The 115,343-nt window shown below is 48.8% G+C and carries 108 protein-coding genes, 2 tRNA genes and 12 pseudogenes (1 of these 122 only partly in view); 62 read left to right on the top strand and 60 right to left on the bottom strand.

Annotation, left to right across the window (positions count from 1 at the left end):
• The first annotated feature begins 178 nt into the window (after nt 1–178).
• The 5 genes from HQRW_RS05080 to HQRW_RS05060 all read left to right on the top strand — a co-directional run bounded on the left by HQRW_RS05080 (nt 179) and on the right by HQRW_RS05060 (nt 4,637).
• Entirely contained in the window at nt 179–2,107 is a 1,929-nt protein-coding gene (locus tag HQRW_RS05080; protein ID WP_014555727.1) for a CocE/NonD family hydrolase, read from the top strand.
• Nucleotides 2,108–2,557: 450 nt separating this feature from the next.
• Entirely contained in the window at nt 2,558–2,986 is a 429-nt protein-coding gene (locus HQRW_RS05075) for a PAS domain-containing protein (protein WP_011571203.1), read from the top strand.
• A 222-nt stretch (nt 2,987–3,208) separates the two neighbouring features.
• Nucleotides 3,209–3,514, top strand: a complete 306-nt coding sequence (gene cutA / locus HQRW_RS05070; RefSeq protein ID WP_014555726.1) for a divalent-cation tolerance protein CutA — start codon at nt 3,209–3,211, stop codon at nt 3,512–3,514.
• A 59-nt stretch (nt 3,515–3,573) separates the two neighbouring features.
• Nucleotides 3,574–3,984 (top strand): peptide-methionine (R)-S-oxide reductase MsrB, encoded by a 411-nt coding sequence (gene msrB, locus HQRW_RS05065; protein WP_011571201.1) that lies wholly within the window; start codon nt 3,574–3,576, stop codon nt 3,982–3,984.
• 29 nt (nt 3,985–4,013) lie between these two features.
• On the top strand, nt 4,014–4,637 hold the full coding sequence (locus HQRW_RS05060) for a peptide-methionine (S)-S-oxide reductase MsrA (RefSeq protein WP_014555725.1): 624 nt from the start codon (nt 4,014–4,016) through the stop codon (nt 4,635–4,637).
• Nucleotides 4,638–4,729: 92 nt separating this feature from the next.
• Here HQRW_RS05060 and HQRW_RS14865 read toward each other — a convergent pair.
• The 4 genes and pseudogenes from HQRW_RS14865 to HQRW_RS05045 all read right to left on the bottom strand — a co-directional run.
• Nucleotides 4,730–5,049 (bottom strand): annotated as a pseudogene (locus HQRW_RS14865) (zinc ribbon domain-containing protein); the annotation flags it as partial.
• A 377-nt stretch (nt 5,050–5,426) separates the two neighbouring features.
• Nucleotides 5,427–6,380, bottom strand: a pseudogene (locus HQRW_RS05055) (RNA-guided endonuclease InsQ/TnpB family protein); the annotation flags it as partial.
• Nucleotides 6,381–6,728: 348 nt separating this feature from the next.
• A complete protein-coding gene (locus HQRW_RS05050) occupies nt 6,729–8,450 on the bottom strand; it encodes a hypothetical protein (RefSeq protein ID WP_014555723.1) in 1,722 nt (573 codons plus the stop codon).
• A 607-nt stretch (nt 8,451–9,057) separates the two neighbouring features.
• Nucleotides 9,058–9,486 carry a hypothetical protein gene (locus HQRW_RS05045; protein ID WP_231852430.1) on the bottom strand — a complete coding sequence of 143 codons (429 nt, stop codon included), beginning with the start codon at nt 9,484–9,486 and terminating at the stop codon, nt 9,058–9,060.
• Between the two features lie 793 nt (nt 9,487–10,279).
• On the opposite strand from HQRW_RS05045, the pseudogene HQRW_RS05040 reads away from it, so the two are divergent.
• Both HQRW_RS05040 and HQRW_RS05035 read left to right on the top strand, forming a co-directional pair.
• Nucleotides 10,280–10,950: pseudogene (locus HQRW_RS05040) on the top strand (zinc ribbon domain-containing protein); the annotation flags it as partial.
• A 719-nt stretch (nt 10,951–11,669) separates the two neighbouring features.
• Entirely contained in the window at nt 11,670–12,140 is a 471-nt protein-coding gene (locus HQRW_RS05035; protein ID WP_014555721.1) for a hypothetical protein, read from the top strand.
• Nucleotides 12,141–12,210: 70 nt separating this feature from the next.
• Here the strand turns inward: HQRW_RS05035 and HQRW_RS05030 are convergent, their stop codons facing one another.
• The 10 genes from HQRW_RS05030 to HQRW_RS04985 form a co-directional block, all read right to left on the bottom strand.
• On the bottom strand, nt 12,211–13,176 hold the full coding sequence (locus HQRW_RS05030; RefSeq protein WP_014555720.1) for a hypothetical protein: 966 nt from the start codon (nt 13,174–13,176) through the stop codon (nt 12,211–12,213).
• 55 nt (nt 13,177–13,231) lie between these two features.
• On the bottom strand, nt 13,232–15,292 hold the full coding sequence (locus HQRW_RS05025; RefSeq protein WP_231852428.1) for a pentapeptide repeat-containing protein: 2,061 nt from the start codon (nt 15,290–15,292) through the stop codon (nt 13,232–13,234).
• A gap of 148 nt (nt 15,293–15,440) precedes the next feature.
• Nucleotides 15,441–15,962 (bottom strand): DUF2617 family protein, encoded by a 522-nt coding sequence (locus HQRW_RS05020; RefSeq protein ID WP_014555718.1) that lies wholly within the window; start codon nt 15,960–15,962, stop codon nt 15,441–15,443.
• Between the two features lie 2 nt (nt 15,963–15,964).
• Complete coding sequence (locus tag HQRW_RS05015) at nt 15,965–17,794, bottom strand: spermidine synthase (protein ID WP_014555717.1); 1,830 nt, start codon at nt 17,792–17,794, stop codon at nt 15,965–15,967.
• 124 nt (nt 17,795–17,918) lie between these two features.
• Nucleotides 17,919–18,689: a hypothetical protein gene (locus HQRW_RS05010; RefSeq protein ID WP_014555716.1), complete on the bottom strand. Its 771-nt coding sequence runs from the start codon at nt 18,687–18,689 to the stop codon at nt 17,919–17,921.
• Between the two features lie 156 nt (nt 18,690–18,845).
• Complete coding sequence (locus HQRW_RS05005; RefSeq protein WP_049891670.1) at nt 18,846–19,073, bottom strand: hypothetical protein; 228 nt, start codon at nt 19,071–19,073, stop codon at nt 18,846–18,848.
• A 97-nt stretch (nt 19,074–19,170) separates the two neighbouring features.
• Nucleotides 19,171–19,584 (bottom strand): universal stress protein, encoded by a 414-nt coding sequence (locus HQRW_RS05000; RefSeq protein WP_011571189.1) that lies wholly within the window; start codon nt 19,582–19,584, stop codon nt 19,171–19,173.
• Between the two features lie 376 nt (nt 19,585–19,960).
• Nucleotides 19,961–20,824, bottom strand: coding sequence for a DUF2250 domain-containing protein (locus HQRW_RS04995; protein ID WP_014555714.1), 864 nt, complete (start codon nt 20,822–20,824; stop codon nt 19,961–19,963).
• A 384-nt stretch (nt 20,825–21,208) separates the two neighbouring features.
• The gene (locus HQRW_RS04990; RefSeq protein WP_014555713.1) at nt 21,209–21,898 is read right to left on the bottom strand and encodes a sensor domain-containing protein; all 690 of its coding nucleotides are present in this window, start codon (nt 21,896–21,898) and stop codon (nt 21,209–21,211) included.
• Between the two features lie 667 nt (nt 21,899–22,565).
• Nucleotides 22,566–23,585 carry an SMP-30/gluconolactonase/LRE family protein gene (locus HQRW_RS04985; RefSeq protein WP_014555712.1) on the bottom strand — a complete coding sequence of 340 codons (1,020 nt, stop codon included), beginning with the start codon at nt 23,583–23,585 and terminating at the stop codon, nt 22,566–22,568.
• A 786-nt stretch (nt 23,586–24,371) separates the two neighbouring features.
• Between HQRW_RS04985 and HQRW_RS04980 the strand changes: the two genes are divergently transcribed.
• A complete protein-coding gene (locus HQRW_RS04980) occupies nt 24,372–26,720 on the top strand; it encodes a glycoside hydrolase family 31 protein (protein ID WP_014555711.1) in 2,349 nt (782 codons plus the stop codon).
• A 742-nt stretch (nt 26,721–27,462) separates the two neighbouring features.
• Here the strand turns inward: HQRW_RS04980 and HQRW_RS04975 are convergent.
• Both HQRW_RS04975 and HQRW_RS04970 read right to left on the bottom strand, forming a co-directional pair.
• Entirely contained in the window at nt 27,463–28,086 is a 624-nt protein-coding gene (locus HQRW_RS04975; RefSeq protein ID WP_014555710.1) for an LURP-one-related/scramblase family protein, read from the bottom strand.
• 138 nt (nt 28,087–28,224) lie between these two features.
• Nucleotides 28,225–28,566 carry a DUF5783 family protein gene (locus HQRW_RS04970; RefSeq protein WP_014555709.1) on the bottom strand — a complete coding sequence of 114 codons (342 nt, stop codon included), beginning with the start codon at nt 28,564–28,566 and terminating at the stop codon, nt 28,225–28,227.
• Nucleotides 28,567–29,535: 969 nt separating this feature from the next.
• Here HQRW_RS04970 and HQRW_RS04965 point away from each other — a divergent pair.
• Entirely contained in the window at nt 29,536–30,246 is a 711-nt protein-coding gene (locus tag HQRW_RS04965; RefSeq protein ID WP_014555708.1) for a hypothetical protein, read from the top strand.
• Between the two features lie 383 nt (nt 30,247–30,629).
• Here the strand turns inward: HQRW_RS04965 and HQRW_RS04960 are convergent, their stop codons facing one another.
• The gene (locus tag HQRW_RS04960; RefSeq protein WP_014555707.1) at nt 30,630–31,346 is read right to left on the bottom strand and encodes an FkbM family methyltransferase; all 717 of its coding nucleotides are present in this window, start codon (nt 31,344–31,346) and stop codon (nt 30,630–30,632) included.
• A gap of 828 nt (nt 31,347–32,174) precedes the next feature.
• On the opposite strand from HQRW_RS04960, the gene HQRW_RS04955 reads away from it, so the two are divergent.
• The 8 genes and pseudogenes from HQRW_RS04955 (at nt 32,175) to HQRW_RS04920 (ending at nt 35,927) form a co-directional block, all read left to right on the top strand.
• Entirely contained in the window at nt 32,175–32,486 is a 312-nt protein-coding gene (locus tag HQRW_RS04955; protein ID WP_020966578.1) for a hypothetical protein, read from the top strand.
• On the top strand, nt 32,487–33,092 hold the full coding sequence (locus HQRW_RS04950; RefSeq protein WP_049891666.1) for a hypothetical protein: 606 nt from the start codon (nt 32,487–32,489) through the stop codon (nt 33,090–33,092).
• Nucleotides 33,093–33,101: 9 nt separating this feature from the next.
• A pseudogene (locus tag HQRW_RS15430) lies at nt 33,102–33,317 on the top strand (site-specific integrase); the annotation flags it as partial.
• A gap of 85 nt (nt 33,318–33,402) precedes the next feature.
• The gene (locus tag HQRW_RS04940; protein WP_014555704.1) at nt 33,403–34,002 is read left to right on the top strand and encodes a DUF7437 domain-containing protein; all 600 of its coding nucleotides are present in this window, start codon (nt 33,403–33,405) and stop codon (nt 34,000–34,002) included.
• Nucleotides 33,999–34,295: pseudogene (locus tag HQRW_RS04935) on the top strand (hypothetical protein); the annotation flags it as partial. The gene HQRW_RS04940 and the pseudogene HQRW_RS04935, both read left to right, overlap by 4 nt.
• 130 nt (nt 34,296–34,425) lie before the next feature.
• On the top strand, nt 34,426–34,689 hold the full coding sequence (locus HQRW_RS04930) for a hypothetical protein (RefSeq protein WP_049891663.1): 264 nt from the start codon (nt 34,426–34,428) through the stop codon (nt 34,687–34,689).
• A 276-nt stretch (nt 34,690–34,965) separates the two neighbouring features.
• Complete coding sequence (locus tag HQRW_RS04925) at nt 34,966–35,478, top strand: winged helix-turn-helix domain-containing protein (RefSeq protein ID WP_014555703.1); 513 nt, start codon at nt 34,966–34,968, stop codon at nt 35,476–35,478.
• Complete coding sequence (locus HQRW_RS04920; RefSeq protein ID WP_014555702.1) at nt 35,475–35,927, top strand: hypothetical protein; 453 nt, start codon at nt 35,475–35,477, stop codon at nt 35,925–35,927. The genes HQRW_RS04925 and HQRW_RS04920 overlap by 4 nt, the downstream gene beginning before the upstream one ends.
• A gap of 7 nt (nt 35,928–35,934) precedes the next feature.
• Here HQRW_RS04920 and HQRW_RS04915 read toward each other — a convergent pair whose 3' ends face one another.
• Nucleotides 35,935–36,342: a DUF7342 family protein gene (locus HQRW_RS04915; protein WP_149031517.1), complete on the bottom strand. Its 408-nt coding sequence runs from the start codon at nt 36,340–36,342 to the stop codon at nt 35,935–35,937.
• Here HQRW_RS04915 and HQRW_RS04910 point away from each other — a divergent pair.
• The 9 genes and pseudogenes from HQRW_RS04910 to HQRW_RS16370 all read left to right on the top strand — a co-directional run.
• Nucleotides 36,275–36,745 (top strand): annotated as a pseudogene (locus HQRW_RS04910) (type IV toxin-antitoxin system AbiEi family antitoxin domain-containing protein); the annotation flags it as partial. The gene HQRW_RS04915 and the pseudogene HQRW_RS04910 sit on opposite strands and share 68 nt — an antisense overlap.
• A 5-nt stretch (nt 36,746–36,750) precedes the next feature.
• A pseudogene (locus HQRW_RS04905) lies at nt 36,751–37,155 on the top strand (nucleotidyl transferase AbiEii/AbiGii toxin family protein); the annotation flags it as partial.
• Nucleotides 37,143–37,262, top strand: a pseudogene (locus HQRW_RS17135) (DUF7342 family protein); the annotation flags it as partial. The pseudogenes HQRW_RS04905 and HQRW_RS17135, both read left to right, overlap by 13 nt.
• A 434-nt stretch (nt 37,263–37,696) precedes the next feature.
• A complete protein-coding gene (locus tag HQRW_RS04900; protein WP_014555700.1) occupies nt 37,697–38,233 on the top strand; it encodes a DUF7437 domain-containing protein in 537 nt (178 codons plus the stop codon).
• Nucleotides 38,230–38,757 (top strand): hypothetical protein, encoded by a 528-nt coding sequence (locus HQRW_RS04895; RefSeq protein WP_014555699.1) that lies wholly within the window; start codon nt 38,230–38,232, stop codon nt 38,755–38,757. Before HQRW_RS04900 ends, HQRW_RS04895 begins: the two co-directional genes overlap by 4 nt.
• Before the next feature lie 114 nt (nt 38,758–38,871).
• Nucleotides 38,872–39,105, top strand: a complete 234-nt coding sequence (locus tag HQRW_RS04890; protein WP_014555698.1) for a hypothetical protein — start codon at nt 38,872–38,874, stop codon at nt 39,103–39,105.
• A gap of 40 nt (nt 39,106–39,145) precedes the next feature.
• Nucleotides 39,146–39,271, top strand: coding sequence for a hypothetical protein (locus HQRW_RS16685; RefSeq protein ID WP_269448562.1), 126 nt, complete (start codon nt 39,146–39,148; stop codon nt 39,269–39,271).
• Between the two features lie 98 nt (nt 39,272–39,369).
• On the top strand, nt 39,370–39,633 hold the full coding sequence (locus HQRW_RS04885; protein WP_049891661.1) for a hypothetical protein: 264 nt from the start codon (nt 39,370–39,372) through the stop codon (nt 39,631–39,633).
• A gap of 11 nt (nt 39,634–39,644) precedes the next feature.
• Nucleotides 39,645–40,844 (top strand): annotated as a pseudogene (locus HQRW_RS16370) (site-specific integrase).
• Nucleotides 40,845–40,871: 27 nt separating this feature from the next.
• Here HQRW_RS16370 and HQRW_RS04870 read toward each other — a convergent pair.
• A complete protein-coding gene (locus HQRW_RS04870) occupies nt 40,872–41,216 on the bottom strand; it encodes a hypothetical protein (RefSeq protein ID WP_014555697.1) in 345 nt (114 codons plus the stop codon).
• A gap of 2,076 nt (nt 41,217–43,292) precedes the next feature.
• Between HQRW_RS04870 and HQRW_RS04865 the strand changes: the two genes are divergently transcribed.
• Nucleotides 43,293–44,102 carry a nucleoside phosphorylase gene (locus HQRW_RS04865; RefSeq protein ID WP_014555696.1) on the top strand — a complete coding sequence of 270 codons (810 nt, stop codon included), beginning with the start codon at nt 43,293–43,295 and terminating at the stop codon, nt 44,100–44,102.
• A gap of 144 nt (nt 44,103–44,246) precedes the next feature.
• Here HQRW_RS04865 and HQRW_RS04860 read toward each other — a convergent pair whose 3' ends face one another.
• The 3 genes from HQRW_RS04860 to HQRW_RS04850 all read right to left on the bottom strand — a co-directional run bounded on the left by HQRW_RS04860 (nt 44,247) and on the right by HQRW_RS04850 (nt 45,961).
• Nucleotides 44,247–44,702, bottom strand: a complete 456-nt coding sequence (locus HQRW_RS04860; protein WP_149031516.1) for a hypothetical protein — start codon at nt 44,700–44,702, stop codon at nt 44,247–44,249.
• 634 nt (nt 44,703–45,336) lie between these two features.
• Nucleotides 45,337–45,774 carry a type II toxin-antitoxin system VapC family toxin gene (locus tag HQRW_RS04855; protein ID WP_149031515.1) on the bottom strand — a complete coding sequence of 146 codons (438 nt, stop codon included), beginning with the start codon at nt 45,772–45,774 and terminating at the stop codon, nt 45,337–45,339.
• Nucleotides 45,713–45,961, bottom strand: coding sequence for an AbrB/MazE/SpoVT family DNA-binding domain-containing protein (locus tag HQRW_RS04850; protein ID WP_014555693.1), 249 nt, complete (start codon nt 45,959–45,961; stop codon nt 45,713–45,715). The genes HQRW_RS04855 and HQRW_RS04850 overlap by 62 nt, the downstream gene beginning before the upstream one ends.
• A 281-nt stretch (nt 45,962–46,242) precedes the next feature.
• On the opposite strand from HQRW_RS04850, the gene HQRW_RS04845 reads away from it, so the two are divergent.
• Both HQRW_RS04845 and HQRW_RS16895 read left to right on the top strand, forming a co-directional pair.
• A complete protein-coding gene (locus tag HQRW_RS04845; protein WP_014555692.1) occupies nt 46,243–47,238 on the top strand; it encodes a hypothetical protein in 996 nt (331 codons plus the stop codon).
• Nucleotides 47,239–47,286: 48 nt separating this feature from the next.
• Nucleotides 47,287–47,577: pseudogene (locus tag HQRW_RS16895) on the top strand (hypothetical protein); the annotation flags it as partial.
• Between the two features lie 120 nt (nt 47,578–47,697).
• Here HQRW_RS16895 and HQRW_RS04835 read toward each other — a convergent pair.
• Nucleotides 47,698–47,943 carry a hypothetical protein gene (locus tag HQRW_RS04835; protein ID WP_014555691.1) on the bottom strand — a complete coding sequence of 82 codons (246 nt, stop codon included), beginning with the start codon at nt 47,941–47,943 and terminating at the stop codon, nt 47,698–47,700.
• Nucleotides 47,944–48,006: 63 nt separating this feature from the next.
• Here HQRW_RS04835 and HQRW_RS04830 point away from each other — a divergent pair, with 63 nt between their 5' ends.
• Nucleotides 48,007–48,237, top strand: coding sequence for a hypothetical protein (locus HQRW_RS04830; protein ID WP_014555690.1), 231 nt, complete (start codon nt 48,007–48,009; stop codon nt 48,235–48,237).
• Nucleotides 48,238–48,571: 334 nt separating this feature from the next.
• Nucleotides 48,572–48,784, top strand: coding sequence for a hypothetical protein (locus HQRW_RS15425; protein WP_149031514.1), 213 nt, complete (start codon nt 48,572–48,574; stop codon nt 48,782–48,784).
• Between the two features lie 147 nt (nt 48,785–48,931).
• Here the strand turns inward: HQRW_RS15425 and HQRW_RS14845 are convergent, their stop codons facing one another.
• The 4 genes and pseudogenes from HQRW_RS14845 to HQRW_RS04815 form a co-directional block, all read right to left on the bottom strand.
• A complete protein-coding gene (locus HQRW_RS14845) occupies nt 48,932–49,177 on the bottom strand; it encodes a potassium channel family protein (protein ID WP_231852474.1) in 246 nt (81 codons plus the stop codon).
• Between the two features lie 226 nt (nt 49,178–49,403).
• Nucleotides 49,404–50,177: pseudogene (locus HQRW_RS04825) on the bottom strand (ISH3 family transposase); the annotation flags it as partial.
• Nucleotides 50,178–50,465: 288 nt separating this feature from the next.
• Nucleotides 50,466–50,879, bottom strand: a pseudogene (locus HQRW_RS04820) (ISH3 family transposase); the annotation flags it as partial.
• A 26-nt stretch (nt 50,880–50,905) separates the two neighbouring features.
• On the bottom strand, nt 50,906–51,505 hold the full coding sequence (locus HQRW_RS04815; protein ID WP_077260058.1) for an ion transporter: 600 nt from the start codon (nt 51,503–51,505) through the stop codon (nt 50,906–50,908).
• Between the two features lie 100 nt (nt 51,506–51,605).
• Between HQRW_RS04815 and HQRW_RS04810 the strand changes: the two genes are divergently transcribed.
• Complete coding sequence (locus HQRW_RS04810; protein ID WP_149031513.1) at nt 51,606–51,812, top strand: hypothetical protein; 207 nt, start codon at nt 51,606–51,608, stop codon at nt 51,810–51,812.
• Nucleotides 51,813–52,223: 411 nt separating this feature from the next.
• On the opposite strand, the gene HQRW_RS04805 is transcribed toward HQRW_RS04810, so the two are convergent.
• The 4 genes from HQRW_RS04805 to HQRW_RS16680 form a co-directional block, all read right to left on the bottom strand.
• Complete coding sequence (locus HQRW_RS04805; protein ID WP_149031512.1) at nt 52,224–52,499, bottom strand: hypothetical protein; 276 nt, start codon at nt 52,497–52,499, stop codon at nt 52,224–52,226.
• Entirely contained in the window at nt 52,468–53,112 is a 645-nt protein-coding gene (locus HQRW_RS14840; protein ID WP_049891648.1) for a hypothetical protein, read from the bottom strand. The genes HQRW_RS04805 and HQRW_RS14840 overlap by 32 nt, the downstream gene beginning before the upstream one ends.
• 384 nt (nt 53,113–53,496) lie before the next feature.
• Entirely contained in the window at nt 53,497–53,694 is a 198-nt protein-coding gene (locus HQRW_RS16185) for a hypothetical protein (protein ID WP_049891646.1), read from the bottom strand.
• A gap of 167 nt (nt 53,695–53,861) precedes the next feature.
• A complete protein-coding gene (locus tag HQRW_RS16680; protein ID WP_014555686.1) occupies nt 53,862–53,996 on the bottom strand; it encodes a hypothetical protein in 135 nt (44 codons plus the stop codon).
• Between the two features lie 96 nt (nt 53,997–54,092).
• Here HQRW_RS16680 and HQRW_RS04790 point away from each other — a divergent pair, with 96 nt between their 5' ends.
• Nucleotides 54,093–54,617 carry a hypothetical protein gene (locus HQRW_RS04790; protein ID WP_014555685.1) on the top strand — a complete coding sequence of 175 codons (525 nt, stop codon included), beginning with the start codon at nt 54,093–54,095 and terminating at the stop codon, nt 54,615–54,617.
• A 382-nt stretch (nt 54,618–54,999) separates the two neighbouring features.
• On the opposite strand, the gene HQRW_RS04785 is transcribed toward HQRW_RS04790, so the two are convergent.
• A tRNA-Arg gene (locus tag HQRW_RS04785) sits at nt 55,000–55,074 on the bottom strand.
• Between the two features lie 267 nt (nt 55,075–55,341).
• Nucleotides 55,342–55,647 carry a hypothetical protein gene (locus HQRW_RS04780; protein WP_014555684.1) on the bottom strand — a complete coding sequence of 102 codons (306 nt, stop codon included), beginning with the start codon at nt 55,645–55,647 and terminating at the stop codon, nt 55,342–55,344.
• 450 nt (nt 55,648–56,097) lie between these two features.
• On the opposite strand from HQRW_RS04780, the gene HQRW_RS04770 reads away from it, so the two are divergent.
• Nucleotides 56,098–56,173 (top strand) — tRNA-Lys (locus HQRW_RS04770).
• A gap of 280 nt (nt 56,174–56,453) precedes the next feature.
• Here the strand turns inward: HQRW_RS04770 and HQRW_RS04765 are convergent.
• A complete protein-coding gene (locus HQRW_RS04765) occupies nt 56,454–56,924 on the bottom strand; it encodes an FKBP-type peptidyl-prolyl cis-trans isomerase (protein ID WP_014555683.1) in 471 nt (156 codons plus the stop codon).
• A gap of 1,001 nt (nt 56,925–57,925) precedes the next feature.
• Between HQRW_RS04765 and HQRW_RS04760 the strand changes: the two genes are divergently transcribed.
• Both HQRW_RS04760 and HQRW_RS04755 read left to right on the top strand, forming a co-directional pair.
• Complete coding sequence (locus tag HQRW_RS04760) at nt 57,926–58,786, top strand: geranylgeranylglycerol-phosphate geranylgeranyltransferase (RefSeq protein ID WP_014555682.1); 861 nt, start codon at nt 57,926–57,928, stop codon at nt 58,784–58,786.
• Nucleotides 58,787–58,909: 123 nt separating this feature from the next.
• The gene (locus tag HQRW_RS04755) at nt 58,910–59,368 is read left to right on the top strand and encodes a CoA-binding protein (protein WP_014555681.1); all 459 of its coding nucleotides are present in this window, start codon (nt 58,910–58,912) and stop codon (nt 59,366–59,368) included.
• A 211-nt stretch (nt 59,369–59,579) separates the two neighbouring features.
• On the opposite strand, the gene HQRW_RS04750 is transcribed toward HQRW_RS04755, so the two are convergent.
• Nucleotides 59,580–59,891, bottom strand: a complete 312-nt coding sequence (locus tag HQRW_RS04750; protein ID WP_014555680.1) for a DUF5798 family protein — start codon at nt 59,889–59,891, stop codon at nt 59,580–59,582.
• A gap of 270 nt (nt 59,892–60,161) precedes the next feature.
• Between HQRW_RS04750 and HQRW_RS04745 the strand changes: the two genes are divergently transcribed.
• The 5 genes from HQRW_RS04745 to HQRW_RS04725 all read left to right on the top strand — a co-directional run bounded on the left by HQRW_RS04745 (nt 60,162) and on the right by HQRW_RS04725 (nt 65,555).
• Entirely contained in the window at nt 60,162–61,079 is a 918-nt protein-coding gene (locus tag HQRW_RS04745) for a class 1 fructose-bisphosphatase (protein ID WP_049892268.1), read from the top strand.
• A 113-nt stretch (nt 61,080–61,192) separates the two neighbouring features.
• Nucleotides 61,193–62,452 carry a Glu/Leu/Phe/Val family dehydrogenase gene (locus HQRW_RS04740; RefSeq protein WP_014555678.1) on the top strand — a complete coding sequence of 420 codons (1,260 nt, stop codon included), beginning with the start codon at nt 61,193–61,195 and terminating at the stop codon, nt 62,450–62,452.
• A 199-nt stretch (nt 62,453–62,651) separates the two neighbouring features.
• On the top strand, nt 62,652–63,566 hold the full coding sequence (gene pyrB / locus HQRW_RS04735; RefSeq protein WP_014555677.1) for an aspartate carbamoyltransferase: 915 nt from the start codon (nt 62,652–62,654) through the stop codon (nt 63,564–63,566).
• A gap of 68 nt (nt 63,567–63,634) precedes the next feature.
• Complete coding sequence (gene pyrI / locus HQRW_RS04730; RefSeq protein WP_048066975.1) at nt 63,635–64,099, top strand: aspartate carbamoyltransferase regulatory subunit; 465 nt, start codon at nt 63,635–63,637, stop codon at nt 64,097–64,099.
• A 613-nt stretch (nt 64,100–64,712) separates the two neighbouring features.
• The gene (locus HQRW_RS04725; protein WP_014555675.1) at nt 64,713–65,555 is read left to right on the top strand and encodes a hypothetical protein; all 843 of its coding nucleotides are present in this window, start codon (nt 64,713–64,715) and stop codon (nt 65,553–65,555) included.
• Nucleotides 65,556–65,893: 338 nt separating this feature from the next.
• Here HQRW_RS04725 and HQRW_RS04720 read toward each other — a convergent pair whose 3' ends face one another.
• The 5 genes from HQRW_RS04720 to HQRW_RS04700 all read right to left on the bottom strand — a co-directional run bounded on the left by HQRW_RS04720 (nt 65,894) and on the right by HQRW_RS04700 (nt 72,676).
• Nucleotides 65,894–66,985: a mandelate racemase/muconate lactonizing enzyme family protein gene (locus tag HQRW_RS04720; protein ID WP_014555673.1), complete on the bottom strand. Its 1,092-nt coding sequence runs from the start codon at nt 66,983–66,985 to the stop codon at nt 65,894–65,896.
• Nucleotides 66,985–67,944, bottom strand: a complete 960-nt coding sequence (locus HQRW_RS04715; RefSeq protein ID WP_014555672.1) for a 1,4-dihydroxy-2-naphthoate polyprenyltransferase — start codon at nt 67,942–67,944, stop codon at nt 66,985–66,987. The genes HQRW_RS04720 and HQRW_RS04715 overlap by 1 nt, the downstream gene beginning before the upstream one ends.
• Before the next feature lie 141 nt (nt 67,945–68,085).
• Nucleotides 68,086–69,003, bottom strand: coding sequence for a 1,4-dihydroxy-2-naphthoyl-CoA synthase (locus HQRW_RS04710; protein WP_014555671.1), 918 nt, complete (start codon nt 69,001–69,003; stop codon nt 68,086–68,088).
• Nucleotides 69,004–69,131: 128 nt separating this feature from the next.
• On the bottom strand, nt 69,132–70,991 hold the full coding sequence (menD, locus tag HQRW_RS04705) for a 2-succinyl-5-enolpyruvyl-6-hydroxy-3-cyclohexene-1-carboxylic-acid synthase (RefSeq protein WP_014555670.1): 1,860 nt from the start codon (nt 70,989–70,991) through the stop codon (nt 69,132–69,134).
• Complete coding sequence (locus HQRW_RS04700; protein ID WP_014555669.1) at nt 70,991–72,676, bottom strand: isochorismate synthase; 1,686 nt, start codon at nt 72,674–72,676, stop codon at nt 70,991–70,993. The genes menD and HQRW_RS04700 overlap by 1 nt, the downstream gene beginning before the upstream one ends.
• 334 nt (nt 72,677–73,010) lie before the next feature.
• Between HQRW_RS04700 and HQRW_RS04695 the strand changes: the two genes are divergently transcribed.
• The 3 genes from HQRW_RS04695 to HQRW_RS04685 are packed head-to-tail and all read left to right on the top strand — an operon-like array spanning nt 73,011 to nt 75,380.
• Nucleotides 73,011–73,220, top strand: a complete 210-nt coding sequence (locus tag HQRW_RS04695) for a DUF7120 family protein (RefSeq protein WP_011571146.1) — start codon at nt 73,011–73,013, stop codon at nt 73,218–73,220.
• Nucleotides 73,221–73,277: 57 nt separating this feature from the next.
• Nucleotides 73,278–73,556, top strand: coding sequence for a UPF0058 family protein (locus tag HQRW_RS04690; protein WP_014555668.1), 279 nt, complete (start codon nt 73,278–73,280; stop codon nt 73,554–73,556).
• Between the two features lie 33 nt (nt 73,557–73,589).
• A complete protein-coding gene (locus HQRW_RS04685) occupies nt 73,590–75,380 on the top strand; it encodes a rhomboid family intramembrane serine protease (protein WP_014555667.1) in 1,791 nt (596 codons plus the stop codon).
• Nucleotides 75,381–75,954: 574 nt separating this feature from the next.
• On the opposite strand, the gene HQRW_RS04680 is transcribed toward HQRW_RS04685, so the two are convergent.
• Nucleotides 75,955–76,629, bottom strand: coding sequence for an METTL5 family protein (locus tag HQRW_RS04680; RefSeq protein ID WP_014555666.1), 675 nt, complete (start codon nt 76,627–76,629; stop codon nt 75,955–75,957).
• Between the two features lie 503 nt (nt 76,630–77,132).
• On the opposite strand from HQRW_RS04680, the gene HQRW_RS04675 reads away from it, so the two are divergent.
• Nucleotides 77,133–78,086 carry a transcription initiation factor IIB gene (locus HQRW_RS04675; protein ID WP_011571142.1) on the top strand — a complete coding sequence of 318 codons (954 nt, stop codon included), beginning with the start codon at nt 77,133–77,135 and terminating at the stop codon, nt 78,084–78,086.
• A gap of 135 nt (nt 78,087–78,221) precedes the next feature.
• On the opposite strand, the gene HQRW_RS04670 is transcribed toward HQRW_RS04675, so the two are convergent.
• Nucleotides 78,222–78,416 (bottom strand): cold-shock protein, encoded by a 195-nt coding sequence (locus tag HQRW_RS04670; protein WP_011571141.1) that lies wholly within the window; start codon nt 78,414–78,416, stop codon nt 78,222–78,224.
• 116 nt (nt 78,417–78,532) lie between these two features.
• Between HQRW_RS04670 and HQRW_RS04665 the strand changes: the two genes are divergently transcribed.
• Nucleotides 78,533–78,838, top strand: a complete 306-nt coding sequence (locus HQRW_RS04665) for a hypothetical protein (protein WP_011571140.1) — start codon at nt 78,533–78,535, stop codon at nt 78,836–78,838.
• 164 nt (nt 78,839–79,002) lie between these two features.
• Here HQRW_RS04665 and HQRW_RS04660 read toward each other — a convergent pair whose 3' ends face one another.
• Nucleotides 79,003–80,031 (bottom strand): Brp/Blh family beta-carotene 15,15'-dioxygenase, encoded by a 1,029-nt coding sequence (locus HQRW_RS04660; protein ID WP_231852422.1) that lies wholly within the window; start codon nt 80,029–80,031, stop codon nt 79,003–79,005.
• A 281-nt stretch (nt 80,032–80,312) separates the two neighbouring features.
• On the opposite strand from HQRW_RS04660, the gene HQRW_RS04655 reads away from it, so the two are divergent.
• Entirely contained in the window at nt 80,313–80,978 is a 666-nt protein-coding gene (locus HQRW_RS04655) for a helix-turn-helix domain-containing protein (protein ID WP_014555664.1), read from the top strand.
• A 70-nt stretch (nt 80,979–81,048) separates the two neighbouring features.
• Here the strand turns inward: HQRW_RS04655 and HQRW_RS04650 are convergent, their stop codons facing one another.
• Nucleotides 81,049–82,188, bottom strand: a complete 1,140-nt coding sequence (locus tag HQRW_RS04650) for an aminotransferase class V-fold PLP-dependent enzyme (protein WP_014555663.1) — start codon at nt 82,186–82,188, stop codon at nt 81,049–81,051.
• A 489-nt stretch (nt 82,189–82,677) separates the two neighbouring features.
• On the opposite strand from HQRW_RS04650, the gene HQRW_RS04645 reads away from it, so the two are divergent.
• Complete coding sequence (locus HQRW_RS04645; protein WP_014555662.1) at nt 82,678–83,343, top strand: DNA-binding protein; 666 nt, start codon at nt 82,678–82,680, stop codon at nt 83,341–83,343.
• A gap of 580 nt (nt 83,344–83,923) precedes the next feature.
• On the opposite strand, the gene HQRW_RS04640 is transcribed toward HQRW_RS04645, so the two are convergent.
• Nucleotides 83,924–84,166, bottom strand: a complete 243-nt coding sequence (locus tag HQRW_RS04640; protein ID WP_014555661.1) for a hypothetical protein — start codon at nt 84,164–84,166, stop codon at nt 83,924–83,926.
• Nucleotides 84,167–84,535: 369 nt separating this feature from the next.
• Between HQRW_RS04640 and HQRW_RS04635 the strand changes: the two genes are divergently transcribed.
• Nucleotides 84,536–85,912 carry an aminomethyltransferase family protein gene (locus tag HQRW_RS04635; RefSeq protein WP_014555660.1) on the top strand — a complete coding sequence of 459 codons (1,377 nt, stop codon included), beginning with the start codon at nt 84,536–84,538 and terminating at the stop codon, nt 85,910–85,912.
• Nucleotides 85,913–86,077: 165 nt separating this feature from the next.
• Here HQRW_RS04635 and HQRW_RS04630 read toward each other — a convergent pair whose 3' ends face one another.
• From HQRW_RS04630 to HQRW_RS04620, 3 genes are all read right to left on the bottom strand, one after another.
• Nucleotides 86,078–87,199 (bottom strand): S1C family serine protease, encoded by a 1,122-nt coding sequence (locus HQRW_RS04630; protein ID WP_014555659.1) that lies wholly within the window; start codon nt 87,197–87,199, stop codon nt 86,078–86,080.
• 124 nt (nt 87,200–87,323) lie between these two features.
• Nucleotides 87,324–88,448: a hypothetical protein gene (locus HQRW_RS04625; protein WP_014555658.1), complete on the bottom strand. Its 1,125-nt coding sequence runs from the start codon at nt 88,446–88,448 to the stop codon at nt 87,324–87,326.
• Nucleotides 88,449–88,550: 102 nt separating this feature from the next.
• On the bottom strand, nt 88,551–88,901 hold the full coding sequence (locus HQRW_RS04620) for a hypothetical protein (RefSeq protein ID WP_014555657.1): 351 nt from the start codon (nt 88,899–88,901) through the stop codon (nt 88,551–88,553).
• Between the two features lie 408 nt (nt 88,902–89,309).
• Between HQRW_RS04620 and HQRW_RS04615 the strand changes: the two genes are divergently transcribed.
• Nucleotides 89,310–90,866 carry a ribonuclease H-like domain-containing protein gene (locus HQRW_RS04615; RefSeq protein ID WP_231852421.1) on the top strand — a complete coding sequence of 519 codons (1,557 nt, stop codon included), beginning with the start codon at nt 89,310–89,312 and terminating at the stop codon, nt 90,864–90,866.
• A 120-nt stretch (nt 90,867–90,986) separates the two neighbouring features.
• Nucleotides 90,987–93,533, top strand: a complete 2,547-nt coding sequence (locus tag HQRW_RS04610; RefSeq protein WP_014555655.1) for a DEAD/DEAH box helicase — start codon at nt 90,987–90,989, stop codon at nt 93,531–93,533.
• Nucleotides 93,534–93,582: 49 nt separating this feature from the next.
• On the opposite strand, the gene HQRW_RS04605 is transcribed toward HQRW_RS04610, so the two are convergent.
• Together HQRW_RS04605 and HQRW_RS04600 are read right to left on the bottom strand one after the other, a co-directional pair.
• Nucleotides 93,583–95,241 (bottom strand): MATE family efflux transporter, encoded by a 1,659-nt coding sequence (locus HQRW_RS04605; protein WP_011571126.1) that lies wholly within the window; start codon nt 95,239–95,241, stop codon nt 93,583–93,585.
• 5 nt (nt 95,242–95,246) lie between these two features.
• Nucleotides 95,247–95,717 (bottom strand): hypothetical protein, encoded by a 471-nt coding sequence (locus tag HQRW_RS04600; protein WP_014555654.1) that lies wholly within the window; start codon nt 95,715–95,717, stop codon nt 95,247–95,249.
• A 418-nt stretch (nt 95,718–96,135) separates the two neighbouring features.
• On the opposite strand from HQRW_RS04600, the gene HQRW_RS04595 reads away from it, so the two are divergent.
• Nucleotides 96,136–96,519, top strand: a complete 384-nt coding sequence (locus tag HQRW_RS04595) for a MoaD/ThiS family protein (RefSeq protein WP_014555653.1) — start codon at nt 96,136–96,138, stop codon at nt 96,517–96,519.
• Between the two features lie 98 nt (nt 96,520–96,617).
• Here the strand turns inward: HQRW_RS04595 and HQRW_RS04590 are convergent, their stop codons facing one another.
• Nucleotides 96,618–97,916, bottom strand: a complete 1,299-nt coding sequence (locus HQRW_RS04590) for an acetamidase/formamidase family protein (RefSeq protein ID WP_014555652.1) — start codon at nt 97,914–97,916, stop codon at nt 96,618–96,620.
• Between the two features lie 285 nt (nt 97,917–98,201).
• Between HQRW_RS04590 and proC the strand changes: the two genes are divergently transcribed.
• From proC to HQRW_RS04575, 3 genes are all read left to right on the top strand, one after another.
• The gene (proC, locus tag HQRW_RS04585; RefSeq protein ID WP_014555651.1) at nt 98,202–98,978 is read left to right on the top strand and encodes a pyrroline-5-carboxylate reductase; all 777 of its coding nucleotides are present in this window, start codon (nt 98,202–98,204) and stop codon (nt 98,976–98,978) included.
• Nucleotides 98,971–99,930: a glutamate 5-kinase gene (gene proB, locus HQRW_RS04580; RefSeq protein ID WP_014555650.1), complete on the top strand. Its 960-nt coding sequence runs from the start codon at nt 98,971–98,973 to the stop codon at nt 99,928–99,930. The genes proC and proB overlap by 8 nt, the downstream gene beginning before the upstream one ends.
• A 218-nt stretch (nt 99,931–100,148) precedes the next feature.
• Nucleotides 100,149–101,519 carry a glutamate-5-semialdehyde dehydrogenase gene (locus HQRW_RS04575; protein WP_014555649.1) on the top strand — a complete coding sequence of 457 codons (1,371 nt, stop codon included), beginning with the start codon at nt 100,149–100,151 and terminating at the stop codon, nt 101,517–101,519.
• A 155-nt stretch (nt 101,520–101,674) separates the two neighbouring features.
• On the opposite strand, the gene msrA is transcribed toward HQRW_RS04575, so the two are convergent.
• The gene (msrA, locus tag HQRW_RS04570) at nt 101,675–102,199 is read right to left on the bottom strand and encodes a peptide-methionine (S)-S-oxide reductase MsrA (RefSeq protein ID WP_014555648.1); all 525 of its coding nucleotides are present in this window, start codon (nt 102,197–102,199) and stop codon (nt 101,675–101,677) included.
• A 595-nt stretch (nt 102,200–102,794) separates the two neighbouring features.
• Entirely contained in the window at nt 102,795–103,277 is a 483-nt protein-coding gene (locus HQRW_RS04565) for a dihydrofolate reductase (RefSeq protein WP_011571118.1), read from the bottom strand.
• A 799-nt stretch (nt 103,278–104,076) separates the two neighbouring features.
• Between HQRW_RS04565 and HQRW_RS04560 the strand changes: the two genes are divergently transcribed.
• Nucleotides 104,077–105,318: an IS4 family transposase gene (locus HQRW_RS04560; protein ID WP_014555647.1), complete on the top strand. Its 1,242-nt coding sequence runs from the start codon at nt 104,077–104,079 to the stop codon at nt 105,316–105,318.
• A gap of 476 nt (nt 105,319–105,794) precedes the next feature.
• Here the strand turns inward: HQRW_RS04560 and HQRW_RS04555 are convergent, their stop codons facing one another.
• The 7 genes from HQRW_RS04555 to HQRW_RS04525 all read right to left on the bottom strand — a co-directional run bounded on the left by HQRW_RS04555 (nt 105,795) and on the right by HQRW_RS04525 (nt 111,040).
• Nucleotides 105,795–106,985 carry an MFS transporter gene (locus HQRW_RS04555; RefSeq protein WP_014555646.1) on the bottom strand — a complete coding sequence of 397 codons (1,191 nt, stop codon included), beginning with the start codon at nt 106,983–106,985 and terminating at the stop codon, nt 105,795–105,797.
• Nucleotides 106,986–107,072: 87 nt separating this feature from the next.
• On the bottom strand, nt 107,073–107,870 hold the full coding sequence (locus tag HQRW_RS04550) for an SDR family oxidoreductase (RefSeq protein ID WP_014555645.1): 798 nt from the start codon (nt 107,868–107,870) through the stop codon (nt 107,073–107,075).
• A gap of 253 nt (nt 107,871–108,123) precedes the next feature.
• The gene (locus HQRW_RS04545) at nt 108,124–108,363 is read right to left on the bottom strand and encodes a DUF7120 family protein (protein WP_011571115.1); all 240 of its coding nucleotides are present in this window, start codon (nt 108,361–108,363) and stop codon (nt 108,124–108,126) included.
• 281 nt (nt 108,364–108,644) lie between these two features.
• Nucleotides 108,645–109,373, bottom strand: coding sequence for an energy-coupling factor ABC transporter ATP-binding protein (locus tag HQRW_RS04540; protein WP_014555644.1), 729 nt, complete (start codon nt 109,371–109,373; stop codon nt 108,645–108,647).
• Nucleotides 109,370–110,101, bottom strand: coding sequence for a cobalt ECF transporter T component CbiQ (cbiQ, locus tag HQRW_RS04535; protein WP_014555643.1), 732 nt, complete (start codon nt 110,099–110,101; stop codon nt 109,370–109,372). The genes HQRW_RS04540 and cbiQ overlap by 4 nt, the downstream gene beginning before the upstream one ends.
• Nucleotides 110,085–110,381 carry an energy-coupling factor ABC transporter substrate-binding protein gene (locus HQRW_RS04530; protein ID WP_014555642.1) on the bottom strand — a complete coding sequence of 99 codons (297 nt, stop codon included), beginning with the start codon at nt 110,379–110,381 and terminating at the stop codon, nt 110,085–110,087. Before HQRW_RS04530 ends, cbiQ begins: the two co-directional genes overlap by 17 nt.
• Nucleotides 110,378–111,040, bottom strand: coding sequence for an energy-coupling factor ABC transporter permease (locus HQRW_RS04525; protein WP_014555641.1), 663 nt, complete (start codon nt 111,038–111,040; stop codon nt 110,378–110,380). The genes HQRW_RS04530 and HQRW_RS04525 overlap by 4 nt, the downstream gene beginning before the upstream one ends.
• Nucleotides 111,041–111,193: 153 nt before the next feature.
• On the opposite strand from HQRW_RS04525, the gene cbiT reads away from it, so the two are divergent.
• The 6 genes in view from cbiT to HQRW_RS04495 are tightly spaced (each overlapping or abutting the next) and all read left to right on the top strand, a layout consistent with a single transcriptional unit that may run on beyond the window.
• Nucleotides 111,194–111,751, top strand: coding sequence for a precorrin-6Y C5,15-methyltransferase (decarboxylating) subunit CbiT (gene cbiT / locus HQRW_RS04520; RefSeq protein WP_014555640.1), 558 nt, complete (start codon nt 111,194–111,196; stop codon nt 111,749–111,751).
• On the top strand, nt 111,751–112,455 hold the full coding sequence (locus HQRW_RS04515) for a cobalt-factor II C(20)-methyltransferase (protein WP_014555639.1): 705 nt from the start codon (nt 111,751–111,753) through the stop codon (nt 112,453–112,455). The genes cbiT and HQRW_RS04515 overlap by 1 nt, the downstream gene beginning before the upstream one ends.
• Nucleotides 112,452–113,339, top strand: a complete 888-nt coding sequence (locus tag HQRW_RS04510) for a cobalt-precorrin-4/precorrin-4 C(11)-methyltransferase (RefSeq protein WP_014555638.1) — start codon at nt 112,452–112,454, stop codon at nt 113,337–113,339. Before HQRW_RS04515 ends, HQRW_RS04510 begins: the two co-directional genes overlap by 4 nt.
• Nucleotides 113,332–114,306, top strand: a complete 975-nt coding sequence (gene cbiG, locus HQRW_RS04505) for a cobalt-precorrin 5A hydrolase (protein ID WP_014555637.1) — start codon at nt 113,332–113,334, stop codon at nt 114,304–114,306. Before HQRW_RS04510 ends, cbiG begins: the two co-directional genes overlap by 8 nt.
• Entirely contained in the window at nt 114,303–114,647 is a 345-nt protein-coding gene (locus HQRW_RS04500) for a ferredoxin (protein WP_014555636.1), read from the top strand. Before cbiG ends, HQRW_RS04500 begins: the two co-directional genes overlap by 4 nt.
• Nucleotides 114,644–115,343: the 5' portion of a cobyrinic acid a,c-diamide synthase gene (locus tag HQRW_RS04495; protein WP_014555635.1), read on the top strand. The gene runs 665 nt beyond the window's last position; only the first 700 of its 1,365 coding nucleotides appear in the window; it begins with the start codon at nt 114,644–114,646; its stop codon lies beyond the right edge, outside the window. The genes HQRW_RS04500 and HQRW_RS04495 overlap by 4 nt, the downstream gene beginning before the upstream one ends.

The following is a 115,343-nucleotide window of genomic DNA, read 5'->3' as shown; positions in this document are numbered from 1 at the left end:
TGTGTATTCAGATTGATAGCATCTAGTGACCCGCCTCGAGGTCAAGCCCCGAGACACTCGCCTTGCTTATCTGTAGATTCGTCGATACATCACACATGAGACAGAAAATACTCATTGCTTGTTTGATGCTATATTCAATTGCGTAACTTATTTGCCGGTTATACTACTTCCTCAGCACATGGCTTCACAGTCGACATATGATGTACATGCAGAATTGAATGTCCGTATTGAGACGAGGGATGGGATAGAACTGGCAACAGATATCTATCGACCTGCAGATCCCCAAACTGGCGAACCAGTAGATGAGTCAAGACCAGTATTACTTGATCGAACACCATATGACCGTACCGGTGGTCGTCTTCGCCATGGTGAGTGGTACGCTTCCCGTGGGTATGTGGTCGCTATTCAAGATGTCCGAGGTCGATTTGATAGCGACGGTGAATTCTACATTCATGCTAACGAGGCTAAGGATGGGGCTGATACTGTTGATTGGCTCTCCAAACGTGAGTACTGCGACGGTCAGGTAGCGACACTTGGAACATCATATGGAGCGTGGGTTCAGAGTGCACTTGCCACACAAGATCCAAATAATCTTGCAGGCATGTTCGTGAACATGGGTGCAGCAAATGGACGAAAGAAAACATTTCGTCATAACGGGGCATTTGAGTTGCGATGGCTTTGTTGGGCACTCACACTAGGGGGTGGATTCGCTCATGAATCGCTTGCCGACCCTGACATACAACAGCAGTTCGCAGATGTAGACGTCAGGGAGATCCTCGCTGACAGTCCAATTAAACGTGGTGAGTCTCCGCTTGCGACACTTCCAGGCTATGAGCAGTGGACTTTCGATATCATGGAGACTGGAAATACGAGTACCGATCTCTGGAAGAATCCTGGTCTCAATTTCGAGCGTCACTATGATAACTCAGCAGATGTCCCGACAGTATATGCTGGTGGATGGTATGACTCATACACTGGCGCAACCTGTGATAATTTCGTTGAATTAGGGAATCGAAAGGATGCCGATCATTATCTCCTTATGGGACCATGGACGCATTTAGCACGACTGCCGGGGGGACACGATCATAGTGATGCTCTGTTGTTTCCACCGTTATCATGGGAGCATCCGACGGCTGGAGATCTTGCGTTTGGTGACGCGGCTGCTCGTAAATACCGTGAAACGCGACTACGTTTCTTCGATCAGTATCTTCAGGGCGGAGATGGATGGAAAACACAACCGCGTGTCGAATACTTTCTTATGGGAACCGGCGATGGTCACCGCACCGATGATGGCTTACTTTTCCACGGCGGTGAGTGGCGGGATGCTGATACTTGGCCTCCTGAGGGGACTGAGATGACTCGATATTATATCCATAATGATGGGACGCTGTCAAGTATGAAGCCAAAAGCCGATGTGTCTACAACAACTTTCAATTTTGATCCCACAGACCCTGTGCCGACGATTGGCGGGAATACGTCTTCATATCTCACGTATGAGCCTCGAGATGAGTCTGTCCGAGCACACCCTCTTGGTGACCGGAATATTATTGATTTCGCAGGTCGCGGAGGATATGATCAACGGACAGATCAGGATACCTTCGGTGCCACTCCACCGTATGGTCCACTCGCCGACCGTGACGATGTGCTTACGTTCCGAACACCGCCGCTTGAGCAGCCAGTGGATATCGCTGGACCAATTCGTGTCCGCATCTATGGAGAGACTGACGGTCAAGACACCGACTTCACCGCGAAACTTATTGACGAATATCCAGCAAGTAAAACACACCCTGATGGATATGCGCTCAATATATCAGATTCAATCTGCCGAGGTCGATATCGTGGATATCGTCAGGAGCCGGATCTACTTGAACCCGGTGTTGTCTATGAATTTTATATGGAGCCATATGATACTGCCAATCGATTCAAACAGGACCATCGAATCCGACTTGATATCTCTTCGTCAAATTGGCCGCGTTTTGATGTGAATCAGAATACTGGCGGCAAATTGTACGGTGACACGAATCCACGGGTTGCTGAGAACACTATCCATCACAACAATGAGTACGCCACCCATATCGAACTTCCTGTGTGGTCTGCAAATACATGAGTCGTCTTTTCATCAGGTTGCGATGCTATGACCTTGTATCGTTCAATCGGACACGCTAGCAAATCGTTGCTCTGGAAAAATTAAATGATGCTACTTTAATTTGGTATAGATTTATTATAAATATCAAGCATAGAATTGAGATATTTATACTGAATAGGCAGGCACTCTATTAATGTATTCGCTCAAGTAAATGTATAATTTCCAATTTTAGTATCAATTATTTTGTTTATGTATATATAAGCATCTAATTACTCTGTTGGATCGACTGTATAGAAATAAAATGAATTATTCAGCCATGTTATAATAATCTCAATATATAATAAGTGTAAATGATAATGCGGAACTATCGAGTGACACACTCGTCTTAGGATTGTAACAATCGCAAAGAAGCATCGGCATATGTCTATCCAGTATATTATAAGAACGTAGTACGTTGATATTATCGCGATAATGGATTACGAAAAAATAGTCTCAGAAATAAGTGATGATGGAACGTTCGGGTGGATTCTTGATCATTATCCAGAGTGTATTATGATCACAGCTGGTCCTGCACACGAAAAACCAGAAGAAGAAATTCTATTTGTAAACAAATATTTCGAAGAAATGACTGGATATTCAAAAGAAGAGGCTCTCGGAGAGACTCCAAAGATGTTGCAGGGTGAGGAAACCAGTGAATATGTGATTGATAAACTGACACAAAGTCTCGCTGAAGATGGGCACTTTATTGGGGAAACAACGAATTATCGAAAAGATGGTGAAGCATACAAAGTTCGGTGGTCGGTTGAAGCACTCAAACCAACCGAAGATGCAGGCGTGACACATTGGGTCTCCATCCAGCGTGATATGAGTAACGATCCGTTGAGTAACGGGTTTCTCTAACGCGATACCGAGCAGCAGTGAAAAAATATCATCAAGAGAAGTGACGGTATTAGCGTAACTGCTAAGTGACGTATTTAATCCACGCGAGATAGGTGTCTGATCAAATTGAATGTTACATTTTGCTGACTCATTGTGATTTTTGAAATAGAATCTCGGTATGGTGAGACAGGTTTATGTCCACCAAATTTTAATTAAACCGAAATCGAAATCTTGAATTAAATAATGTCGACCGTGTATATTACAGCTCCGAGAGACGCTGCAAGTGAGCTAGCCGAATTTCTTGTTGAGGAGCGATTAGCTGCATGTGTTAACATCATGAATTGCAACTCCACGTATCGATGGGAGGGTGAAATGCATGAAGATAATAAAGAGGCCATTTTATTCGCCAAAACAACCGCAGAACGGTATCCAGAATTGGAAAAACAGCTCGCTGAAAAGCACACAAATGATGTGCCCTGTATTGAGCGGTTTGATGAGGCTGATATTATTGACTCATTCGCTAACTGGGTACAGAGCGAGGTCAACTGATATCATCGCTGAGTTGCATCAACGTCAATGTCAAGCATCTCAAGCTATGTACAAATAGTATGTCTGAAAATCGTACCGCCGAAAGCGTGCCAGAAAGCGATGAAGAGTGGCGTGAAGTTCTCGATGAAGAGGAGTATCACATTCTACGCGAGGAAGGAACCGAGCGTGCGGGCACATCAGATTTACTGAAAGTTACTGAAGACGGTGTGTTCCGATGTGCTGGCTGTCATTCGGAGTTATTTCAGTCAGACGAAAAGTTCGAGTCTGGAACTGGATGGCCAAGTTTCTGGGCTCCAACTGACACAGCTGCCGTCGAAACGCAGGTTGACCGCAGTCATGGAAGAGTGCGAACCGAAGTCATCTGTAGCACCTGTGAGGGTCATCTAGGTCATGTATTCGATGATGGACCGGACCCGACGGGAAAGCGGTACTGTATCAACGGTAAAGCACTCGATTTCAGCGAGAAATAACCTACTTACACCCGATTCATTCAAAACCTGTGACACTCACACCAACGCTCATTGAGGAGTATGACCGTGCTGCGCTGAATCACGACAAGACTGAGACTGCGACCTTCGGACTCGGATGTTTCTGGGGACCGGAGGCACAATTCGGCGCACTTGCGGGTGTTGTCCGGACACGCGTCGGCTACGCTGGTGGTAGAAAGTCCGATCCGACGTATCACAATCTTGGAGATCATACCGAGGTATTCCAGATTGAATACAATCCTGCGGTCCTTTCATATCGGGAACTATTGAGCCGGGTATTCGAGAATCATCGACCAAATTATCAAGCGAGCAAAACACAATATCAAAATATTATTTTGCTGGCAACACCAGATCAACGAGAAACACTAAAAACCTTCCTTTCAGAACGTGGGTTCGCTGCCGACGCCATTGGAACCCGTATTGAGCGTCTGTTAGGGTTCTATCCTGCTGAAGACTATCATCAAAAGCACAACCTCCGGACTGATCCAACACTATCGGATGTCTTCGACGATAGTGGATATGATGATGAAACAGTTCGAGAGTCACCTGCCGCTGCGAAACTCAATGGCTATGCAAGTGGGCATGATATCCCCAAAGGTGATCATCTCCAGACAGCTCTCAGTCGAACAGTTTGATATAAATGAGAAGTAAACTACCCTACCCTACTCCTTCGGCGCAGACGCGCCTCAGTCCTTGAGGGTAGGGCTTTAATGTGAACTCCCGGCAATCAGTCTCCAGCAATAGGCTGGTAACTCTCGCCGTTCAACGCCCACTATTTATACGCACATCTACTGGTGCGTCTCCGCTCCCCGACATGGGCGAGGAACGCAGTCTGTGATGCTCTGTTCGAGCGTACCGTCTTCCAACATTCTTTGCGGCATTGTAGTCGGCGTTCACTTCATACCCGCATTTCAGACAACGGAACTGTTCTCCATTGCGGTTATCCTCATGTGTGAACCCGCAGTCTGTCCGTGAACAGCGTTGCGACGTGTGGTTCGGTTCGACCTGTTCGACCAATACACCCCGTTCTGGTGCCTTGTATTCTACAGATTAACAGGCAGAGTGCCTCGGGGCTTGACCCCGAGGGTGAATGCCGTCACTATATGCCACAAATCTAAATATTTCTAGCGTTTGATGCGGTGACAACGACCAGAAACAACCCATCAAAGTATGGAAATGAAGATCTTATTTCCTTCGCTGGTCGTTTGACAGTTTGGAAATGTGACCCCTCTCAAAATCCGCTACTACGGTGGTGCGACGGGGGTTTCAACGGGCGGAGTGAAGCCGCCGACCTCCACGGACTCCTCGCGGAGTTCGGGTGTTAATTCCAGCCGACCCCTCACGGGGAAGGTCGGAGGGAATTAAATTCGCCTGCGGGTGCGGTGCTTGCCCAAGACGGTGAAGCCTCGGGGCTTGACCCCGAGGTACTTCACATACTCGACCAAGCGACGAAACGCCCAAATGTGATGCCACTTCGCCTGTGGTAGTCGATCACGAATATCGGTCAGATCCTCGAAGACGATCACGTCACACTCATGTTCAACGGCTTCTGTGACAATCTCGGTAGCGACGGTGTGGAGGGACTGTTTTCGCCATGCTTCTTCTCGCTTCCCGAGCCGAAGCAAGGCGTTGTGAGCGGCCTGCGTCCCCTGTTGCTGCATTTCACCACGCCGTTTCTCAAATTCACGACACCAGTGATCGTACCCATCACCATTCCAGAATCGTCCGGTGGAGGCGACAGCGAGACTGTTCACACCGAAGTCGATACCGAGGACTGTTTAATGCCCGGTATCCGCCGAAATCTCTGTGTGTTTGTCACCTTGGTTCTCGCTATCATACTTCCGCGTGGTGATATGGAAGTAGAACTCGTCGGTTGCTTTGTCGTATTGCAATGTGCTTGCACGGAACTCAAAATCCTCAGACAGCACGTACTCTTTGTAGGGTGTTGGACTGTGACTGTCTGAAGGCAATTCAAAATCGCACTCTACACGCCCGTTGACCGTTGAGAGTGAGACTTTGTCTCGGTAGAACGTCGCGCTCCGCTTGTCATAGACCATACTCCACGACGTGAACTCCGGTTGGCTCACACGCTTGGCTTGTTTCCAGCGTTCGACACAGCCTGTGACAGCTTGCACAGCACGTCGGATGCCTTCTTGCACAAGGTTTGCAGTGAGGTCGGTTTCAGCCCGAAGCTCGTCGTAGAGCGCATTTCGTGCGGTACTGTTAGCCGTGACACACGCTTTGTAGTTAGTGTCACCCCAACAGAACGCTGCGGCACGGCTCGCACAGTGGAGAAACTGTTGAGCTGATTCGTGGAAGTCCTCACACCGCTAGTCAGGAACGTCAAGTTTGACGGGTGCGGTACGTCGGACTTCCATATTTCAGGTGAAGAAACAACGGTTATTATAGTTTGTGAGTAAGGTGGTCATCGTATAGTGGTTGTGTCCTGCTATGTCGGCTTCCTCCCCGGCTCCGGTCTACTCGCGTCGTGCTTTCCGACCAGTCGGAAGCCCTCGCTCCTTGAGGCCGGAGGCTCCGCCTCGAAACTGCTGAATACGATTGCTGGGAGAGACACGAAATCAAGAAGTAACTAAACCGAAATGTGTATTTCTCTCGGTCTGTCGATCACGTGCCGTCCAGCGGAAGCGCATAGTCGCAACACATGATGACATATATTCGTCTGGCGAGAATTTTCCCCAGTAAGAATCAGAATCTGAAGTCATCAGTTATGATGAAGCCGATGACGTTGTCACCGTTGCGTTGGTTTGAGCACTCTCGATGGTCGCGGTTTGGTTCTTCGGAACTTGAATTCGGTCGACAACAGTTCCATTCTCGTTGCGGACGACAATCACATATCCAATGGTATCGTCGCCTGAGGTAGCCGTTGCAGTCTCGGTCTGCTCAGATTCCCCAGTTGTGATATTCTCTTGAGCACTGACCGACGCCCCATTGAGGAATGAGACGACGTCTTCAGTCCGCCCAAGTTCAATTGCTTCTTCAGTGTCAGCATTAACAAATACGTTTCGCGTCACATCGGTGTTATCTGTCGGTGATACCTTTGTGTGCCACCATAGTTGAGAGTCAACAACAACTGGAATTGGCTCAACGACTTTGAACTGCCCGTCTCCATTGGCACCAGCCCAGTTTGTCCGACTATCTTCCGACCGAACAATCCCAGCTGCCCGCTCAGGACCAAGTAGTGTCTCTCGACCGGTTGAAAATACCTTCCGCTCATTTGTGTCGGCATCGAAAAGCCACACTTCATCAAGACCACGAGTTGACTCGCCGAATGGTTCCATCGCCATCACGTATGTCATTCCATCTGACTCTGTATCGATAACAAACGGTTGTTCATTACTCGCAGTAGCTGGGAGTGATGCGGGTTCGATAACGCCACGGAATGATCCGACAATAGGGAGCTGATTAATAATCCCATTCCGGAATCGGAGTGACTCAGCCTCTTCGCGAGCGAGTGTAAGAGGATAGAGACGTTGTCCATCGAGTATATCACTCTCCTGTGCTTCTTCAGGTGACAGATGATCAATTGTGCCGTCTGGGTGGACAAGCCCAACACCATCCCAGACTGGAACTGTGTGTGGGATTGGGGTCAATTTCCACTCATGACCGGTCTTCGGATATGCCATGTATGCTGTCCCATCATGAACAAACTCAACAGGGTCATCTTGATATGTACTCCAGTAACCACCGGTTGTCTTGAGTTGCCAACCTGCGGACCGGTATAAAAACATATTCTGCCCATGCTCGAAGTCCTGTTCGTCAAATGCAGAGATACTGCGGTTTTCAATTGATGTCATATCACTGAGCAATACACCTCGTTGATTTCCTGTCAATTGAATGCGAAATGGGTCAGGCTCGATTGCGTAACTCCAGACAAGTGATCCATCCGGGGAGCGAGCAATATCACTCGTTCCAAGTCGATGTTGTCGGTACGATACTGACCCACGTGTCTGAACATCAGCGACTGGACGTGGGACAATTCGGGGATTTTCCTCAGCAACAGCTGGGAGTTCATCAATCTCTTCAACATTGAGCGTTGTCCGTTCAGCAAGGCTATTACTCTCAAATATTCCAGTTACTCCTCCAACACCAATTGAGAGGAAGAAGACAAACACAATCACGCTGCCAGCCACATTGACATCATTAACCCTAATTACACTGCGAAGTCCAGGAAATAAGAACATCAAGGTGACAATGACAACGCCAACCGTCGCAGTCCCAAAGAGAATGAGCCCAGTCGGGCTGAAAAGCATGCCATAAATCCAAAAATGAATCAATGGTCGAGCCAAGTAAACGATCACAGCTGCAATGATCACGACACCGACTCGCAGGAGTAATGATACAGGTGACGGGTCTGGACCAGCAGCGGAGCCAAGTACTGAGTCCAAATTAGTAAAGTCAGGAAAAGCAGAGTCGTTATCTGATGACATATATTCGAATCCTATAGTATGTTCTCAGTCAATCTGGACGATGGATGCATGAGTGTAGTACCTCGTGTGATCGATTGAGGGATCGTCGGGATCAGGCGATGCACGTAATCAGTCATATTCATAAATTTGTGGTGAGCGGGGATTTATGTATCGCTTTGCAGATATTAAGATATTGAGAGTGATTACGTGAGCTTGGTGACTGTGAACAATGAGACTGAGCGGATCGCAGCATCGTGTCAGATTGCTCCTCTGCCAGGGATTGACGATTCCCAGATTTGAGAACGGTGCATGCTCTTATTTGACCTCTAATACACGGTGACTAGTGCACATCAAATATGATCTAGAATCATTTCAGATATCAGTCTATATCTGCAAGCACGCATCACAGCAATATGTGAAGTACCTCGAGGGGCATAGTGATTCATAGAAGAGCTGGGTGCTTAATTAGACATGCATCGGTCAGGGTAGTTCTCTCGCATCGAGTGAGTGAATCAGTTCACCCGGAAGTTTGTTGAATCATTAAACCCCCGAGACACTCGCCTTGTTTGTCTGGAGAGTGCAGAGAATGGTCGACTGTCGATGATATTGCTGGAAGCCTCGTGTGAGTTTATTTGCCACTTTCAACCCGGAATAGCAACGTTGTGATGGCGTTTTGCTCGGTTTTTTCACGAAGTTCGACTGGGACTGCAGGGAGTTCAACCGTCGTTGAATTGCCATTATACGAGAGTTCTACGCATGGAGTATGCTCATCAAATTCGACATCCACCGGGTGTCTGTCGATCACTATTTTTACTATGCCTGGGTGAGGTTCAGCGATATGTATGCTGGGTTCCGTATCAGAGATATACTCAGCAATGTCCTCACCATTTCGTTCTGCTTGCTTTATTAATCGATTAAGTCGTTTGATTCGACGTTTTCGAGCAAACTTCTCTCTTCCCTCCGTATTTTCTGACTGACGACGGTTTCTTGTGGATGATCGACGACGGTTCTCCCGAGATCGAATATGCCGTGCAGTCACACCTGATGATTGATTCATATTAATATCAGTCTCGTCGAAATCGATTTTATTTAGTAACTGAATTAGCTCGCGTATCGTGTCAAATTTCATATTATCTATACATTATTTTTAATGATATTCAAATAAACCTTTGCATAACGGGGGTATACTACCGTTATTGACAGTGTAATAGAAGTCATGATTCAGCGTTTTCGGGGGGGAAGCCCCCGACCTTAAGAAGCGAACGGAGTGAGCGAGTAGGTCGGGGAGGAAACTGACAAGCGACGACACAACCGCCACACCTCGACCGACCGATTCTCAAGTGCATAAATACCGTCGAGTGCTCCGTGAACTACCCCGCCCTTAGCGAGGCCGTCAGGCCGAGCAGGGCGGGGCTTCCTGCTTCTACGACGTTGTCAGACTGCGTCTGACAGCCCACCAGACGGAGTCTGGTGAACGCACTTTGCAGATACAGATGTATCCACAGGGAGTGCAGTCTCCACAGGCGTTGACGAATCGCGGGGCGATTCGTTCGCACACCAGAACTCGGAGATTTCTGGGGACATTTCTTCGGAGTGTCCTACTCATAGTTGCTCGACGGGGTGATTCCGTGGGACAACGCACGCTTCTTGTCGCGTTTGAACGCTATCCCTGTCCGTCAGCCTCGCAAGGAGCGAGTCGTTCCGAATGGAACGACGAGCGAATCGAAGCCGACAGGTCGGAACGCCCATCTTACTCTTCCGCTCGGCGTCCGACAATATAACTGAAACCTTGGCATAGAGTAGCTGCTGATACTGCTGCATAGGACCGATGGTTCAAAATGTTTCATGAAGTACTATCGATTTCTGAGGACGTCAACAGTCTTGCCGTTTCCTCGACCAGGCGCTTCTGGCAAGGCGACGACGACTACGACCACTAGACATGGGAGTTCGAGAAGCGACGTGGAGAGATGCAACAGCGCGGCACGCAGGCCGCGCACAATGGTCTGCTCCGCCCCGACAAACGCGAAGAAGCGTGGCGAAAACAATACGGTTCATTCACACAGTCGCTACCGATATGATTTCGGAGGCCGTCGAACATGACTGCGAGGTAATCGCGTTCGAGGAGTTAACCGACATCCGTGAGCGACTCCCGCAGGCGGAATGGCACCACGTTTGGGCGTTCCAACGCCTGTTCGAGTACGTCGAGTACAAAGCGCCCGAGCAGGGTGTCTCTGTGGAGCAAGTCGAGCCGAACCACACGTCCCAACGCTGTTCTCGAACGGACTACGGGTTCACACACGAGGACAACCGCTACGGAGAACACTTCTGTTGTCTGAAGTGCGGATACAAAGTGAACGCAGATTACAACGCCGCGAAGAACACTGGCGTGCGGTACGCTCGGAGGCGACAACACAAACTCCGTTTCTCGCCCAAGTCGGGGGACGGAGACGCACCAGTAGACGTGCGTTTGAATGGTGGGACACTGAACGGTGAGAGTCATCAGCCTATTGCTGGGGACTGATTGCTGGGACCGGGACTCCACATCAAAGCCCTACCCTCACTGAGCGAACCCGTATAGGGTGAGCGAAGTAGGGTAGGGTAGTTTGCTGGACAACCCCGACAACAAGCATCGGGGCTTTCTTTATAACTCATTTGAGTTAATTGCTCACACTCCCTGCAGCGTTGACGCCGATCCGCTCCAGAGAAAGACACCGGCTCAGACGGTTCCAAGCGATGATATCGGGTAGTTCATGTCACTGCATGCCTATTATCGTATCTTCCGAAATTAAGCAAGAGTCTTTACAGTAGGCACATCTACCGACCAGTTCCCCAATCCACGCTCTGCAACGTTTACCGACGCATTCCAATCCGCATGTTCTTAATGATAATAAAACCAACACTTGAATCCCTTCTGTTGTTGATTCGCTCGCTTAGCGTGTCAATACACAGTCAATGCACAGCCCCGATTCGTGTATTCCGCTTCAACCGAAGCAATCGTCATATCCTCAAAGATTGAACAGTACATCAACCGCAGTAATCATGTGCAACCTTTCGATAGGCTTCACCCCAAAGGTATAATCCGGGGTTCTTGCCCTGCTCCGGCTATAGAATTCCACGGTTGATCTCACGTTAATATCCATATTGTCGATCCCGACTCATTCATGACTGAATCTTGTGATATTGTAGCAGTAGTGAAATTGAGTGTAGCCATTCATTTGTCTGGAGTACGAATGCATTCACATGAGTAAAGAGCGACAAAAAGAACAAACGAAAACAACAGACAGTAATGATACTGGGGGGAGTTCACGTTCACAGTCAGGGTATCGGGTGTCTCCACAACCAGTTTCAGACCGCAGTAGTTGGTCTGGCTTACTCAAGCGAACATTCAATATGATCAGTTCAAAAACAAATCAAGGGAATAGTTCTTCCAGTGCTGTTGCCCTTGCCGGCCTCATGTTTATTGGAGCACTCATCGCTGGAGTAATCCCGATTCCACTGACGTGGATTGGAGGTGTCGCTGCTGGGTCGGGTATTGGAGCAAAGACTGAGAGTGGATCACCGGTGTTAGCAACAGGAATTGGTGCATTAATCGGATTTATCTTTGGGCTTACGTTCGCTCCTGCTCTCTTCGGATTGGGTATCGTTTTGACGCTGATATTGACCACTGTCAGTGCAGTGATTGGTGGAGTGAGTTTTCTTCTGCTTGAATAATTTCCATCTCTACATATGGCGCTGGGATCAAAGCGGTAATCACTCTTTTGCAGAGATCCCGATCAACCGATCAACCTAAGACTCGTTTACGTTCCTCCTCAGACAACTGTATGTCTGGGGTAGCGTTAACCGAGCAGTTTTCACATTCATATGAATTTCCTCCAGCATCGAATCGGTAGACAGGGGTGTTGGTAAGAAAAAGTGCATCCTCTTGACGGCGAGTGATGATAGCGCTTGCATTCGCACCGCAGTTTGGGCAGTAGTCTCTGTCTGTGGCTGGCTCCTGAAAAGTAACGGTGTCTCGTCCCAGTAAGTGACCAGCATATGCTTCCTTTCTGGTCGTCTCGATGATATCACTGGCAGGAACTGGTTCCTGTTCGATGGTATTCTCGACGCCAGCCTGTATGTCTGTTTCAAGATCGATATATGGACTTGTCCTCACGGTGTTTTGCGATCCAAGTAAATAGACCGTGACCATTGCTGTTCGCCCAGTGATATCAATGGTATTGTTCCAACCAGATACAATCAGTTCGATATCTGCCGTTACATCAGTTATTTCTGCGGTGCATCGCCCACCAGTGACACTGACACCGTGTTTGGGATCGGACACAGACACTGATCGCTTCCAGCCAACGCCATGCGCATCATAAACGCCGTGTCCATATGGCGAGTCTGTGAGTTGATTATAGAAGAGTTGCTCTTCTCCAACAATTTCAATATCACCAGTTATTGCATTTGGTTCGATGTGCACATCTTGTGCGCCATCAATGATGATGGTCCCCTCGATTGCATTGTGTGGAACATATATATCCTCGATTGACCCACTAACAGTGGTCTCTATGTCATCTGACGGCACGGTTTTTTCGGTTGGTCTCTGAGATGAAAATACGTATTCAGGATTGATGAGTTTAACATTTCCAGTGACCGAGTTTCGTCGAAAATAGACATTTTCAGCATCGATAACTGAAATCGGCGTTTCCTCACCTCCATTGAGTGTGATATCTCCAGTGAAGTCATGTTCGTGGGCATTGCTCATACTAAGTTAAATTACCGACTGAGTGTGTATTATGTTTTTGCTGAGTTACTCAGTGCTAAATTTCACTCCGTTTAATTAGGGAGTAAATGAAGAGTCCAGCCAAAATTACATTAAGATAAACAAGAATTGCAGCAAGGAATCGAGCCCCAAGACCGAGTGGACCAATGCCACCATATCCGATTGTGAGAAATGTGATATATGAAAAGTATACATTGAGTAGAAGCGTGCGAGTACCGGTCGCGTTCAATGCTTGGGAAAGTGAAGCCTGCCCGGCACTAGTCTCGAATAGCGGTCCAGCAAAAGTGAACAAAATCGCGGCTATCAGTGGAACCAGTATGAACACGGTAGTAATTCGGTACAACCGGAGTCCATACCCGCAGGAAAACTCAAGAAATAGATTCTCTGCTGTCCGAAGTCCGTTTCTGATACGTGTTCGAATTGGTTCTGCAGAATCGGCTGCAATCTGAGTGAACTTTCTCCGTGCATATTGTTGTCGCTTTACCCGAAATTCACCAGCAGCCTTGATGTTGCTTTGTGCTGAGGCACTTGATTTCGCTTTTAAGTACGTCTTCTCAATTCGTGCTGGTGTGAGTTCGAGTGCTGGTGTGAATTCAGTCTCTGGGTGAGCAAAAGTATGAAGAACCCAATTGTTTCGATCAAGATACTCAAGATGCTGTGAGAAATCAAATGTGTCGAATGTCGTGTCACAGAAACGAAAGTAATCAAGCAGCTCTCGTCTATCAACTTGGTCAGCCGCCGTCAGTAGAACATCGCCGACTGTTGCTTGCGTAAAGTCAAAATGTCCCCATCCACGATTTGGTTGCATAATTGTTCCCTCCTCAATTGTTGCATCAGTAAAATCAAGATATGGATCATCAACGAACACCGGATTCTCAATGATGAATGTCTCAGTAATCTCAGCGTCAGTGAAATCAACATCCGATTGGAATTCAGTTCGATTAAATTCAATCGAAACGATGTCCGTATCGCTAAAATCAGCCTTTTGAGTGAATGTAACATTATTAAAAACTGCATCAGATTCAATATAATTCGTCCCCCCGTTGAATTCAGCACCTCGAAAGACAGCGTCCGCGTCGAAGGTAGTATTTGTGAATGCAACATCGCCGTCGAAAATCACTTCATCGAAATCAGCTGTGTCAGCAAATGTGGTATTAACAAAATCTGCATCATCGCTAAACGTACTCCGTTCGAAGTTTACGCACGCATTGAATTTTGCATCTTCTGCGTTTGTGAATCCAAATGTTCCGCGTTCAAAGGTGGTCTCCGCATTAAATCTGGTATTCGCTAATGAGAAGTCATCTGCAAGCACGTCTGCGCCCCCAATAACCGACACCCCTCTGAAGAAGGCTTTTCCATGAAATACGACGTCACCAAAGGAGATGTCCTCCTCACAGTGTAACTCATCGAAATCAGCAGCAGCGTGAAATGTTGATCCATTCAATCGGATTGTACCGTTTGCCGTGGCTTGTTTAAATGTGGTCATGTCATAAAATGTAACATCCTGAAACGCCGTATAATAAAATGACGTATGTTTGAATGATGCGATATCATGAAAGATTGCATGATTGAAGATAGTATTGTCATCAATCGTGCTTGCCTGTTCAGCAAACCATGCACCATCAAATGAAACACGACCGTTGAATTCTGCATGCTCGAAGAACATATCAACAGCAACTGTTATTTCTTCACATACGAGGGACTGCTCAAAGGTCGTATCGGTGAAGTCAACGGTATCACCATTGAAAACCGTCTCAGAGAGGGTGACCACATCAGTGAAGACCGTCTTAGAGGCAAGTAATCCGTCTTCAAATTCACAGTTCGGCGCATGTAAGCCACCAACAGTGCTATTCCGAAGGTCAACGCGTTCCTCAAACCGTGCGTGAGCAGCCGAAATTCCGTTTTTGATTGTTGTATGTCGAAAGTCGAGTGGATATTGATTGTCTGTCTCAACATCGATATAATCAAGATCAAGATATGGGATGTGCGCCCCAATAAACTCCTTTTTATCATTTGCTTCAGCCTCTAACTCGGAGAGAAGTGTAGCATGAATATCCTGTGGTGTAATATCGTGGTGTCTCCGTTCTTCAGGAGTCATATGAAAGACACAGTGTTCGCCCTCTTGATGAGACTCGTGTGGACACGACCACATGGCTGTCAATGATGAGAATTGGCTTTTTTCTGGGGTAGCTGTATATTGGCAGTTCATTCGTCGTGTGCTAGGATTAGTGGTAACTGCTTGTCATTCATTGTTGTGTGCTTGCTTCAATCATATCTCGCGACTCTATATTCGATGCAGAACAGATTTGATGACACGAAATAACCGTCAAATCGTGTTCAGGATATGTATGATAGGTTCGATACTCCCGTTGTGAGATACAGTTGATTGCTGTATACGCGTTTGTATCGAATTTGTATACAATCGTGAACGACCCTACATCTAGAAATGACTCAAATGGCTCAATTCGGACGGTTGTCTGAATACTTGTGTGCTCAGCTCCGAGCGTGTAAACTGTACTTAGTCGTGTGTCCACACAGAGTTCAATCGTGTTGATTGTCGTATCTGATGCCTGCTCTGTCCGTATTGGCTGACAGGAGAAAATTTCATAAAATGGAAGTGCTGGAACGCTTACAGCGTGAGATTCTCCAATAATATGGAATTCTGCTGGGTGTGCAGAAAACAATGTTTCATGAGTCGCTTTAATATCAATATCATCGAGTGAGTGTGGGTGTTTCGACTGGATGAGATATAGTTCTTCTTCTGACATAATTATAGTAGATCTGATAGTGTCATGTTTTGAAGTCGACTGAGTCGATTTGAAGCTGATTCTTGCTTACGCTGGGTATCAATAAGAATCTCATAGTTAGGATTGAAGAGCGTATTCGGTCTAACGCCACGATATGTAGGTACTGAGCGCCACTTCTTCGACTGATACTGTCCTTGATATTTTCTGACATACTGGGTCCCATTCGTAGGGGTAATGACCGGTCGTGATGAATCCGGGGCAAATAGATAAAATAACTCTCCGCGTCGAGTCTCACCATTGCCAGTATAATCATCATATGCATAATATGACTGATATTGGGTGAAACCTGCCTGAGTGACAGTGTTGAAGTATGCTTTCTGATGAGATGAATATGTGTATTGCGAGTAACCCCATGTCGCAACAACACCATTTTCTGTGAGTGAGTCCTTTAGTAATCGATAGAATTGTGTCGAGTAGACCGGAAGCAGATCATCAGTCTTTGCACCAGGCAGGTCAAGCAAAATGACATCATACTGCGCATCTGTCCGCTGCAGGTAATCATAGATGTCAGCCTGATACGTTTTTGCATGTTCGTAAGTATATGCGTTATTGTGGTATTCTGTGAGAAATGAATTCGTTTTGGCGTATTGCATGAACTCTGCATCAATATCGACATGATCAACAGAAACATTCTCTTGACGAAGGTGATCAAGCGCAATCCAGTCACCGCCACCAACGAGAAGCACATCAGTATCTGTAGTGTTTGGATACATTGAGAGAGGGACATCCACCAGTCCATTATGATATGGGCGTGCTGTACTATCACATACCTGGATTGCTGTATCAAGACGGAGACATCGCTCTGTCTGCCCGGCAAAAAGTGGATTCGAACTACTTCCCTTCCAAGTGCGATTATACTGTACGACGTGTTGATATTGGGTGGTGAACTGAGTCGTAATCTCAGCATCGACGGTCCCAGGCGGATACTCTTGTTCTATGTTCCCCTCAAGATAATACTCTGTTAGCGTGTTATCGACTGTTTGATGAGAGATAACGGCTCCACCGAGTGTTGCTGTGAGCACGATCGTAATTACGACCAACACTGTTCGTTCGTTCGTGATAATATCACGGTCGCCTTCGGCAAGAATTCCCCATGGTCGAGAACTAAATCGACAAATAAAGAATAGAGCCGCAACGACATTAATCAGCGCGAGGGCGAAAATAGAGATAATAAGTCCAACGCTTGGGTACAGAAGGAAGACATAAATCAGAGCGCTGATGAGCCCTCCAAGGTAGTCCATTGCAAGAACTGTAGAGTATGTGTCATATTCACTGCGTGAGTGAGATGTATGAAATAATATTCCAATAATCGTATTGATCACTCGGTCGGTCATATTCGTTATTCGCCGTACTCCCGGTGATAATGAGGGTGAGTCTAAATTATTGACAAGTGCAAGTAACAGCGGAAGTTCGAAGCCTGATAAGACGCCAATCCCGACGACCGGAAGACGAGCTAGCAATCCAAGCAGTATCTCTGGAAGGAGCTGCGGCAGTGCAGCCGTATTGATCCAGATAATAAATAACAGACCAACAGGAGCTATAAACGCTAGATAAAGCTCAGTGCGAAAGACATTTTCAGGGCGGGTTTCATCGAACTGTTTGGCGATATAAGATCCAATTCCAAGCGATGAAAAGAAAATACCAATTGTCAATCCGTACTGGGTGACCGTCCCGCCATACATCACAGTCAATAACTCTGAGTATGCAAGTTCATAGGTAAAACTACAGAACGCAACGAGGAAGGTAATAGTATGTAGGCTGGTTTGCGCCGACGGGGTTATGAGCCGCTTCACTGATTGTAACTATTATATTGAGTGACAGAGGCAATTATCATATGAAACAAACGTGGGCCAAGATTGGAATTATGATCGGGGATGGGCGAGGCAAGATAACTGTAACCTGACATTGTAGAGATGACTATATTCGTGGTGATACCTTCCACTTCTTCGTTATCTCTTCGTCATTCCCAGTGGATCGAACACGAAGATCAATGCACTCCCATCCAAGAGGTTGGGTTCCACCACCGGCGAGTTCAGCATTGACCTCCGCACCGACTCTGTACCATCCGCTCCGCGGACTAAGATCAGATCGGATATCTCCGGTCGGGTCATTGTAGGTTGTATCCCAGTTGATGGGTCCAGGTCCAATCGACCGTTCAGTGAATGTGTCATTATCGCCAATAAATCCAATCCCAATCATATTGATCGTGACTGGGACACGAGAGACTTCATTATCGTGGTTATTATACCACGTTGCTGCATATGCGCCACCACCGTACCACGCACGACCATTCGACGTGCGCGGTGCGGATGAGAATCCACCGCGCCCTCTTCCGGTTGCACCTCTTCCTTTTGCTTCGACTGTCCCGATGGGAGATGCTGCGTCCAGTCCTGAATCAACCTCCGCAATGGCACGTTGATGCCAACTAATCTGATTGTTAGTATTCTCAACCTGGGCGCGTGAAGATGCAGCATCGATTTCTTGCCGAGTCATCACCCACTGTGACTCGTCTGGGGCAGTTGTTACCTTGATTATTTCACCACTATTTGTGACGCTGATATCACGGATGATATTCGATTTGCGTGGAGGTGGTGATTGATCATCAGATTGAAATGCGCGGATACAACCCGCCGTGCTCCCGACAGCAATACTTCCGATAACAGTTCGAATCAGCATACGTCGCTTCATAATATGATGACGGGTAATATTGAGATAGTGATTGCGTGCATGTCTATCTAATTGGTTTCGATATTGATGACATTGTATAAATAATGTCTGTTGATTGTATGTGCCTGATACATATCATATGCCGAGTATGTCCTATAATATATTCTGTGATTGCATTCATGTTTGAATATCTAGTTGAATAATAAGCCCCAGTGGCGACACATCGAAGAGTGTAAACTCGATTTCCATCGTCACTGCAGTTATGATATCGTAGCTAATGGTAACTAAAGATGATATTGAAACCCACCAGATGGTCGTTAGAATATGTCTGAAATACTGTATGTGTCGGAGTTCAGTCTCAACCGTGTTTATCAAGAGCCTCTTTGAGAGATCGTCAGCCGACATACTCAGTATCACGATTGTAAGTATATATTCTATCAACTCGTTATACCGGGTGTAGCTATTATCGATAGCAAGCGCATTGAGTGGCTACGAAAGCCAATCAGGAATCAACTGCCTCAGGGACGATTGTCACTGGAACTGCTGCTTCATCGGCGACGACAAAACCAGTATGTCCCTCACGAGCGGTAGTCAATCGACCTTTTGAGCGGTGACCAATTACAATATGATCGATGTCAGCGCTCTCTGAGAGTTCAACCAGTTGCTTGCCAATCGCTGTTCCTGAGCGGAGCCCGCTTCGGCTGAGATGCTCGAGTCCGATATCAATGGAAACGGTCGTCTCTGGGAGGGATTCACGGATCTCATCACGAAAGTCTCGCTCGTCCCCGGATGCATTCTCGGTTTCTGTTATATGAGTCACATACAGTTCATCATTAAATCCATCAGCCAGCCCCACTGCTACGTTCAGAACTGTCTGGAACTGATTATCATCGCTGACTGCAACTAAAATACCCATGGTTATCTAATGTGTTAGAATTAATAATACCTGACGGCATATTATACGATTTTACAAATAATCAAGGCGAGCGTATCGAAATCAAGGCTATTGCCAACACAGATACTTCACCAGCGACTGTTTATGATAAATTATATTAATATTAATATTATCATGATTAGGGACAGCTATTAATTAACTCTTTTTACTATTACAGTGGTTAGTTAAGAAAGTACTCGATAAAGAGAAAAGTCCAGTCGTTTCCGGACCGTCAATGCACTTCCGGCGTCAAAATTAAACTAATTTTTTAATCTGACAGGCTCGAGTCCAACTACATAATATCTCAAAATTGATGCGAAGCCACGAGACAGTATTATTGGACGCCTCATGAGATATGTTAACCCTCTAAACGTCGGAACGCTTCGTCGCCACGGTCAGTCACGATGTAGTAAGTATGCTTACGATGGGTTTCGTCTTTTGGCTTTAATTTTCGCTCGGTCGCCTTGATTGTAGAGCCCTCATACTCAGTGATGAGACCGACCTGTCGAAGCGCGCGGTAAAGATGGCGGACATATTCGAACTCCATATCCAGTTCGTCAGCGGTCATCCGTGGATAATCTGGTCCGCCACGCGCCAGTCGTTGAATAAGCGTGTGTCCATCGGGAAGGTGCCGGAGGACATTCTGTTGTCCATTGGGTTCATCAAGAAATCGGAGGAGATGGTCACCCTCTCGTGACAGTCGATAATAGGTATGATGTTGACGAACCTCATCAGCCTGCTTGGCTTTGACACGGCGTTGTTTGACAGTTCCTGACTCAACTCGTTCAAGCAATCCTGCCGTCTCCATTTTCTTACATAATTCGTCAACCTGCTCGCGCCGGGCATCGAGATGCCCAGCCATTGACCGTGGATAATTCCCCTCGACGGCATTGAGATGGTAGCAGATAAGATAGGCAACAGGCGTGACGGGGAGTGGGGCTAACTGACCGACGATGTCTCGTTCACGCTCAAGTTCGGTTTTGAGATCTTTCGCTTTCTCATATCGTGACTGGGCGTTGCTTGCCGGATCAGAATTGAGATTGAGAGTAATTTCGATCGTCTCCTGGTGGGGTGTGTCGAGTGTCACGACCAACTTACCCGTCTCCCAGTGGTCGCCGGACTTCGAACGAGCTTCTTTTAGTGCTGTTTCGACCTGTCGGTACCGCGTCATAATTGTATCTGCTTCCAGACGGAGACGATCGATCTCTGCCTGCGAAACCATTCTTACTGAGTAATGCTATCCTATCCTGTTGAATTCACCGTGTTGGGTTCCGAGGTATCGAAGTCTCAACGAAACTTAAATAATACCATCTAAAATAATAACATCGTAAGTCTCGTAACGAACTGATTATCAACTGATGAGTCCACTAGCGTTATCACTTCAAATGTAAAGAATATACCATGCACACTGTTGAGGTGCAGAATAGTATCTAGCAACTCTTGACATCCCCCTCACTCTGAAGGGCGAGGATTTCCGAGCATTGGAATATCACCACTCCCAACTTTTGGAATCAATGCTCTATAGTAACTTTGATTATGAGTCTTACTTTTCACGATGCGAGTATTTGTTAGTTGTGTGTCCTGTAGTGGTTGAGCTCGTGTCCTGTCAGGTCCGTGAGGTGGTTTTCCCATCCACCGTCGACGTCTCAACTCCAAGTAGCGCGGTCGCCATGTGTCGGGTAATGTAGGCACTAAGATTCGCCAGATGGAACATTATGAGGATCCCAACGACACCAACCAAACCCGCCAGGAGTGCTTCAGGGAATGTTTCGATCGACCACCTCACCGGTTCATCGTTGACTTCACCGAGACGTGCTGTATATGGATATTGTAGTGGCGCAACGAGCAGCGATAGTCCGTTCGCGAGCACAAACAATGGGATAAGCGCAAACACGGCAATGAAGAATTTCATTGAAAGGAAGCCGACGCCGCGCCACGTTGAGGCTGCCTCAAGATACTTCGTGAGGTCTCCAAACGTGCTGTCTGTATCAGTAGCCACATCATCGTATGTATCAAGCTCTACGTCTAATAGTTGGTTGGCGAGCCAGCGCTCGAATCTGGCGATCCCTCGAGTGATGAAGAGCGCCGCTAGCAGAATAAGAACGCCGATGCCTATCACGGTAAGTGCAATCCCAACTACGAGTATTGAAAAGAGCGCTGAGTAAGCAAATCCAAGCGGAAGCGCCATCAGGAGGTAGAGCAGATGTTTGTACGTACTGGCGTCGACAAGAACACCAATGACTGGCAACTTGGAGGGCGAAGACGCGGAGATAAAATCCATAATTATACGTAGCACACTATATGTCCCGATACCGACATAAATCGGTTGGTTTCAGTTCGTCCGAGTGCTGAGATAAGCATATTACAATACGGGGTTGCATCTCGGATTATCAGCCAATGAAGGAGAGTAATAACGTATTCGCCGACGTATCTCGAGAGATATTATCTGTGACTCTTGACGTCCTCCCCTGCGTTCACGCGGAGGGATCCAAGACATCACACCGCTGCGCTGAGTTGGGAGTTTCAGGTGCAGATCCACAGACTGCCAAGCTTACACACCGTGCGAATCGGTATGAAGTTAGGTAACGGACAGCCCCTTTGAATTGGAGTGCCACATCTTACCCCCCGGTACTCCTATCTTCAGCCGAAAACGCGGTCCTGTGTTAGTTTCCCCACAGGAGCGGTGGTCGGTGTCACCAGACTCGGAGTTACTTATATTGACGCTCGCCCGGTGCTTGTTGTTTGCTTCCCACATGGGGCACACCCGTTTCCAGCGTGGGCGGACACTCACGCTCGAACCGCCATCTTTTGGGCATGCGGCTACAGTGGGATCATAGCCAGTGCGCCGATAATTATAGGTACGTCATATTGCAGCAAAGATGTTCGGAAACTCCCGGCTGCGACGACGCGTATCCATGGTCTGAATATGGTGGGATTGCGCCTATATTAGCTATAACTCAGCGTTAAATCTTCTTGCGGAGAATTGCCCCATCATCGGGCGACTGATTTGCGAAATTACAAATGAAAAGGTCGTTGGAGGTGGGGTCAAATAACACGTCTGAAGGAAAGACCAGTCCATCATCTGCGGTAGCAATCGTCTCCGTCGTCCCTCCAGTATCGACACGAACCACGCGGTTTTGACTATTGACAGCAACATAAATATCACCATCACGGATAGTAATCCCGTCTGCACCAAGGATCGCCTCAGTTTCTGAGACAGTGCTCGCTTCACCGGCACTCCCGTCTGGTTGGACAGGCACCTCGATGAGTCGACCGGTCTCACCTGCTTGCGTCACCGCAATATAAATAGTGCCGTCGGTACCTCGAGTAATACCGTTTGCACCAAAGCTCTCGGTCGCCAGTCGGCCATCATCAAGCCATCTCTCGCGTAACCCATCAGTCCCGACAGCGTAAACCACGCCACTAGACGATTCAGTCACCAGCATCCGAGACCGACCGACGTCAAATAGGATATCGTTCGGAAAGCCACTGATTCCAACGAGTTGGCTCACCTCATCATCTGTGGGAGCCGCCCAGACACCTGCATTATCGTCCTGTGTGGCAGCAGCGACGTAGACAGTGCCATCCGGTCCAATCTCAACTCCGACAGCTCCTGGCATCGTGACCAGTTGCTCGGTGTCCGCGAGGGTCAGCCCGGTCTCACCGATCCGATCGGATGAAAGACGACGCACCTCGCCAACTGTGATTCCGAAGTAGAGATTACCATCGGCGTCGAATGCCATATTTTCCGGCACACGCTCCCCCGGGATTGACACGACAGTTTCCAGACTGGAGGTAGATGTCGAGGCTTGAGTGTCAGGTTGAGGTGTCGTCAGGGCGGTCTCGGTCGCTGTCGCCGTATCACCAGTCGCGGTGTCAACAGGCGTTGACGATGGGTCAGTCTCCGCACAGCCAGTTAGTCCGAGGGTCACCGCTACACCGCTTGCGAGCAATGCGCGCCGAGTGAGTGAATCGTCCAGCACAACCAGTATTAACGAACGGAAGTCGTTCAATGCACGGAAATCTGAAATATGCGTTTGATTTCATACTCGTCGGTTCCAAACGGGGGTTTGAGAACGTCGATGTGAGTTCCACTCCCGCTGAGGATATCGTTAAGATGTTTGTATGGCTTCGCGCTGATACGAAACTATATTGCCGTCGTCGGTGAGAGACAGTTTATATCGATTCAGTGTAGTTCGCACAAAGCAGGTGTGCAACCGTTCTTCGTATGGTGGCAGTCCAAAGTCGTCGTACTCATAGTAGTTCTCCATCAATCTGAGAGACTTCGAAACGATGCGCTGAGTCGTATTCTTCACGAGATCGGAATCATCTTGAAGACGAGGCGAAATCAAATTCCAACCCACGCCCTCTTTGGTAAGCCGGATGGTTTTGTTGTACACTCGGCGTGCTTGCGATAGCCTTCTGGGCAAGCACTCTTTCTCTGTTGGTGGCTTGACCAGGATATCACCGTTTTCTCGATGAACATCGCTTCGTCTCCACTCTCGATTCTAGCTAGTATAAACATTCCCGTGATGTTAGCGTATTTCTCCCTTCAGCTTTCAGAATTCGATTATATCTATTGTTGCGTCACCCGCCGGGGGCGACGCAGTGCTCATTCGATTTTTAAGCGCATTTGAGTGACTTCGCGGTGCGCTCATTGTCGGGAAATCTGTCTTCGCGCTCAAACAGTAGGTTCGCCGGTGATATGATCATCCTGGTCATTATGAATATCAGTGGGTATTTATTTTGCTTTTGAGTCCATATTTGATATGTGGTTGGAGCTCACAGAGGTGCGTGGGACTAATTTTGAACGACCGTTTGAATTTGACTGTGCGGCTAAGCCGCTAAATAACGAACATCCGACTCCCAGACATACTATTCCAATTTCAGTGCAGTTCCTCACTGAGAAAGCCGTCAGACTGGTCCTTCGACCAAATCCAGAGGTAGCTGAAGTGGACTCTTCTCCATTAGGTCTGCCGTATGATGAGTATTCTCGTGATACAAACGTTGATATAAACTCAGGAGATGAAACTGTCAAGCTCGATACTGAGGGCATTTCGGCTTCAGTCGCTACCGACACCGCTTCGTTTACTCTGAGTTACGATAACAAACGGATACTCGACACTAATATTGATGTCACGAATAATCGAGGGGAACTGTCCGTTCCAACGATAGGATATAAAGAAAACATTGTCGACAACTACCCGCTTGAAGTGGTACAAACGGGCTTCTCCACCGCGCTTGACCCTGCGGAATCGATATTCGGACTGGGAGAACAGTTCACTACCTTTGAAAAGAGCGGTAGTAGAGTAGAAGCATCTGTGTCGCAGGCACACGGCACAAACTCCAACGACACCTATGCACCAGTTCCGTTTTTTCTATCTGATCGTGGCTACGGCGTTCTTGTTGAGACGGCGTGTGATGTTACATTCGACTTCGGGAGCAATACGCCCGATGCGACGGCGATTAATGTTGATTCGTCTGTTCTCTCAATTGTCGTATTTGCAGGGGAATCACTCAAAGATATCATCTCCTCATACACCGCATTAACAGGTCGTGCACCTGAGTTACCTGAGTGGACATACGGTATCTGGATGTCTCGGAACTCATACGAAAGCCAAACACAGGTGCGTGATATTGCATCTGAGATTCGAGAGCGTTCTATGCCCTGCGATGTACTCCATGTCGATCCAGGATGGATGGATATGGAAGCTCCAGAGATGGCGTTCGACGCCGAGAGATTTCCTTCTCCAGAGAAAATGAAAGCGAATCTTGCAGAGGCAGGTTTCAGGCTGTCCGTTTGGGAGTACCCATACATCAATACAGGCACAGATCTATTTAGGACGGCGGAACAGAATGACTACTTAGTCACTGATCATGAGGGGCGAAGCTATATTCTACGGCGACCGAGCTATTCAGCTACACGTGCTGGAATCATCGATTTCTCAAATCCTGAGGCCATATCATGGTGGCAAGAAATTCATCACGAGTTGATTGAGAGTGGTATCGACGTGTTCAAAACCGACTTTGGGGAATATCTCCCGCCACAGACAACGACTGCTGACCGACGCACTGGGATGGGCGGTAAGAATATTTATTCAGTCGCGTACCAGCGAGCAGTTGCTGGCGCGTTTGAAGAGTTTGATAAACCGCCCGTACTCTGGTCTCGGTCGGCATGGGTTGGTGCACAGCAGTATCCGATACACTGGGGTGGGGATACTCGATCAACATTCAAAGGTTTCAGAGAAAGCGTTCGCGGCGGATTGAGCTTGCTTATCTCAGGATTCCAGTTTTGGAGTTGCGATATTGGAGGGTATAAACCGAAGCCATCAGAGACACTCTATATTCGATGGGCTCAGTGGGCGCTGCTCTCATTATCTCACCCACGATTTCACGGCAAGACACCAAGGGAACCGTGGATGTTCGGTGATAGAGCCACAAAGATAATCATTGAATTTGCCAAACTCCGATATCGCCTGCTTCCATATTATCTCAGCTATGGGTGTGAGGCTATTGCGACCGGTGTGGCAATAATGCGCCCGATGGCTCTCGAATTTGAGGACTACCAGCAGGTTTCAGCCTCTGCAACACAACATATGATTGGCGAAGAATTCCTTGTCGCACCAGTTTTATCGGTGGATGGTCGGGTGAAAGTAGACCTCCCACCCGGCGAGTGGGTAGACTATTGGAGTGGGGAATATCATGTTGGACCACAGCGTCAAAGACGCGAACCTAATCTTGATGAACTCCCATTTTTTGTACGCGCCGAAAGTATCATTCCAGAGGATCCTCGTGTGAGAATGCACGCAGACGGACCACCTGCGGAACTCGACTATCGCGTCTATCCAGCTTGCGAAGGAAAAACGACCACGCAGTTCACTGTCCGACACCCCGAAGTCAAAAACCCAGATTCAATCGAGGTGGAAATAGATGAATCGTGGCAGGTAATGACAGTTACGACATCAGACAGTTTACCGCCTGGAACTGTCATCGTGGAAGCCGCCGCTAACCCACCCAACAGGGTTGTTGTTGATGACACGGAACTTGATTCAGACGAGATACAGTATGATGCTAACGAGAGGATACTCACCTTCGACATCAACTCCAATACTTCCTGAGGTCTTAAGACGCTCAAATACAGTGTCCAATTTGTCGAAGCTTCACTTGTTATTATATTCTGATATCTTCTCGTTTGTTCCCAACTAACTTGAGCATATAGGTATGAAACCTCATCAGCTTGATTTCTGGTATGTAGCAATACCTGTTATCGACTCATCCTCATGCTCATTGCTCGTTAATATCGCCTGACCGTTGAATATCTTTACCTCGAAGCTTTTCCAATAGCTCACATGTTTAATATGCCAATCAAATATATTCCCAATAATTATAGTACAACTATCAGTATAGTCTGTGCTTAGAGGGTACACAGTCCGCATATTATTCCGAATCCTCGCGCTTTAGCGCCGAGAAGATATCAGGTATGTTGAAAGCCTCTCAAACTGTGAAATAGTGTCTATATACCTAAATAATCCGGGGTATCATATTGTGTCATGAAAACTCAACTCAAAACCCGTCTCGCAGGAATAATCGGCATGGTATTCTCATTTCTCGTTCTATTTCTGCAGTTTGGAATCCCTTTCTCATGAATTCCTGGCAGGTTTTAGATCAAAACCAGGGGAATTGATGATACCGTACACTGGCGATGGCATAGACACGAATGATGAATTGTGATGGCGCGAGGGCAGAGCTGCCTGGAATAACGGTGATAATACGGTGACAATCAAATATAATGATGGCGACACAGTCGACGTATACATGCATTGATCTGCGCTTTTCTGAGGACGGTGATCAGTCGGACACTCAGTTACCCTGGATTGCGTCAATAACCATTGCCGCAGCAATAACGGCTTCTTTCGACACAGTGTTTGTATCGTCAATAGTGATTTTATACCGGTCTCGAAGTGATATTTGCCCATCGATATTTCCAATATGAGAATCATTGGCGTCAGTAATCTCATATTTATGTGGAATGAACTCACCGAACGGAATCACATTACGAGCGATTGTCACGAGGGTCCCACGAGAATTAATTTCTGCAATCTTCTCTTCTGTGTCCACATCCCGTATCCGCCAAGTGTCTTGCAGAAGTGAATAATCATTATCGAGGACGATGAGATCTTCACCCGTTTGTGAGTCTGTCAAGACATAGTTACCAGCAATGTCAATCATTCCTCCAGCATTGACCTCAAACACCTCTTCACCGTTTGAATCAACGAATGGAAACTCCTCTTTGAGTTTGAACATTTTCTGCTTCCCACGGATGACGACGTTTTCATCCGCATCCATCGCTTTGTACTTGTTTCGAATCGGCAGCAGGGATTGCTCAACGACGTATGTATCTCCAGTAAGATCCAATCCACTGATATCATGATTGCGTGTCATTGCACTTCGTTTGTTTTGGATGCCGTCAGGAAATGAAACCATTGACTGGATTGCTTTGCTGAGTAGTGATCTGTCTCGATGGATATTACGTGTGTCATATTATGACCTCATCTGTGGGATCACGTATACCGATGACTGACGATGCAAACGGCAGACGCTGTCGCCTCCGAGTCTTTCTCGTCAGTCACGGCGAGTTTGCTCCTCGAATTCAAAGACAAAGAGATTATGAAGTTCATGTTCAATTCTGGTGGTAAACTCGTCAAGAACAGCGTTGAACGATTCTTCATCGCCAGGGAGAGACTGTGCACGTTCGTCGATATCGTCAGGGAGACGAACGTGGAACTTCCCATTCCCCTCATAGAGAGGCTCACTCTCGCTGAGTACTTTTCGATCAATCGCTCGGAGGGTCTCAGAGTCACACGCGCCATGCAGTTGCTGATATGCATCTGAGTATGCCTGCTCAATCTCTTCGAAGTAATGTTCGTATTTATTATCGAACTTCTCTGGATCGAACTTGGTCATGAGTTAGTTGAGGACGAGATTTCATTAAATGATTCCGGACAGTGACAGGAGCTCGGATAATCAAACGCGCCCAGCTGATTGACAGTTTCCTCTCACGAGACATGAGACGTGAGAAAAAACACGGCACACAGAGTATATGATACGGTGATGCAAATGTAACGACTAACTCACCTCTCACACATCAGGTAGCACGATTGGGATCGCTAGGATATAACCATATGATTCCATTCATATTTTATTATTCACAATTTGTTGTTCACTGCGCGTTATTTATGATTAATTACTTGCCCTTGATTTATTGCTATCATGTTTTACTTCTATTTTTGATGTTACACTCTTCTCTCAATACGTATATTTAGTATCTCATGAGCTGTTATCCGTTGCAAAATTATACAATTCGGTGATAAATCGACAATTCAGCGAATAAGATCGTACTCTGTGTATGCTTCAAATATATACGGAATATTTATTTGTAGGCAAAGTGGGTATATTTGTTTACAGAGTGGAATTCCATTGTGTCGTACAGTTTTATTTCTATATAATCGCTGGTCCTCTACAGCGCCAGTATCGCAGGGAAATTGATAGCGATAAAAAAAAGAATCATAGTTCAATGTGCACGTGGACTTGACGAGCAGTCTCAATAGTCGATTTAGGGGCGATAGGCATCTCGAGCCTCGGAATTTCTGATTCAAGATATGACGAGAATGAGGGTCAAACCAATTCAGCGTCCAGTGTCCAGCGTCCAACGCCGTCACGCCACTACTCTGTATTTGATTGAAACTGTATATGAAAACATAGTTGAAATCTAATAATCTATCAATCATATAGGATTTGAGATACAGTTATATAAAAGCCAACGACCGAAACAATCGCCTGCACAACGGTTTCAGAATACTGCAGGTTTCGATATGTTGCTACTGTCACATCAATCCCTGAGAATCTTTATTTATCGGAGTGAATCCGGTAATAGTGTCACGAGAGGCTGACCTCGACCGTTTGTATGAGTTATTAATCGATCTTGAAGACCGTGTTAGCGGGAAGCATCGACTCAAAAGCTGTACGGGCTATCTTGACTGGCCTAAGCGTGGTGTCTACTTCTTATTTGCACATGACGAATACAGGGACACTGACGATCAACACCGTCTCACTCGAATCGGAACGCACGCCGTTTCGTCTGGTTCAGGAGCGTCATTATGGAGCCGACTTCGCGCACATCGGGGGGCAAACAGCGGAACATATGCGGGTGGCGGCAACCACCGAGGTTCGGTGTTTCGAAAACATATCGGGAAAGCACTTATCGAACGGCATAATCTCCATGCCGAATACCCGTATTGGGGTGACGGGTCGAGTGCCGACCCAAATCGACGTCTGAACGAGCATGACCTTGAACGGCAAGTGAGCGACCACATACGTGATCTCCCGTTTCTGTGGATCGACGTAGACGACGAACCCGGTCCGGATAGCGACCGAGCATACATCGAACAAAACGCTATTGCACTCGTGAGCAACTTCGAGAAGGACGGTCTTGACAGACGCAACAGCGACTGGGTAGGAGCAGAATCTCCAAGACAGGAGATACGAAATCCTGGGTTATGGAATATTAATCATGTCAACGGAGATTACGACTCCGCGTTTCTTGATCGGGTTGCTGAGGCCGTCAAGGATACAACTCCTGTGTAGCCACCTATTTTTGAGATGATTCAAAGTGCCTGATGTATCTACTTTCTTTAAGCTTTCACTCGCATGCGTGCATCTTCGAGGTGAGAAGATATGTAGTTCTATATGGATTCTTATGCACGTTGTACGGGTCGAGATGCCTGTTACTCGGAGGTTCCTACCCTGAAGTTTGCTTCTCGATGATACCGTTGAGGTAGTGCTGCCCTCGTCAGTTCTCTTGACCGGGTCCTCCCCACCGACCTTATGATGATGATGAACAGGGCGCTTCTGACCACGTTCGAACAATCTGGATTATGTCATTTCTGCTCTGTCTGATCGTCAGAGTGAAATCGTTAGGCTCATAAAATTTTTGATAGAACAGGAGTATTAGATGTGTTTCCTGGCGATTACCGCGGTGTACAGATAAGTCCCTCTCCAAGATCTTCGACAGCATAACCCAATTCATGGAGGAAGTCCCGTGTCTCGCGACAGTCACCATGTGGCTCGAAGTATACCGTTGGCATCGCTGTCTTGAGCGTATCCGTCGCCCCGCGAAGGACATCATCGCCTGCCCCCTCCACGTCGATTTTGATGTGGTCAGGCTGGGGATGGTGACCAACGATGGAGTCAATGGTGCGTGTTTCTACGTTGGTTTGCTCAATTACGGACCCTCCAGATATCTTCGCGTTCGAACGATGGAGCGACGAAATCTCCGGATATGATGATAGATAAAACGTCTCCGTACCGTCTTCATCGACAACCGCCACAGGCAGGACGGTAGTATCAAACCCGTTTGTGTCGATGTTCTGCTGGAGCTTCTCTCGCGCCTCGGCGTTCGGCTCAAGCGCAACTACCTCTGCACCTATCGAAGCGGCGGCACAAGTGTAGACGCCAACATTCGCCCCAATGTCGTAGACAGTATCCTGATTTTCGATTCGCTCAAGAAGTCCTAACAGGAGCTCGTCCCGACCGTGTAGATTGTACAACTCATAACTCCGGAACTGTACCTCGCCCACTGTCTTTTGTGTCGGTCTGCCGTACGTATAGTTCAGGTCGCGTGCTCGGTAATATCCCGCGTATATGGCACCGACCAGACTGTGCCGGAGTCGGCGCATGAGCGACATGTCATTATTAGATCTTTCGCTCGCAAAAGTCACTCGTGTCAAAGAGAAATATACTTCTCACTGTCGAGATGGAGGCCGCGGCATTGTGGACCTGCATCGGGGTCACATCAAAGCCACGAGGCTTCCTGCTTCTTCGACAGAAATTATAAATCCACTCTCACTGAGAGAGTCGTTTCAGAGCGGTTCCGGTCTCCACAGGTCGTTCGAAAATCTTCGATCGCTCATCTGTAGCAGTCAGTACCTGCGGAAGATTGGGTGTAGAGTCGGCAGAATAACGAACTGACACCTGTGATCAGAGAGGATCGAAACTACAGGTATTCACTTCTACAGATGAGCGATATTCTATTTGATTGTGATTATGCCCGTAATCACGACCATTTTAAACTACCCCGACGCCGTTGGGGAAGCACGAAACGTGGAACCGCACGAAGCGGGCCTTGAACCTAGGGAAAAGCCGGCGAACATCGCTCCCCTACCGATTCATGCCGAGAGTCCTGTCGATAAGATCTGATAGCTTCTAATACAAACCAATACGCATGATGCCTCTCTCGAAAGACGAGTTCCACTCTATCGACGAGGCAGGGCCCTCACTCCCCGACCTCGGCCGAACACACCCAGGGCGCGGTGTGTCGCTTCCTCCTCGAGCACGCCAGACAGACGTTCGCTGCCGGGAGATCGTTGACACCAACGGCCCTACCGAGTCAATGACCAATCTGGACAGTGAGGGCTCGTGATCTGATACGGGTGAAGTAGCTAGCAATTCCGACTGTTCCCATGTGTTCACACATAGGGGAACAACTTATCAAGCACCCCCGGTTACCTTCTGCCATGAGTCAGGAATCGCTCGACGATACGATCAAGTTCCGCGCTGGCCCACTCAAAGAAGTAGCGACCGAGCTCGATTCAGTCCATCTGGGCGGAGTCAACATCAGTGAACTTGCACGCGAGGGGCTCACTCAGATGCTCCGGCGAACGATGACCGATGATGATAAAATCGCAATCTACGAACGCTATTCATCGGGCGACCTCTCAGAGGATGCTGCTCGCGTGCTCCTCGGTGACGAGTTTGAACTGGTACAAGAGGATATCGATGCATTCCGTGAGGCTTCCGAGGATGACACCAGCGACTATCTCGTCTAAATAGCCTCGGACGCCACGCGGTACCCCATCCTGGTCGATACTGACGCACTGATTGCCGTCGCGAATAGTTCCTTGTGGCCTCAGATTATCGAACACGTCGGCCTCACGACGACGAACGTCTGCAAACAGGAACTAGGGCGGCATGTCGAGAACACGCGAGAGACAGCGCCGGAAGGGAGCCGGCCGTACCGGCTTCATCACGGGAGCCGTGCCGCGCTTGATGCCCTCGAAGACGATGAGGCGCCGCTTACCCAGGTGACGAGCGTGCCCCGTCCCCACGGGGCAGACGCGGGTGAGGAATCCCTCCGGCAGGAAGTGGAACAGAACCCGCAGGCCGTCGACTACGTTATCCTGATGGACGCGGCTGGCCGTCGTTCGATCCGTCGCGCTGTCGACGACAATGGTGAAGATACCAGTGTCGTGGCGCCGCCGTTTCTGTTCTACATCCTCTACGACAACGATCTGATCTCGCGTCGTCAGTTCTGCGAGGCGTGTGGGGAGCTGTTGGAGCGTGAGGGCTGGACTGGATACAACGCCGTGAAAGCCGCGTGGGAGGGGATTCCGATCGATTGTAGTGATATCCTGGACGACCAGCTGGCCCCGTGACGAACACGTATGGATCGAAACGCCCCACCGTCACGCGGTAACTCGACACCACTCTCCGAGACGTTCGACCGGTACCTCCAGGACAAGGGCAAGGGTCGCGGTGGCGAGGGCGGGAACTACCGCCGGAACGCCGCCCGCGAACTCGAACGGTTCGTCGAATGGGCCGCCGGCGATCGGAGTAACGACGACTGGACCGGAATCATCCCCGACGACGTTGACCGTGACCTCGAAGAGCATCTGGTCGCGACGCCGGCGGAGTGACCTCAACACTTTTTACTGATTCGCTGTAAACTGTAATCAAGAACGAATCGTGTCACGCACCTCAAACCGCGCCGATGGCGACATTGTCCAGGACTTCCTCTCGGTCGCTGATCTCCTTGAGGAGCCACAGCTCGCCCAGCTGTACGCGTACCTTGCTCGGGAGGGGGAGGCGACCGTCCAGGACGTGATGGACGACCTCGAGATTGCACAGGGGACCGCCTACAGCTACGTCAACCGGCTCGTTGACGCGGGCGTCGTCGACGTCACCGACGACGAGCAGCCCCGGAAGTATGCTGCTCGGGAGATCGACCTGACCGTGACGACGGCCGCGGGCGACCGCGAGTACACCATCACGCCGGCGCTGATCGACGCCGTCGGTCACCGCGAGACGGACGCCGACATCGACACCTACATCGACCGCCACGGCGTCACCGGCCTCGCGACCGCGCTCACCTACGCCGTCGCTCGGGAACGTGGGGAAGTAACCCACCGGCTGATGGCGGAGGATCTCGAAATCTCCCCGCTGGCTGCGGAGATGATCCTCCAGGCGCTCCGGCCCGTCGTCCACGAGCACTACGATATCGAGGAGGCTGGGGCAGGACTCAACGAGTTGGATATCGACGACGGCGACGCGGCTGACGACGCGTGAGCCGGCTCCACATCGCCGACACCGGCCTGTTCGTCGCGATGGGACAGCCGTCGAACAGCCGGTACCAGGCCGTTCGGCGGTTCGCTCGACGGAACGACGTCACCTTCGTCCTGCCCGAACGGGTGTGCGAGGAGCTGACCGTCGACGATCCGGATGTCGAAAACCCGCCCGTCGACACCGCAATCGACGAGGGCTGGGCGACAGTTGCGGCGCCGCTCGAGTTCTCCGAGCCGGTCGTCTCGCGGGTGATGGATGGCGTCCAGCGGTACATCGCGAACGCCGACGACCGCCCCACCTCCGCTCCGTGCTCGCTTCGCTGCGCGCGCAGCCACGACCTCGAGACCTGGTCTGAGATTTTTCCCTGAAACCGGGGAAGCGGTGCGCGACCAGGCGTGTTTATCCGACCCCACGTGGTTCCGCTACATGACACGCGGTCGGTATGCCGAACCGCTCGTCTTTGGGGATGATATGATGGATTTGGTTACACAGTCGTTTGGGCAATCCACGTTTGATTATACGGATAGCCAAGACAGGTTACCCACACCAAGTCAAATACGATCGGATGGCGGCACACCACCGAACGAGGAGGCTGACGACTCCTTCGCCGTCGTTCACCTCACCGTCGGCCGCGACTGTACAGACGATATCATAGGCAGCCGGCGTCTCCATATTCGTAGGGAGATGTGATACGGGTACAGAACTCTTCCGTCGCCACAAAAGTGGCTAGATAGTAGAATTTCCGAATATTAGAATCGCATACTCATGAAACCCGGAGAGATGTGTGATCGTATCGAGTAGCGACCAAGGAATGTCTGGCTGGTATCATAATATTCTCAAAGGCGAGTTTGCCCGTGATTCCACCGGCTGTCTTACCGGAGCAGATAGTCTGACAGCGCACCTGCACGACGATCACAGATAATTTCCTCGAGAAACTATTTGTTCCTACACTCCGTAGCGCCCAGTATGACCGAGATGTGGGACGACATCAACGAGCAGGTCAAGGCGGACTGGAAAGACGACACCACGCCGTTCGAGCGGGTGTACGAAGTCGTTGAACAGACCCACGACGGGCAATCGGCAGCCGAGATCGGCGAGCGGGCGCTCGTGAGCGAGCCGACAGCGCGTCGCCACTGCAAGTCGCTCGTGAACACGGGCTTCGCCGAGACGGAACCGGACGGCCAAACGACACTGTACAAGCGCAACAGTGATCGGGTGTTGATGTCCCGGATCCGCGAGCTTCGTGAGGAAGTCGATCGACCGGAGTTGCTGGACAGTATCCAGGAGATGAAAGCCGAGATCCGGCGCTACGAGGACCAGTACGATGTGGTGTCCCCGGAAGAACTCGCCCAGCAGCTTGAAGCCGGCGAGACGAAGGGCTGGGATGACCTCACCGCGTGGCGCACGACGCGACAGAATCTCGCCGTCGCGCAAGCAGCACTCGCGTACGACGAGGCCAGCCACCAGCTCGCTGTATGAGCGACGACGACCGCGCCGGCGAGTTCGGGCCGATCTATCTTCCGGCACTCCAGCGGATTCGTGACCTCTGGCTCGACCTCGAACCGCTCGTCGACGAAACGGCATACGACGACGTCGTCGCTCCCACGGGACTGCAGATCAGTTTCAGCGATGGGCTCGCCGATGCCGAGAGCGCTCGGCTCGATATCCAGTGGAGCGAACTGGGGATGTATTCGTTCCATTACGTCGATACCGACGATGTCAATTGGCGCTTCGATCGTCACCCGAACACACACTCGCCCGAGATTCATTTCCATCCCCCGCCTGCGGCCGCAACGACGGACGTCGAACCGTCGTGTATCGACGTGACTGAGGTCTCACTCGTGACACGTGCCGTCCACGCAATGTGGCGGGCAGCGTACGAGGAAAACAACGTCGACCAGTTAAATAGCGCATCAAACCCGCCGTAAGGCGGCATTATCGCATGGCGCGGTCAGCCACGTTCCTCATCTGCTCGCGAGCAGCTTCGACATCCGAGTAGAGCACCAACGCGTGCTTGATGAGGCGACGGTCCTCCAGATTCTCTTCCCAGCGTGTAATCACGTCACGGCGTTCGTGAAGTTCGTCACTTGCGAGATGGCCATCAGCAAGCGACTGTTCGAGCTCTTCCCACGTCTCGACATCGTAGGTCGCCTGCCACTCCTCGATCTCTTCGGTGATCGCGGCCAATTCGTTGCGCAGCTCCTCGCGGGTGTTTTCCTCAATGAGCGTGCGGATCTCCTCGAAGAGCAGGCGCGTGTAGTCCGGCTGGTAGCGCGTCGTCACGCCGACCCGAACACAAAGCCGAGAGATCCACGGCGTCCCGTACCGCGTCACGACAGTCACCGAGCAGAAATTCTTCGGCTGTGAGCCGACCTCGATCGAGGGTACGACCGTGCAGGTCAGCGACCTAGAGAAGACGCTGGTCGACTGTACGGACCACCCCGAGTTCTGTGGTGGCCTTCGGGAACTTGCGACTGCGATGCGTACTGCCGACGAACGGGATTGTGACTGGGGCACTGTCGGCGAGTACCTCGAGCGCCTCGACAACGGCGCTGCGACCAAACGGATCGTCTACCTCGCCGACCAGCTCGGCATCGACCTCCCCGCCCGCGAGGACCTCGTCGCGTCGTTCACGAGTGGGTACTCCCTGTTGGACCCGACGCGGCCCGACACCGGATCGACCGACAGTACGTATCGCCTCCGAATCAACGTCGAGCCAGCCATGCTGGAGCCGGCGGAGTCCTGATCGCGATGATCAGTCAGGACCGGCTCCGGATTCTCGCTCGCGAACTGGGCGTTCGGCAAGGGTACGCCGAGAAGAACTACGTTAATTCGTGGCTCCTCTGGGGCATCTTCACGAGCGGCTACGGCGACAACCTCCTGTTCAAAGGCGGGACCGCGCTGTCCAAGCTGTATTTCCCGCAGTCGTGGCGATTTTCGGAAGACCTCGATTTTGACGTCGAAGGAGAGTACCGGGGGTCCAAACAGGAGCTCCGAGCGGTCCTCGATACGATTGCCGACCGTTCAGGCATCGAATTCGAGATTCGCGAGCATCACGAATCTCAGCAGGACCACTACCCAACCCACTACGTCGACATCAGCATTCAGTACCGCGCCGTCCTCAACCACCCCAACACGACCAGCATCGACGTATTGCCCGTGAGTGGGGACATCTTCAGCGACGTATCCAGATCGTTGGCTTCGCCATCCGCGAATGGGACTTCCTCGCTCCGACGACAGAGCCTGCCGAGGTCAACAGCTAACGGATGTCCGTCCCGCATCAAGGCGGTGATCCGAACGCGACCCTCTATGCTCAGCTAAAATAGAGTACTATTCTAGAACATCTTAATAGCAGCCTCAGAGATGCCGGATTCCTCCTCAGTACGGTGGACTCAGCTGAGACCGCCGGCTCAGTTTTGGTATAGCGATATGTGATTTGGCTTATTAGGGCTTGTAGACCCGAAAAGCTGGCACTTTGGGCTGATACCATTTTGTTGTAATTAGAATAGTAATCAGGTCACTTTGAATTTCCCCGCCGCCATCAAGGGAGCATGGATGCTGCAACCGCCTTATGAAGCCGCTGTCACCGGGGTAAAGCCGCTGCGAGCAACTGACTCTCAGCGGGAGCCGGATCGGTTGCGAGTTCCGCTCTATTGTCGGAAGTCTTATTTTGAATTATCGATAATTCATAACTGAGATGGCGCAATCACCGTCCCGATCAGATCGACCACCGATTCAGCAGCTTCAGACGGTCGCCGACCTCCTCGAAAAGCCGGCGCTTTCTCGGCTGTACGCCCACATCTTGCAGCACGGTCCAATCACCGTGTCCGAGCTTGTCAACGAACTCGGCATTCCACAGGGGACCGCCTACGACTACGTGCAGAACCTCCAAGCAGCTGGCTTAGTGGAGAAAACCCGTAAGCAGCGCCCGTACGAATACGACGCCGAGTCGATTGCACTCACACTCTCGACGGACAAAGAAACCCAAACAATCACGCCTGCACTTATCGCCGCCGTTGCCCGTCGTGATGAGGATGAGGATATTGATGTCTACATTGAGCGTCACGGTCTTGACGGTCTTGCTGTCGTGCTCAAGTACGCCTACGAGTACGTCGATGGTACGGTCAACCACCGGATTGCAGCCCGGGAACTTGATCTTTCACCGCTTGAAGCCGAGATTATTCTTCAGGCGCTGGAACCGGTTGTGTCTGAGTACGCCGACGCGGTTGTATGACGACAGTCTATATCGCTGATACCGGCGTCTTCGTCCGGTGTGGTGGACCGGATAAGGATAAATTTCAACGACTCCGTCGGACCCTCCAACAGGCTGGTGTTTCGTTGCGTATTCCACAGCGCGTCTACGAAGAGCTCGGGGGCGATCCTGCAGCCGAGGGGTACCCCTCAGGGAACATTCCCTATCCCGATGGATTCGAGGAGGGGTGGATCATCGTCGCCGACGAACTCGACTATGCCAATCCGCTCGTCTCGACGGTGATGGACGACGCACGGCGAGTTATCGCCAACGAGACCGACCGCGACGAGGATATCATCGAAAAAGCTGACACGGCACTCGTGGGGCCTGCTGCTCAGGTACTCGATACTGGGCAGGCAGACCACGTTGTTCTCTTGACAACCGACAAACCGGCGGGACGGGCAGCAAAGATGCTTCTCCCTCAATATGGCTTCAGCGACCATATCGAATTCCGGTACGTCAGCGTCGAGTATCTCGAAACGATCACACCAGACGAGTTTCGATAACACAGATTCGAGGGACAGGTGGAGACTGTCGACGGCGCGCAATAACTACCATCGTGTTCGTCGAGACCTCCGTCGATAAGATCTAATAGCTTCTCATACAAGGCAATACTCGAGATGGTCATCTCGAAAGAGGACTTCCGGTCTATCGACGAGGACGGCCCCTCGCTTCCCGACCTTGCGCCGGATACCGCCCAGGGTGCGGTCTATCGTTTCCTCCTCAAGCACGCCGACCAGGCATTTCGCCAGCGGGAGATTGTCGACACCGTCGACGTGCCCGAGAGAAGCGTCGGTCCCACGCTGAAGCGGCTCGAAGAATACGACCTCGTCGAACACCGCGACCGGTTCTAGACCATCGCTGACCCCGAACACGCGGTCGCACCCAACAGGGATGCACGGTGCCACCACAGCCAACGACATTGAAGCCAGGTTCTCCGACGACGATGTCGAGGCTTGGATGGAGACCGCCGTTGGCTCTATCGATTCAACAACCGAGCAAGATGACGAAGAGTCGTGATTCTGGATGGCTGAACGCGGAACCGTCGTCTGGGTCCCGATCCATTCAAAACGGATGGTGGGAACCCTCGCCCATGGCTGGTCGTCTCCGGCGAGCAGATGCCTTATTCCGATGAGGAATCGATTGCCGTCGCGTTTGCGACGCAATCTCACCACCTCGGCAACTTCGCCGTGCCGAGCGAGGCATGGATCCGTGGGGAACCCGGCCAGCAGATTTTCATATTGCCGTGGACGGTCGCGACGCTGAAAGACGATCACCACGTCGCCGACCGGCAGGGCTCGGTCACCGACGAATTCACCGACCAGGTTATGTCGGCTACAATCTCATACTTGGACGATTCGGAGGAACCTGATTCCGCATAATCGACGATACCATCGGACAGGAACCCGCAGCACGGCCGTTACGGAGTTCCTTCGAGCGCTATCTCCAGGACAAGGGTAAGGAAAAAGTCGCGGCGGCGAGGGCGGGAACTACCGCCGGAACGCCACCCACGAGCTCGCCCGATTTGCGGAGTAGGCCTTGTCGAGCGCGGCGACGACGATTGGACCGGGATCACTCCCAAGGACATCGACCGTGACCCGACTTTCGAGGACCTCGACGAGCGAGTCTTCCATGAGTATGTCCACCACCTCGCCGGCGATCACGGGCTCGAGCAGAACACCGTCCAGACCTACTACGCCTACATCTCGGCGTGGTGTGGCTGGTACGTCAACGAAGGGTAACTCAAAGCACACTACGCCCAGCGGGCGGGTGCGACCGCGCCGCTGCCTGACGACAGCCGGAAGCCTGGTTACCAGCAGGCCTGGACGCCTGAGCAGCGCCACCCACTCACCCGACACGTCGACGAGCAGGCGCGTGAGGTCATCGAGGCATACACCACACCCCCTTCCCGATGACGTGGACCAACTCGACAAGCAACGAGCCCAGTACGCGGCGCTGAAGGCAACCCGGGACCGGGTGCTCGTGGTCGTCCTCGCGTACACGGCTGTCCGCGTGGGTGAGCTTCTCTGTGATCCCGACGTGACGCCGTGGCGTGCGATGGGAGGACATCGACCTCGAGGACGGGAGTATGGATGTTTATCGGAAGAAGCAGCAGTGGGATGCTGCCTCCATGCCCAATCCCGTTATTTCCCCGTTGCGCAGCTACCGAAAACTGCTAGATCCGCCGGCGGAGTGGTAGCCCGTGTTTCCGATACTCGATCAGCGGACGCTCGCAGAGTTCGTGTAGGAGGAGTTAGCCGACCGGGGGGAGCAATCGGAGGCAATTGAGGGGCTACGTGATGAGCACGCTCAGGATCTCATACTGGCACTCAATAAGAATATACAATCACTGTCGACCACGATGGACGCCGCCCGCTCAATACTCCAGCGACTCACGGAAGCCGCGGGATGGGTGAGGTTTTCGTCCAGGCATTCGGATATACTGTGGCTGCCTGTTGCCTCGATAACTCGGAGGAGATGGTTCGTGAGCGGTATTCGCATGTTGAAGTTGATGAACGTTTCCGCCAGGACCGCGGACACGGACCTAAGCGATGTCACTACAGAGGCACTCAGCGAGGTTGATTCCATTTAATTCCGAGAAAATGTCATCCGTCATCCGTCATCCAGCGTCTTCTGACACCGAGACACGACAGGTGTCATATCCAGCCCCAACTGTGGGATGTTCGTACAGTATTTCGACCTCCTCAGTTTCTCCGGAGGACAGTGATGTCCAGTATGTGATTACATAGGCCGATGTCAGAAGGTCGGTGAGGCGGTCAAGTATTCGGTCAAACTCCTCGGCGTTAATATCGGTCCATAGGTCATCAGGTTTCACTGCTGTTGTCTTGACGCTTATTTGCTCATCCTCGCGGTCAGGGGCTACCGCAAAGAAGTCCACCTGCTCAATCTCTTCGAAGTAATGTTCGGGTTTATCATTTAATTTCTCTGGGTCAAACTTGGTCATGAGTTAATTAGGAACAAAATTTGATTAATGATTCCAAACAATGACAGGAGCCCGGATAGTCAAACACGCTCAACTAGTGAATGAATGCTTCTCTTGAGATGCAGAGAAGAACACAGCACCACAGAATATATGATACGATGAAGTAAATACAACTACCAACTACCAACTCAGATCTCGATATATCGGATATCGCAATTGAGAGTCGCCGGAGAATAATTATATAATTCCACTTGCCACTAGTTATCTATCATTCAGTCTTCGTTGCGTACTATTTCTAACTAATTAGTTAACTTTGATTTATCGATGTCATACTTTACTTCCAATTTTGGATTTATACTCTTATTTAATATGTGTGGCAATTAGCTCATGAGTTGCTATTGATCATGAGATTGTGTCTTTTGATAAGAGACTCACGTCCACACGGATAGTGACGCAATCTGCGCTCGCTTCGAACACATACAGAGTAGCCTCACTTATATGTAAAATACATATAGTTGTCTGTGAAGTGCCTCGGGGTCACATCAAAGCCCCGTGGCATTCGCCTCGTACCGCTTGTAAAACGAAAATAGGACATATACGCAATGATATACACGCGGGGTTTTACACTGAGACCACAGTCATACTGACCGCTAAGCGCCGGGGTATGATTTCTTCCAATCCTACAGAGAAAGCAAAGCGAGTACTCCGGGACTTGACCCCGAGGCGATTCACTACTGATTCGGCTCGACCAAACGCTCAGATGCCCCTGAACGGGTAGTCTTGCATGGATTAATATGTAGGCGTAGCTGGTTAATCCCAAATTCGACTCGACAACTACGACGAACGAAACAGGAAGCGAGTCCGGTTAAACCAGACCGACGAAAATGACGAGGTCGATGCCATCATTAGTGAGTCGAAGTCCCTCAGGTGAGAGATTGCCTTCCGGCTTGGTGCACGGGCTATGCTGGGTTGCGCCGTGAAGAGATGACGAGTGTAGCGCCGGACGAGTTTCTATACCATCGGGAGAATTTCCTCTGAGTGTGAAACGATTATACGAGGCGTGGGAACTACTGCGAGACACCTATTCCAGAAGAATTCGCTCGTTCCGCGCAAGCCCTCTCGTGTAATCGCGATCGAGACGAGACCACCAGTGGGGTCAAACAAAACTCAATCTGCTGCTGTGTGAGGGGGTCGGCGAGAGACAACGAGGTGCAGACCCCCTCGACGTTCAGGATCTCAGATGGATTCGGGGCGGTCATTTGCCGTGGGACTGCGACGTTCTCCCGGTCGTCGTGATGTGAAGTCTGTGAGACATTGCGGAACCACTACCTCAACGAGATGTCGCTCGCAGCCGCGGAGCGAGGATGTGAGAAAATCCTGTTCATGTCTGGTGGACATACCCGAAGTGCCAGCACCAAGTCAGTACTCCAGCCGGTAGTAGAAACAGTATCGCCATACCACGGGTGGTTGCTCCGTAATCTTTCTACAGACGGAGCAGGTCGAGTGCCTCATGCTCGTTCGAGAGAGCGAAACGCACTTTGGATGATGAGACACCCCCCAGCGTCCCAGATCACTTGACCCCGAGGGGATTTTGATAAAATAGGGACCCCCCGAACTGTTAATATTGGCAGAGCTGTCCATACATAGAAATTATGTCTACTGATAACCGCCTCCCGGTGACCGTGGGTGGCGAGGATCGATTCTGTCTCTTGTCAAGACGCAATGGGGCGTGAAGATGTCCGAGAGCAATGACAGTTGCGAGAATCTCTAAAAGCACTCCGAATAATGGACGCTGCGGTTGTGTCTACAAAGTGCATCTGAGAATTACGAAGTCCTTGCTTCAAGAATCCGCTGTGAACCGCCTCGGGGTCTGGTGCTCCTGAAAACTTACTGAGGAATTCAATTCAAAATCTTGTCATAGAGTAGCTGCTGATACTGTTGCGTAGGACCGATGGTTCAAAATGTTTCATGGAGTACTATTAAGCCCCGAGGCACTCGGTCTGTTCCGCCTGTAGATCTAAGTGGGCAGGATAGTTCACCAATCGGTTCATTTTGTGATGGCGATGGGTCTTTGAACATTTAACTGGAGTTTTATCTATGTCAGACGAACACTCCTCACAGTTTCCACTTCAGAGGGCAAAAGCCTACGACGAGCAATCGGTCTTCTCACCAGCGTCATTAATAAAGCAAGCTCGTCGGCAGAAGAATCTCCCGGATAAAGAGATGCCGGATATCTGCGTGCTTGACCCGGACGGGGATATCCTCCGGCACCTCCGTGACAGAGGGGAGGCATCAGAACTGGAGACGTGGCCTGGTTATCACACAAAGCTGTATACGACCGAGCGGCGGGGCTCACAAGTAGGTATCATCGGATGCGCGGTCGGTGCCCCATTCGCCGTTCTCGTCGCAGAGCAACTGTTCACAACCGGGTGTGAATTTCTCGTCAGTATCACATCTTCGGGACAGATCCACTCTTGCGGGGACCCGCCGTACTTCGTGTTGATAGAGCAAGCACTGCGTGACGAAGGAACGAGCTATCATTACCGTGAACCGACACGATACGCCTCGCTTGATAACCAACTACAGGAGCGAGTTGAAAAAGCGTGTACAGACGTCTCACAGCCGGTTCACACCGGTACGACGTGGACAACTGACGCACCCTTCCGTGAGACAGAACTGGCGATCGAGCGCGCTCGCACCGATGAAATACTCGCTGTCGAGATGGAAGCCGCGGCACTGTACACGTTTGCTACTGTCCGTGACCAGCCAGTCGTCTGTTTTGCCCATGTGACTAACCAGATGGGACAGGTAGAAGAGGACTTTGAGAAGGGCGAGGCAGCCGGGAGCATGGCTGCACTCGAAGTCATCGACGCGAACGTCGAAGTCTGGCGGAAGAATGCTCTTTGATACTGAGGGTGTGAAATAAAACAGCGGCTGAGTATTGAGTGAGCGTTATCATCTTGTGCAAGTCGACATATCAATACGCAGTACATGAGGAGGGGTCCTGTCGGTCGCTTGCTCACACCAACTCTCACGGGGCGTGTCTGTGACTCAATTTGACTCGACCGACTTGACATAGGGGTGTTCTTGATATGGATGATACACAGCAACGCGGTCAATTGGGATTGTGATATTCCATTGTTCGGTGTATGATCCCGTTGAGACAACGCTTGGGGACAGTGTGTTCGAATTACTCTTATTGAGTGATTTTTCATAGATGACCAGTGTTGTGCCAATGACCCGTGCATCTGCTGGTTGCAGACTGTGTGATGGGTTTGCAACAGCATCCTGACGACTCACCGTGTATTGTGTCTCATTCTCCACAGTGACTCTGAACGTCGCGTCCTCGGGGGACTGAGACTGATTTAGACTTGCTGTCTGCGTTGGCTCAAACTCAGCTGACTGATTGACTGGCAATGGCGATCCGGTCGTTGAGTAATACGCTCCGCCAGAGACAATCTGCAGAAAGAAAGGAAGGGATACAAGGATAACCACAAGGATGCTCACGCAAATCAGGATACAAACCACGATTATCCAACGATGATTGTCTAGTTTCTGATGACCTGTCGTCATACTTCACACTCTTTGGGCAATAGTCGAATAGAAATACAGTCGTGATCTTTTAGCGACGGTACGAATGAGAGCATCAGTCGTGACAATATGAGGTCTTCGTGAAGCGTCACACGACAGTGAAGAATTGTGCTAGGGTCACGCTCAATCAGGGTCATGACATTATTATCAGAACCTATAGCAGTAATATGTGTATCGTGATATAATTAAAATGATTCGTTCCTGTCAAGATACTCATTCGCCGCTGTCGAAGCAATGAGCGCCAACACCGACCATCACAGCAGCCACTACACATATCGGAGGATTTCGTCCACTCAATGGCAGCATCAATAGTATTGCTAACGCTCTAACGCTCTAACGCTCTAAGACAAACTCAGCAAGAAGCAGAAGATGGAGGTGCGGCGGTAATGGTTTGATGAAGAGTTCACCGGCAAGGAGACCGAGAAGAAGGGATTTGAAGACGACGAGGACTGACAGGTTCCATTGATTTTTCCGGGGCTGCGTTGGTGTGTGGTGAGATAATCGTTCGCGACAATCCGGAGGAGAACGTGGATCGGGGGATGATGTGGACTTAGGCCGTCGAATCCTCGTTCTCCTCGGGTTCGAGCCGGATACGATTCACGCCAGTAAGTTCGTCATACGCCCGGTCACTGGAGATGATGCTGCCACTGGAGAGCGCCGCGTGGAACGCATCGAACGTGTTCAACCCTTCATCGATGTTCTCCGAGGCCTGATACACGACATTTGGGTTGCCCTCGTACGTCGCCAATTCGAGAATGGCCGTCACGGCACGTTCGCGGTCGAAGGAGAGCCGTTCTTCGACGAGGAACAGTTCGATGAACGTCGCCAGCGAAACCTCAAGATCGTCCTCGTGTTCTTTGAGAAGTGACTCGGCGCGATCGGTCAGCCAGTCGCCGTCTTTCAGGAGCGCCAGCCAGAAGTCGAGATCAGCGTACATGTTCGCTGGCCTGTTCGCGTGCCTCTTCGCGAGCCGCTTCTTCGAGATCATCGAGCGGCGCCTCGCGAAGCTCATTGGAAGCGGCCGCTCGTAGTTCCTCCAGTGGATCGTCCGGGATCGGCACCAGTTTGATACCGCTGTCCAGCTCAACGAGGCGGAATTTCTTGCCGTAGCGGTCGCGTACCTCCTTCGGAATCGTTACACGCCCACGCTTGTCCGTTCGCACCTCTCCACTCATATCCGAAACAATGGCGTGGGAATATCTAATCTCTGTTCTCACTTTTATTTCTAAAGTAGGAACAGAGAGATGGGCGAATCTCCGAATCAGTCGGTCGGACAGGTCGGATGTGCGTCTGCGGAACCCGAACATAAAGAATTGTCGGACTCGTCTAAGGGCATATCACAACAGAAGGAATTGCCGATAGGTGAGTCGACGAACTGATCTCGGTCTTGCGTATCCTCGAAGACTCCGACACGAGAGAGGGAATACATTTTTGCCCACATACCTGTAGTAGGACTATGTCTCACGAATGCGACGATTGCGGTGAGTCGTTCAATACACTCACGCGTCTTCGACTCCACGACTGTGGCGATGTCCAATCGGAGACATTCTCTACTTCGTCGGAGCCAAATCGGTCTGACTCCGGCTATTCATCGCCAACCGAAGAGCGAAACGCGTCCGTTGCCGAACTCGATAACTTACTCGACCGGTTTTCGGACGGTGACATAGATGCCCTTCACTGCGCAGTCGTCGAGTTTGAGTCGGCACTCTCGGCTGCACTCGAAGAAGACAACAGTGGCGACACATATCGGGACGTGTTCTGGCCGTACCACGAGCGCGTCAGTGACGCTCTCAACGAGGCGGCGCGATCAGAGGGCTGGTCATTCCTCGCGGATGTGACCAAGGCTCATGATCCCGCTCAAGACGACGAGATTCCGCTCGTGACGCCCGCGGTCGCGAACGCCGTGGGACGGCATCTGATCCGCACGCGGTTGACCGACGGCGTGAAAGCGATTTCAGTTGCGGCGCTTGAATACCTCGATGCCATCGCAGTCAATGCTCCCGATACGGCCGATTCCGCGCGGGAGGAAGTCCACGCGTACGGGTGGGGAATCGACCATCCCGCTCACTCGGTCACCGACCGTCTCCACGCCCGCACCTCGGAAGACATCTTCTCCGTCAACCCGACGCTCGAACACGCGTTCTACGCCGACCAGTACGCGGCGGTCGATCTGCTCGAAGAGTTGGTGAGAGACGAGTCGATCGACGGGACGCTTCCACGAGTTACCCGTGACGATATGCCGTATCGTCGGTACCTGCTCGACTGCGTCTACGGGCTGAAGACGGACGACCACTGGCCGGGGATGCCGCGGTACTACAACTGGCACGAGGAATTCGACTACACGTTCGAACTGGACGAAACGGTCGAGCAGCGCATCCGTGAACTCGTCGAGGAGACTGGATTCGGCGCCGACCTGCCGAACGACTGGACGTTCCGCGACCTTGGCGTCTGAGCGAACCACCCTCACGCTTTACCTGTCTTCCAACGATACTCCCCGGTAATACCGTTCAGCGTCACATGGCACACGCTCCTCGACAAATGCGAGGATCTCGCCGAGGATGCAATTCTGCTCATGTCATGCTCCCAAAGTCGCTTCTGGATCACCGACGTGCAGGAACACTGAATCGTCGTCAAGTCTCTCGACCGCGACGTGGACGAGACACGGCCGCTCCAGCGTGACCAGTTCGAGACGCTCCACGAGCGCATCAGTAACGCCGTCGATGGATTCGATCTCTCGCTGCTCCCGCCCGACGCTGATCCGTATCCCGCCGTGTTGAGTCTGTACCCACGGCCTTCGTCGGAAGCAGAGATTACTACGACACATCTGACCTACCCTCACACTCATTCCGCGCTTGAACCATCCTCGCGTCTCTCTGACGAAGCAGACGGATCGCAGTCCCCGTGTTCGTGCCTACTGGCTACCCGTCGCATTTCGTTGTTCGACACACCAGTCGAGGATCTCCTCTCGAAGGTCGTCGGGTGTTTCACCGAACATTTTGCCGAGTCGCCAACCGAGGTTATTCCACGTCAGTTCTTCGAGAACGTCTTGATACTCCTGTCCCTCTACGGCACGCGTCCAGCCCTGCTTGAAGTTTCGACGCCGACCGTCTGTGATATCTTGCCGTCTGTCTGTCTCGTATTCGAGGTTCTCTATCATACCGGATAGGCTATCACACCGGCATCAGTAATGTTTTGTGCGTCTTGGGTTGACTAAGCGACTGTGCCGACCTTCGAACCGGGGGATCGTGTCCGACTCGACATTACCGACACGACCGACACAGACTTCAATTGGCACGGACAACACGGGCAGGTTGTCGAAGTGCTCGAAGACGACGCCGGGGAGGTTACTGGCGACGACCGGGACAGCCGGCTCTATCGTGTCGACCTCGATGACCACGACCACACCCTCAACCTTCGTTACCGTGACCTCCGACCGCCTTTTGAGGACTGACCGCTACGCCCTCTATCGTTTCTCGGTCCGAGAGCACACGGCTCAGAGACGAATCAGCCAGGTCACAGTCCCTGAAGATTATAGTTTGTTTCGATTACCTCAACTTGGTTGTCTGTGGCTTGTTCAAGATCTTCGACCAAGCCGTAAATCGAGACGTGTGAATTATTTAGCTGAATACAGACGCTAAGCCCCCGTCCTCAAGGAACGAGTGAAGCAAGTGAGTAGGACGAGGGCGGGGATAAAGTGCCGTCATCATCTATTCATACAGTTCCACCAGCACATTTAGGATCCTGCTTGTTGTATTCGACAGTATGATACTCACACGTGTTTGACAGTGTTCAAGCGCGACAAGAAGCGCGCACCGTTGGTTGTGGCTGATTGTCGATTCGGTAGGAGTGGGTCACTCCGAACCGCCAGTGAAGGGAAGTCACCTGTGGAGTCAAGAACCGATGTGTCCACGTTAGATGTAAGTTCCGACATGGAAGCAGGAAGCCCTGTCCTCAGCAAGCGAGGGGCTGATAGCCCTGAGCGTGGTAGATCAGGGTAGTTCACTTGATCCTCAAAGATTTCATTTCTCCGATCCACATAGACGGCGTCGTTGGGAAAGTGAATATCTATTCCGATAACATCCTCAGTAACGTAATCAGCGTCTTCAGGCGCGACCAATCGAAATATGTCGGCGTCAAACGCTTTGCTAATCTTCTATGCTTATCGAGAATCCCTCAGTGGAGAGGTCCTCTCCACACTCGTAGCAGTAATTCGCCTCGGTTTTGTGTCCCTCTGAGCGGCACCGAGGACAGCTGTTGCCTCGAATTTTGCCTTTGCGACCCCGAAAGACAATCCAGGGAATAATAGTGATGGCTAAAATCAATCCGACGGAAGTGACGGTCTGTCCGAGGCGCGTCTGTGGGACGACGTTGCCGAATCCAGTCGTCGTCAGGACAACGATAGAGTCGGTACTTCACGAATAAGTCGAAACTTCCAGCGACAGTGACGGCCGAATGGTCATATTCTATATGGTTTCTCGGGTGAGTTACAAAAATCAGTGAGTTGCTTTCCACTTCGAACAGAGTACGCACTCAAATAGCTCGTTTCCCCCGTTTTCGACTACTTCTCGAAGAGAGCTGTTGCTCATACAGAGGCAGACTGGCCAGGGCTGACCGTGGTCAGCCCGCGGCCGTTTGGTATGACGGTGGAATACCTGTCCCGTTCCTGTTCATCTTGATCTTCCACCGTCGCTCCAACTGCTCCTCCAACTCCCTCCGAATCCAATCGCAAAACACAGAGAACGTGAACTCTTCAGGTAACTCGCGCCCGCCCCGCTGCGGGCGGGCGACGACGGCCCAGCGAAGCACCAACCAGAGGTTCTCCAGAATAGCAGCCACGAGCATGAAGGCAAACCGAACGATGGGGTCACGAGTTGTCGTGACCCCTCGTGCCTGCCGAATCAGCCGGTAGGTCGTCTCGATGCCTGATCGTTTCCGATAGATCCGTTCGACCTGTTTGGCGGTATGATCGGTAACGCCGCAAGCCACGTAGCCATGGACAACCTCGCCGTGTTTGTTCCGATCACCGTTCTGGTAGGAGACAGAGACCGCGAGCGGGACACGGAGTTCCCGCTCGCTGTCTTTGTACATGCGGTAGGTCGTCATGTACGACTTGTGCACGTCGAGTTTCTCTTTCATGCGATCTCCTTTCTTTGGAACGTGAACGACTGTGGCAGCGATTTCTCGTGACCGACGAATCGCACGCTCATTGAAGAAGCCGCTGTCAGCAAGCAGCAACTCGATCTCAAAGGGGTAGTTCTCGACGCGGGCGAGCACGCGCTCGACCGCGTCAGCCTCTGTCTCGTCGTTACGAACGTACGTCATCGCCAGCGTCACCGGTTTTCCGTTGGAAACGACGTACGCTGTACAGTATCGATGGCACGTGTAATGACCGCGACGCGATTTGCAAATTAATTCTCAATTCTGGAGGTAACCGGTCTCTATTCGTTATTCTCAGGGAGCGTGGTACGGTGAATTTGTGGTTTATACGTGAGCGGTGAAAATTACCGTATCAAGATTTCTCCCGGCTGGTTTTGGAGCCCGGTAACTCAGAAAAAGAAGATTCCTGTAGAGTAATAGTGATCCGAAAACGCTGTTAAATCGCTGTGCACTTGGTGCACAGCTGTCTTAGTCTGTTATTTTCTTGCTACGTCTTAGTTTTCAAAAGTTCTCTAAGCCATTAGTCGTGCCATCTTTCGGAGCCATCGAGCAGAGTTCTCCTTCCTCGTCGTAATGGTCGCCGTGATAGGGGTTGTCGATGAAGTCGATAGAGACGATTCTCGACTGCTCTGCGTCGAGAATCGTCATAGCGAGGCGGCTAAGCTGGAGGTTAGCAATGACTTCGAGCCACCCACGATTGAGTGTGTGAAGCCACGCCAGAACAGTATCATCGCAGGGTGTTCCATCGTGTTCGTTGCAGGTTTCCCAGATTGAGGTTTCGTTCACGCAGGCAAAGATAACAACGGGCCAGATATCGCCGGGGTCGAGGGGGCTCCCCTCGACACCCGGCAGTGGGAGCGGAGAAATAACCGCTTCCGCGGTATCTTTGACTTCTGATGCCGAAAGGTACCCGTCTGGGTCTGTAAGGTCTAACACATCCAGAACCAGACATTTCTTTCCGGTTAATTCACCGGATTAATTCGGCCCATTACACCGTTCGTGAAGTACCGAGAGTAGTAGAACGCATCGGCAAAGTTCTGAAACTGTGGATTCACGCCCTTTTCGAGTTCGTATACGATTCCCGCGTGTAGATTTACGATAACCGCGATGGCCGTCATAGCCTCCGCAACGACCACTTGTCTGGCTGTGAGTGAATAATCGAATACTCTCCTGTTTTCGAGACCAAGTCGCAAGAATCGGAACACTCGCAGAATCTGTACGCTTCGCAGAACAGCCAGTTGTCCGGCTGCGGGAAAGATGAAAATCAACAGCGCGGGGATAACGGCCAAGAGGTCGGCAATCGCGTATGGACTCCTCAGTTCCGCCCACGTATCATCGGCATAATCTATTCGAGATATGTATTCAAACAGAAAGAACACAGCCAAACCGAACTCGACTGCAGGTAACACCGACGAGTATTGGTCTGCATACTCAAACGTTCCGAAGATATACAGCCCGAGAAAGACGACAGTCAGCCCGTACGTGAGGTATGACACAGACACGCCCCAGTCTTCCCCAGGTTCGGTCAACAGTTTCCCGAAAACCAAGGTTGTCCGTGTCATAGCATACCGATGTGTTTCACCCACTTACTGTTTTTGACCCATTCGTCTTTAGCTAAGACTGATAGTAATAATCGATAGCAAAATAATGAGTGAAGATATTATGAACGCACTCGCGGCCTTGGGCGCCGACGTAGCGAACATCAGCGCGGAAAGATCCGAACGGAGTATGCGTGTCACCTTCGACCTGCTCGACCCAGACGACGCCGACCTCGTCCGGGACGTTGCCGAAGAACACGGCTTCGAACAGTACGGCGACAACGGAGAACGGTTCATATCGTCAACAGAGGACAGTGACTATGAAGTGTGACAATAGTTGTGAAGGGTGTCCAGAATCCCATCTAATATATAAGCGAATTTGGCCACCCTTTCTCCCGTCAGTAACTCCACCGATATGCCGTCGGGTATGGTCCCGGCTTCATATCTTCTTCCGCGTATCCTCGACTGTGTAAGTCTGTTAGGATTCGCCGAACGGTTCGTTCTGACGCGTTAGTCGCTGTTACGAGGTCTTGTTTTTGCATTACCCGCATTACTACGCCGGCAACTCGCGCTACTACTGTGCTCGAGAGACGGTGTGAAAGTACCAAGCCTTTCTAATAGTTTATATACCGTTCTCGTCGGCTCAGTGCGAGTGAGTTCGCGGACGGTTTCAGGATTATCGATATCTATGCGGGTCTCAGCAGTCTTTGTAGTGTCAGCCACCGTCCGGAGTTGCTGATCCTTACAGTATATCGTTGGTTGTTTCGGCTGTTCTGAACTCTCCGAGCGTCGTATATCGGTGGCTTTGGGGGTATTTAGTCTCGTATGGGATCGGATCTTCGAGTCGATAGAGGCTGTCGGCTTTGAACCTCACTACCATTTTGTTATCAGCAATCTCGTCTCTATCGAGGTACTCAGTTGGCTCACGGACGAGTTCAGCATCCTCCGGTGCAACGACATCGCGGACTGTAGCAAAATACTGTACCTCACGAGCGTCTTGTGTGACATACATCGCCACATAATCGAAATCGCGCCCGATACGAATGAACCCCCCAAGCGTTGTTCTCAAACAGGAACGGGAGGCCGGACTCACGGGTTGGAAAGACAGCCACTTGTGCTTCCTCGCCAACTTCTATGTCGGTACGTCGCATCGTCCCGGCGACGTTATTCTCGACGGGCTCAATCTCGCCTTCTTCGGTATCGGGGTCATCCTCAGATACGTTGTCACCTGATATGTTGTCCCTGTCGTCAGTTGACTCTCCAATAAACTCACGCTGTTCGCGGAGGGTGTGTCGTAGTTCGTTGACGAAGTCGAGGCTCTGTTCTTCGAGATCGAGTGGCGTCTCATCCAGTTCGTCCTGAAGTACGTCGGTAAGTCGTTCGGCAATCGGGGTTTCGCGGTCAGTTAATCGACTGATAGCCCGGTTCGTTTGTGTGAGTTGCCGTGCTATGTCGTCGGCTCTCCCCGACTGAATGGCGTCTTTCGTCAGTATCTCCAGAATATCGGGGTTATCCGCCATCTCGTCCAAGTCGAAAGTGACAATCGAGGTTTCTCCGTCTTGCCTGTGGTCACCGGTGACGCTGAGAATCTCGAACTCTTTCCCGTTGGTCAAGACCTGTCTCTTACCCATAAGTTCGTGGAGTCGTAACCGGACATTTCAGACGCTTTCAGAGGTATTTGAACGCAAAAAATCGAGGAGAGAAGCGATTCAGATAGTGATATCGGCTGTGGGGGTTATAAAACGCCGGTAATCAACTCCACTACAATTGTTCCAAGGAGATGCTGAAACTGTAGATACAAAGGATTTCAGTCGTGCTCAGTCGTGCTCGCCGATCCCGTTCCGCTAAAATCCTGACTCGTTTTGTGGGTAAGAGACAGTGGTCAAGACGCCCCAGTCGACGGAAAAGTCTTGTCGCATATAACTCTGAATTTGTCGAACGTTTCCATCGCTGAGGTCCGACCGTGCGGGCTTTGCCTCGATAAACACTACTGGTGTATCTCCCACCATCAGAGCCTAATCGACTTTCGACGACTGCGTCCCCATCTGAACGGTATATTCAACTTGTACCTCGGTTGAGTAGAAGTTCCACCCGAGAAGGTCTACAAATGGCTGAATAATTTTTACTTTCGTGTTCTCCTCGTCCATCTGCGGTGAGGCCTCCAACAGCGTCTGAGACTGCCCGACGTAGTTCTTGACTGCCTCACCATTCATTATTCAAGATATAACTGCCGCCGTTTACTTCAATCCACCTGAAAAGGATTAAACGACGGTTTGGAGGTCAGTCTGCTTGCGGTCTTTGTGGTGTCTAATGTGTGGGGGTTACGTCCACAAGAGCCAGATCTACACAACCCCATACAGGCGTAGCGCGTCGTGCCGGCTCACTCGTCGTGCTCGTCGCCTTCGTCTTCTTCGGTGGCCTGCTCGATTCCTTCAGCGAGGGCTTCACCGAAGTCCTCCTCCATCCACCGCGCTATCTCTGCGGCACTTGCGTCCTCGTCGGGACGTTCAGGCATACAAAATCTTCGGAACGGTATACCAATAACACCTGCGTCGGAGACGGATAGCCCCGTATCAGGAGACCTATCACACGCAGGGCTGTAATAGGTGGTATGAATACCGACGAGATACGGACTTACAGCGAGCGATATAGCGACGGCTACCCAGACGAACATCAGGAAATCGAAAAGGAAGTTGGGGGGGCTCTCAACGAGAAGGGGTATCTCACGCAGGACGAACTGGCAAGCGTAGTGGAGTGGAAACTAGATAACCAGCCTGGTCGGAGGGATCGCCATATCGAAATGATGCGGTCGACCCCAAAGGGATTTGTCCGACGAGTAACGGAGGCGGCCCTCCTCCCGGACGACCCGAAGATCCAGTTACAGACCCTCGCTTCGATCCCCGGCATCGGTGACGCGACAGCGACTGTCGTGCTGGCGTTCTACGATCCGACAACCTACGCAGTGGGTGACCGCTATATCATAGAGGTGCTATTCGGAGAAGACCGTGGATTCCGACGTAGTGACTACACCACGTTACTGGAGGAACTCCGCGACCGGAACCCCGACGACTTTGACCTCCGCACCGTCGAGAAGGCATACTATCGCCGGTATCAGGAAGAAAACGACATCGTATAGACCCAAAACTAGCAGACGGCGTAGCGACCGCTATCTTGTGAGGAATGTGCTCCGTGGGGAAAGCGACCCGAGGAAGAGAAGAATCGATCTATGCGGCTCTCTCGGTTGAGAAAACGGGGTCAACAGTAAGGGGCGGGGGAGCACAGACCCGTTTTAGCGGCACACGCAGGCGGGTCACGAACACCGAAAACAAGCAGTACAATCTCTGAAAAGCTTGTCTGTAAGCTTATATATTATAAGCCTACGGGCTCTCGTATCTCGCGAAATCCAAGACGGCGAAAGGGTGCGACCCGCAGCGGGCTGAAATCAGCAGTTAGGAGGTCGACAGTATTTATAAACAACCGGCTTCCGTACTGCGAATTCTGAATAAGGAGAGCGGCTATGGGCGCTGCAGGATTTGAACCCGCGACAGCTTGGTCCGAAGCCAAGCACTCTGTCCAAACTGAGCTAAGCGCCCGGTTGTTGTTTTTCGGCTTCAACTAATTACAATGTATCGGCCTTTATGTTTGTTTCTCATCGCACCGCCCATGCCTTTCGTCCAGCTTCGCGATACTATCGTTATGAGCTAACTTTTTGCTTCGGTACCGCAGCTTCACTCAGGATTCAACAGTGCATATATTGTTCGCAGAGATATTTAACTACGATTTGTCACTCTTGTCTATCAGCATGCCGGACAGAGGAATCGAGTGGAGAAAGTGTATTCAAACGAAACTATCGGTAAATCCTAACTTTCAATATTCACTGGGTTTTCGATCTTCATCTCAATTAATTTGCTCTCAACTTCATCAAGCCTGGTATCCAGTTTCTCAACGAATTCATTTGTTTGTTCAGTCGTAATTGCACCCTGACTGGACGGGTCGATGAGATTCTCCTCTTCAAGAATACGGAGAGAATATCGAACTTTGTGATGCGCATATCCGGTTTCATTTGACATTGTGACAATGCCAATCGGTTCATTATCAATGACCAACCTTAGGATCTCAACGTGACGATTCAGCATATTCACCTCTTCGTCGAGTTTAGTTATCATGGTGTTTGTTGACTTGTTCGATAAAAGATTAAATCTTGTTCTCTTTTTATTACTCTGCGCTTCTGAGCCATATTATCTCCTGAATTCAATCAGTATGACAGAGAGATAATGAATGTCAGATGAGTCGATTTCCACCTGTGAAGACGGAGCATCTGAAGGGTGAAGTTATTGATTGACTGATAGTGGATTCGTATGGCAATCTTACATTTCTACATTGAAGATCGGCAATATAACTCTGAAAACAAGCAAACGGACAATCTCAAACCAATTATAGCGTTACTCGCCAGCATTTTTGAGGGGGAACCCTCGAGTTCAAGCACCGAGGCGCGGAACGTCAAGAAGTATGGTGAGGTAGTTTACATAGTGGTAATAATACACATGTCTCAATCGGTTGAATTCAAGATGATAAATTGAAGCCCTTTTATACCTGAGTTACCAGGAATCCAATATGGGCTGGTAGCTTAGATTGGCCCAAAGCATCTGGCTTTTAACCAGAGGATCGAGGGTTCAAATCCCTCCCGGCCCGTTTTTACTGTGTTTCTTATTTCATCACAAACAGGATACACAATCAGTTTTTATCATGATAAAACCGTGTAGATTATGAAGAATATTATCAATTTAATCAGATAGATGCTAGATCTGGACGTAATGCTATGTTGTAATAACATGTGCAGCGTAGTGATATCCAGCCACAAATATCTTTTAGCGATAGAGGACACGCTTATTGAATGCTTGGAAATTGGATTCGAAATAGCAAATTTATCTTTAATAGCGAGAGAATCCTGCCGTTCGCGGCACAGAGGATGTCATGCGGTGGTTACACTAACGATTTCAACCTCAAATTGGACCGTATTGCCAGCAAGTGGATTATTATGATCAACTCGGACGGTATCCGGACCAGCGTGTGTGATTTTTGCAACGGTGCCATCATCAGATTTGACACGCGAACCCTTCTCAATGGTACCACCAGCTATCTCAACATTATCTGCATCATATTCGCGAACGCGGCTTTGTTTCCATTCACCGTATGCTCTCTTCGGTGAGACGGTAACAGTGGAACGAGCCCCCTCCTCAAGTCCAATCAATGCCTCATCAAGTCCTTCGATGACCATTCCGCCTCCAACTTCGAATGTAAATGCTTCATACTCGCGGTCGGGTTGTGTCTCAGTGAGCCCCGTTTTTGTTGCAATTGACTGACGTGAAGTGTCGAAAACAGTACCATCGCCTGTCCGAGCAGTATACTCAATCGTCACAGAGTCGCCAGTAGATATTGTCATATGTGTATCACTAGTGCAACACGCATAATACATTGCATCGGTGAATGACATCACTGCTGTACCGTTGCGTATAATTGAACGAACACAACATATCTCGGAAAGCTTGCTCAGAGAAAGTGCGTATCGTATTATTGCTTATATAGGGTCAAGAAGAATACCTGCGGGTCCAGCCACAGGATGAATTCGACACCCCGGAGGAAATCTGCGCTGCAATAGCCACGCTGAGACTTGGGACTCCGGAGCTTGAAGTGACAGGCAAGCCTATGTGTAGATAGGAATCAGATCGGGAACAGAGCAGGGCGATTCCGGTCACTCCGACGAGGGCGGCCTGTCCGCCCCAAGCACTCAGACAGGAATCGGAATCAGTCAGGTGAACGGTCGGTTCATATAATATACTGAACCGATGCAGTTGCAGTTGCAGTGCCCGACTGCTTGCAAACACCGCAGAAAGTAAGTCCGAGCCGTCGAAATCTGCCGGATTCTCCGGCACAACCAACTCCGGGAGTCCGAACACGATGGGAGATAGGAGTACCGGGGGCTGAGATGTGGCACTCCCAGCAGTCCCAGCAGTCCCACTCGACTCGCCACAGTACGTGAACCCCACACGAACTCTCACCGTGCCGGGGTTCGGTGGAGCTGCAAACCTGCAATCTCCACCATTCACGCTCAGGCTCAGGATTCCTCCGCGTTTGGTGCTCCTGAAAACTTATTGAGGAATTCAATTCAAAATCTTGTCATAGAGTAGCTGCTGATACTGTTGCGTAGGACCGATGGTTCAAAATGTTTCATGGAGTACTATACGCGGAGGAGGATGTCAATAATACTCATCAAGAAAACAGCTGAATTCAATTAAGAATAGTTCGTGAGGTCAAGCGAATATACAGTGATCATTACCGATACAGTGAATCTGAGCTATCGAAATCGTCTGCAAGTACAGATATTGGTTAGGGCGAGAAATGATTTCGGGTCACTTATTTTCTCGATTATAGCAAATTAAATTGATGGATACTCATGTCCGGGGGACAATCCGTGGGGCTATTGACCTGATGCGGATTGGGAACGCGGTCGCAGCGGGTGTCCTCACATTTACTGGGGCATTCGTCGCCGGAGGGTTCGCAGTGACAACTGCTCATGTAACCGGTGCTGTTGCGGCAACGATATTCGCAACTGCGGCTGGAAATGCGATTAATGACTATTTCGATCGGGCAATTGACAAAATTAATCGCCCAATGAGACCAATTCCTCGTGGAGCTATCAGTGAGCGAGGAGCTATTGTATTCAGTGGATTCTTGTTTGTTGCTGCAGTCGTCTCAACGTCGGTGCTTCCGCTGATTGCGATTGTGCTTGCGCTGATGAATCTACTCGCATTAGTCGCATATACCGAGTTATTCAAGGGTCTTCCTGGTGTTGGAAATGCGATTGTTGCATATCTTACTGGTTCAACATTTTTATTTGGAGCCGCAGCGATTGGTCGGATAACCGATTTTGGTGTCGTTGTTCTGTTTATTTTGGCTGCTCTCGCAACAGCGACCAGAGAGATTATTAAAGATATTGAGGATCTTGACGGTGATCGTGAAGAAGGACTTCAGACACTACCGATTGTGATTGGAGTGACACCTGCATATCGCGTTGCAACAGGAGTGCTTTTAGCTGCTGTCATCGCAAGCATAGTGCCATACGTTATAGGCATTTTTGGGATATGGTATCTTACTTTGGTCGTGCCTGCAGATATGATTATGTTGATTGGAGTATGGCAGGCGCCTGACAACCCCACACAAGGGCAACAGCTACTAAAGCGCGGGATGTTCGTCGCAGCAGCAGCATTTGTTGTTGGGCGGGCTGTGGTCGTTGCTGGAATATGAGTCATCTACAATCAAGAAAACGGTCCGAGCGTCAAATCAACAATTGAGTAAAGTGAAGAATAAGAGAGAATATACTAATCATTATATCTATATGTGCATCAGTCACAAACGGAGGTTCAATCAATGACAATAAAAGAGGAGTCGACAGATAAACTCATTGAACAAGCGCTGACAGCAACAACGATTGCTGTTATTGGATGTTCAACGTCGCCAGGGAAACCAGCACATGACGTCCCTGCGTATCTTATCAAATACGGATACGATATCATTCCGATTAATCCGTTTGCAAAACAGATTTTCGACACCACAGCGTATGATTCACTCTCGGCTGTTCCAGATGACTACACAATCGATGTTATCAATGTTTTTCGGCCGAGCGAGGAGGTAGCAAGTATCGTTGAGTCGGTGATTGAACGACATACTCAGGTTGGTGATTCGGAAATCATCTGGTTGCAGCGTGGGATTAGAGATAATGCAGCAGCATCAAAAGCAAGCAAAACAGGAATTGATGTTGTCCAGGACCGCTGTCTCAAAGTTGCACATGAAGCGCACACAAAAGCTGATTCTGATGCACTAGGTTGATTGAAACATGTCTATGAAGACTACACTCTGTGTGCACTTCTCGATGGTACAAGCCATATTCGCGGGTGACCAGTATATGTTGTCAGATAGTCTTCAATATCATCAGAAATGAAAAGAGACTCACAGGCTTGTGTATAGCCCTTAAGACTCACCCCAATGGTCGCATGTTGCTGAGGATCTCAACTCAATACACAGTCTAGCAGAGAGCGAGTTATTGCGGGTCGTCTGAGGTGACTTTAGATTCAGATTCAGATTCAGATCCGGAGTCTTTTGCTTCTGCTTCGGTGATATGCGCGTTTGCGATGATAGTTTCAGTGTCGATATCCTCCTCATCAGCGATTGCTTCAACAAGGGCTCGAATCTCAGCGGTTTCGGTCTCAAGACGGTCAACAGCAGCTTGCGTCTCACCGGTCGTCTCCCGCATTTCTGAGATCTGCGTTCGCAGTTCATTTAATCGCTGATAGACATTTTCTGCCATCTCGGTTACTTTTTGTAATTTCTTCGCAGTTGTTCCCAATCCCATACAATATGAATAATTATCGAACTACCTGTATATTCCGACTAGTTCAGATGTCAGCTATTATGAGAAAGTACCATCATAGTATCTTATCACACAGAGGAAATCGGGGTCGTCACCGGTGCTAAGTGTCTCAGGGCTCTCAGATTCATCCTGTCGGTGGTGATGCAGGCATTCATCACAGCCGCCCGTCATCTACGTTGTATGATAACAATGTCACAAAAGTTGTGTTTCACCGGAGATGTTAACCGAATGGCTTCGTCAATTGACTCACACATGACTGAGTCAACAGCTGATTCCGAGTCCGAGTCATTTTCACTTACAGATGATGAAATAATAAACTCAATCCTCGATATACTTGCTCGCACGGCTCCAGAGATTCGAAACGGGCTTCCAGGGAGACGGGTCAAAACTAATGAGGAAAATCCATCTGGGGAATCACCAATGGAGGCGGATGTATTTGCTGATGAACTTCTTCGTAATCGTCTTGGCTCGCTTGACGGAATTGGAGAATACGCCAGCGAGGAACGTTCATCAGCTGATGATACCGGGTCAGGACTGTCGGTCTGTATCGACCCACTTGATGGATCCTCAAACCTGAAATCAAATGCTGCAATGGGAACAATCGCAGCGGTATACGATGCGCCACTTCCAGCACGTGGGTCTGATCTCGTTGCTGCAGCATACGTTCTCTATGGCGCAACAACAACAATGGTTGCAGCCGTCGAGGGTAATGTCGCAGATTATATTATTTATCAAGATGGGAGTTATGAACCGATTGAACAGGAAGTACGCGTCCCATCTGAGCCAACAGTGTATGGCTTTGGTGGACGTGTGCCAAATTGGCCTCGTGATTTCAATTCATTTGTGAGTGATATTGAGTCTGACACATCGATGAAGCTCCGATACGGAGGGGCAATGGTTGGTGATGTGAATCAGGTACTTACATATGGTGGGATTTTCGGGTATCCAGCGCTCACGAACGCCCCATCCGGAAAACTTCGTGTTCAATTTGAGGGATATCCTATCGGATATATCATTGAGTGTGCCGGTGGAGCCTCTTCAGATGGCTCGCAATCATTGCTTGCGGTCGAGTCAAACGATATTCATGATCGAACACCGGTCTACGTCGGAACACCATCACTCGTTGAGCGACTCGAAGGTGCGCTCGCAGGGAAAGCCGATTCCGAGTGAAAATAGTTGATTTAACTTGATTTGTGATTGGATAGTGCAGTTTAGTGCTCTCAGCGCTCACGACTGCACATTTGGTCGATATTCTTAACCGAGGTGACCCACGAATTTGACATATGACATCCGAGGCGAATCCCTTTGAGAGCTTACAAGAACAAATCGATGATGCATCAGCATATCTTGATGTTCGTAGTGACCTTGTCGAGCGGTTAAAACGACCTGAACGCGTTCTTGAAGCGAATTTGTCTGTTGAGATGGATGACGGGACAATCGAACATTTCAAATCATTTCGATCGCAGTTCAATGGCGATCGCGGACCATACAAGGGAGGGATTCGGTATCATCCAGGTGTCACACGCGATGAGGTAAAGGCACTCTCAGGATGGATGGTATACAAATGCGCACTTGTGGATATTCCATACGGCGGTGGAAAGGGAGGTATTGCTGTTGACCCAAGTAGATATTCCGCTGGAGAATTAGAACGATTGACGCGTTCATTCGCGACCGAACTTCGTCCACTGATTGGTCCAGATGTTGATATCCCAGCCCCAGATGTGAACACCGGACAGCGAGAGATGGACTGGATTAAAGACACATACGAAACGCTTGAGAATACAACTGCACCAGGAACTGTCACCGGAAAGTCACTCTCAGCAGGTGGCAGTGCGGGTCGTGTCAGAGCAACAGGTCGGTCGACCATGTTGACCGCTCGAGAGGCATTCACATATCGTGGACGAGATATTGCGGATGCAACTATTGCGGTACAAGGATATGGTAACGCCGGATCTGTCGCTGCTGAGCTACTTGAAGATCAAGGGGCAACTGTTGTTGCTGTTTCAGACTCATCAGGTGCAATCTACGACCCAACAGGATTAGATACGCGTGCAGTGAAGTCACATAAACGTAAAACAGGCTCAGTTATCGAGTATGAAGGAGCAGAAACAGAGGTTCGCTCAAATCGCGAGCTATTGACGCTTGATGTTGATGTATTAATTCCAGCAGCACTGGAGAACGCTATTGATGAGTCAATCGCAGTCGATGTTAGCGCTGATGTGATTGTCGAAGCAGCAAATGGACCGTTAACGCCGGATGCAGATGCTGTATTAACTGACCGTGATGTCGCTGTGTTCCCAGATGTCCTTGCAAACGCTGGAGGAGTCACTGTATCGTACTTTGAGTGGGTACAAAACCGACAGCAATTCTACTGGGCAGAATCACGAGTCAAACAAGAACTGGAGACAATCATCACGAATGCATTTGACGATCTTGTTGAAGCGTATGAGTCACGTGAACTCCCGAACTTCCGAACAGCTGCATATGCCGTTGCGATTGAGCGAGTTATTGAGGCATACGACCGACAAGGTACGTGGCCATAGCGGATTTTGAGAAGTACTGTGATCTCTGCATATCGAGACAAAAACCGCACACTGTAGATTTGCATGCATATTGAAACATGTGAGTGAACGATCACGCTATATAAATCAAAAAATGAAATTATCAGCAATGTTGGAGAGATAAAAAGGAAAATAATCCATCCCGAGCCATTGAAGTTAGTTCCACACGCTGGCATATATGATGCATCAGGACCACTTACTCTCCACAACACAATTATCACGGGAGGATATCGAGACCATTCTTGACCGGGCGGCGGCGATTGAAATGAATCCAGATGGGTGGGAGGCGCAATATAGTGGGACGGTACTTGGATTATGTTTTTTTGAGCCAAGCACTCGAACGCGTATGAGTTTCGATGCTGCAATGAAACGACTCGGTGGACGCACAATCGATATGGGTAGCGTCGACAACTCATCAATATCGAAGGGCGAGACACTCGCTGATACGGTTCGTGTCATTGCCGGATACGCTGACGCCATCGTGTTGCGACATCCATCTGAAGGGGCAGCGAAGCTAGCTGCTGAATTCGTTGATATTCCTGTCATCAACGCCGGTGACGGTGCCGGACAGCATCCGACACAAACACTCTTAGATTTGTATACAATGCGAGAGAATGTCGGACTCGATGAAATCACCGTTGGAATCGCTGGTGATTTAAAATATGGTCGCACGGTTCACTCACTTGCCGCAGCATTGAGTAATTTTGATGTTCGACAGCATTTCATCAGCCCTGAAAGTCTTCAGCTCCCTCGAAATATACGATATGATCTTCATGACTCCGGCTCACAGGTGCGTGAACATACAGATATTGAGTCAATACTTCCCGAACTTGATGTCTTATATGTCACACGAATTCAGCGTGAGCGGTTCCCAGATGAAAATGAATATCAAAGAGTCGCTGGACAATATCGTGTCGATACTGATATTTTATCACATGCAGACGATAATTTGACCGTGATGCACCCGCTCCCGCGAGTTGATGAAATCGCGCCAGAGGTGGATACGACCGAACATGCGGCGTATTTCGAGCAAGCACACAATGGGGTACCGGTTCGAATGGCGCTGCTTGATGCATTGATTGGGAGGGCAAAATGAACGATCGTGAGCCAAATCAAAAGGAGAGTAAGGAATCTGTCAGTGATGCCGTGCCAAGAGCAAGGAAAATCGATGATCAACAATTACGTGTCTCGAAGATTCGTGATGGGACTGTGATTGATCATCTTACCGCTGGAGAAGCACTAAATGTTCTTGCCATTCTTGGGATTGATGGGTCAAGCGGTGAGGGTGTCTCTGTCGGTATGAATGTTATTTCTGACCGCTTGGGAAGAAAAGATATTGTTAAAGTCGAGGATCGTGAGCTAAGTCAATCTGAAGTCGACGTACTTGCGGTGATTGCTCCTGAGGCAACAATCAATATTATCCGAGATTACGCGGTTGTCGATAAAAAACGAATTGAGCGCCCGACGGCGGTCACTGGACTTCTTTTTTGTCCCAATCGAAACTGTATTACAAACGCTAATGAACCGATTAACACCCGTTTTATTGTCCTTGATGAAGGGCTACAGTGTGATTACTGTGGATCGATTGTGCGTGAAAGCGAAGTACCAACATATCTTGATGTTGCATAATTGATCATACAGTTATTCCACTGGTTGTATCGAGATACCCTGTTGCATCCCGATGTGCGCAGGTGGACTGATATACAAATTCCAAGATACGTACTTGTGAACGACTCCATGCTACTCAGCCGCTACATCTGCTGTATCGGTTTTCTTGAGCGTGAGGTTTCCTGTTTCGATAACGCGCTTTCCATCCACAACCCCTGATGCGCTAATGGGGCTAAATTACTAAATCATTAATATGTATCAGAACGATATGACAATTACATATGTCGAGACGAGCAAAAATTATTGTCGTAGTTGCTGTTATTGCATTGACATACACAATCCTCGCGAGTCGTTCTGACGGTGATAGTACCAGTTAGGTTCACAGTAGTTGCACAACGACATGTGAGAGATTGCAGATAATATTGATATCAGACCGTACACGAAGAGATGACCAACTCACAGCATTTTGCGGTGTGCTTGCTGGTATGATATGTTAGATTATTATTTTTATCGTGGCTTATTTGAGATCAAAATCTCACCCGAGTGTCGATTGTCATCTTAGAATAACGGTAGAATCATGGAACTGGTATCCGAACGACTGATACGCACCGCAGCGATATCCTGAGATAAATATATGTATGGGGTCGTAACGCGGAACGAAGAAGAAATTGAGTGGGACGACTTCGGTATTGGATTTTATGAGGTGAAAGATGTGAGTGGGCGTGCTGCTGAACCTCTCTCAGATGCAGTCAATATGGTCTCCTGTTTTGGTGATAATACAGCGGCGAACTCAGATCCAGAATTGGTGCCAATTAATGAAGATGGTACCCTTGCGACGCGAGAGCAGCCATATTTTGATTGGGGGTATATTTGTCCGACGCATGACAAATATCGAAATGGCTTACTTGAGATCATCGAAGATAGCGCGGCGGTAAATGATGCTGTTCGACTTGATGACGTTGGGTTTCCGCGAGAGGGATATTGTAGGTGCGACCGATGTCAACGACAGTTTGATAACAGCACCGCAGAAACGTGGCAATCGTGGCGCGATGATATTATTACAGAATTTGTTGAGACAGCAACGGCATTAATTCCAGGACGGACATATTTTACATTATATCCAGACCCATACCCGGGGCATCTTTCTGAACGCAGCGGTATCAATGTTGAACGAATCGCTAAGTATGTTGATGAATTTGTGATACCATTATATGACATTCACTATGGAACCACATACTGGCTAGAAACGATTGTGAAGGGATTTCAAAGCCGAATCGATTCAATTGAACGCGATGTGGACATTTCTGTTGAATTATATGCAGTTGATGTCGATGTTGATGATCTTATACACGCCACGGAGGTGGCAGATGCATACAGCACAAATGTATACTTCGGGTATGATGCCTCAAACGCAGCTGCAGCATTACGACGAATGAACGCTGATAACCGCGATGGAGTGACTCATCGACCTGACTAGTGGAGAGTTGAGTTGCGGATATATTAGATCTAGAATGTTCCAGCGAGATAAGCAACCACAACAAGTCCGGCGATAAAGATGAATATCGCAAACATAAATAATCCAATGAGAAGACGGCGTTGTGTTGGGGTCGGATCAGCCATTATTCCGTATATTGCCAGCCGACGAAATAACGATATCTAAAGAATATTCACATGAACTCATGCGATTGAATCAAAACAATAACTAACATATATTAATTTTCTATAGGCGGAACAGGGCGAGAACCCCGAATTTTGACGTTGAGCTTATCAAAATACGAATTAACTGATAGAATCGATTGCGCAACATTATTATTATCATCGATTACAGCATGACCTGAGTGCCCCACCAGCTAATCCAGGTCCTGTCGGAACGGATATCTCGCCGTCACTGATAGATACCGGATTCGCTGTAAGATCATCCGCAAGCATTGATCCTGTGGCGAGACCACATGCACGTGCGTTTGAGCCTGAGCCGGGGAGCGCCGCAGCAATATGAACTGCCCCCATACGAGCAATTACACCATCGATTGTTGTCGTAACAACAGTATCGATATCGACGGCTTCTGCCTTACGTGCGACTGCAAGCGTCTGTTTTGGACCACCAAGTGCCATTGGTTTACAAACAATAATATCGGCTGCATCGGCAGCAAAAATCTGCTCTGGGCTAGTTCGATTCATCGATTCATCAACTGCAATATCAACGCCACGACCACGGAGTAAAGCATGTCCATCGAGATCTGATGCTGGGAGAGGCTGCTCAATATATGCAATATCGACTGTCCGTGCCGTTTCAAGAAACCGCTCAGCAGTAGTTCTATTCCACGCACCATTAGCGTCAACGCGGAGTGTGATGTCTTCCCCGACTGCCGATCGAGCAGCAATGACTCTGTTACAATCAGACTCAATATCTCTGGCGCCAACTTTTAATTTAATTGTCGTATATCCATCTTCAACTGCTGATTCTGCTTTTTTATATGTCTGCTCGGAGTCACAATCACCAATCGTTGCATTGACTGGGATCGATGTAGCTGGTGTGTCTGTCGAGAGAAACCTGGCGAGTGAACTGTCATGATGGCGAGCCATCGCATCAACACAAGCTAACTCAATTCCATGATGTGCCGCTGATGTTGTATCTGGTGTTATTTCCGATGCTAATGTTGATGTTGATGTTGATGTGCTGTCCGTTGAAACTGAGCGAAGAGCATCCTGACAATCGGGATAGCGCTCTGTCCAGCCAGGAAGTGGTGTTGCCTCGCCAATGCCGACAGTGCCATTAATATCTACACACACGACATGTCCGCGCCGTTGTTCGATATCACCTACAGCCGTTGAGAGTGAGCGTGATAACTCAAGGGTGAATGGATCGATCTTAATAGAGGCTGTCTCAAGACAATCTAATTCGTTCATTATACTACTGGAAGTGTTTTGATAGCAAGTCCAATACTAAATAAGAGTGCATATCCAGCCAGTAGTTTTCCAACCCGCTCAAGCGTTGGGTTGAGCATATCACCGGCAGTTTCGGTGCATATAGTATGCATAAGTGATAGCGCAATTGGTAGCGTCACAAGTGGAAGTCCCACAGCAAGTGTGTATGCTGTGCGAGACAGAAACCAGATTGGGACGCTGTATGCAAGTATCAACAGTGTGATGAACTCTGCGCGCGCGAAAGTATACCCATATCGAACTGCGAGCGTTCGCTTTCCCGTCGTTGCGTCTTCATCACGGTCGCGAACATTATTTACGACAAGAATGTTTGTCGAAAGTGCAGCAATTGGCAGCGATGCAACGATAGCCGTCAATGAAACTGTCCCAGCGGGAATTCCAAGCGGAAATGTGCCTGCAGTAAGTGCCGCTGCTTGAACATAGTACGTTCCAGTCACAGCAATGAGACCAAAGAAGACAAACACAAACACATCACCAAGACCATGATATCCAAGCGGGTATGGTCCACCGGTGTATGCAATTCCTGAGCCGACGGAGAGAAGCCCAACGATTAGGATCGGAATTCCACCAACCCACACAAGGGTCGCACCAACAAGAATGGCAATTGTAAATGTAAGATACATCGCTCGCTTGACTGCGGGGGGATCGATGAGTCCACCTGCGGTCACACGGGTGAATCCTTCGCGATCAGCGGTGTCTGCACCCTTGAGTGCATCATAGTAATCATTCGCAAAATTCGTCCCAATCTGAATAAGAGCAGCACCAAGTAATGCAGCAAGTGCTGGGAGTGGGGCGAAAACACCGTCATGAATCGCAACCCCAGTCCCAACAAGAATAGGAGCCGCCGCTGCTGGAAGTGTCTGTGGGCGTGCTGCCATCACCCATGCCTTCTGACGGCTAATAGACTGTGTCTGTGCGCTCATTAACTACATTTATTCGCTGTGGCTGCGTGAAACTTCGGTTCATCAAGTGACTTTCTTCTCACGCGAGATTGTATCCTTGAGAAGTGTGATTGTCGTATCTACACACAAGTGGTGATGAAAGACGGGATAGATCAATGTTAATCAGTAGTGCCACGGATATGATGAGAAATCTGGGTCACGCCCTTCTAAGAATGCGTTCCGACCTTCGCGTGCTTCATCAGTCATATAGGCAAGTCGGGTTGCTTCACCTGCGAATACCTGCTGACCAACAAGACCATCATCGGCAAGATTGAATGCATATTTTAGCATGCGCATCGCTGTTGGCGATTTTGTCGCCATTTCATTTGCCCACTCAATCGCAATATCCTCTAATTCTGCATGCGGGATCGCCTCATTTGCCATTCCCATCTCAACCGCTTCAGCAGCGGAATATGTTTTTCCACGGAAAAATACCTCTCGTGCCTTTTTCTGTCCGATTTGCTTGGCAAGATATGCTGATCCAAATCCACCGTCAAATGAGGCAACATCCGGATCTGTCTGAAGGAATTTGGCGTGTTCTTTCGATGCAAGGGTGAGATCACAGATAACATGTAATGAATGTCCACCGCCAACAGCCCATCCTGGAACAACAGCAACCACTGGCTTCGGCATAAATCTGATCAGTCGTTGCACCTCAAGGATGTGGAGTCGTCCTGCTTTTGCCTCACGGACGAGTGTGTCCTCATCATCTGCTGGCTCATCATCATCACGATATTCATATCCAGACTCACCGCGGACAGACTGATCACCGCCAGCAGAGAATGCCCATCCACCATCATCCTCTGATGGACCATTCCCAGTGAGAAGAATACACCCAATATCTGCCTGCTTGCGCGCGTGATCAAGGGCAGCATACAATTCATCAACGGTTCCTGGGCGGAATGCATTCCGTTGCTCTGGACGATCAAATGCAATTCGGACGACTGGGACCTCATGTCCGCGATGATAGGTAATGTCATCAAATACTTCGGTCCCCTCGACGTCATCCCATTGTGCGGGGTCGAAAAGCTCTGAAACCATACTGACATGCCAGCGCGGACACGAGAAAAGGATTCGCCTCTTGACTCAGACCTATTTATCTGATATTTTGATATCCTCCCAGCGCTAAAGCGCGACGTTTTGTTATCATTTTTCTGTAATACCAGCGCTCAATTATCAAGAATGCGCTTAATCACACGATCATGTAATTGCTCTCGAACGCGATGGCTTGACTCAGAGTCAGTGACGACTTCGATAACGTGTGATCCAGTGGTTGTCGTTGCCTCAGTAAATGCTGTGTGAAATCCATCACGATCTGTGCCACGGACCCGCGCAAATGAGAGGTCGTAGATATCCTCAGTCGGTTCAAAATCAAGTCCATGTGGTGTGACAAACTGAGTTGTGAATGGTGGGTCATACGATTCGATTGGGAGTTTGTGAAAGATTCCACCCCCATCATTATTGATTAGAACAATGGTTGCTGTGACATCACAACGTTCGAGTGCTGCGAGTCCATTCATATCGTGATAATACGCGAGATCACCCGTTATTGCAATGAGATGCTCAGTGGTGGCAAGGGCTGAGCCAGCACCGAGTGCTGTCGAAACAATACCGTCAATCCCTGATGCTCCGCGATTTCCAAGGACTGTCCTATTCTGCGTTGTTGGACTTCCAAAGCGGTCAAGATCCCGAACCGGCATTGAGTTCGAGACAAAAATTGTTGCGGGATCCGGTGCTGCTGTCATTACATCCGAAAGAATACGACCCTCACAGAACCATCTATCACTCTCATTGCTACCCTCCTCATCCGTATCTTCAATCATATCATCGGTCGATGAATCCGAGTTAGTCGCTGCTAGAGACTGATGAGCGAAGGAGTCAGTGTTAGCGAGTACGTCTGTATGCGCCTTATCAGCTTCAATCCAACGTTGTCGCCATGTTGATGATCCAGGAGTATTGAGAGCTCTTGATAGCTGCCATAGAAGCTGTGTTGGATCAGCAACAACGATATCTGTCGCAGTGAATGTTGCCTCACGCCACTCTCCAGCAGGGTCGACAAGATACTGAGTCGGTGATGTGGATTCAAGATACTGTCTGAGTGGCTTTGATGTAGGTGAAGCGCCAAACCGAAGCACAACATCTGGATCTGGCCACTGATCCCATAACTCGCTAGTAAGATAGCCATCGTATCCACCAATAATTGGTGTTGTTCGAGTCAGCCCACCGTAACGAATGCCTGAAAGTGGATCCGCAAGAACGGGGAATCCGCTTGCATGTGCAAACGCCGCTACTGCCTCAGGATCAACTCCGGGTATCGTCATCGGACCAACAACGATGAGTCCACGAGATGTTGAAAGCGACTGTGCTATTCTATTAACGCTATTCTCATCGAGCACTCGATTACCTGTCGTCGACTCAACAAATGCACCATCACGACCTGTAATTGACTCTTCGGACAGGTCATCAGGGATATCTCCCGGCACTGGCGTTGGTTCAAGTGGCTTCCGGAAAGAGAAATTTAGATGAACCGGTCCAGCTGGCGTGTCTGTCGCAGTCATAATTGAACGTGCTGCTGTCGTCCGGAGTGATCGGAGTTTTCTTGCTGTCGGTTCAGGCTCCCCAATGTCATGAAACCACCTGACTGCATCGCCATAGAGCTTTGTTTGATCGACGGTCTGATTTGCACCAGAGTCATGTAATTCTGGAGGGCGATCAGCGGTTAATACTAGAAGCGGGACGCGTGCCTGTGAAGCTTCGATAACTGCAGGGTGATAGTTTGCCGCTGCTGTGCCTGAGGTACAGACTACAGGGGTAACCGACCCAGTTCTTCTTGCCCGTCCAAGCGCAAAGTATGCAGCAGAACGCTCATCTAAGTGTGAAAAAGTCTCGATACTATCATGACGGTCAAAAGCAACCGTGAGTGGTGTTGATCGACTTCCCGGCGAGATACAGACAGTATCAACACCACTAGCGGCAAGTTCTGAAACGAACGTGCGTGCCCACAAGGTATTCTGATTTGGCGCGCTCATCACTCGGTGTCGTCTATGTTTGTGTTTGTGTCTGCGTCTACGTCTGCGTCTGCGTCTGAAGTCGGTTCCATTGTTGTATTCGACTGTGAATTTGACTCTGACGGAACTGTTGTATCTGGTGTAGATATTGATGTCGAAGCGGACTCATTCATCGTATCATCGACAGTACCCTGTGTGTGCGTAGATATTTCGGATTGTGCTTGATTGATTGTATCATCATCTGCATCATTACTTTCGAGCTCATCAAGAATTGGTCGGTATTTTAGTTGAACCTCATCCCACTCACTGTCGGGATTTGAATCTGCGACGATTCCGACGCCGGCAAAAAGTGTGGCGGCATCGTCATGGGCGACTGCTGATCGAAGCGCAACCACAAAGGTACCATATCCGGCAGCATCAATCCATCCAACAGGCGCAGCATACCATCCTCGATCAAATGGCTCTGTCTCGCGAATCGTCTCAGCAGCCGTTGTTGGTGGGAGTCCTCCTACCGCCGGTGTTGGATGTAATGCTTCAACGAGTGAAAGTGCATGTTTATGCTCTTCAAGAGTCGCGGTGATTGGCGTCCACAGATGTTGAACGGTCGCCAGTTTGCGAACGCGTCGAGAATCACTTGTGATAGCAGTTGCATACGGCGAAAGTTGTTCACGAATTGTCTCAGCAACAAGTTCGTGTTCATGAACATTTTTTTCATCGCGTGCAAGTTCTGCAGCAAGCCATTCATCTTCAGCGGTCGTTTCGCCACGACCAGTTGTCCCAGCAAGTGCACCAGTCTCAACGGTGCGACCACGAACAGAGACGAGTCGTTCTGGCGTTGCCCCGAAGAAAGCCGGGGACTGAGACGTATTGTGTATATCCTCAGACCCTACTGTAGTCATTGCATTAACATCTGTATGTATTCTCTGGTCGACCGGTGTGTCGGGTACCGGTTCGATGATAAACCGGTAACACGAGGGATAGTGCTCACCGAGACGGGTAATAATATCACCAAGCACTGGTGTCTCCTCAAGTTCAACTTCGAGTGCCTGTGCAAGAACAACTTTTTGGAGATTATCAGCAGAAATTCGATTAATAGCTGCAGTGACGCCACGATTCCATGCGTCCCGGGATGTGCGTCGATGACGGCATGTGACACCTGGCGGAGATCGAGAATTGTTTGTTGACTCAAGCGTTTTTACTCGCTCAATTTCCTGACTCAATCGATACTCAACAGCATCAGGTGTCGCACCGGGATCCACAGCATTGACTGTTATCCACGCATGTGAATCATTATCAGCGGTGTCTGTCTCGGTATGCGTGTCTGTTGACCATGTTATCTGTACTCGCGGAAAAATAAATTGTGCATTGGGGAACTGCTTCCATGGCTTGCTATCTGCGCGTTCAGCATGGAAGGCAAAACCACCAAAAAGACGGGGGCGAGCGACCTCACTCCCTGCATGGACATCACCGGTACTAAACAGCGATTCAGCAGCATCACGGACAGACTCAAATCGATCAGAGCCTGTGGCAACAATCGTCGCTGCAGCACCACTTCCAAGCACTGTTGTCTCGTCTGGTGCACTCCAGACAACTCGAGGTGAGGTTGCAATATCAAATATATCCCGAACTGAAGATGACAATGAGGGAATGCGGGCTGACCGACTGACGAGAGTGACATCGTCAAGTCTGGTCTGGCGTGATTCCATCATTTGTATTCAGGTTTTCATCCTCTTTTACCTGACTATCGTGGTCATACAATAGCCTATTAGTCAGGATATATCTCATATATTAGCTATATCTCATCATCTCTCAGCAAATGGAGATTCGACAAAGGAATTATAATACTGGGTGAAAATAGCTCACATGATTACATAGAGATTATTGAGCAGGTTTTTGATTCTGCGTGCTTAGCTATTGATTTTACAAACTATTCTGGTAGAATGGAAATTTATATATTTCTTATTGAAAACGAAAGCTCTCTCAATCGAAAATTACTGGCGTAGGGTTTAAATAAACCCGATTCAAAGACCGAATACTCAGATGCCAAATGTAGATATTAACGTCCCCGAGCATCTCGAAACGCAGATTGCACAACTTGTCGATAAGGATGAGTTCGTCGATCGTGAAGAAGCAATTGAGGAACTCCTCTCAACTGGTATTCGAGCATTTAAAACAAGTGGACCGATGGATGATGAGGATCGATTCGAAGATGATGGTATGATGGGTCACGAAGACGAGTACGTCTTTTAATTGGTGTGGCATAAATCACCAACAACCCTTAAATTTCGCTCTGTTGTATCAATACGTATGCACAAGGATGAACTACTAGAACTGCATGAGCAGATGCTAACGATTAAACAAAATTTCGCTGGACGTGAGAGCGTTGATGATAATCTTTTTGAGACATATGATAACCTCGATGTCAATCCATCGCATGTACATAAATCAAAGAGTGAACACAAACATGCAGTATTTGTCCTTGGGAATGCGCTTGCTACAGTCATGAGTGAAGATGAATTCTCTAATGCTGGTCGTGTTGGAAAACGAATGAAAGAGTTAGCTGAGGACGCTGAAGGAAAACTCTGAATTATGACCGGTTAACGGTTGAGGAACACAGCTGTGGTGTATCAACTAGGCTTTTTATCCCCTCCAACGCTCCAGCGTCTTGTCGTTATTGCTGTTACAGCCATAGCTGTGCTCACGATTGTCTGGATTAGACGAACGCAGACACATGGTAATGATGACCACGGTCATAGTGGCATACAGCTTCAAGATCGATTTATTCTAGGCATTCCGTGGGGAACGATCCTCACGATTGTATTTGTCAGCCTGGTGTATCTTTTTCTTCAGGATGGCTTGACGCACTGGCGTCGTCCGATTACAATTCCATTTCGTGCATGGTCATATTTTTATCCACTTGGAATGCTGACAGCAGCATTCACACACAACGGTCCCGGGCACTTGCTTGGAAATCTCTTTGGAACGCTTGCTGTTGCACCGCTCGCTGAATACGCATGGGGTCACTTCCCACATGCACGCCGAGCACAGTCATCTTCATATAGTTCGATAAGGATGAATCCATATGCCCGTGTTCTTGCTGTACCGTGTACTGCTGTGATTGTCGGTCTTATTGGGACCGTCTTTGGACTAGGTCCGGTCATTGGATTTTCAGGAGTTGTATTTGCCTTCGTTGGGTTTGCAGTGATTATATACCCACTTGGGACGGCATTAGCGCTGATAGGTGCTGATGCAATCGGGGTGTTTATAACTGCTGTGCAGTCGCCCACACTCACTGCTGGTGGTCGGTCAGCGTATCTTTCGCCATGGTGGGCTGATATCGCTATTCAAGGACATGCGCTTGGGTTGCTTATGGGCGTGTTACTTGGGCTTGTCGTTATTCGTTCACGACAACTAGATGAACAATCGCGTCCACGTGCTCTTCGACTCTGGGTTGGAGTCGTGCTTGTTGGGATTCAGCAGTCACTGTGGGCGGTATATTGGTATCGAGGCGGAGATACATATGTTCTTTACCGAGCAGTTGGCGTGGCGCTTGTGATTATACTCGCAGTTGTTGTCACGATTGCTGTCATGACAAATCTAAATACACGTGTACACGCAGGCACAAGCACAAATACAGATACAGGTCCACCTGTCTCGCGTGATAATAAAAATGAAAACCATGGTCTCAACGGAAAGTGGCGAGTAGCTACCGGGGTCCTTCTAATTACGACCGCTGCACTCGCCGGACCGGCGATTCCATATAACCTGTACACAACTGATAATGAGTCATTGCCAGGCGACACAGTTGTCGTCCGAGATTATAAGCTGACATACGCAGAAGGGGTTGAAAATGGGCTTGTCTCCGCATTTAATTTGACAGCCTTTGGTGAGACGACAACAGTCACCACCTCGGGAGTGATCATTCAAAGCGCTGATCGCGGTATTTGGACAACAGCAGTTTCAACAGGTCGATTAGCGTTTGCTGGGCAATCAACTGTTTCGCTTGGAGGACCAGGCTGGCGAACACCGGTACATATCAGCCGAACTGGCTGGACGGCAGGTGGAAATGGGACCGCATATCGAGTCAACGCCTCGATTGGGAATGCACCCACGACAAATGGAGATGCCGATAAGACAAATAAACAATTACGGAGTCAAACAGTTCTATATCTTTCAGACCCAGTTACCGCGGCACCACAACTTGCGAATAAAACCGTCACGATTGTACCAAAAAAAACGACATACGAACTCCGAGTAAATGCATCAAATCGAACGAAAACAGCACCACTCCCACCAACAAATACCTCAGTGACTATCAGTGGGTTGCAGTTCGAACGAAAATCAAAAATAATCTATGTCTCGTATGAGCAGACCCGAATTGCACTGTTCGAAGCAGAAACATATAATTAGTTTCAAGCGATTAAAAACCAATATATCGCAGAACCGATGAGCAAGATCTGCGCCGCAGTAAACGACCACGGGTCAGGTGACCCGTGGAACTCTCGCTGTTTCCTTTAGAATACAAAGAATACCTGATCTTCAGGCCTGTCCCTTACTCATAACTTCACAGCATCCCACCATGTCGTTTGAGCCGCTGTTGAGGAGGATTTGAGACATATCCTGATGACTGATAGTATTAGTGCGAGTCCTTACCGCCGTGATTATTCGTGTCGGTGATAGGAGACGCTGAACCCGCGTTATTCGACACCGCCGGTGAAACTATTCGAACTAATCACTATAATACGCCGACCAGGGTTGCTAATCGGGCTACAGGGGCTGCTCAAACCAGGGCAACTTGTCGTTGGCATACCCGGCTGCTCGGGATGAGACTTCCAAATCCCGACAATAAAAGCAATTTTTACTGCTTCGCCCCGTCCATCTCGTCGGGATGACTCATAAGTAAAAGACAGGTCTTCACACGCGGGAGGATGTCAGTCTCAGGCTTGAGCGCAAAAATATGACTGTGAGTATGGCGTATGTGAGTCTATTCCTCAGTGGAGTTACTCACAGTTATATCAGTATCAGTCCAGTTGATTCGATAGACTTCCGTGTCAATATTCGTTGAGCTAGCATCATGAAACTCAAATTGGCGATTGAGAGTAAATGATGCCTCAAACGCATGTGTTATTATTCCGCCTTCATCGGCGACGAAAGATTCAATAAATGACTGTGACCCACTATTATGGATTGAATATGATACATCTGCAATCCGTGCCGCTGTTGTAAGGAAGGCTCGATCTGTGTGTTTCTGCCCATGTTGTGCGCCAAATGGTGGATTCATCACAACAGTTACAGGGTCGCTGTTTTGTATCGCCTGTGAATGAAAAGACAATTGTGTTGCATCCGCCAGGATCCATTCAATGCTAGCTGTTGTACCGACACGAGATTGATTTGTCTGTGCTATCTGGAGTGCTGACCGATCTATATCAATGCCAATAATTTGATTAGGACCTCGGAATGCTGCCCCAAGAGCCAACATTCCAGTCCCAGTGCCGAGGTCGATAATAGTTCGATCAATAATGTCATCTTGAAGATCAGCGATATGGATGACATGAGCAGCAATCTCAGGTGGTGTGGGATATTGCTCAAGTTTAATCTGAGGAGACTCAAATCCCGAAACAACCGCTAACTCCGTTTCAAGGCTCGCTTTACTTGACATCTATATCTGTCTTTTTATCATAATTTAGTCGATCTGGATGCATGTGTTTGAATCTACAGCAACTAACAAATTGACATTTGCGTTAACGCTCGCCTGGTGCTTATTCTTTGTTTCCCACGTGGGGCACACTCTGCTTCCAGCGTGGACGGACACTCACACTCAAACCGCCACCTTTCGGGCGCTCGGCTACACTATGGTCAGAGCCACTGCACCAACAACTATATTTAGGTCATGTTAGGATCGTTCGGAAACCCCGGCTGCGACGGCGCGTATCCACGGTCTGAAGGCCGTGGTATTGCGCCTGTATTACCTGTAATTCGCTCACAGGAAAAACATATCTTGAGTTTGAATGATGTTGCCCTCAGTCAGCAGAACATGATCATACGTATCACGTTCTATGCATGCATACCCACTCATTATCATGTGTTTGTATACTTTAGCACAGGTAGTGTGGTATAAATATATCGCGAAGACTTAAATTATCCCTTCACCACAGGATTTATATGGAGCGCCCGAGTCGCCAGCGTCAGCGTGAGCAGGAGACAGAGCAGACGTCTGATGAACGGCTCACATGTCCTGAATGTGAATCAGGAGATGTTGTTACTGATGCTGACCAAGGTGAGTTGGTATGTAATGACTGTGGGTTGGTCTTGGACGAACGACAAATCGATAGGGGTCCCGAGTGGCGAGCATTTAATCACTCTGAACGGCAGTCAAAGTCCCGCGTTGGGGCACCGATCACAGAGACAATGCATGACCGTGGATTGACAACAACAATTGACTGGAAGGATAAAGACGCGTATGGACGGTCACTCTCATCTGAAAAGCGCTCACAGATGCACCGACTACGCAAGTGGCAGGAGCGAATCAGAACAAAAGACGCTGGTGAGCGTAATCTTCAGTTTGCACTTTCAGAGGTTGATCGTATGGCATCTGCGCTTGGTGTTCCACGATCAGTTCGTGAAGTTGCATCCGTTATATATCGTCGTGCATTGAATGAAGACCTGATTCGGGGGCGGTCAATTGAGGGTGTCGCTACCTCCGCATTATACGCTGCATGTCGTCAAGAGGGAATCCCGCGCTCACTCGATGAGGTCGCTGAAGTCTCCCGGGTTCCACAGAAAGAAATTGGGCGGACATATCGGTATATCTCTCAGGAACTTGGACTTGAATTACGACCTGTTGACCCGAAACAATTTGTTCCTCGGTTTTCCTCCTCACTTCATTTATCAGAGGAAGTGCAGTCGAAAGCGACTGAAATCATTGACGTTTCTGCTGAACAGGGTCTGCTTTCAGGGAAGTCCCCAACTGGGTTTGCTGCTGCTGCTATCTATGCTGCGTCATTATTGTGTAATGAAAAAAAGACACAACGTGAAGTCGCTGATGTTGCCCAGGTCACTGAGGTGACCATTCGAAATCGATATCAAGAGCAGATTGAAGCGATGGGATTCCAATAACGCACATAGAGTCTATCAATACTGGGATCTCAATCGCAAGCGCGTGCGCTCAAATTGATGAGAAATACAGAATTCATGATGAGAGTCGACAGGACGTCGACCACAATACTGCTAATCTAGCTGTTTGATGCGTTCTTATAATCGCTGGAGGTTGGTCGCACGTGGACCTTTATCAGCCTGCTCGATATCGAATTCAACTTCTTGTCCCTCCTCAAGATCCGGACCACCGACGTCTTCCATGTGGAAGAAGACGTCCTCTTCAGAGTCTTCGCTTTCGATAAAACCATATCCGCCCGTGTCGTTGAAGAACGCAACCGTGCCTTTCGCCATTGCACATATAATGAAGTAAAGGTGATATATAATACTTGTGTCATCAAGCCAAAATAACGTGTGATGAATTTAAAATGACGGCTGACAATTAACACGGTTGAGCGTGAGAAGTCTATATGCTCGTACAATCGCTCATCGAAATCTGGCAGATAATACTTGATATCGGCGGACCGTTTATTATTCCAGTTGGATTCTTTTTTTCGGGTGTCGTCGGATATCTTGTATTACTGTATCTTGGACGCGCTGGCATAACGAATACAGAAAGTCCGGATAGTGATGCCACCCCCCAACATCAGGGAGATCAGATTACGAAGATTGATGAAAACGGTGATAATATCGAGACATCAGAGTCAATACATACTGATGACCGTGGTGATGGTTCAACAACTGAGGCTGATATGAGCACTGATATTCCTGAGTAGTCTACGTGTATACAAGATGCAAGTAGCATATCAGTAGATTTTTTGATATTCTCTCCACGCTAAATAACAGGGTTTTCGCCTCGAAGTTTTTCTAATCACCAGGAGTCTGATTAAAATGTTGCTAATTTTGTTATCATGATAATCGCTGTGAGTAGAGGAAATAATCATGGTACATGCCAGATGCCACGTTGACGATCCAGGACATTCCCAACAAGCACATGTGGCAGTGCAATGATGCTAATGAACACACTCCAAAACGCAACTAACCCGAAGGAGATCGATTCACTTGGGACTGGATTCGGCACAACCCACCAGAATCCAACAGCGACAATCGCCGTTGCAAGCGCACCAGCAATCAATACGACCCATGCACGAAGCGCAACACCCCCCGCAGATACAGTAGTTCCACCAAGGAGGTCTGACCCTTGTGTTGTATTCGTTTCAATATTAAGTTCACGTGCAACCTGCCGCATTGAGTACCACAACGGGAAGTACAATCCAACAGCAACAACGACAGGAACGACTGCAAAATATCCAATGAGCAATATTGTCTCAGCAGCATCAACCATCCACCCGCTTCCATCGACTGTGCGATGCAGGTATCCGGCACCGAGATGCCCAATGACCGTTGCGGCATAGCCAACCCCAATGATGATGCGGGTAACGTCGAAATAACGTGCAATGCCAGTAAGCCCACCAGGGTCAACCATCCCAATCATAAGCGAACTAAACGTATGAAATGTCTCGGGAAAAACGACAATCGGTACAGCCATGACCGCGCCACCACGGGCAGCAACTGCAAGCAACTGATGTGCTCGCGATTGGATATGACCAGTTCCTGCTGTTATCTGCAAGGCATAGAGATCACCACCGCCACCCTTTGCAACGGCAATCGCGATTGCAATTGCAAGTCCGATAACAGGTGCGAGCACAAACACAGCGATAAATACTGCTGCCACGCATAGATATCCAGCAATATATTTCCCTCGAAATCGCATCGCTCGACGACGAAGATTCGCAAAGTGCTCATATCCACCATGTGGAAGATTTAATGCAACCATTCCAAGTAAGTAAATTGCTGCTTGGGTTTGAAGCGTCAGTGTAATACCGGCGAAATGAACACAAATAAAAATTGCAATAAGTCCAGTCAGTGTGGCTCGCGAAATCATCATCATTGTTGATCCCGCACTCACCGCAAATTGACTCCGAATAGAACTCATTACATACTATTGTATCACCGGATTGATTCATGCGCTAGCCCAAATTTTGAGGGGTTTAATATCCACAGGCTAATTCCCCGTAGTAAGAAACAAATCCTGAAAGCGGTAGGTAAGCAAGATAGAGTAGTTCGATATAGTAGCTCAATAGTCTGATGCTGAATTGCACACTCAAAGAACGATTAGATGTAATATCAAAAATATACTATGTCATCATATAGCGTACATTTTTGCCTTTTGATTTGCATAATTAAATTATGCCAGACGGCATTCGAACTGAACTAGCGGTTCATAACCCAACGAATTGTCCAGTGTCAACCATTTCGGCGACACAGGAGGGATCTGTAACGGATATCAACTGGACAGGACAGGGCGCAGATGAGACTGTTACTGAAGAGTTTCGTGTCTCACAGGACATCAGTTCTGCCGTCGAATCAGACTTTGAGTGTGCTGAGCCAGTTGTTGATGTTGGGGATGAGCGCGTATATCGATTCAAACGGAATCATGAAGAAGCATGTGCGTGTGAAATTGTTGAATCATCAGGCGCCCCCGTTGCCGACGTTCGTGCTCGCTCCGGTGTGCTCCATTTAACGCTCCATCTTGAGAGCGTGGATAAGCTTCGGACAATCGTTGATAAACTCGATGACGCTGCAGAGCGGGTTGAACTCCGATATCTTGTCCATGCGGACGCGAGCGGAGGCTCGGACGAACCTGATCGGGCGCTTGTTGATCGTGGGGCATTGACCGATAGACAACAGGAAGTCCTGCAAACTGCTTACAGTATGGGCTATTTTCAATACCCTCGTGACGCGAATGCAACGACCGTTGCTGATGAACTTGGCATTGGTCTCTCGACATTCACTGAACATCTCGCGGTTGCACAACGGAAACTACTCTCAGAGCTACTTTCACAACGAGTGTGATATACAATAACAATACGTTATGATGAATCCTTAGCTATTCATGCTCGTTGAATAAAAGCTCAATCTCTCATCACCACCCATCAACTGTTGATTGTAACCCACTAAGAAGCGCATCAACATCCTCACGCGTATTATACACATGCAATGAAGCACGAATGGAGTCAGCAGGGTCAGGGAGCGTTCGAACAACAATATCATGCTCAGCATTCAGTCGGTCAACGACTGTCTGTGGATTTTCAACGTGGACTGTCACCAACCCGGATTCAGGATTTGATGGACTCACAAGTCGGTCAGATGGGATATTTGCAGATGCTCGTGTGGTGAGCATATTGATATGTGATTGAATTGTATCTGTTCCAATATCCTCAATAATCTCAATCGCGCTTTCTAAAGCGGTGTACGGTGCCGTATTTGTTGTTCCGACCTCAAATCGCGCTGCACCGGATTTTAATTCATATTGTGATTCTTCATCGCCGGGTGAAACGACACTTCTGTATCCAATCGCTGCTGGATCAAGATCGTCGATGACGGAGTCATCAATATATAGAATTCCGCCTCCCCAAAGACCAAGCATCCATTTGTGACTTGCCATCGCAACAGCGTCCGCATCCCACTGAGTCACATCGAATGAGCGCTGACCAGGAATCTGGACGGCATCAACAAGCACAAACGCACCAGCATCATGAGCGTCCGCAACAAGTGCCTCAACGGGAAGTATAGTTCCATAGTTCCATGTTAATGCGCTGAGACAAACAAACGAGGCATCAGAAACAGCATCCCGGTATGCGTCTCGATCAATACGACCATTCTGCGTTGGAACGACACGAACATCGCAGCCACGACGCTCCAGTCGCTCCCATGGTAGAACACCTGCGGGATGTTCAAGATCTGTTCGGACAATTACATCGCCAGGCTCCCATGAAAGCGCCCCGGCGACCCGATTGATGCCATCACTTGTGCTCTGTGTCAGTGCAATTTCTTCGGGACAGGCACCAAGAAAATCAGCAACTGTCGAGCGAATATCATCATACCGATCAAATGCATGCGGATATGGACCTGGGTCACTAGCGACGCCCCATTCATGCATCTCAATCGCATTTTGTGCTGCCTGGACGACCGACTGTGGACTTGGACCACTCGCGCCTGTATTCATATAACGCACATCTTCGAACGCCGGCACGGCCGCGCGGATGTCGGCAGGCTTTGTCATTATACAGTATTGTACGCTGCCGACACGTATATGTCGTGGTCATGAATAATCTCCTGTACTCACTCATGTGAATCGCTTCGGGGTCAGATCAAAGCTCTGGGGCATTTTCTTTGCATTCTGTAAAATACTCATTCGCATCAATGGACCACAGGAAGCGCTGACTGGAGATACTATATTGTCTATCAAAGCTAAGATGACTGAATGCTCTGTGTGAGTGATCAAAATAAGATGCAACAAGCCTTCTCCATGCAAAGACGTCGTCATATCAATATCAATATCAATATACAAACCAATCATTGACTTTCAAAAAGATAGAGTCTGGTACTCAAATACTATTTATGTGTGCGCCGCAAGGGGTAAATTCGAAGATGGGATTCAGTTTGAAATTTCAATGAAAGTGATTCGACGGCTTTTGACCGACAGGCATATTGGCAATCTGGTAGAAAACTGATTTATAATCGGTTGATAATCCGATTAGAGGATCATCAAATGTCCATCACCGCGAAAGTACATATCGAACATGAGCGCTTGGCACTTGTCCCGACACTAAATAGCCTTGAGAATATACAAATCCGCGTCATTACGCAGGGGACAACTGATCCTGGTTCGACGACCTTTCCATTCTTTATCGAGTATCACGACCGTGATGAGCTTGAAACAACACTCGACATGGATGCAACCGTTGCTTCGTATGAACTTGTTGATGAAACAGGGGAAACATCAATTTATTATATTGAACACACCCCAGAGACACAACTAATAAGCACGGTTGTGACCCAGGTAAATGGATTTCTCATTCATACCGAGACAAAGGGGAATGGATGGTTAGTGCGTTTACTGCTCCCTGATCGATCAGCATTAAATGCTATCTGGGAATATAGCACTGAAAATAATATTACGCTTGATATCATCGAGATATATAGTAATGAGGATGCTGGGGGAGAGTCTTCATTTGGGTTAACTGATGAACAACGGGAGGCACTTCAAATTGCGTTCCGGGAGGGATATTTCAATGAACCGCGAGACGTATCACTCAGTGATGTTGCAGATGAGTTAGATCTTTCCTCAACTGCTGTGAGTGGGCGACTTCGACGTGGAATGCGAAATCTTGTTGCAGCAACAATTGCTGAACACACGCAAACACATTCTGACTAGTGGGTAGGTGAATTATCACATCACGATCTTCTGAGACATAGAATCAAAGTGTCATATGATATAGAGACATTGGTCTGAATGGAGGAAGATTGCTATCCGATACAGCCAGTTTTGATGAACCGCCTTGGAATAAAGCTCCGATAGTTGTCTTAGTTTTTGTGTAGAAAATGCAATGCTATACTCTCGTCCTTGACTTCCTCCCTGTCCTGAAGGGCTGTCTCTCACCCACAACTCGAGTCAGGATTGTAGCGGAACGGGATCGGCGAGCACGACTGAAATCCTCGGTATCTACAGTTTCAACACCTCTTTGGAACAATTGCAGTGGAGTTGATTACCGGCGTTCTGTCACCCCCACAGCCGATATCACTGTTTGAATCGCTTCTCGCCTCGATTTGCTGAGTTCAAAATATCTCTGAGAGCGTCTGAAATGTCCGGTTACGACTCCACGAACTTATGGGTAAAAGACAGCCCTGAAGCGCCGGGCTTTCTCCTTGAACTTACGTAATTGTTGTATGCAACTCATTTGGTGGTGTACTCCTTTCTAAGAAATTGTCAATACTGTAGCGATAGATACACTCAGTTATCGAGACTTCGAGACAGGTTCGAGTTGCTCTGGGTCGACATCGTATCCAAGCCAGATACTCAATATTACTGCAATAATAACGAGATATACCGGAAATAAGATTACAGCAGCATATGCAATAAACCACACATTTGTATTCCCAAGTAGATATACGACTGCGATGACAGCTATACCAACAAGCGCACCAGCGATAGTTCCAAGACGAAATGCATGTTCTGCATCCGGTCCTGGGGCAGTCATATAGACGGATATGATTTCAATAAATATAAACTATCACCCAAAATGTGAGAATCGTCGTCTATCGAACAGTATGGATGTGCGCTATTTATACTGGTAGTTGATAAGATAATTAATGTTTGAATCGAAGTGACGCTCACATCAGAGTGTGAGTGTATCGTCTATTTCAGCGATTATAGAATACAAGCAGAATACCCGGGTTTAGGCGCGGGAGGAGATCAAATGACAGAAGTTTCTCTCATAGTTCTGTTTATTGCTGACGAGGACCGTCATCCCGCAATATCACGGACGGCACATATACTAGTATTAATTTAAATCCACGAGATGATGAACACTATCATTTATTGTAGTATCTATCTAGAATACATAAGTATGGCAAATAGTGAAGATCACCCTAACTATCCAAGTATTGATCAGTCTGATCGGACGTTGCCACGAAATCTTCGCCAGACTGGGGACCCTGGCATTGAGATGCTCGTCTCGACACGGGTCCGTAAATCACCATTTTTCGATAAATCGTTCAACGAGGAGGGTGCCTGGCGTTGTACTGTCTATAATCGAATTTATCATCCACGCGGTCTCGTCGAGCCCGAAGATGGGGGAGCAATGGCTGAATACGACGCACTCACAGAAGCTGTCACTCTTTGGGATGTCGCTGTTGAGCGTCAGATTCGGGTGAAGGGTCCAGACGCAGAGGCATTAACAAATCACGTAATCACGCGTGATGCAACTGAGATAGACCCAATGCATGGAAAGTACGTTATCTTGTGCAATGAGGACGGTGGGATTTTGAATGACCCAATCCTCCTTCGGGTCGCTGAGGACGAATTCTGGTTCTCAATTTCAGATTCAACGCTGATGCAGTGGATCGAAGGTGTCAATGTCGGGATGGACTTTGACGTTGAAGTCGATGAGATTGATGTTGCACCAATGCAAATTCAAGGACCACGCTCTGAGGACGTCATGGTTGATGTCGTCGGTGAAGAGGTCTCAGAGATACCTTATTATGGGCTAATGGAGGCGGAGATTGGTGGTGCAGAGGTCTTGATCAGCCAGACTGGTTTCTCAGGTGAGAAAGGATTTGAGATTTATGTTCGTGATGCAATGGAAACTGCTGAGCGCGTCTGGGATCCGGTTCTTGATTCAGTCAAAGACCATGGTGGTATGCAGATTGCACCAGGACACCATCGTCGGATTGCGGCTGGTATTCTCTCATGGGGTCAGGATATGGATCATGAGACTTCACCCTTCCAGGTTAACCTTGGATATCAGGTACCAGATAATAAACAAGCAGATTACATTGGTAAAGAAGAACTAGAGCGCCAGCAAGCGTTAATTGATGATGGTGAATATCCATTTAATCTCAAACTTGTTGGACTCAAGATGTCCGGTGAACCAATTCGCGATTATGCCCCGGATTTCTGGTTGGTGTCAGATCCAGATACCGGTGAGGAATGTGGATATATGACTTCACCATGGTGGAATCCAGATCTGGAGACGAATATCGGACTTGGATTTGTTCCTGCGGACAAGCTTGAAGCTGAGACAGATGCACTACTGAATGATGAGATCTATGAAAATGATCTTGATCTCGAATTCCAGGTTCATCTCCCTGAAGAGTACGCTGAATCGGGTGGACCTGCATATGCAACGGTCGCAGAGGTTCCATTCAAAGAGTCGGTTAATCCAAGTGCTCGCGAACAGGCAAAACTTGGAGCTAGACAACAAGCTGAAGCAAACGACGACTAATAAAGCATCATAGAATAGCTCTCAGAGTAATGGACAAACGGAATAACAGTCAGCGAAGCTGAACATTCCTTTTATATAACGCTGTATAACCCCGTTTCTAGTGACCGTATATGTTCATGCGATTATTGATTTGATTGAGTACCACAGTTGAATATCACAGGGTAATTATTGTTCTGGGCGCTGACCGAGTTCAATTGTTAATGTCTGTCTTTGACCGTTTCGGAGAACAGTAATCGGCACTGTCTCACCGGGATTTGTTTGTAATGCAAGGTAACTTCCAAGATCTTCTGTCGTGAGTATTTTTTGTCCCCCGACTCCGAGAATAACATCACCACCAACTCGAACTCGAGTTCCATCAACGATTTGTTGTCTATCACTTGATTGTAAAATACCATCTGCTGGTGCTCCATCGATAACATCAACGATAAGCAGTCCACGTGGAGTTTTTAGTCCGTTCGCACGGGCAATCTCCGGGGTGACTGATTCAAATCGAACGCCAATGTATGAATGATTAAAATCACCAGTTTCGATTAACCGAGGAATAACTCGTTGTGTGAGCGCTGCTGAGATGCCGAATGCAATATTATCGCCACCGCCAGAGTTGATGACTGCAACGACTTGCCCATCAAGTGACATGAGCGGTCCGCCACTATTGCCAGGATTGACCGCAGCGTCAGTTTGGATTGCATCAGGAATTGTGAATCCTGTCGGTGCCGGGATTGATCGGTTTACACCACTAACAATTCCCGATGTTACTGTTCCGCTGAGATTAAATGGATTACCAATCGCGACAACTCTCTGTCCAATTGTTGCTGGACCGGGAATAAACGGGATCGGAGACACCGATTCGGGGGGTGAGTCAATAGCAATCGCCGCAAGGTCACTGTGTGGGTCTGTCCCGACAACTGACCCGGTTCGCCACTCTCCCTGTGAGAAACGAATATCGGCTGTGGTCGCTTCGCCAGTGACGTGCGCGTTTGTTATTACGTGGTTCGAATCATATAGAAATCCAGTTCCCTGACCACGTGCACGTGGACCTTCAGGTTGCACCAGCACAACCGAATCGATCGTGTCACGATATACCTCGCCGTATGGATTTGTTGCTGTATCCGCCGTATCTTGCTCTCTCAGATTCGTCTCTGCTGAGAGATCACCTGACATTGATGTAGAGCCCGTCTGTGTATTAGATTGAGACTGAGTTTGTGTATTACACCCTGCAAGCCCCCCAAGTACTGCCGCTCCAGTGAGACCGAGCAGCCGTCGACGCCCTATCTTTGAGTCGGTCATTCTTATCTAAACCGTATGTGTGCACCACTGATAGTCCTTCTCGCGGTAGAACGGTTGGCATATGTTCTTATCACACATTTGTTCAGTGATTTATCAAAATAGAGTAATTTGTTTGCTGCTCGTATTATTCCTCTCCATCATGTATACTGCCGTCGACACTTGTCACTGCTCGCTGAACGGCGTCATTTTGAGTTACCGCAACACGCACAGTAAGCACGATTCGTTTATCATAACTGATTGACTCGACAGTCGTATTATCATATAACCATGAGACAGTTGCTTGTGCATCATCTGTGTATGGAAGCGAAATGGTTATTTGTGTGTCTGGTAGTTCTGCTGCAATATCTGCCCGAATTGAATCCTGATCAGTATTCGACTTACCTGCCCATAGAAGTATTTCAGTATCATCTTTACACTGCTGTTGGATGTTCATCAGTAGCCTCTCGGTATTATTTTCTGGGTCAATATCCGTATGAGAATGATTGTTAGGTTTGGCAATGGCAATAATATCGGCTTGATTGAGTATTTTGAGAGTTCCCGCAATGGCACGTTCATACCATGGTGGGATATCGGTGATGAATGGTGTTACGCGCGTCACTGCCACTTCATGAGAACCGATTGTTGTAACAGTCGTCATAGGTGTCGCCGGTCGCAGTATCGCTGTTATTTCAGAGTTAATATTAGGGTTTATACTTGAATATAATTCATTTGCTGCGGGTTCAGTGCCAATTTGAGTTATAACACTGATACGCGCATCAACACTGGAGTATGCGTTTTTCACCGACTGTTGCTGATCCGTTATTGCAGTCTCGATCTTATTTCGGAGTGTCTGTTTGCGTTGAGTGAGCTCATTGACACGGCCACTTTGATCAGGACCATCGGTTGCTGCATGTCGCTGGTGTTGCATTGCCCGTCGATGGTCAATTCGACATTGCCGGAGTTCGATAGACATTGTTGCGAGTTGGTTATCGTCATCTGATAGGCGTCGCAAAACAATGTCACGGCGATCACAGACGGTTACCGATGGTAAAGTATCACTAAGATCAACAATCTGCCCAGGGTGTAATATTCCATCAATCACAAGCCGCTGTTTTGTCGGAGCGTCCTCGACAATCCATGTTTCCTGAAGCTGATTGATAGTCCCAGGGTCAATACCGTACCGATTATGGCCTGTTGCTGAAACGATTCGAGCACGCGCTTTGGACTCTACTACCGCATTGACGAGATCTTTAAACGTTTGAGTAATCACGCATCACACGCCACACGTTACACGAATACGACATTGATCGTTCGACTTTGGATAATAAACTTTCATTCTCAATATCATTGTTGTTGTCTCGTCGTTAGTGCACTACTCAACACTCTCATCTGCAACATCAAGTTCAGATTTTCCAGTAAGGATACGATAACTGGCGAGCGTTCCAGCCATGGAGGGTGCAGACTCATTATCTTTTCGTTGAGTCCCATAATCCATCCACTGACCATCGGTATAACTATACATATCAAATCCAGTGGTAGTTTCAACCACAATATCGATGATTGCATCGGGCTGAGCGTCGGGAATTGCGATCTGACGGACCGAATCAGCATGATCCATCACCCAAACTGCGATTGCATCGGTAATGTCGTGTAATAATTCTTCAGCGGTTGTGACCGAAAGTGGGTTATCAGGCCATCCAGTGGTTGGCGTAGGCTCCTGCATATGTCTACTCACTGCTGGTCTGGTAATTGCCTTTCTGTCAAATAATAAATATTGAGTTGGATTAATATGCAGATAAAACTGCAAAGTTTGTTTGCAAGCGACTCACGGTGTCACCCTGTGAAATAGTATATATGTTTCCGGTGCGTCCCCACTGCATATTTGTTTGAAAAACTCCGATGAAGCTTATCTTTAATTTGAGTCGAGCGCAGGCGTCAACCTCCCGTCCTCATCATTGAGCAGTACCGGTGTTTGTACTATCGAGGAAGAAATACGGTGAACCGCTTCGGGGTCATATCAGTATCAAAGTCCCGAGGTACTCGCCTTGCTATCTGTAGAATCAGAAGCATATGAGATATAGCAGACGAACGTTCAAGACGACAGACATCCCAATAACAATTGATTGTGACCGTGAGTTCAATCCCGTCAACGCGTCTTCCAGATTCCGATGCTGCCTCCGGTACACTGCTGACAGTTCCTGGGAGCGTCATTCGGGAGTTTGATCCGGTTGATGTTGTTTCTGATGCAGTCGCTGCAGTCAAGCCAGATATAATTATTCCGGCAGACCCTGATGCTGGTGTCGTTATTCCAGCGCTGACTGGCAGTATCGATGTTCCTATATATCAACCTGGTCGCGGGATGCTTCCACAGACAGTCGAAACAGCAAATGGCAGTGTGACGATTGTTGTTTCCCCGTCAATTGATTCACTGCCGGATGATCCAATGTCGCTCATTGAAACGAGTCATGGCTATGTTGTGACTGATACGCTCTCATTGTATATTGACCCACACGCTCGACAAACGCAACTTGATGGATTGGAGGAGTATATCACTACCGTCGATTCAGCTTGGATTACGGATCATTCACTTGAAGCGGAGGCGGGTGTTGATATCTCACATCTTTCGACTAGACTTCGATCATCATATAATCGTGATGTAACAGTTCCGGACGGTCATCAGATATCAGTCGCTGGTATCGGTACTTCACGCGCACGCCTTGGTGTTGCCATCGATGATTCGACACAACCACTGACGGTTACCTCGGTATTCCCGAATGGAGCAGTGACCACTAACACAATATCCCCAGATCGATTCGGACTCCGAGGCATAACTGGCGTTAGCGAGACACGTGCCAATCACCTCCGAACAGCGGGATTTGAAACCCGATCAGCCGTTGCTACAGCATCACCACATGAACTTACAGCAGTCCCCAGTATCGGCACCAATACAGCACAACAAATCCACGCATCAGCCAGAGCTGTCGCTGATGAAATAATTGTATCGACCGGTGATGGATCACTCCCGACAGGAGATCCGGTCTTTATTGATATCGAGACAGACGGTCTTGCAGCATCAACAGCATGGCTTATTGGCGTTCTTGATGGATCGGCGTCATCAGGCAATTATCTCGCATTTCGACAGCCCGACCTCAATGCTCCGAGTGCACATCTTGAGGCATTCATGACATGGCTGACCGGGAGTGCCCGTCGACGACCTGTTGTTGCTTGGAATGGATATGGGTTTGATTTTGACGTTATTCATGATCAGTTGCAGACACACTGCCCATCGTATCTTGATGACTGGGAAAACCGATACACATTTGACCCACTTTATTGGGGAAGAACACAGGGAAATGCTGAATTTCCTGGACGGACAAATAAACTCGAACATGTCGCGACGGCGCTTGGATGGAAGCCAACAACACAGGGAATCAACGGACGACGCGTTGCTGAACTATACGTTGATTGGCGTGAGCGTATGAACACTGCTGATAATCCACAGACAGTTTCACAACCACCCTGGAATCGCTTGGAGGCGTACTGTGAGGATGATGTTCGTGCGCTTGCGCGCATATATGAAGCGTTGACTGATGCACACCAGACACAAACAAAGAACGCACCACTAAAATCGAAATCAGACTCATCAACGTCAACATCACAGGGGTCATTATCAGACTTTGGCTTATGAAAAGAAACATAAATACGACTATCAATAACGGTGGACAGTCTCAATCTCATAATCAATCGATTATGACCAAATGTATCGCAGCTCTCAGAGATGACCAATCAATATCGTCTTTAGGACTCAATGTCAAATAATATAGAATCAACTCAGTCTGATGATGATACGCCAAGATCGCAGGAGTATCATTCCTCTGTCCTCTCTGAGGAGACGCTTTCAGAATCATTCCCTAAGTATGACGGGCAGATCGTTGAGACACATCATCTTACGCAGAAGCCAGCACAGACCACGCCAGCGGAAGCAGTCCTACCAGAGTCACTGACAGAACGGATTTCAAATGAGCTATTTGAACATCAAGCAACAGCGCTTGCTGCACTTGCAGATGATGAGAATGTTGTCGTCACAACGTCGACGTCATCTGGAAAAACGTGGGTATATGCGCTTCAAATTGCTCGAATGCATCTATATAATCCTGAGACGACCGCGTTATGTCTCTATCCAATGAAGGCTCTCACACGCGATCAAGAAAGGGAACTTAATAATAAACTTCGTGATGACTGGGGGCTTGATGTGAAGATTGGCGTGTACGACGGTGATACACCGACGGATCGTAAGCGCGAGATTCGTGAAAGTGCAGACGTTATTCTCACCAATCCTGCAGGATTGAACGTCTACCTTCCGCGTCATAACCGTGATAGTGGATGGCGTCGATTCTATGCGAATCTTGATCTTATCGTCGTTGATGAAGCACATGAGTACGCTGGTGTCACCGGGACACATGTCGCTTGGATTCTTCGTCGGCTCCGTCGGATTGTCCGTGCATACGATGCCAATCCGCAGTTTGTATTAACAACAGCGACAATTGGCAATCCAGCTGATCATGCCCGACGCTTGACTGGAGAGTTATTCACTGTTATCGATGAAGATGGCTCCCCCAGAGGAAGTCGGGATATCGTCCTTTGGGAACCGCCGGTGGATTGGGATCAGATAACTGACGATGATGATGAGAAACATACAGGGGCTACGGACCAAGCCGGATCGACAAAATCTGGCGCCAGTGAGTCCGACCCTGCAGCGGAATTTGAACGTGCTCGTCAATCAACTGGCTCTGAGGCTGCTCAAGTGACTGCACACCTTGCCAGTCATAATACACAGACACTGCAGTTTTGTTCGGCTCGACAGGGAACTGAGATTGCGGCGAAACAAACGCTTGATACAGCACGCTCAAGTGACAATCTGGCTGTTGAGCCATACCATGCTGGACTTGGAAAGCGACTTCGTCGTCGCGTTGAGAATGGGCTGAAAGATGGTCGACTTGATGCAGTTGCAACGACCAATGCACTTGAACTTGGCATCGATATCGGCTCTGTTGATGCGACAGTCACAGCCGGATACCCTGGCACAAAACAAAGTTTTTGGCAACAAATTGGTCGAGCAGGTCGAGGGACAACAGATGCTCTTTCAGTGCTTGTTGGTGGCGATGATGCGATTGACGCATATATCTTCGATCATCCATCATATCTCTTTAATGAGACTGTTGAAGATGCGGTTGTTTCTGTCGATAATGAGCCAGTATACGCAGATCACTTACTTGCAGCAGCTGATGAGCGCCCGCTCTCAGATGCAGATGCAGGTCTGCTTGGCTCAGAAACGCGTCTTCGTGAGACTGTGCAGATGTGGCAGGACGCAGGGGTACTTGAGCAGACCGGTCGACTTGATGGCACCGGTGTTGGATATGCCGGTGATCCCCGTCCGCAGGGGAGACTCTCATTATATAACACCAGTGGACGCGAGTTTGCGGTCATTTGCATCGATACTGACGCACAGATTGATCATGACCCAGTCGCCGCTGAGCGTGCATATCGGGATTATCATGAGGGAGCACTATTCTTACATGCCGGGCAGCAATATGAGGTTGTCAATGTTGATGATGAAAGCTCGCAACCTCGAATCCTTGTAAAGCAGACAAACACGGGGAAGTATACACAGACGCTTTCTACGAAACAAATTACGGAGCTTCATGCACAGGAGCATCACTCGCTTGCAGGTGCATATGACCGATACTTTGGTCGGGGAACGGTCAAAATAACATATGATCAATATCTTGTTCGACAGATTAGCACCGGTGAGGTTGTTCGCGGTCCGCTTCCAACTCAATCGCCACCAATGGAACTTAACACTGAGTTGATGTGGGTGTCATTACCACCTAATCACGTTGCCTCAACGATCGATCGACTCGATGTCCCACTGTTATCGCCAACTGCTCGCTCAAGCGGCGACACACGCGTGCCTGATGAAGCAGCGCAGTATACATATGGTGGGGGAATCCACGCTGCTGAGCATGGACTGATTCAACTTGCACCACTTGAGTTACTTGTTGACAATAATGATATTGGTGGTCTTTCGACATTGAATCATCCACATGAGACAGTTTCAGGTCCTGTATGGTTTATTCATGATGGCATCGACGGGGGGATTGGATTTACTCGAGCTATTTATGAACATTTTGAAACACTCACTGAACGAACGCGTGATCATATCGCTCAGTGTCGATGTGACCGGCGTCGCGGATGTCCACTGTGTATCATGAGTGAAGACTGTGGGAATAATAATGATCCATTAGATAGAGCAACGGGCAAACTTATTCTGAATGATGTGTTAGCGGCTATCTGATCGATAGTGAGCGAATACGATATGATGACCTGGGTTCACTTATGATAATTTAATCACTGGGGTCTGGACCAGGTCGGTATGATCGACTGATTCGCTTCCACGTTCCAGTGCGAAATCGAGCACCATTAAGTATCATCGGAATGACCTTCTCAGCGAGAAGAGCACCAAGGAGTGCTGTCGCTCCGAGTGATGTGACGGTCCCAATCCATGCAATTGGTAATGCAACAACATAAAGCCCGATAAGTGTCGTCACAAAGGGGATGCGTGTGTCGCCAGCACCACGAAGTGCACCTGTGACGGATCCATCGATTCCAGTTGCAATTGCACTGAAGGCAGCAATACTAACAAATGTTGCTGTCAGTGCAACAGCATCCACACCAACGAACACATTCGCAATTGGGCGGGCAAGTGCAATGACAATAGTTGTTGCTCCAAGATAGATAATGAATGATAACAGAGTGATTTCCCGACCGTAATCTGTCGCAAGTGATTCATTTCCACCACCGAGTGCCTGCCCGACAAGTGTTGAGGAGGCTATTGAGAAGCCCCAAGTGAAGCTATTCAAGAGCTCCCGGATTTGACGAGCAACACCAACGGCTGCTACTGTAACAGGACCAAATGTGGATGCAATTGCAAGTAGTGGGAAGACAACCATCCCTTGTGCAACTCGGCGAGCAATGAGCGGTGTTGAGACTTCAATAACTTCCCGGGTGAGGTCCCACTCTAGTGATGCTGTCTGATCGAGTGAGATTGGACAGGCAGTCCAGCTATCATCGTTTCGTCCTGTCAACCCCCATCCAAATGCAACTGCAACAACGGCGGTTGCGATTGTTGTCCCAAGTGCTGCTCCAACGACCCCTAACCCAGTCCCAAAGACTAACACAGCACTCAGAATGATATTCAATACACCGCCAGTCGCACGAAACAACATTGGTGTCACTGTATCACCGACGCCAGCATATGTCCGAGACCCAATCATATTGATCCCCTCAAACAAGAGACCGGGGGCAACGACAGCAAGATACGCTGCTCCAAGTGAGACTACAGCCGGATTTCCCTCGACGAGTGCAATGAGGTCTGTAGCAGCTACAACAAACACCGGGACAATAATGACACCAATTCCAATCGCAATAATAAAACTAATATATACGACAGTCGTTGCACGGTCTGCTCGATCCCCACCATAATTCTGTGACACCAATGAAAGCGTCCCACCTGCAAGACCGATAAAGACGAATTTCGCGACCATCCAGAAGGCATTTGCAACTGTTAAGCCGGCGACTGCATCCGTGCCAACAGCAATCCCGACAATAGCAAGATCAACTGTTCGTTTTGACATAATCGCAAATCCGGTGATGATGCGCGGCCATGCAAGATTGACCGTTGCTCGGAGTCGGTTCTGATTGATGATGCCCGCCCGGTCGAGCATTGTCGCAAGAAACACACCAATAGGGGCGAGTGTGCTCACTATCCAGTAGTTATTGGTTGAAATGCTGTTTCCAGACTGCATTGTAAAATCCGTATGATCTTCAGAAGGCGCAATATCACTTGAGTCAGTCCTCGTCAGATGTTGTTCCGCGTTTGTTGATACTGTTGTATCATTTATTTGACCCTGATTATGATTGTCTGCGTTGTTCTCTAAGTACGTGTCAGTGTCTTTCGGACTGTCTCTGCCTTGCTCATGATTGTGATCATCACCGTTGTCCACACCAGTCACGCTCCAAGGACTGAAAGAAGAGTTTCATACGTTTCTCGAGTCCACCCAGCGGCGGTCTCGACCGTATTCCATCCGTCGCGCGCATCGAGATTTTCTGTAGTCGTAATAATATGTGCCTGTTGACAAACTGTTGGCGAGGGCGACCCACAAAGTGAAACAACAGGTGTTGTCCGGCGTTCCCATGCAAGTGTCCATGGACAATCGGGCTCAAATCGAACATATTTTGTTGCCGCTGTTGTTGTATCAATCTCTGTCAGTGGAAGTCGTCGACGACCAGCAGCATTCGTTGCGTCAACGATTGGTGTACTGTCTGCTGGCACGACGTCAACTCGATCTGCAATGTCGACAAACTGAGAGAGCCCAAGACTCGTCCATGTCAATGTCACGTGTGAAGCAAATGTTTCAACATTGACTGGTGGTGTTGTCTCAATCTGTCGGGGGATATCACCAGACGATGCCGGTTGCATTATCAATGATACGCCCTGGAGCAGAAAGAGTGCCCCGCTTTTTCTTATGAAACAGCTATAGAATGCAAGGAGAGTACCCGCGTGTTCAGGCTTGTCTCTTACCTATAAGTCCCAGCAACCGTGGCGTTTGAGCCGCTGTTGGAAAGGATCTGAGACAAATCCTGACGGACTGAGACGCCGACCGGAATTACCGATCGGGTCACAGGGGCTGCTCAAACCGGGTCAACTTGTCGTCAGCATATCTGGTTACTTGGGATGAGACTCCCAACTCCCGACGATGAAATCAATTTTTACTACTTCGCCCCGTTCATCTCGTCGGGACGAATTATGGGTAAAAGACAGGTCTCTATACGCGGGAGGATATCAGTTTAGATCCCAGCGTCACGTTTATAGAATTCACCACTGTGTGTTTGAATCAATGGAAATAACGGTATATGGACCACTCCGGACTGCTGCGGACGGTAAGGTGCTTACGGTTGCCACAGGGTCAAGCACAGATGGTACAGACAAAAATGCAGCAAACAGCAATACGATTTCTGAGGGATCTGAATCTATTGATGCATCCTCCGTCTCAGCGAGTTCTCCTGAAACAGTAAGTGAACTGATCACAATGATTGCTGAAACATACCCGCAAACGAAGTCGCATCTTTTCGATTGTGAGGGGACACTTCGACCCAGTGTCCGTATCCTTGTTAATGGAAATAAAGCATCGCCTGAGACCCAACTTGACCAATCAGCGGACATACAACTATTTCCAGCGATGCGTGGCGGAAGTGATCACACTGTCACGAGGTATGATTGATTAGCTTGATGCAAATTACTCACATGAACTGAGGATGAACCTACCCCAAGATTATCGGCTTGAACTATGATACACCGATTTAAATCATGATAAGGGGCTCAATCGTATTTATTGGAAACTGTCTCGGCAAGTCCAACCGACTCAAGCAAATCAATCGGTGTGAGCATCGATAACTGGACAACACCAGGAAGACGTGCGATCTCAACACCACCGGTAAATGTACATCGAGCACGGATCTCGCCTTCATCAACCCCGAACAATTTACTTGCACGGTTGAAAGCGTTCTGTGTTGCATCATTGATTGTGGCACCGGAGCCAATAATTTGAATCGGTGCGGCATCTGTAAGATCAACATTATATTCCGCAGCAAGATTCGCTCCGACATCGCGTTCATCATCAGTATATGGCTTTGCGATGTGGGGAAGGTCTGTCTCATTCGGTAACAGAATCGGACCATCAAGATCGAGATCTTTGATCACCTCAACTTCGAGTTCTGTCCGTCCGCTCACATCCGTTGTATGTAATGAAAGTTCACCGTCGCCTTGATTCGCATGCAAATCACCAACATATAATCCCGCGCCTTCAACCTGAACCGGACAAATGAGTGTTGCACCTGGTCGGACATCATTTGAGTCGAGATGACCGTCTGTCCGCGCCTCAAGTGCCGTTTCATCAGTAAGCCCCCAGTCGTGCTCTGCGCCAATCAGGAACTGTCCAAAGTCACCAGCATTATGTGAGTCTGGCAGTTCAACGTGTGGTGTTGTCCCAATATTTCCAATAAATGGCGCGAGTCGACCAAGTGCCCCTGGCATCTCATCGGGCTCATATAGAAGAATTGGATGCTGTTGAGAATTCTCTGGGAGCGCTAGTGCCTCCTCAGCACGTGTTGCAAGGTCGTGAGCACCCTCTTCACCAACTGTAATACCAACACTGCGGTCATCATCAAAGGCAACGGTATATCCATACTCGAAGCCAAATGAAGATGCATTCGCGCCACACTCAGCACATCGAATCGCATCTTCGCCGGTTCCATCAACGACCGTTTCAGGCCATTCAGCCCCACATTCTGGACATTGATGATCAATAAATGGGTCATCACCAAAGGCATCATCGCGTTCTGCCATACTCCCAGTACTTGTTGCAACACTTGTTACTTCAACATCATTAATATGAACGACGAGCGCATCGCCTGGCTCAGCATTCTCAACACCAATCGGACGTGTCACCTCGTGACCGCCACGGAATGAAGGAGTGATCATTGGACCCCAACATCCTGCTGGTGTATGTGTTTTAATTGTCCCACCATCAGCGACAGTTCCAGCCCACTCGCGGTCAGGACCAACCAATCCAGGGGTAAACGCATCTACCTCCAAAATATCGTGTATCTGCTCGGACATCGATATCGTATAACATGGCTAATGACAAGATTCTATCGGCGATGAAAGTAAATCGATGAGTATCCGCCAGATGCTCACCTCGTAGGGTAACTTGAGAGCAATATCTATTAAACCGTATCAAAATCACTATCGGGGCAATAACTCAGAGTGAATCGAGGCTTGCAGATAGAACAGCTTACTATCAAATATATCTTTATTTGAAGCGCGACACTGACTGTAAAAAGTGTTCTTTTGAGTATCGAAACCGAAGTTCGTATATCAGCGGCCGAGTCATATCAGGAAAAGATGATTACAGTGAGCGTTATTGGGTGCGGACATATGGGAAGTGCACTGCTGGAAGGTCTTGCGACGGTGGAAGGATATCGAACAATTGGTTACGATGTTGATCCAGCGGTTCTCGATAATGTCAAATCATATTGTGATCGAACAACGACTGATATCGATACAATAGCCGATTCTGACATTGTTGCACTGACAGTCAAGCCGGATATCGTTCCAACAGTGCTTGCTGAGATTAACCTTCATGCCGAGCAGACACTTATGACAGCAGCCGCAGGTATTGAGCGGTCTTTCGTTAGCAATCAGACTGACGCGACGGTCATTCGACTGATGCCAAATCTTGCAGCAAGTCTTCGTGAAATGGCTGCTGCTGTCGCCTGGGATGAGCCCGATCCAGCTGTTGAGACAATGCTCTCTGATCTTGGATCATATGTAGTTATTGATGAAACGCATATGAATATCGCAACAGCAGTTAATGGAAGCGGACCAGCCTTTGTATACTATCTTATTCAAGCAATGCAAACGCGAGCAATCAAAGAAGGATTAGATAAATCAGACGCACAGACACTTGCAATCCAGACGTTTATTGGGGCAGCGGAGATGGTTCGAGCCGCTGATGAACCGATTGAATCTCTTATTGACGCTGTCTGTTCGCCAAATGGCACAACAATTGAAGGAATGAACGTTTTATTTGACAGCAATGTTGACGCCGAAGTTGGTGATGCATTGACCGCAGCGACTGAACGGTCAGCTGAACTTGCAGCAGAGGTTGATCATGAGTGAACGACGGAGCACTGAGCATGAGTCTGAATCTGAGGACACTGACCGCGAATCAGATATTTCGGTCACCGAAACAACAAAGCAGACATTGTCACAGACCTCCGAATCCACGCAAACATCTGTTCCACGATCAGCAATTGATCAAGCACGTCATATCGCTGCAACAGCAGACCGTGTCGTTGTCAAAGCTGGAACGAATTCTCTGACAGATTCAACGTCAAATCTTGACGATGAGAAACTCGATAAACTCGTTGATGATATCGCTGATCTTATCGAGCATGATAAGGAGGTTATTCTTGTCTCCTCAGGGGCAATTGGCGCTGGAAAAGGACGGGCAGGGTATGCCGCGGACGACACCGTCGAAGAATCACAGGCATTGTCAACGATTGGACAGAGTCATCTCATGCGTCGATATACTGAGAGTTTTGAGCGGTATGGATTGACTGTTGCACAGATCCTCATCACCGATCATGATCTCGAAGATATGGAGCGATTCACTAATTTCAAGAACACTATTGAAACGCTTCTCTCCTGGGACGTTATCCCAATTATCAATGAAAACGATGCGGTCGCAACAGAAGAAATCCGTATTGGTGATAATGATATGCTTTCGTCATCGCTTGCAATCGGCGTTGAAAGTGATCTTCTCGTGATACTGACTGATGTTGGTGGTGTCTATACTGGAAATCCAAAAGAGAATACTAACGCAACACGCATTAATGCTGTCGGTGCCAACTATGACGAGGTTGAATCAATCATTGCAGTCAGTTCCGAAAGCAAATTTGGTGGGATTCAGACGAAAGTGCGAGGTGCTCGTGCAGTGAGTGAGCATGGCATTCCAGCGATTATTGCTCGCTCGACGGAGTCTGATGTGCTACAACGGATTGCAACAGAAATCTCAGTTGGAACGATCTTTGTTCCAGTTGATAATCAAACAAAGACTGATAGTGATTAGTTCGAATAACTTCACTGACGGTGTCGAATGACGCGGGTTCAGCGGCTCCTATCACCGACACGGATAATCACGGCGGTAAAGACTTGCACTAATCACTATGAGACAGAATAATAAATGAAACGTGAAATGAGTAGATGGAGATTCCCGATAACTGACGCACGACGTAGATCAATACAAATTCAATCATACTAACAGCAATAATCAAATACATGACTAATATGACTGACTCAGGTGAGATAGACCCTCAAACTGCAGAAGAAAAAGTAACAGATGCACAAACTGCGGCTCTTTCGCTTTCAAATCTCTCGACACCGCGCCGTAATGAGGCGCTCACAGCAATCGCAGATACAATCGAAAGAAATGTCGACCGGATTCTTGAGGCTAATGCGGCTGATGTCGCTGACGCTGAAAAACAAGTCGATGCCGGAGAGTACACACAGGCATTTGTCGATCGTTTAACCCTTTCAGCCGCAAAAATTGAAAGCATCGCTGAAATGGTTCGGAGTGTTGCCGAACAAGATGACCCACTTGGGGAGACACTTACCGCAAGAGAACTTGATGATGATTTGAATTTATACAAAGTGACCGTTCCTATTGGTGTTATTGGGACAGTGTTTGAATCTCGTCCTGACGCGCTGGTTCAAATTTCAGCACTGAGTCTAAAGTCTGGAAACGCTGTGATACTAAAGGGTGGAAGCGAAGCCGAACGATCAAATCGGGTGTTATATAACTGTATTCTGGAAGCAACACCAGAGGTCCCATCAGGATGGGCACAACTGATTGAAGCACGTGAAGATGTCCAAACACTCCTTGAGATGGACGATGCTGTCGATTTAATCATGCCCCGTGGGAGTTCCTCATTTGTCCAATATGTTCAGGATAATACAAGTATCCCGGTATTAGGGCATACCGAGGGTGTCTGTCATGTGTATGTTGACTCTGAGGCTGATCTTGAGATGGCAACAGCGGTCGCGTATGATGCGAAAGTACAGTATCCTGCGGTATGCAATGCTGTCGAGACACTCCTCGTTCATGAGTCAGTTGCACCGTCATTCCTATCTCAGATGATGAAGCAATATCGCGACGCCGGGGTTGAAATCCGTGGTGATGAGCGCACTCAATCAATTGTTGATACTGAGTCGAACATCAGTGAAGAAATTATCGCTGCAACTGAGGCTGATTGGACGACCGAATATGGTGATCGTATCGTTTCAATCGCAGTTGTTGATTCACTCACAGATGCAATCGATCATATCAATATGTATGGGTCAAAGCACACCGAATCGATCCTCACTCAGGACGACAATCGGGCTGAACAGTTTATGCGTGCGGTTGATGCTGCAAGCGTATTTCATAATGCCTCAACACGCTTTGCCGATGGATTTCGATTTGGTCTTGGCGCAGAAGTTGGAATTAGCACTGGAAAAATTCACGCTCGTGGACCCGTCGGGCTTGATGGATTGACCACCTATAAATACCATCTTGAGGGAGATGGTCAGCAGGTCGCAACATACGCTGGCTCAGACGCCAAACCGTTTGATCATGCCGAGTTTGATGAGACATGGCCAATAAGGAATGACGATGGGTGAATCATGTGTCACTGAGAACAGCGGACTCGGTATTTGAGGTATGTTTTTGATTCAGCGTTGATTGAAGCAACTAATTAATGCGAGGACACAAGGTTTGACTGCCACTTTTTGACACCTATATAGATTATATACAAAGATGCGATACTCTTTTATTATTATGTCAATTTCTCAGTGAATGTCTCACGAACTTTCTCAACTTTCGGCTGTGCGTGCATTCGACAGTATGCGTCTGATGGATTTTTTTCAAAGTAATCTTGATGATACTCCTCAGCCGACCAGAATCGTTCGAGTGATTCAATCTCGGTGACAATTGCATCATCATAATGATCATTGAGTGCTTCAATATATGCTTCAGCCGTCGCTCGTTGCTCGACAGTATGTGTGAGTATGATTGATCGATACTGTGTGCCGACATCAGGACCCTGTCGATTCAATTGCGTTGGATCATGCGTTGCAAAAAACACTTCCAGTAATTCACTGTATTCAATTTTCGTTGGGTCATACTCAATCTGCACAACCTCGGCATGATCCGTCGTTCCTGAACAGACTTGTTTATATGTTGGATTATCGATATCGCCACCAGCATAACCTGAGGTGACTGTGTTAACGCCAGCAAGCTCTTTCATCGCCGCCTCGGTACACCAAAAACATCCACCGCCAACGGTCGCTGTTTCGCTCATATGATATAATTTAATCTAGAGAGCAATGTACCTGACGCGAGCGTGAATTAAGATTTATTATATGATGGACAGGCACAATACCACGGTCTTCGAGTCGTGGATATGCGCCGTCACGTGGGAACCTATCCACGTGATGCAGCTAAACTGAGATTTGAGTGCTATGGAGTAGACAGGCAACATATTGACAAAGTAGGAATCAGGCGAGAGTAGAGCGATTCCCACCCCGTCCGACGGTGAAGTTCTGTCCGCTCCGAGCAATGGGACGATAATCGGAGCCAGTCATATGAACGGTCGGTTCTGATACTGAATCGATGCTGTGCTTGACTACTCTAAATATCAAAATGTAAACCCAAGTCCGTCGAAGTCTGCCAGCCCCCTCCAAAGGCACAAACAACTTCGGGAGTGTAGATATGATTGAGGAGAGGAGTATCGAGAGCTGAGATGTGGCACTCCCAGCAGTCCATCCCCACTCGCCACGGTCCAGAAGTCCGGACGGATTCTCACCATCTGGATACCTGATGAGACTGCAACCCTGCGATCTCCATCACTCACGCTCCGGGATTCCTTCGCACTCACGCGGAGAAGGATGCCAAGATTATACGCTTTGACGGGTCCATTCCTCGAGGGTGAATCCAGCATAATCCTCTGTTGATATGAGTGTCCACACATCGTCATTCCACTCGGGATAATAGCTATCACCCTGATAGATCCCTGGGACTCGAGTAAGCACCATTCGGTCGATATGCGATTGAAATAGGCTGTAGATCGCAGCACCACCAAGAATATATACAGTTTTTGTGTCAGTTTGTTTACTAATCTCGATTGCACTGTCAATATCTGGCGCATGAGTAACAGTTTCAATATGAAATCCCTGCTTTTGTTGTGATAGGACAATTTGTCGACGACCAGGGAGGTCCGATCGCATCGATTCATATGTCCGTCGACCCAGTATGACTGGGAATCCACTGACCCGTTCGCGATACTGCTGTTTGTCCGCGGGAAGACTTTCCCATGGAAGATCACCATTACGACCGATAACATAGTTATCTGCAAGTGCAGCAACAGAAGTGAATTCCATCTCTCTTCATCATCACTCACGTGTATGGTATAAAAATACTCGCCGATTCACCAAGCACTGGAAAGAAGATTCTGTTGGGAGGATATCGAGGAAGTATACCTGTGTGTGACATCCTCCCCGCATACACTGTCTTTTACCCATAAGTTCGTGGAGTCGTAACCGGACGTTTCAGACGCTCTCAGAGGTATTTTGAACGTAAAAAATCGAAGCGAGAAGCGACTCAGACAGTGATACCGGCTGTGGGGGTGACAGAACGCCGGTAATCAACTCCACTACAATTGTTTCAAAAAGGTGTTGAAACTGTAGATACCGAGAATTTCAGTCGTGCTCGCCGATCCCGATCACGTTCCGCTAAAACACTGACTCGATTTGTGGGTAAGAGACAGTCGTCTACCGCGGGGTGCGTTCAGGTGCGAGTGACCTGAATCGCCATACACGGGTTATCCAGGTGAAGTACCTCGGGGTCAAGCCCCGAGGCTTCACCGTTTGGGGTCTGCACAGCACCCGCAGGCGAATTTAATTCCCTCCGACCTTCCCCGTGAGGGGTCGGCTGGAATTAACACCCGAACTCCGCGAGGAGTCCGTGGAGGTCGGCGGCTTCACTCCGCCCGTTGAAACCCCCGTCGCACCACCATAGTAGCGGATTTTGAGAGGGGCCACATTTCCAAACTGTCAAACGACCAGCGAAGGAAATGAGATCTTCATTTCCATACTTTGATGGGTTGTGTCTGGTCGTTGTCACCGTACTGTCGCGTTCTGAGTATATAAAAACGGCGTGAGCCGTTAGTGACGGCCCGTAATGTCTGTGCAATTTGATTCACCAAACAGGCCGTCAGAAGACGTAACGGACGCCTCTAATATCAATTCTACTGATCTCGTCGCTGACGAAATGTACTCGCTGCTCGACGAAGTCGACAGCGAGTCGATTGCCGATGAATTCAAGATTGGGCTCCATTCCGACAAACACGACTTCACGAACCACGTCAAGACGGCTGTTCGTGAGGGTCTTGACCCCTCCAGCTCACTCGCTGAACTTGAGGATAAGACCATTGTCGACGACTCACTCGAACACATGCCTAAATCACGGTTTTCAGAACTCACGAACGACCGCGACTACTGCGCGGTCGTTCAGCTCCTCTTCGAAGTACTGCACACACCACAGTTGTATCATCAACGTGGAGTTCAACGAAAACGACTGCAGTGGATGACACGAGATGTCGTCGCTGTTGATGCCACAAACCTCGAACTTACGCGCTCTGTTGTCGTCTCAGACGAGTTCGTCGGAGACGACGACAAGGTCTACAAGATCGACACAGACGATGGTGGTCTCGAACTTCACTGCGCAGCACGTGTGGATGGAGAAAATAAACATCCACTCGACGCTACTGTTACAGAGGGCGACACCCACGAAAGCCCGCAGTTCGATCTCCTCAAGGAAGATGTCGAGGTCTTTGCAGACCTCGACTCGGTAATCTGGGTCTTTGACCGCGCATACACGCGATATCTACGGTTCTGTGAGATCAAGCATAGTGACAATGATTTTGTCACACTGATGCACTCAGACGCTCGATTTGAACTCATTGAGACACTCGAAGAGTTCGAGGTCACCGTCTCAGGGAACAACGCCGCTCAGCCGACTCACTCAGATGAGGAATCAACGCGACGGGTTCGTGATGAACGAATTGAATTAGCTGAGACTGGTGAAGAGTTCCGCAGGATTGTGCTGGAAACACCCGATGGAGAAGAGATTGAGTACCTGACGACGCTGGCGTCGTCAGAGTACGATCCAATCGACGTGATCAACATATACACACTACGGACAGTAATTGAGATCCTCTTCCGAGAGTGGAAACAGTACCTCAACATCGAGAACTTTCACTCGAAATCGCTGAACGGCGTGTTATTCGAGCTGTTCTGTGCATTGATTGGATATATGCTGGTCGTATGGTTTCGCCAACGCCACCCAGTCAGGGGTGGCGTGGCGCGTGCTATCCAGAAAGTTCGAACCTTCTGGAATGAGACGCTAGATTCATTCGGCTAATCAATCTTCACTTCCCGGCGACAGCCGTCACCCACCAGCGACGGCTGTCGCCTGTGCCGCGATCATTGATCATTTCTTTCCCTGAACTGCTACTTCTCTTGGCTCAACACGGATTTCACCGACAACTGTTCGATGAGTGAACTCCCATACGATTCTTACCCAGCAGTTCGTTAGGAGAGAATTTCGCCGGGCTTTATGAACTTAGAACGCGACAGGTCACCGTATGAAACGCTAGAAATAATTAAATTTGTGGCATATAGTGACGGCATTCACCCTCGGGGTCAAGCCCCGAGGCACTCTGCCTGTTAATCTGTAGAATTGTTTAATGATGTGGATTAGCGTTGAACATCTAGCCTGCCATCAACGGTGGATTGTGTGGGAAGTATCGGATTTACTCCCGTGGAAAACGGCGGGATTCTCTCCTTGCAGAAAGATAGACTCGATTTTTGAGAGAGAATCCTGATTCAAGCGAGGAATCAATCAGCCCGGACCCCATCTGTCGAATTGATTCGCTGTCGAGCAAGTATTCCTGCTGCAAAAAGTAAACACACTGCGAGTCCACCGAATGCAATCTCATAGTTGGCGTAAGTCGCAACAATACCAACATAAGCAGGTCCGATTGCATTTGCACCGAGAAAGAGTGCGCGTGCAGCCCCAAGGTCCGCACCCATTCCATCACTCGGTGCACCATCGAGAATAATCGCATCTGCAAGCGGAAACCCAGTTTTATATCCAATTGCGAGGATTGACGTGATAATCCAGATATATATTGGGGTTGAAATAACCGTCACCACACTGAGTGCAACGGCTGCAATCAGCAGTCCAGTGATAGCAATGCCAATCCGCGAAAGCCGGTCGCCAAGCATTCCGGCACTCGGTTTGATTATCAGTCCAACAATAAAAATAAGCGCAAATGTGAGACTCGCAAGCTCTGCTGAGAAGTCCTTCGTCTGTGTCAGGTATGTTGGATAGAAATTAACCACACCACCAACCATGAAATAAAACAAGGCAAACGCAATGAGCGTCTCTCGCTGTCGAGAGTGTTGTATGAGCCCACTCACTGTTCCCCCGATATCAAGCGTCGTGCGTTCGAGTGCGTAGCGCTCACGATTCATGAATACATACCATGTTGCTAATATCCCTAACAAAATTGCAACCGGAAGAAACGGCGTTCGCCATGATGCATACGTCACAGTTACTGTCGCGACACCAGCAGCTGCTATACCACCAACATCTGTCCCAGCTGCGTAAATTCCAAGTGCGCGACCACGATTCGTCGTGAATAAATCAGAAAGAAGTGCTCGTGAGGGGATTGAAAATAATCCCTTCCCAATTCCTGTAACGACCGCAGCAACAACGAACATACCGAGTCCATTGACGATGTCAAATAGAGCAAATCCAATGACAAGTACGGCGAAAGCAGGCACAATAAGTGTTGCACGCGTCCATTGATCTGAAAATTCTCCACTTGGGTACTGTGTGACTGCATAAACAATCTGAAACGCCGCAAGAACAATGCCAGCTGTTGCTTCTGTAATTCCTAAGTCTGTAATAATAGCCGGCAGTAATGGTGAAAGTAGCATTCGACCAAATTGCAACACAGCCCATCCAAGCGATACCGCTGCAAGCATTCGTGTTGCATACTGGTCATGAGCATCCTCACTCACGTATCTTTGATCGGCTGTCGTAGTGATTTCATTGTAGCTGATTAATGTGCATGTAATAATACAATGCAACGGGATTGAATTGACACGTCAGAGATTGGATGCGCCAGATCCGCCATCGATCGGGATTGCAACCCCATCGAGGTATGTTGACACAGGCGACGAGAGGAATGCAACGGTGCGGCCTAATTCCATTGGATCACCAACCCGGCCAATCGGGATTCCATCCGCCCACTCCTCAAGACCACTCTCATAGCTCTCATACTCATCACGTTCGACACCTTGCTCGACTAATTCTTCAATCCGGGGCGTTTCATGAGTTCCCGGTAAAACAGCATTCGCACGAATATCGGGTGCGAGTTCTTTTGAGATGGTCTTTTCAAGTCCAATGACACTCATTCGAACTGCATTTGAGAGAACGAGTCCATCGATCGCCTCCTTGACGCTTGCAGAGGTGATATTCACAACTGTGCCATGCTCGCTTTCTGTGAGATGTGGCTCTGCAGCGCGGACGGTTCGGACAGCACTCATGACAAGCAGATCAAAGGCTTCATACCACTCTTCGTCTGTCGTCTCAAGAAATGGTTTTGACGGTGGTCCTCCAGCTGATAAAATGAGATGATCAAGCCCGCCAAATTCTGCAACCGGACGCTCAACAAGATCAGCGATATCATCAGGATCAGTAAGGTCACCTGCATGACCGATGACGCTTGCAGTATCGGCTGCAGCCTCACGTACCTCTTCAACAGCCGCATCAAGTCGATCCTGATTACGTCCGTTTAAAACGACATTGGCACCCTCAGATGCAAGAGCTCGCCCAGAAGCCTTTCCAAGACCACTGCTTGAAGCGGTCACAAGTGCAACATTATCGGTGAGTTCAAGATCCATTGACCTATATCTAGTCTACCAGGGAGCCAGTAAAATGGTTACGTGGTCGGTTTATTATGTGAATAAATCTGATATGAATGAGTCGGTATATTCGCTATGCTCTCGGATTCATCTCAGGGATTTATATGACTCACAGATACTCGTTTCGATTTTCGATTTTCGATTTTCGATTTTCGATTAGATGATGATGCACTACTCTGAGTATCAATCCGTCACTCAATGCGAAGCAGTGGTATTATTGACAGGAATACGATTATAGTCGGTCGTCTTCAAGCCCACCAGGATCAGTCGCCGTATCAAAGAGATTATTTTCTGCACCCTCAATGATATCATCGCCAGGTTGTGAATCATCAACGATATTTACATTGTATGCATCAATTCCCATTGTAAGAAGGTCTTCGACCGCTTGCTCTTCAGTCACAAACTCCTCTTCAACTAGTTGTTCAAACTCACTAAGCAACTCGTCTGGCAGCGTCACTTCAACAATTGGCATTATACAATCATCTATTCTCCCGATACTTGAGTGATAGGGTGCTCAACCAAGTGTATACTTTTATTCCACTGCAGTGGAAGATGCCCCCGAATAATAGGGCGGAGCTAACTGAGAAGTGGAGAACCAAGGGGATACACTCGATATAAACTGTGATTCTTTTTTATACCTGATATCGCAGATGAGTCACAAAGCATCTTATTTGATCTGAATGTGCTCTCTCTCGTCGCAATGAGTGAGCATGTCGCATGAACTCATATGTGTAATAGTCACTCGCTAGTCGGTCATGTATCAGATATGGTTCCCAAAGTCCGAATTCCATGTTCACGAAGGGGGATTGATTCTAGTTGGTCTGATGAATGAACAATGCGACCATCCTCAAGAACACGAAAACGGTCACCAACAGCCGATGCAAAATCTGGATAATGTGTCGAGACGATCACACCGATTCCATCAGTGGCAAGTTGTTTCAATAGCTCTGCAAATCCCCGAACGCCATCACCATCAAGCCCGGCGCTTGGTTCATCAGCCACAATGTACTCTGGATCCATTGCAAGCACTCCGGCGAGGGCAACGCGCTTTCGTTCGCCACCGCTCAATCGGCTACATAATCGATCTTCGAATCCAGCTAACCCAACCCGCTCAAGTGCTTGTGTGACAATCGTATCAATGTCGTCAGGGGGCATGTTTTTCTCCCAATTAGCAGGTCCAAATGCGACGTCCTGTTTGACCGTTGGTGCAACAAGTTGATCAGCAGGTCGTTGAAATATAAATCCAACACGTTGTCGGATTGCGCGCATAGACGTCGTTTCACTGGTAAGTGAGCTTCCGTCAATATTGACATCACCACTATCCGGTTTCAACAGCCCATTACAATGACGCAAGAGTGTTGATTTTCCAGCACCATTGCGCCCGAGTAAGACCGTAATTGACCCTTTTGGCACACGAAGAGTAACATCAGCGAGGACCGATTCAGTATCATACGCGAACTGTACCTCAGTGAGTTCAATCATGGGAGGTCTCCAAAACCAGTGATAACAAGCAGTGCGATGATGATAATTGAATACATATATCCATTATTTGATTCTGTGTGCATTGGAAATTCGCCATGATATCCCCGTGCTTGCATTGCCATCTCAACCTGCTCTGCTCTGTCGACCGATCGAATAAGAAGTGATGCTGCCAGGCGCTTTGTCGTTCGAAAAAGTGCATATCGAGATGTCTGTCCACCTCGAAGCGTTGCTGCTGTTGATAACCGGAGTGTCTCATCCATAAGGACTTGTACAGCACGATAACTCAATAGGAGTAGTTCAATGATTGGATCTGGCATCCACAGGCGATTCAGCGCAGTGACTAACTGTGGAACGGTTGTGGTGAAAGCAAGAAAGAATAGAACTGTCAACGAAGCAATTGATCGAAGACCAGTTTCAAACGCAAGCTGGACACCTGCTGTAGAGATAGAGATACTCCACAGTGTAATGATTGCCTTCCCAGGAGTTATGATTGCGATGAGTATAATGCTTGGAGCAAGGAACCAAATCGGATATTGAATGAGTGAGACATATTCTCGACCAATTGCATGTGCAGTTAAACTGGCAAAGATAACCGCTGCAAGGATATGTGTTGTAATATGACTCGTTGTGATTGTGAGTATCAAAGAAATACCAGTGAGATACACTGCGAGTGGTCCACTGATTATCGGTGCCGCCTCCGCTTGGACGCGCTCAAGCGTCTGATGCATCCGTCTCCGACTGGTCGGCCTCAGTCAGTCGCTGGAGGTAATGAGTGAATATGAGTCCCGCAATGCCAGCTTGAACTGCAAACAGTACTGTCTCACCCACTGCGGTAGGTGGCTGTAATACTGGGTCAGTCCACCGGTCATACACTGGTTCGTTGGTTTCAATCATTGCAACAGCCTGTTGATCAGTTGCATCGAGTCCACCAGTCGTAAAGCTCAATCCAGCAACAAGAGTAGCAATAGCAACTGCGGCAAGAAGTGATCGATAATGTTGTTTATTCATGCTGCCACCTCGAGAGACTCTATTGTCTCGGAACCAAGACGAGTGAGGTATCCGATCACAGCAGCTGCGAGGATTCCCTCAAGGATTCCAATTGGTACTTGTGTCAGCGTGAATATCGCTGCGAAATCTAGTGCCGAGATGATAATCGCATCAAGCCCGTCCCCAGCGGGAAAAGCAGCGCCTAATTGGAGCGATGTCACAAGATATGTCGTCCAATCGGTCAGTACAGCAGCAATAAATGTTGCTCGTTCAAGCGATGTATATGGACGAATGATCTGATAGGCGGTCCATCCAACCGTCGGACCAATAATCCCCATTGCAACGACATTGGCTCCAAGAGTTGTGATACCACCATGCGCTAACAAAAGAGCCTGATACAGAAGCACAATTGTTGCAGTAAAAGCCGTCACCGCAGGTCCAAACAGCACAACAAGTAATCCTGTTCCAGTCGGATGTGATGTGCTCCCGGTGACAGAGGGGAACTTCAATGCTGAAAGAATAAAGACAAACGCAATTCCAATAGCAACAAGTGCCTTTACTCGGGTATCCTGACGGATGATATCAATAGTTTGCTTCGCACCATACACAACGATGGGTGCTGCTGCGAGCGTCCATGCGGCAGCCCACCGTGGTGGTAGGAACCCTTCCATGATATGCATTCATCCATCACTCCCTACTCGCCGATTTAAATACTCTCATAAAACAATTTTGCTTGTACTGCATCAAATTTACTTACTGGCTCATCCATGAAATCATATTTGATGTAGAGCAAGCGTAATTGTTTTTATCTGGTATCAAAATAGTATACTCGAATGACACAGATCACGCTTCCTCATGACGCGCGAGCCGGTCCAACGAAACCGGAAGTACGTGCAATAACTATTCAAAAACTCCAATTACAGCCCGATGACCACTTTGTCGACGTTGGTACATGTACAGGTGCAATTAGTATCGAAGCAGCCCCATACGTCACTCATGTGACAGCAATTGAACGAAAGTCACAGCGAGTCACAGCAGCAAAGAAAAATATCGCCGCAAATAATCAGACCGAGACAGTGAGTGTTGAGGAGGCTGAGGCACCCGATGGGCTGCCGAGAAATGCTGATGTATTATTCCTTGGTGGGAGTCGAAACTTCGAGTCGGTCCTTGATCATGCTGTTGAGACAGATGTTGATCGAGTCGTTATGAATGTCTCACGTGTTGAGCCTGCGGGTGATGCAATTGAGGCATTTCGAGAGCGCGAGTTACTTTCAGCGGTATTACAAGTACAGGTCAATGACGGATATGAACTCGCTGGTGCGACAAGTTTCAACGCTAATAATCCAGTCTATGTTATCGTCGGGCGGCGTGACGCAGGGGGGCTGACCTGATGACGGTATATGGTGTCGGTCTTGGTCCTGGTGATCCAAAGTTAGTCACAGTCAAAGGACGTGATATTCTTGACTCTGTCACAACGGTGTACTCACCTGGACGGCTCTCACGGACAGTTGCTCGACAGCACGTTCCATCCTCACGAATCGGTGATCTTGATTTTCCGATGACTCGTGATCCTGATAAACTTCGACGGGCGTGGAAAGACGCAGCAAATGCTGTTGCTGAGAAAGCAGTGAGTGATGATGTTGCATTTGTCACGCTTGGTGACCCAAATGTTTATTCAACCTTTGGACACCTTCGACGAACATTATCAGCGTTTCACCCGGCAATTAGTGTCGAGGTTATTCCTGGAGTTAGTGCAATGACTGCCTTTGCAACGGCACTAGATATCGAGATTGAATCTGGGACTGGATTATCGCTCCGTGAGGCGGCAAATGGGTCAGCACCGACCGGTCCTGATCGGATGATTCTATTCAAAGTCACAGACGCTGTCGAGACACATGAGAAACTCACTGCTGCAGGATATAATGTTCAGTTTGGTCGTCGATTGTTCATGGAACAAGGTGAAACGATGATCACAACCGACCCAACGGAAATTGCTGAACGTGACTATTACACACTTGCATACGCTGAGCGTGAGGGCATTGAGCAAACAGTTCCGACTGCGGCGTTCAACACATCATCGGAGGAATCAGTATGACATCGCCAACATCATCAGAACAACCTGACTACACAGAGCGTGAAGGGATTCCGTTTATTGGTGCCGGTCCAGGAGACCCAGAGCTATTGACGGTTGCCGGTCGGCAACTTGTAACAGAAGCCGATCTCGTTGTCCATGCCGGATCGCTTGTCAATAGCGAGCTACTTGATGAGTTCTGTGCAGACGCAGAACAGGTCAATAGTATCGGTAAGGATCTTGAAGAATTAATCCCGCTCATGACAGAGGCATATACTAATGGTCGAACAGTTGCTCGGTTACATAGCGGTGATCCAGCTATATATGGGGCGGCATTAGAGCAGATGGATGCTCTCGCTGCTGAGGATGTCCCAACATATCTTGTCCCCGGCGTTACCTCAGCATTTGCCGCAAGCGCTTCTCTCCGAACGCAACTAACATTGAATGAGGTTTCAAATCATGTTGTGTTCACACGACCACAGGGCAAGACGCTTTCAGCCGAAGAAGATCATATTGATGAGTTCGTTGGCTTTGGTGATACAACGGTGTGCATTTATCTTGGGACACACGCTGTTGCCGAGACGATGGATCGGTTGCTTGACGCTGGTCACGATCCTGAGATACCTGTTGCTGTTGTCTATCATGCATCATGGCCTGATGAAGATGTGATTAAGGGGACAATCGGGTCAATTGCTAAGAAAATTGAATCAGCCGGTTATCGAGCCTCTGCACTGGTTATCATTGGAGACGCTATCACCGGTTCTGCATATGAGCGGTCATATCTCTATGGTGACTGGGCAAGCGGGAGTGAAAGCGGAGACAACAGCAGTGATGAGACTGAGACAACCACGGAGTCATCTCCTATTGATGCCAATATAGGTACAAATGGTGGTGAATCAAATGAGTGATACTGAGAATACGAATGAAGAAACAAGCGGTCATTGTAGTACACCGGATAGTGATGGAGAGGTCGCAACAGAGATTGCTGTAATCGCCCCGGAACATGCTAACGATACCGCAGACAATATTCAGACAACACTTGCGTCTGCGTATGACCGTATCGATCTTATTGAATATCATACTGATGCATTTGCCGATCACTGGGGGGTGTATGATTGTTTTATTGGTGTTCTTCCAAGTGATACCGTAACTCAACAGACAGCACCATTGCTTGATGACAAGTGGGATGATCCTGCTGTTGTTGTTGTTGATTCAAATCTCACATGGGCAATTCCAATTACAGGTGGTCACCACGGTGCAAATCAAGTTGCAGACGACCTGACCGCATTAGGTGCTGTCCCAGCAATGACAACTGCCTCAGAAGCAGCGGGCAAGCAAGGTGTCGAAACCCGAGCAAAGGCACTTAATTCACATGTTATCAATGGCAAATCGACTGTTGCGACGAATCTTGCTGTTCTTGATGAGACACTTGACCCGGTAAGTCGAATTGATGATCCGACAGCGGTGATTGCAGACCAATCAGTGACTGTTCTTAATCGAAACGGAAACGACGGCATCGTTCTTGGCACCGGAAGCGTTTCTGGGGCTGATACGTCACAGTTCCTGACCGCATGGGAGCGTGCACTATCAACAGCAGAGTGCACCTGGGATGATGTCGATTTTATTGCCACAGGCACGCGAAAAGAAACTGAACCAGGACTGCTTGCAGCAGCTAATGATATCAATGTCGGTGTTATTTCATTTTGCAAAGAAACACTGTTTGAATTTGAAGGTCCAACACCATCGCGTTCAAAAGAACTCATCGGGTGGCCAGGAATTGCAGAGGCAAGCGCTATTGCAGGAGGGCGTAATCATGAACTACTCGTTGAAAAGCTGAAATATGATGAAGCAGTGACAGTAGCGGTTGGACAATGAGTAAGCAATCATCACAGACACAGTCGCGATATCGCGTGGAGATAGATCTTACTGCATGTGATGGGATTTTTGCATGTCTCACCCGCGATGATCGGTTTATTGAGGGACCAGATGGACTCGCAACAATCGATGTGACAGCCGATAGCGTTGTTTCGGTATCACGGACAGCCGATCATATTGTGGCTGTACTCTCCAAAGACGCTGACACGGCAGAACTCGCCGCAACAGCATGTCCTCCAAACGCGATTACGGTATATCCACCTTCGAGTGGGGATGCAAGCGATGATAACGAGAAGACCGATTCAAGACACGATGGGCAGTCGATAGGAGAAGACAGATGAAAGGTGCTGTGCTTGCAGGGACCCAATCTGGTGTTGGCAAAACCGTTGCAGCACTTGCAATTATTCAGGCGTTTGATCAAGATGGACACTCCGTTCAGCCGGCAAAAGCTGGTCCAGATTTTATTGATCCGAGTCATCATACTGCCATTGCTGATTGTCCTTCGCGCACACTTGATATATGGCTTGAGGGTGTTGATGGAGTACGTCGAAACTACTATCGTGGAAATGGCGATTTTTGCGTTGTTGAGGGTGTTATGGGACTATATGATGGAGACTGCTCAAGCACTGCAATGATAGCTGAGGCACTCGATCTTCCGATAATACTTGTTGTCGATGCGAAAGCTGGTATGGAAAGCGTTGCTGCAACAGCACATGGATTCCGTTCATATGCATCTCATGCTGGTCGTGATATAGACGTCGCTGGTATCCTTGCACAACGAGCACATGGCGGACGACATGCTGAGGGGATCCGCGATGCATTACCGGACGAAATCCAGTATTTCGGTCGGATTCCACCACAATCATCGCTGTCAATCCCTGACCGACACCTTGGACTTGAGATGGGTTCAGAATCGCCGCTGGATACCAAAGCGCTCACCGAAGCGGCAGAGACGATTCATACTGAACAGATCATTGCTGCTGCACGCGCTCCACCGCGTCCTGAAGCGCCTTCTGAAGATGTTCAATCGCAGTCGT

This window comes from Haloquadratum walsbyi C23, assembly GCF_000237865.1.
Taxonomy (GTDB): Archaea; Halobacteriota; Halobacteria; order Halobacteriales; family Haloferacaceae; genus Haloquadratum; species Haloquadratum walsbyi.
This window is presented reverse-complemented; position numbering and strand designations above follow the sequence as displayed.

Bases quoted from the DNA above. Each gene is read 5' to 3' on its own strand.
- HQRW_RS05080 (WP_014555727.1), top strand. From the start codon at position 179: ATGGCTTCACAGTCGACATATGATGTACATGCAGAATTGAATGTCCGT.
- HQRW_RS05075 (WP_011571203.1), top strand. From the start codon at position 2,558: ATGGATTACGAAAAAATAGTCTCAGAAATAAGTGATGATGGAACGTTC.
- cutA (WP_014555726.1), top strand. From the start codon at position 3,209: ATGTCGACCGTGTATATTACAGCTCCGAGAGACGCTGCAAGTGAGCTA.
- msrB (WP_011571201.1), top strand. From the start codon at position 3,574: ATGTCTGAAAATCGTACCGCCGAAAGCGTGCCAGAAAGCGATGAAGAG.
- HQRW_RS05050 (WP_014555723.1), bottom strand. From the start codon at position 8,450: ATGTCATCAGATAACGACTCTGCTTTTCCTGACTTTACTAATTTGGAC.
- HQRW_RS05045 (WP_231852430.1), bottom strand. From the start codon at position 9,486: ATGAATCAATCATCAGGTGTGACTGCACGGCATATTCGATCTCGGGAG.
- HQRW_RS05035 (WP_014555721.1), top strand. From the start codon at position 11,670: ATGAGTAAAGAGCGACAAAAAGAACAAACGAAAACAACAGACAGTAAT.
- HQRW_RS05030 (WP_014555720.1), bottom strand. From the start codon at position 13,176: ATGAGCAATGCCCACGAACATGACTTCACTGGAGATATCACACTCAAT.
- HQRW_RS05025 (WP_231852428.1), bottom strand. From the start codon at position 15,292: ATGACTCCTGAAGAACGGAGACACCACGATATTACACCACAGGATATT.
- HQRW_RS05020 (WP_014555718.1), bottom strand. From the start codon at position 15,962: ATGTCAGAAGAAGAACTATATCTCATCCAGTCGAAACACCCACACTCA.
- HQRW_RS05010 (WP_014555716.1), bottom strand. From the start codon at position 18,689: ATGAAGCGACGTATGCTGATTCGAACTGTTATCGGAAGTATTGCTGTC.
- HQRW_RS05005 (WP_049891670.1), bottom strand. From the start codon at position 19,073: ATGTCGGCTGACGATCTCTCAAAGAGGCTCTTGATAAACACGGTTGAG.
- HQRW_RS05000 (WP_011571189.1), bottom strand. From the start codon at position 19,584: ATGGGTATTTTAGTTGCAGTCAGCGATGATAATCAGTTCCAGACAGTT.
- HQRW_RS04995 (WP_014555714.1), bottom strand. From the start codon at position 20,824: ATGGTTTCGCAGGCAGAGATCGATCGTCTCCGTCTGGAAGCAGATACA.
- HQRW_RS04980 (WP_014555711.1), top strand. From the start codon at position 24,372: ATGTGGTTGGAGCTCACAGAGGTGCGTGGGACTAATTTTGAACGACCG.
- HQRW_RS04975 (WP_014555710.1), bottom strand. From the start codon at position 28,086: ATGGTTTCATTTCCTGACGGCATCCAAAACAAACGAAGTGCAATGACA.
- HQRW_RS04970 (WP_014555709.1), bottom strand. From the start codon at position 28,566: ATGACCAAGTTCGATCCAGAGAAGTTCGATAATAAATACGAACATTAC.
- HQRW_RS04960 (WP_014555707.1), bottom strand. From the start codon at position 31,346: ATGTCGCTCATGCGCCGACTCCGGCACAGTCTGGTCGGTGCCATATAC.
- HQRW_RS04955 (WP_020966578.1), top strand. From the start codon at position 32,175: ATGAGTCAGGAATCGCTCGACGATACGATCAAGTTCCGCGCTGGCCCA.
- HQRW_RS04930 (WP_049891663.1), top strand. From the start codon at position 34,426: ATGACACGCGGTCGGTATGCCGAACCGCTCGTCTTTGGGGATGATATG.
- HQRW_RS04925 (WP_014555703.1), top strand. From the start codon at position 34,966: ATGACCGAGATGTGGGACGACATCAACGAGCAGGTCAAGGCGGACTGG.
- HQRW_RS04920 (WP_014555702.1), top strand. From the start codon at position 35,475: ATGAGCGACGACGACCGCGCCGGCGAGTTCGGGCCGATCTATCTTCCG.
- HQRW_RS04900 (WP_014555700.1), top strand. From the start codon at position 37,697: ATGGCGCAATCACCGTCCCGATCAGATCGACCACCGATTCAGCAGCTT.
- HQRW_RS04895 (WP_014555699.1), top strand. From the start codon at position 38,230: ATGACGACAGTCTATATCGCTGATACCGGCGTCTTCGTCCGGTGTGGT.
- HQRW_RS04890 (WP_014555698.1), top strand. From the start codon at position 38,872: ATGGTCATCTCGAAAGAGGACTTCCGGTCTATCGACGAGGACGGCCCC.
- HQRW_RS16685 (WP_269448562.1), top strand. From the start codon at position 39,146: ATGCACGGTGCCACCACAGCCAACGACATTGAAGCCAGGTTCTCCGAC.
- HQRW_RS04885 (WP_049891661.1), top strand. From the start codon at position 39,370: ATGCCTTATTCCGATGAGGAATCGATTGCCGTCGCGTTTGCGACGCAA.
- HQRW_RS04870 (WP_014555697.1), bottom strand. From the start codon at position 41,216: ATGACCAAGTTTGACCCAGAGAAATTAAATGATAAACCCGAACATTAC.
- HQRW_RS04865 (WP_014555696.1), top strand. From the start codon at position 43,293: ATGTCAGACGAACACTCCTCACAGTTTCCACTTCAGAGGGCAAAAGCC.
- HQRW_RS04855 (WP_149031515.1), bottom strand. From the start codon at position 45,774: ATGATCTCGAAGAAGCGGCTCGCGAAGAGGCACGCGAACAGGCCAGCG.
- HQRW_RS04850 (WP_014555693.1), bottom strand. From the start codon at position 45,961: ATGAGTGGAGAGGTGCGAACGGACAAGCGTGGGCGTGTAACGATTCCG.
- HQRW_RS04845 (WP_014555692.1), top strand. From the start codon at position 46,243: ATGTCTCACGAATGCGACGATTGCGGTGAGTCGTTCAATACACTCACG.
- HQRW_RS04835 (WP_014555691.1), bottom strand. From the start codon at position 47,943: ATGATAGAGAACCTCGAATACGAGACAGACAGACGGCAAGATATCACA.
- HQRW_RS04815 (WP_077260058.1), bottom strand. From the start codon at position 51,505: ATGACACGGACAACCTTGGTTTTCGGGAAACTGTTGACCGAACCTGGG.
- HQRW_RS04810 (WP_149031513.1), top strand. From the start codon at position 51,606: ATGAACGCACTCGCGGCCTTGGGCGCCGACGTAGCGAACATCAGCGCG.
- HQRW_RS14840 (WP_049891648.1), bottom strand. From the start codon at position 53,112: ATGGGTAAGAGACAGGTCTTGACCAACGGGAAAGAGTTCGAGATTCTC.
- HQRW_RS16185 (WP_049891646.1), bottom strand. From the start codon at position 53,694: ATGAATGGTGAGGCAGTCAAGAACTACGTCGGGCAGTCTCAGACGCTG.
- HQRW_RS16680 (WP_014555686.1), bottom strand. From the start codon at position 53,996: ATGCCTGAACGTCCCGACGAGGACGCAAGTGCCGCAGAGATAGCGCGG.
- HQRW_RS04790 (WP_014555685.1), top strand. From the start codon at position 54,093: ATGAATACCGACGAGATACGGACTTACAGCGAGCGATATAGCGACGGC.
- HQRW_RS04780 (WP_014555684.1), bottom strand. From the start codon at position 55,647: ATGATAACTAAACTCGACGAAGAGGTGAATATGCTGAATCGTCACGTT.
- HQRW_RS04765 (WP_014555683.1), bottom strand. From the start codon at position 56,924: ATGACAATATCTACTGGCGACTCTGTGACGATTGAGTATACTGCTCGG.
- HQRW_RS04760 (WP_014555682.1), top strand. From the start codon at position 57,926: ATGGATACTCATGTCCGGGGGACAATCCGTGGGGCTATTGACCTGATG.
- HQRW_RS04755 (WP_014555681.1), top strand. From the start codon at position 58,910: ATGACAATAAAAGAGGAGTCGACAGATAAACTCATTGAACAAGCGCTG.
- HQRW_RS04750 (WP_014555680.1), bottom strand. From the start codon at position 59,891: ATGGGATTGGGAACAACTGCGAAGAAATTACAAAAAGTAACCGAGATG.
- HQRW_RS04745 (WP_049892268.1), top strand. From the start codon at position 60,162: ATGACTGAGTCAACAGCTGATTCCGAGTCCGAGTCATTTTCACTTACA.
- HQRW_RS04740 (WP_014555678.1), top strand. From the start codon at position 61,193: ATGACATCCGAGGCGAATCCCTTTGAGAGCTTACAAGAACAAATCGAT.
- pyrB (WP_014555677.1), top strand. From the start codon at position 62,652: ATGCATCAGGACCACTTACTCTCCACAACACAATTATCACGGGAGGAT.
- HQRW_RS04725 (WP_014555675.1), top strand. From the start codon at position 64,713: ATGTATGGGGTCGTAACGCGGAACGAAGAAGAAATTGAGTGGGACGAC.
- HQRW_RS04720 (WP_014555673.1), bottom strand. From the start codon at position 66,985: ATGAACGAATTAGATTGTCTTGAGACAGCCTCTATTAAGATCGATCCA.
- HQRW_RS04715 (WP_014555672.1), bottom strand. From the start codon at position 67,944: ATGAGCGCACAGACACAGTCTATTAGCCGTCAGAAGGCATGGGTGATG.
- HQRW_RS04710 (WP_014555671.1), bottom strand. From the start codon at position 69,003: ATGGTTTCAGAGCTTTTCGACCCCGCACAATGGGATGACGTCGAGGGG.
- menD (WP_014555670.1), bottom strand. From the start codon at position 70,991: ATGAGCGCGCCAAATCAGAATACCTTGTGGGCACGCACGTTCGTTTCA.
- HQRW_RS04700 (WP_014555669.1), bottom strand. From the start codon at position 72,676: ATGGAATCACGCCAGACCAGACTTGACGATGTCACTCTCGTCAGTCGG.
- HQRW_RS04695 (WP_011571146.1), top strand. From the start codon at position 73,011: ATGCCAAATGTAGATATTAACGTCCCCGAGCATCTCGAAACGCAGATT.
- HQRW_RS04690 (WP_014555668.1), top strand. From the start codon at position 73,278: ATGCACAAGGATGAACTACTAGAACTGCATGAGCAGATGCTAACGATT.
- HQRW_RS04680 (WP_014555666.1), bottom strand. From the start codon at position 76,629: ATGTCAAGTAAAGCGAGCCTTGAAACGGAGTTAGCGGTTGTTTCGGGA.
- HQRW_RS04675 (WP_011571142.1), top strand. From the start codon at position 77,133: ATGGAGCGCCCGAGTCGCCAGCGTCAGCGTGAGCAGGAGACAGAGCAG.
- HQRW_RS04670 (WP_011571141.1), bottom strand. From the start codon at position 78,416: ATGGCGAAAGGCACGGTTGCGTTCTTCAACGACACGGGCGGATATGGT.
- HQRW_RS04665 (WP_011571140.1), top strand. From the start codon at position 78,533: ATGCTCGTACAATCGCTCATCGAAATCTGGCAGATAATACTTGATATC.
- HQRW_RS04655 (WP_014555664.1), top strand. From the start codon at position 80,313: ATGCCAGACGGCATTCGAACTGAACTAGCGGTTCATAACCCAACGAAT.
- HQRW_RS04650 (WP_014555663.1), bottom strand. From the start codon at position 82,188: ATGACAAAGCCTGCCGACATCCGCGCGGCCGTGCCGGCGTTCGAAGAT.
- HQRW_RS04645 (WP_014555662.1), top strand. From the start codon at position 82,678: ATGTCCATCACCGCGAAAGTACATATCGAACATGAGCGCTTGGCACTT.
- HQRW_RS04640 (WP_014555661.1), bottom strand. From the start codon at position 84,166: ATGACTGCCCCAGGACCGGATGCAGAACATGCATTTCGTCTTGGAACT.
- HQRW_RS04635 (WP_014555660.1), top strand. From the start codon at position 84,536: ATGGCAAATAGTGAAGATCACCCTAACTATCCAAGTATTGATCAGTCT.
- HQRW_RS04630 (WP_014555659.1), bottom strand. From the start codon at position 87,199: ATGACCGACTCAAAGATAGGGCGTCGACGGCTGCTCGGTCTCACTGGA.
- HQRW_RS04620 (WP_014555657.1), bottom strand. From the start codon at position 88,901: ATGCAGGAGCCTACGCCAACCACTGGATGGCCTGATAACCCACTTTCG.
- HQRW_RS04610 (WP_014555655.1), top strand. From the start codon at position 90,987: ATGTCAAATAATATAGAATCAACTCAGTCTGATGATGATACGCCAAGA.
- HQRW_RS04600 (WP_014555654.1), bottom strand. From the start codon at position 95,717: ATGCAACCGGCATCGTCTGGTGATATCCCCCGACAGATTGAGACAACA.
- HQRW_RS04595 (WP_014555653.1), top strand. From the start codon at position 96,136: ATGGAAATAACGGTATATGGACCACTCCGGACTGCTGCGGACGGTAAG.
- HQRW_RS04590 (WP_014555652.1), bottom strand. From the start codon at position 97,916: ATGTCCGAGCAGATACACGATATTTTGGAGGTAGATGCGTTTACCCCT.
- proC (WP_014555651.1), top strand. From the start codon at position 98,202: ATGATTACAGTGAGCGTTATTGGGTGCGGACATATGGGAAGTGCACTG.
- proB (WP_014555650.1), top strand. From the start codon at position 98,971: ATGAGTGAACGACGGAGCACTGAGCATGAGTCTGAATCTGAGGACACT.
- HQRW_RS04575 (WP_014555649.1), top strand. From the start codon at position 100,149: ATGACTGACTCAGGTGAGATAGACCCTCAAACTGCAGAAGAAAAAGTA.
- msrA (WP_014555648.1), bottom strand. From the start codon at position 102,199: ATGAGCGAAACAGCGACCGTTGGCGGTGGATGTTTTTGGTGTACCGAG.
- HQRW_RS04565 (WP_011571118.1), bottom strand. From the start codon at position 103,277: ATGGAATTCACTTCTGTTGCTGCACTTGCAGATAACTATGTTATCGGT.
- HQRW_RS04560 (WP_014555647.1), top strand. From the start codon at position 104,077: ATGTCTGTGCAATTTGATTCACCAAACAGGCCGTCAGAAGACGTAACG.
- HQRW_RS04550 (WP_014555645.1), bottom strand. From the start codon at position 107,870: ATGGATCTTGAACTCACCGATAATGTTGCACTTGTGACCGCTTCAAGC.
- HQRW_RS04545 (WP_011571115.1), bottom strand. From the start codon at position 108,363: ATGCCAATTGTTGAAGTGACGCTGCCAGACGAGTTGCTTAGTGAGTTT.
- HQRW_RS04540 (WP_014555644.1), bottom strand. From the start codon at position 109,373: ATGATTGAACTCACTGAGGTACAGTTCGCGTATGATACTGAATCGGTC.
- cbiQ (WP_014555643.1), bottom strand. From the start codon at position 110,101: ATGCATCAGACGCTTGAGCGCGTCCAAGCGGAGGCGGCACCGATAATC.
- HQRW_RS04530 (WP_014555642.1), bottom strand. From the start codon at position 110,381: ATGAATAAACAACATTATCGATCACTTCTTGCCGCAGTTGCTATTGCT.
- HQRW_RS04525 (WP_014555641.1), bottom strand. From the start codon at position 111,040: ATGCATATCATGGAAGGGTTCCTACCACCACGGTGGGCTGCCGCATGG.
- cbiT (WP_014555640.1), top strand. From the start codon at position 111,194: ATGACACAGATCACGCTTCCTCATGACGCGCGAGCCGGTCCAACGAAA.
- HQRW_RS04515 (WP_014555639.1), top strand. From the start codon at position 111,751: ATGACGGTATATGGTGTCGGTCTTGGTCCTGGTGATCCAAAGTTAGTC.
- HQRW_RS04510 (WP_014555638.1), top strand. From the start codon at position 112,452: ATGACATCGCCAACATCATCAGAACAACCTGACTACACAGAGCGTGAA.
- cbiG (WP_014555637.1), top strand. From the start codon at position 113,332: ATGAGTGATACTGAGAATACGAATGAAGAAACAAGCGGTCATTGTAGT.
- HQRW_RS04500 (WP_014555636.1), top strand. From the start codon at position 114,303: ATGAGTAAGCAATCATCACAGACACAGTCGCGATATCGCGTGGAGATA.